Below are 114,007 nucleotides of genomic sequence, written 5' to 3'. Positions count from 1 at the left end.
TGATGCTGCTGCTCGGCGCCAGGGCTCTGTGGCTCGCGTATCAGGACAACGATCGTGCCCGAACCGAGTTCGGGATAGCAGCGCGCGAAGAGAACGCCAGTAAGCGCCCGCCCAAGACCGCGCCCACGCCTGCCGCCAAATTGGCTGAAAGGCAGGGCGAGGCGATCCTGCGCGAGCTCACGGTGCCATGGCAGAGCCTGCTGTCCATCGTGGAAGATTATCCTGCCCGCGACGTTGCGCTGATCGGTATTGATCAAAGCCCCGCGCAGAGCCAGATCCGCATCACGGCGGAGGCCAAGGATGCCGACGGGATGATCGCGTACCTGAAGTATCTGCAGGGCAGCGTGCTCCTGCATGAGGCGGTGTTGAGCGGTCACCTGATCGAGACCAACGTGCCCGGGACGCCGGTGCGCTTCCAGATCGTCGCAGTGTGGAGAAAGCCATGACGACCCACCGGCTTGCCGATCTGCTGCTGACGCTGCATTTCGAGATGCGGCGCACATTTGGCGTGCCAGGCCTGCTTGGCGCGCTGGCGCTAGGTGTGGCCGCCGCGACATGGACCGCTATTCCGACCGTGGAAGCGCAGACCAGAGGCTTGCTCGACAGCGCACGGCAGGCCCGTGCTGCGAAAGCACGATATCCCGGCGGCGCTGGCCGGGCGCCGGCCGACGTGAATTCCCTGGGCAAGCTGCCGGCTTTGTTCACGACCTTCGCCGAGAGCGGGAACGACATCGCCGTGATCTTCTCCCAGGCGCGCGAGAGCCATCTGACCCTGGGATCGGCACAGTACCAGATCATGACGGAGCCTGGGGCAGGATTTACGCACTACCAGGTCGTGCTGCCGGTCAAGGACCAGTACGGCACGATTCGCCGTTTTGTTGCATCCGTTCTCAACAGCGTGCCAAACGCCGCGCTGCAGGAGATTCATGTCGAACGGCCAGCGGTGGACGGCAATGTTCTCGAGGCCCGTATCCGCTTCGATCTGATCTATCGGACGAGCCGGCCATGAACAGCGCTTTGGTCAGGAGAATATTGATTGCCGGCACGGGTCTGGCGACCGCCGCATTGATTGGTTGGGACCAGGCGCCGGAGCACCGCGCGCCGGCCGTGGCCTCTGCCATCAGGGCTGCCTATGGGCGCAGCCTGCCGAGCAGGCCGGGCGTTTTGCCCGCCGCCCCTCCGGCTTCGATCGCGCAGGCGCCGCGGCGCCCGCAAGCTGCGGCGAGCGAGTCTGCGGCGCGCCCGGTTGCCGAAGTCGCGCCGCGCGAGCGGCTTGCGGCGTTGCGTGCGCCGCTGTCGCCAGATACGGGCCACGATCCGTTCAGCGTTTTGTCCTGGCTTCCCCCGCCTGCGCCACCGGCCCCGCCCGCTCCGGCCCCGCCCCCTCCGGCACCCACGGCGCCGCCGTTGCCGTTTGCCTATGTGGGCGCGCTGGGTGCGGACGTATCGAAGGAGCAAGTGTTCCTGAGCAGTGGCGACCGTTTGTTGATCGTATCGCTGGGGGATGTGATTGACGGGCAATACCGCCTTGAGGCGATCACGGCAACAGGTGCGACCTTTACCTATCTGCCGCTTAACGTGAAACAGGTCATGTCCACCCAGGGCGAAGGAAAGTAAATGAAATCCCGGTGCAGATCGGACGCTGCCTGCAGAGTAGAGCGCTGCGACGCGTCCCTCAGGTCAATAGCCGCGTCAGGTTGCACGGCGCCTCGCGCGTCTTATGCCAGCTACCACGCGCGTCGATTCAGTGCGGCGCTGATCGCGATGGTGCTCGGTGGCTGTGCGGTGGAGCCAGGCGCGCTGCGTAACGCAAGCGTTCGCCAGCCCACCGATGCGCAGATACAGCTGAACTACATGCACGAACGCAACGGCCAGATGAATGCGATTCTGGATGAAGTGGATCGGCTGCGAGCCAGCTACCAGTTTCATGAAGCCGTGCTGAAGCTCGATGAGGCGAGCAGGATCGATCCCACCAGCGAGCGAGGGCGGAAGCTGGGCGCGGCGCTACAGATCGATATGCGCGATCTTGTCATCCTGGCGGAGGTCCAGCGGATGCTTGAACGCGGCTCATACGACAGCGCGGCGGAGCGTGTGCGTGAGGTGCTTGCGGAGAATCCGACCAACGTCCAGGCACAGCAGATGATGAGGCTGATCGAAGACAAGCGGCGGCAGCTGCGGGCCGCGCGCGAGGAGAAAAGCGCGGCCGCGTCGATCATGCGTACGCCGGTGACGCTGCAGTTTCGCGACGCGAACGTGCGGATGGTCTTTGAGGCACTGTCGCGCACGTCGGGCTTGAATGTCATCTTTGACCGTGATGTGCGCACCGACCTCAAGACGACGATCTTCGTGACCAACGCCGCGATCGAGGACGCGGTCAATCTGATTTTGTTGCAGAACCAACTGGACAAGAAGGTCCTGAATGCGAACACGCTCTTCATCTATCCAGCCACGCCAAACAAGCAACTGGAGTACCAGGAGCTGAAGGTCCGAACCTTCCAGTTGTCGAACATCGACGCCAAACAGGTGCAGGCCTTGTTGAAGAGCTTGCTGAAGATCAAGGAGATCGTGATCGACGAACATGCCAACACCCTGTCGATTCGCGGAACGCCCGACACCATTCGGCTCGCGGAACAGCTGATCGCCGCACAGGATCTTCCCGAACCCGAGGTCATGCTGGAGGTTCAAGTCCTGGAGGTCTCGCATGAACGGCTGACGGACCTGGGAATTGCATGGCCGAACAGCTTCACGATGGCCACGCCAAGCACGGCGTCCACTTGGGGCGCCCTGCACACGCTGCCGATCAACCAGCTGGTGGTCAGCGGGCTGTCGGCGACGGCGAATTTCAAGCTGACGGATACTGACGCGAACCTGCTTGCGAGTCCTCGCATCCGTACCCGTAACAAGGAAAAAGCAAAGATCCTGATTGGCGACAAGGTGCCGGTGATATCGAGTTCGAGCACCCCGAGCACCAGTGGTCCGTCCTATGCGCAAAATATCCAGTACCTGGATGTCGGTATCAAGCTTGAGGTTGAACCGCAGGTCTACCGCGACGACGATGTCGGCATCAAGATTAGTCTCGAGGTCAGCAACATCACGAAGACAATATCGAGCAGCAACGCGCAGACCGGCCTCAGCTCGCTGGCTTACCAGATCGGCACGCGCAGCGCATCGACCAGCCTGCGTCTCAGGGATGGCGAGACACAGGTGCTCGGCGGCCTGATTTCGGATGCCGACCGCACCACGGCGGACAAGGTGCCTGGCCTGGGCCAGTTGCCGGTGCTCGGGCGCTTGTTTTCGGATCACAACGGCGACCACGTCAAGACGGAAATCGTTTTGCAGATCACCCCGCACATCATCCGTCCTCAACGCGTCGCGGATGCCGATACGCGTGAGATCTGGTCCGGCACCGATGCCAATGTGCGCACCGAGCAGTTGCGTCTCGATCCCGCCAGCGCCCCCGCGCCCGCAGTTGCCGCTCCCATGGCGCCGGTCAAGCCAGGCAGGGTTGGCGGCGGAACCGTGGCACCCGTGGTGCCCGTGGCACCGGCGAGTGTCGGCGGTGCGGCCATTGGAGAGGGAACACCTGCTGCCGCGGGTGGCGGCGCCTCTCCGCCCGCGCCTCCTCCGGTGCCGCCCAGAGGCTCGCTCGGGCAGGCTCCCGCGGCGCCGCGGACAACCCCGCCGGTGGATCCGTATGCGGGGAGGTTCCCGGCGATCCAGGCCGCGCCGGCGGCACCGGTGGCGGCGGCGCCTGCTGATGCGAACGCGGTCGTTCCGGACGCGACCGGCACGGCAGGCGCGACGCAGGTGCCTGCACCCGCGGCAGGGCCATTTCCTGCGCCAGCCTCAATCCTGAAGATGCCGCCCGGCGACATGTCCAGCGACAACCCACTCTATCCGGTCCCCAACGGGACGCATTGACTCATGACGCTCCAGGCCCAGTCTGCACGTTGCCGCGGCCGTCCGCTCCTTCATGGCCGCGGTTTCACCTTGATGGAGCTGGTGGTAACGCTGGCACTTGTCGGCATTGTCGCGCTGGCGATCCTGCCATTTTCCGAATTGATGGTGCAGCGTGAAAAGGAGCAGGAGCTAAGGCTTGCGTTGCGGCAGATCCGTACCGCGCTGGACGCCTACAAGGACGCCAGTGACTACGGGTCGATAGAAAGAGAAGTCGGTGCTTCCGGCTATCCGCCGACACTGACCGTGCTGGTGACCGGCGTCAAAGACGCGAAGGATCCGAAGGCCGGGCTGCTGATGTTCCTGCGCAGCGTGCCGCGCGATCCGTTCTTCAACGGTGACGCCTCCACGCCGGCGGAGGACACCTGGAACTCGCGTGCCTACGGCAGTGTGGCGAGCGGCCCGCAAGGCGGCAATGACGTGTTTGACGTGTCATCCAAGACTGACCGCCTTGGTCTCAACGGCATTCCCTACAAAGATTGGTGAGGCCCATGATGAAACCCGCTCGCAGCCGCAGGCTCCATGGGTTTACCTTGATCGAACTGATGGTCGTGATGGCGATCATCGGCTTGCTGCTGACCATTGCGCTACCGCGCTACCTTCGCAGCATCGATCGTGGCAAGGAGCAGGTGCAGCGGCAGAACCTTGCCGTAATGCGGGATGCGATCGATAAGTACTTCGGTGACAATGGCCAGTATCCGGAGAATCTCGACGAACTGGTGCTAAAGCACTATCTGCGCAGGGTCCCGGAAGATCCGGTCACGGGTGGCACCAGCTGGACGGTCATCGCGTCGCCGGATACGGACAAGGCCGGCGTCTATGACGTCGCGCCGGCGAGCGAAGCGGCGGCGGTGCCGGCCGCTGCCGTGGTGCCGGAAAAATGAACCGCCTTCGCTGTGTGCGTCGTTCAAGGCGGCATCGCCAGGGCGACGGCGCCCATGGCCTGGTCCTGCTGACGCTGCTGATCGCCCTGATCCTTGTTTCCGTGGCATTGCTGGGCGCGCTCGACGTCTGGGCGCTGCAGCGGCAGCGGCTGCAGGAAGAGGAGTTGCTGTTTGTCGGCAACCAGTACAGGCTGGCGATCCAGCGTTACTACCAGGCGGGCCGGACTCTGCCGGCATCGGTCGACGACCTGCTGGAAGACAAGCGCTTTCCGGTGCCGCTACACCATCTGCGGCGTGCTTACCCGGACCCGATCACCGGGAAGAACGACTGGCTGTTTCTCCGCGACGGCGACCGTATCTACGGTGTGTATAGCAAGTCCACGGCGCCCGCGATCAAACACGCGAATTTCCCCCGGCGCTATGCGGATTTCGCCAACGCGAAAACCTATGGCGAGTGGCAGTTCCTTTATCTGCCGCCAGGTCGCCGAAGCCGCGCGAGTAGTGCTATTCCGAGTACGCAGGATTCGATCGGACAAGCCGACGCAGCTGCCCGGCGCACAGGCGTGAACAACGCCTCTCCATTTAGTCCAAACGGACGGTCCAGATGATATCGCCGGCGCAGGGAAACCTTCGATGGATTGCCCTACCGCATCAGTAGGGTGTTGACCCATGCAAACCTGCATCGGCGTTATCCACAATACAAGCGTGGGGAGAGAACCGCAGAATGGGCGTCCCCGAAACGAGACGGTTGAAGGGGCGTTGCGCTACTTCGTTCATCGGGCCGGGGACCAGGGCCAGGGATTTTACAGGCCCAGGGAGTTTGCTTATCCCGGCGCTGGTGGCGCGCTTTGCATTGATCAGTGATGACCGGCAAGGACGGGTGTCGTTGCCGCAGGCGTGGGAATTGATGTCCTACGGGAATTGCGCTGGCTGACCCGCAGGAAGGAGGTTATATGTTTAGTACTCGCATATATCGCGGCGGCCTGTCGGCGCTGGTTTTGCTTCTCTTCGCTCTACCTGCGGCAGCCCAGTCATTCCGGGTTCAATGTCCTGAAGAAACGCCGCTTCATCCAAAGTCGGCCACAGGTGTGATCAGCGATGGAATCAAGTGTCAGCAGATCTCCGGTGGTGACGGCTACGCAACGATGGGCGATGGCACGCAGACCTACTTGTTTGCCTTCGGTCCACTATCGGGCCTCACTGATATCAAGAACGGCCTCCCGGGAACGCAGAAGGCGTCCGTGTTTCGCACGCCAGAAGATCCGAATGGCGCGATCGGCCTTGTCCCGGATCCGAATGCCGGTGGCGCCATCACGGGACACGTCGATGCGCGGGCGATCATGGATGTCGGCGTCATGAACGGCAACATGCCGGCCCCTACCATGGCGATCGACGAGGACGACGAATTCTTCCTGACCCTGACGAACGTCGGAATGATCATGCGCCCGGACCTGTTCGAGCAGCACACTGTGCACTTCCACGGCTACCCGAATGCATCCTCGTTCTACGACGGTGTGCCGGATGCCTCCGTCGCCATCAACATCGGCGGCAGCTTCACTTACTACTACCTGGCGCCGGACGCGGGAACCTACTTCTGGCACTGCCACATCACCCCGCCGGAGCATCTCCAGATGGGCATGGTGGGTCAGATCTATGTGCGGCCACGCCAGAACCGGGTCCCTTTGAACGGTTCGCTGTACACCGCGTTGCAAGCCCAGCAGAGCGATCCGCGCACGAAGTGCGGCGGCGACATTCTGTGCTCGACGCCGCTGCCGCGCGTGGACAATGGTGCTACCCACCAGCCCAACAAGAGTAACTCACCGACGCTGTACGCCTACAACGACGGCGATGGCACCACTGCCTACGACGTCGAGTACCCGATCCAGATCCATGGTTTCGATCCGAATTTCCACTTCGTCGGCATGACCTTCAACCCGGAGCCATTTACCGACATGAAGGACAAGTACTTCCTTTTGAACGGACGGAGCTATCCGGACACGGTAGCGCAGGGGGCCATGAGTACACAGGTGGCGGATGGCACAGCGCATTTCTCGCAGCCGCTGCCGACCGTTATCAACATTCCACTCGGTGGAAAGGCGTTACTAAGGATCTCGGATCTCGACGTCAGCGAGTTCCAGACGCTGGCTTCACTCGGCATACCGATGCATGTCGTCGGTGTCAACGCGCGATTGTTGCGCGATATGACGGGCAACAATCTGGCCTACGACACGAACTCGATCACACTGGGGGGCGGTGAATCGATCGATGTGATCCTGGACGCAAGCAACAAGAACCTGTACCCGGTGGGATCGACGTATTACCTGTACACGCCGAATCTGGATCACCTTTCGAATGACGCCGAGAACTTCGGTGGCTTGATGACCGAGGTCCACATCTGCAATGTGGTGGACCCGACTACCAAGTCCTGCAATTAGGAGAAGCGCCGTGGGCCACTCTACCAGCAACCCGTGGATTGCGACTTTCGCGCGGCTTGCCTGCGCTATCGTTGCCGTGCTGTTCTGCGTGCCGGTATACGCCGCGGCGCCAGGCATTACGGGGACGAGTTTCGATCTGACTGCCGAGGCGGCGCGTATTAGCCAGCCGGATGGATCCAGCATCTACTCCTGGGGCTACGGCTGCCGTGCCGGCGGCACTGCGCCGGCCGGCTTTTCCCCTGCGGCCATCCCCGGTGCGACCTGTCCTAGCATGCAGATACCGGGCCCGACGCTGATCGTCAGAAAGGGCGATACCGTGACGGTGACGCTCAGGAACAACCTGCCGGCGGCCGCCGGCAATACCTCGATTCTCTTCCCCGGGTTTCAGGTCACCACGTCAAACGGCGTGCCAGGCCTGCTCACCGGGGAGGCCGCGCACGGCGGGTCGGTCACCTATAGCTTCGTCGCAACGACGGAGGGTACCCATGGTTACTACAGCGGCACGCAGGGCGACCTGCAGATAGAGATGGGACTGTATGGGGCCATCATTGTCTTGCCGACCACCATACCTGCTGGCTGCCGGGCCGTCGGCAGCACGCTGCCGGACGGACAGACCGACTTCCGCAACGCGGCGGCAGCCTACACCAACAGCGCGTCGTGCTACGACCGCGAGTACCTGTTTCAGTTCTCCGAGATGGATCCCCGCATCCATTCCCAGGCGGAGCAGCAGGTCGGGACACCGGCCGGGAAGGCGTGCACACGGCCCAACGGCTGCATGACCGTCGAGACCGAACCCTATCATCCAGCGTATTTCATGATCAATGGCCGCTCCATGCCCGACGACATGGATCCGAACTATGCCGTGCAGTATCCGCACCAGCCGTACAACGGCAATCCGCATATGCACCCCGGAGAGCTCGTGCTGCTGAGAATCATCGGTACCGGCCGCTGGCAGCATCCGTTCCATGAGCACGGCAATCATGTGCGGGTGCTGGCCCGCGACGGCAATTTGATACTCAGCCAGACCGACAATGTCTCGCCTGCCGGGCCGCTGCTGTTCACTACGACGACCACACCTGGCGTGGCGATGGATGGCATCTTCTACTGGACGGGCCGAGGTCTCAACTGGGACGTGTATGGCCATGTCGACGGTGGCTTGTACACCGACCCGGCGTTCCCTGCATACCTCGGCAAGCCGGTGGTATGCACCCCGGACGCAAACGGTTACTACACGGCAGACCCGATGGCGCCGAACTACTACGAGTGGTGCCAGGATCATAACAAGGCCCTCGAGACCCATCCGTTCGGCCAGGTCGGCAGTGGCGGCCCTGTAACGCTACCCGATGCGAACATCCTGACGAACGGTACCTGGTATGGCGGCAGTCCCTATCTGGGGCCCGATGCGACGGTCCGCGCTGTTGGGCCTACGGGCACTACGCCGCCCTCGGGCACGATCGCGAATCCTCCGACGAGCGAAGCTGGGTTCGCCTTCATGTGGCACTCGCACAATGAGCGTGAGATCACCACGAACAATATCTTCCCGGGCGGGATGATGATGATGATGCTTGTCGATCCACAAGCCTTCACGATCAACGAAGCCAATTAGAGGTCAGGGGAAACGCGATGAGATCCAATCAGTTCAAGGCGAGCCTCTTCGACTTGGTCAAGACAGGCCTCGCTGCATCGATTCTATTGATGGCGAGCTGCGCGTCGTTCGCGCAGAGTGTCAACCTGACCGCGAGCGCGACAAGTACCACGCTGCCCGACGGACAAGTTGTGCCGATGTGGGGCTACACCTGCACCGGCGCCGCTGCGCCCGCCGCTTGCAAGGGCTTGAATCCGAATGCCGGGACGAGCTGGACGCCAGTGGTGATTACCGTCCCTCCTGGCAATCTGACGATCAACCTTACCAATAATCTGCCGGTGCCTCCGGGCGCCACCTCGGGAATTCCCACGTCGCTGGTGATCGTGGGTCAATTGGGCGGCGGTTTGGGCGCGGCGCGAACAACAATGCCCAGCCCGAACCATGCGGTCCAGGCCGTGACCTGGCCGATCGCCGGGGATAGCAATGGCGCTACCTTTAGTCCGCCCAATCAGGGGCCCCGGGTCCAGTCCTTTGCAACCGAAGTGGCCACGGCCACAGGCGCAAGCCCAACGGCGCTGACATGGAGCAATCTCAAGCCCGGTACTTACCTGATCGAATCGGGAACCCACCCGTCCATCCAGGGTCCGATGGGTCTTTATGGCGTGCTGGTGGTTACCACCGCTCCCGTAGTGCCCGCGCTGGGCACCGCCTATCCGGGCGTCACCTACAACGCGGACGTTCCTCTGCTGCTCAGTGAAATCGATGCCACGCAAAATGCCGCCGTGGCTACGGCTGTGTCGACCGCGAATTTCAGCGAAACCTCCTCCCGCGTCCTCAGGGACTCTGTCAGTTCCATCTCGGTGGCGCTCGACTCCGCCGGCAACCCCATCGCGGGTACTGGCTACAAGGCTGGCGATTTCGTCGCGTTCTCCGGTGGCGGCGCTTCGGTAGCGGCGACGGCTCATGTCGCAAGCGTGGACGGCACCGGCGCTATCACTGGTATCACGGTCGACAGTGCCGGGACGGGCTATTACGCCGTTCCCGACGTTACGGTAACGAGTACCACCGGCACCGGGGCGCAGGTCGTTGCGGCGTTGACCTTGACTGGCGTGATTTGCAGCGACCGCGCAGCCGCGTGCTATCCGCCTGCTGTCAACTACGATCCGCGCTACTACCTTATCAATGGCATCGCTTTCGACAGGACCAAGACCGCCACTTCGCTATTCTCGACGAACCCTGCCAACGCCACCGGCAGTGTCCTGGTGCGCTTCGTCAACGCTGGTCTGCGCATGCACGTACCGTCCATCGTAGGGGCGCTGACAACCGACAACAGTTCGGGTACGCCCAAGGTGGTTTCGGGACTGTCGCTGCTAGCGGAGGACGGCAATCTCCTCCCGGGGACCCGGCGAGTGCAGAATGAAGTATTCCTGGCTGCAGGCAAGACGTATGACGTACTGATCAATGCCCCCGTGGCTGTCGCTCCGGCGACCGCGCCAGCAGCCCTGGCGGTGTTTGATCGCCAGCTGAGCCTATCCACCAACAATCAGCGCGACGGCGGCATGATGGCATATATCGGTGCCAATGGCGCCACACTGCCCGCCAGCGGGGTGACCGCGAAGGCCAACCCCGACTCCTACTTCCTGGTTTCGGGCAATAGCCTGACGGTGGCGGACCCTGCCAAGGGCGTGGTCGCCAACGACGTGGGCGTCTACGGCGTCAAGCTGCTGACAGCACCCACGGGCGGCACGGTCACCTTGAATCCTGATGGTACGTTTACCTACGTGCCCAATACTGGCACTGCGTCCGACAGCTTCACGTACCAGGCGAACGGAAACGCCGCGCTGACGGCGAAGGTGACGCTGGCCGCCTGTACCGGTAATTGCAAGGGAGGGGCGCCCACAGCCGGCGGCGACAGCTTCCTCAGTAACATTGCATCGCGGTTGCAGATCGGCGCGCCCGGCGTGCTGGCGAACGATAGCGATCCTTCACAGCTTCCGCTGACTGCCGCGCTGGTCGCCGGCAGCGCCACGGGCGGCACGGTCATGCTGAACGCGGACGGCTCGTTCACGGCAATACCCACGGCTGCGCCGGGCCCCGCAACGACGGCTAGCGTGACCTTCAAGTACAAGGCGGTGAATTCGCAGAAGACATCGAGCAATGCTGCCACGGTGACGGTGACGTTCAAGGGCGGCAGTGGCCTTGTCGTGAACGTATTTGACGCGCCGAGCGTGCGACCGGGGGCAACGCCGGTCAAGATCACCGACTACCGCTGGATCATCGAGGAAGACCGCACCTTCCAGATCGACCTCGCATGCCAGGTGAACTCCGCCACGCGGCCGGCCAATTGCCCGCCGCTGCCGGTGCCGAGCCTGGGGACCAGCTTCCATACCAGCTACATGCCTGTCATTGCCGCGGGCTGTGTCGGTCAGGTTGCTTGCGAGGCGGGGCAGACAGTCTTCGACCCAGCGAGCAATTCGCACATGCCAGCCGTGTGCGATGTTGGCAATGGCGTCTGTCGCACGGACTCCGCGCAGCAGGCCCCGGTCGACCCGAGCCAGGTAGCGCTCGACCCGGCCAAGCACTACTACATTTCGATCTTGCCCGGCGATGCCGGCAACCCCTTCGCTGCGGGCGCGGGCGCTCCCCAGCCGGTCGATCCAGCCAAGCCCCAGGGGTTGCAGAGGCCTTTCAGTATTGCCAAGGACTGCCCGTCGGTCGCGGATTTCGCCCCCGGAACGGGAACCTGTGGCCACGGCATGGGCGGCGCGCCGATCGCGCCTGCACAGAAGACGGTCAACATACCGCTGCAACAAACGCCGCTGGCGACGGCGAAGGTCTCGGTGTTCGTGTTCGAGGATGATGCACCGCTTAACGGCGAAGTCGACGTCAGCGGCGGCACCGAGGGCTTCGGGACGTCCCGGGAGCCGGGACTGGGAGGCTTCGAGATCAAGCTATTCGACGACGCCGGTGGCACGGGCGATCCGACCGGACAGATGACGTACGACATGTTCAACATGCCGCTTTCCAATTCGCTGCAGGGGATGATCGATCCGATCACGCACCTGAATGCGTGCCCGATCTCGCCAACGCCGAAGTCGGCGAAAGACGGACTGGTCGGCATGATTCCCACCTGTCCGAAATATGAATCCGATGGCACGACACTGTCCCCGCTGGTCGGCCAGGCCATCATCGCCAATCTGATGCCCGGCAGATACGGCGTGGTCGCAACGCCGGCAGCCGACAGAATTGCCAAGGGCGAGGAGTGGCTCCAGACGAATACGCTCGATGGACAGAAAGCCCATGATGCCTTCATCAAGGTAGGCGGCCCGGCGTACTTCCAGGAGTTTGGCCCGGCCGGCTTTCACGTCTCCGTCGGCTTCGCCAACGCGAAGATCATCAATGATCGCAGGACCAATGCCGCGAAGTCTGGCCTATGCGACCGTTCCGGAGCCTCGTGCGCCAATGCGGTCAATGGCAGAATCACCAACCTGCACTACAGCCGGCCGCCCAACCAGCATCTCTACGGCAGCGGCTCGCGCGACTCCCTGGCTTTCACGCAGTGCTATGTGAGCCTGGGGGATCCGGACGGCGAGGACATCGCCTTCACCAAGTGCAACGACAAAGGCGAGTTCAGCTTTTCCGGTATTCCCGATGGCACTTTCAGGCTAACGGTCTTCGACCAGTGGAACGATCAGATCGTCGATGGCCTTGCCACGGCGGTACAGCTTGGACCTAACGCGAGGAGCGTCAATGTCGGGGATCTCGCGGTCCTGCAATGGCACACGAATCTCTATACCAGATCATTCATCGATCTGAACCGTGACGGCGTCTCGCAGGACGGCGAGCCTGGCCTCACGCTGGTGCCGACCAACATCCGCTTCCGCGACGGCAGCTATTCCAATTTCAACAATACCGACCTCAACGGCTACGCCGCGTTCAACGAGATCTTCCCGCTGTTCAACTGGTATGTGGTGGAAGCCGATACGACCCGTTTCAAGCAGACGGGTGTGCACGTGGTCTATGATGCCGGCGGTCCGCCGGATGGCACGCCTGGCGGCGGTAAGTCGAGCATTGCGGCGAATTTTGCCAACACAACGGAATCCGCGACTGCACATCTGCCAGACAAGCTACGGGTCCCCGGCGCGGTGTACTGCGACAACGCGGATTGCACTGGCTATTCGATCCTGCACCCCGGCCACAGTGCCGCCAACCCGTCGACCGGCCGGATCGATCCGCCGTCGGTGACCACCCTTGGCTGGCAAGGCTTCTCGGGCCAGAGCTCGTTCATCGAGTTCGGCAAGACGCCGTTCGCCGCAAACGAGAACGGTGGCATCAAGGGTGAGGTGATCTATGCCTCCACGCGGCCGTTTGACGACCCCGCGCTGCTGATCCACACAAGCTGGACGCCCAACGTGCCGAACGTGACTGTCAACCTGTATCAGGAGGGCACTGCTAAGGATGGAACGCCCAGCCTGACCCTGGTGGATACCACCACGACCAGCAGCTGGGACGATTGGGCGCAGGGCTTCCGCAGCGACGGCGTGCCCAATATGAACTGTCCGGGCCAGGAAACCACCGACCCGTACTTCTTCACACTGCAGAACAGCACCCAGTGGCTCGATCCGAAGCACACTGCCTTGCCGGCAAAGTCCCAGTTCAAGTGCTATGACGGCATGCATATGTTCAATCAGCTGCAGCCCGCGCCTTACGATGGGATGTACCAATTCCCCAGCGTGAAAGGCAGGAATCCGCAAACCGGAAGGCCGATGGGTACCAACTGCAGCATCTGCGTGCCGAATCCCGCGGGTGGCGGAGTCTTTGAGGCCGGAACGCCCATGCTGCCCCCCGGCAAGTATGTGGTCGAGGTGGTTGTGCCCCCGGGCTACGAACTGGTGAAGGAGGAGGACAAGAACATCCTCATTGGCGACAACTACATCGCGCCGGTGACCCAGCAGTTCGCTGGCCTGGGCAGTATCTTCATCCTGCCCGACCAGGCGGCGGTGAATGCCACCTATAACGCCAACAATCCGCAGAACCCGACCACGGATCTGGGATCCACGCCCAGGCATGAGGGCGATACCGGGAGCGTCGAGACCTTCTGGCCCTGCGTCGGTGCGCTGCGCATCGTTCCCGACTATATCAGCCTGTTCCCGGGCTCGCAGGAGGTGGCGCCGTTCGCCGGTGCGTCGCGGCACCTGTGCGACCGCAAGGAGGTCACGCTTACCGATCAGATGACGGTGCTGGCGAAGTTCTGGGTATTCAGCTCAACCCACGTCGCTGCGCACTTCACCGGCTTCATGCTGGACGACTTCTCTTCGGAATTCGACCCGTATTCGCCGCAATTCGGCGAGAAGTTCGCCGTACCCAACGTGCCGGTGTCGATGAAGGATTTCGGCGGCAACGAAGTGGCCCGTGTGTACTCCGACCAGTGGGGCATCTTCAATGGCCTGAACTATTCGACCTGGGAAGTCAATCCGCCGAATCCGACCGGCTATGCGCCGACCATGATGGTCGCATGCATGAACGACCCGGACATGCCGGATCCCGCGCACCCCGGGCAGACCATCAGGGATCCCATGTACAACCCCGCGTACAGCCAGTTCTGCTACGAGATTCCCTTCATGCCAGGACAGACCCAGTACATGGACACGCCGGTGGTGCCGGTGCAGGCCTTCGCGGATGGATATAACCAGCCTGACTGCGCGTATCCGGATGCCACGCCTGCGATCTCGAAGGTCGTAGGCGATGCCAGCAACGGCGGTGCCGGTCCGTGGGTCAGCGCTGCGGGCCACACTTTGACCATTAGTGCCTTGGGCGACCAGCAGGTAACCAACCATGCCTATAGTGGACCAGGGGCGAGCAAGGTCCCTTACAATCAGAAGTTCATCACGCGCCACTATGGTTTCGGGAGCTGGTGTACCAGCGTCGGAGGCGCCTGCACTGTGCCTTCGAGCGTAACCATCGGCGGCACGCCTGCGCAGATCACGGCGTGGACCGACCAGTCGATCACTGTCACGGTGCCTGCGCTGTCATCGGACCATGGCGAACTGGTGATCACCGCGGGCAATGGCAAGAAGTCCGTCGACACCGTCAGCGTCAGCATCGGCGGCAAGGCGCCGACCTACGTCGCTGGCGAAAACGCCACCGGCAACGCCATCCAGACGGCGATCGACAAGGCCGTCCCCGGCGACTTGATCATCGTCGGCCCGGGTGTCTACCAGGAGATGCTGCTGATGTGGAAGCCGGTCCGACTGCAGGGCGTTGGCGCTGCCTCGGTGACTGTCAACGCGAATACGCACCCGTCTGGCAAGATGGACCCGTGGCGGGCGCAGGTCAGCTGCCTGTTTGGCATGTCGCGCAACGGTGGGGTGATCTCGCCGACCAATCCGTTCGACCCGACCAACACCTATAGCTGTCCCACGGGCCTGGCAACCGATCCGCTGGCCATGCAGCGGCGGATCGACCCAATACCGTTCGAGCCCACCCTCGGCTGGGACAGCACGCTCAACGGCAACCTGGGCGAGCTTCTGATCGAGCCCACGCTGATGGGCGCGTACGAAGGCGCGGCCATTACAGTTCTGGCGAAGGGCGTGCAAGACGTCAACGGACAGCCCGACCCGAACTGCACCGCGAACGGCATCTGCACGCCGTTGACGGCAAGTGCCGCGGATTGCGCGAACAATCCCAGCAACTTCCTCTGCAATCCGTCGCGCATCGATGGCATCACCTTCACCAACAGCTCGCAAGGTGGCGGTGGCATATTCCTGCACGGCTGGAACCACAATATGGAGATCTCCAATAACCGCGTCTTCGGCAATGCCGGCACGCTCACGGGCGGCATCACGATCGGCCAGGTCGAGGTACCGGACGGGACCATCGGTGCGGACGGCGTGACGCAGATTCCGTTCGGTTTCAACATGAACGTGAATGTGCATCACAACGCGGTCACCTCCAACGCTTCCTACGGTGATGAAATCAATTCGACCACGCCATCGGCGGCCGGCGGCGTGACCTTCTGCTCGGGAGCCGACAACTACCACTTCAACTACAACTGGGTGTGCGGCAACATGAGTAGTGGTGACGGCGGCGGCGTGGCCCACTTCGGCTTCAGTTATAACGGCGACATCTCGCACAATCTGGTGCTCTTCAACCAGAGCAACAACCCGACGCTACCTACCTACGGGGGCGGCATCATCGCCCAGGGAGTACCGCCGGATGGCACCTTCTGCGAGAACCAGACCGTCGATGTCGATTGCGCACCGCAGCTGTCCGACGGCGCAGGCCCGGGCCTCACGATCGACGGCAATCTCCTGATCGGCAACACGGCGGAGAGCGGTAAAGGCGGTGGTCTGCGGCTGCAGGGCATCAACGGCACCGATGTACAGCGCAGTCCCAATGACGCGTCGAAGTGGTACCGGGTTTCCGTCACCAACAACATCATCGCGAACAACGTCGCGGGGTGGGCAGGGGGCGGTGTGTCGATCCAGGATGCGGTGGGCGTCAACTTCATCAACAACACCATCGTTTCCAACGACGCGACGGCGTCGGCAGGCGTGCTCTTCAACACGCCCGCGGCCGCTCAGTCCAATGTACCTCCGCCGACGAAGTGCACCACGGTGGGCGCGGAAACGACTTGCGATCCGATCACCACGTCGACCTACCAGCCGGCTGGTCTCGAGACGGCGCGGCACACGCCGAACTTCATCGCAGCGTTCAGCAATGCAGGGGTCACCTGCCCGGTTGGAACCTCTGCCTGCACGACGTTCTCGAACCCGGTGATGGCCAACAATCTGTTCTGGCAGAACCGTTCGTTCTACATCACGGTGGGCGGCCTCAATCCGTCGATCCCTGGCTTGCAGAACGTGGTGACGCTGAATCCGACGCTGAACCAAGCTGGGAAGACGACGGGCTATTGCGACCCCAAGGCTATCTACTGGGACATCGGCGCCTTTGGCGACTCCGGACCGAGCAAGCATGAGTCGGGCCTGACGCTCAGCCCGCAATTCTCGATCCTGACTGACGCCGCCGACTACCAGGGGGCAAGCAACCTGGGTTCCAACCCCGCTGTTGTCAGCCAGTACTGCAATGGCTCGCGGGTTCCGCCGGAAGGTGGAGGGGTCGGATTCGCCGTGCCGCCGGGTATCTCGGATACAGTCTTGCCCAACCCGCTCTTCGGCCTGATGCCGACGGCGACCCCGGATGAAGGCAATCAGTGGATCAATATGTCCTACGGACCGCTCTCCCTGTTCAACGCCAGCATCTCGTCTGGCAGCCCGGGCTACAACGTGCCACTTGGCAACTACGCGATCACGTCGGGTTCGCCGGCAATCAATACCGCGACCGACGCGGGTGCCCCGAATCACGACTTCTTCGGTACCGTCCGGCCGCAAGGCGGCAAGTTCGATATCGGAGCGGTTGAGTTCGTGGCAGGCGCCTCGCCCAGCGCGACCCTGACGCTGTCGACCCAGGACTTCGGCAGCGTCGCGCGGGGCGATGCGGGGCCGGTTCATGTCTTCACGCTAAAGAACACGGGTAGCGTACCGCTGACAGGTATTGCGAACCCGGTGATCACCGTGGATAACACGAACTTCTTCATCGTTGCGCAGCAAACGACGTGTGGCAGTGTCAACCCAACCGGGGCCAGCAGGATCACCAGCCTGGCTCCGAACGGCACCTGCGCCATCGCCGTGCAGTTCAGGCCTGCCGGCCGGGATGCAGCAAATTCCACGCAGAACGGCACGCTCAGCATTACCGATAGTTCCGGTACGCAGACGTCGGCCTTGAAGGGGGTGGCAGTTCGTTAGGAATGGGTGGGAGCGCGAAGTCGAGGCGCGAAGGGGGAAGGGGGCGCGGCACTTGTCGCCCCCCCCCCCAATGTCGAAGAAGCAGGAACCAGTGGCCATCCGGGAGTGGCGTGCGAACATGTCCAGTCATGCAAGGAACTTGACGAGGATCTCGATGCTGCTTGCCGGCTGCATCTGGGGGGGAACCGCCCTGGCTGAATGGGCCTTCCCGCAGGAAGGGCCCCCGGCGGGGCCAGTCCGTGCCGCGACGACGCCGGCCAGGACCTCGCCGTATGCGCCGGTGAAGCTGCCAAAACACGCGAAGGTCTATTACGATCTCTACAGAGGTGTCGAGGATCTGCACGTGCGCCAGACCGCATCGGGCAACCTGATCCGCTTTAGCTATCGCGTGACCGACCCCAGAATCGCCCAGATGCTGAGCGACAAGAATGCGACGCCCTACCTGCTCGGGCAAAGGAGCCGGGCACTTCTGCAGATTCCGGTCATGGACAAGATCGGTCAGCTGCGGCAATCGGGCCCGCTGGCGGTTGGCCAGGAATACTGGATGGTGTTTTCCAACAAAGGCAACCTGATTAAAACCGGGGACCGCGTCAACGTGATGATCGGTTCCTTTCATATCGACGGCCTGGTGGTTGAATGAACGCGCGCGGGCGCGATCTTTGAGGCATGGATTGGGGGGTGTGCTCATGAACCGAATTCTCTTCCTGGCATTGGGCCTGGTGTCTCTGGCGGGATCAGCCGGCGCGGCGACGGAAAGCGCATCGGGGAGCCGGCTGACGGCCGCCCAGATCGCCGACCGGAATGTGGCTGCCCGCGGCGGGCTTGAAGCCTGGCGGGCGGTAAACAGTCTGACCATGTCGGGCCAGATCGATGTCGGCGGCAAGAAGGACGTGATGCTGCCGTACGTGGCCACGATGAAGCGGCCGCACAAGAGCCGCTTCGAGCTTCGCTTCCAGGACCAGACGGCCCTGCAGGTGTACGACGGGGCGCAAGGGTGGAAGGTCAGGCCCTTCCTGGGGCGCGATGAGGTCGAGCCGTACAGCGCAGCCGAGGCCAAGATTGCCGCGCAAGCCGCGGAGCTGGATGGCCCGCTGGTCGATTACGCCAGGAAAGGCACCAAGGTCGAACTGCTGGGGATGGAGTCCGTGGAGGGGCACCAGGCCTACAAGCTCAAGCTGACGATGAAAGACCGCGTGGAGCGGCGCTTGTGGGTCGACGCAACGAGTTTTCTCGAACTGAAGATGGAGGGCGAGCCGCGCAAGCTGGACGGCAGGATGCATAGCGTTGCCGTCTATTACCGGGATTACAAGACGGAGGGCGGGCTGAAGATGCCGCATGTCATGGAGACCGCTGTCGAAGGTGTCAAGAAAGCCCACCGGATGACCGTCGAGCACGTGGCGATGAACCCGCCGGTGGACGATGCCGTGTTTGCGAAACCGCAGTTGGCGTCGGCCAGGTTGCCCGGCAAGTAAGGAGGGGGGCTATGACGATAAGACGGATCGCCCTTGGGGTTCTCGCTGCTTGTGTCTCGATGGCGGCGATGGCGGCTTTGGCGGTGTTGGCGGCGCAGCCATCGGCGTCGCCCGATTTGAGCGTGGCCCAGATCGTGGAGAAGAACGCCGCGGCACGGGGAGGGCTTGAGGCCTGGCGGAAGATCCAGACCATGGTCTGGGTCGGACACGTGGAGAGCGCGAATGCGCCTGCACGTTTTTTGCTGGCCATGAAGCGTCCCAACAAGACTCGCTTCGAGATCACCGCGCTCAATCAGATGGCCGTGCGCGTCTTTGATGGCAGCCATGGCTGGAAGCTCCACCCGACCCAGGGCGGCAAGCCGAATCTGCAACCCTACTCGATGGAAGAGGTGAAGTTCGCGCATGACGAGCAGGTGATCGACGGGCCGCTCATGGACTACGAGGCCAAGGGTATCGCCGTGACGCTCGAAGGTGTCGATGAGGTCGAAGGGCACAAGGCATACCGCCTTGGCATCCGGCTACCTTCGGGCGGGAGCCGCCGCCTGTGGATCGACGCGAAGACATTCCTGGAACTCAAATACGACCGCGAATCTCGCAATGTCCTGGGACAGTCGCACACAGTCACTGTCTTCTATCGCGACTACAGGGCAATCGACGGGCTCCAGATTCCGTGCACGATCGAAAGCGGCGTCGCGACGGCCCAGGCAACGGACAAGCTCGTGATCGACGAAGTCTCGTTCAACCCCTCGCTGGGCGACTGGATGTTCGCCAAGCCCGGCACGCCGAGGCAGGATAAGCCGGTGTCGATCGATGCCCAGGCGCGGCCAGGTCCGGGCGATATGGCCCGGCCGGCGCCATAGCGATGAGCCGGGGACTATCCGCCCTGCGGGCGCTCGCAGCGGGCTTCGTCGCCGCTGCGCTGACGGGGTTTGGCGGCCAAGCCAGCGGCGCTTCGGCAACGGATGCCGGCGAAGCGATTTTCCAGCGTGGCGAGCTGCCTTCGGGGGCGCCGCTCGACGCGATCCGCGATGGCGGCATGCGGATGCAGGGGGCCGCCGCGGCCTGCGTCAATTGCCATCGGCGCAGCGGGCTCGGCGCCAAGGAGGGCTTTGGCACCGTGCCGCCGATCACCGGGCGCTATCTCTTTCACCCGCGCGCCAAGAGCCTCGAGGACCTCGACCTCCCATACGTCGAGGGCATGCGGGCCGATCGCGATCCGTATACCGATGACACTGTTGCCAGAGCCATCCGCGAGGGCTTGGACTCGGAAGGCAGGCCACTCAATTACCTGATGCCGCAATTCGCGCTGAACGATGCCGACATGGCCGCACTGATCGCATACCTGAAGCGGATGGACCAACGCAGGCCGCCGGGGGTCACGGACACGGTACTCCATTTCGCTACCATCATCACGCCCGATGCGGATCCCGTGAAGCGCCGCGGCATGCTGGATGTGCTGGACCACTACTTCGCCGACAAGAACACGTTTCCGCTCGGGCCGACCCCTGCGCTACGTACCTCGCGCAAGATGATGTTCATGGTCAATCGCCGCTGGCAACTGCATGTCTGGGAACTCACAGGCCCGGAAGCGACCTGGCTGGATCAACTCAAGCGGCATCTGGCGGCGGAGCCTGTCCTTGCCGTGGTGTCCGGGCTCGGTGGCAGGAACTGGGCGCCGGTCCATGCTTTCTGCGAGCAGGAATCCGTGCCATGCCTGTTTCCGAATATCGAGGTGCCAGTCAACAGCGATACCGATTTCTATTCCCTGTATTTCTCCAGCGGCGTGCTCCTGGAAGCGGACCTGATCGCGAAGAAGATCCTGGATGCGGGCAGTGGCAAGGTGGCGAAGTCGGTGCGCCAGTTCTATCGTGCCGGCGACAGCGGGGAGCCGGCGGCCAAGGCGCTCGCCGTCAAGCTGAAGGGGCACGGCGTCGCGGTATCCAGCCACGCTCTCGCCAACGGCGAGAGCGTGGCTCAAGCGCTGCGCGGCGCAGCGGGCGCGGACGCGCTCATGCTGTGGCTGCGGCCTGGCGACATCGCCGCGCTTGGCAACGCGCCGCCGCCGCGCGCTGACGTGTTCATGTCTGGCCTGATGGGCGGGCTCGAGCGCACGCCGTTGCCTACGGGCTGGCGCGGTGTGACTCGCCTCGCCTATCCCGTCGACCTGCCGGAGCGCCGGCGTGTGCGCGTGGACTATGCGCTGGGCTGGTTTGCGATCCGGCGTATCCCGGTCGTCGCCGAGCAGACGCAGGCGGACACGTTTCTTGCCTGTGGCCTGCTGGCTGAGACGCTGAGCCACATGGTCGACGCGTTTGCGCGCGACTATCTGGTGGAGCGCATGGACGACATGATAGAGCGCCGCATCATCACCGGCTACTATCCACGCCTGACGCTTGGGCCGGGCCAGCGTTTCGCTTCCAAAGGGGGATACATCGTCCGGTTCGCGGAGCCTGAGCATACACGGCTGACCGTGGACGGGGAGTGGACGGTGCCGTAGGGAAGCATCCAGGTGAAGGTCCATCCGGAGGGATGTGCGGATTGCCAAGATCCGCCAGCGCAGCGTGTCGATAATTGCTGAAGGAGGTTTCCATGAGCGCGTTCAAAGAACGATGGGGCAGGGCGCTGGTATCGGCCCTTGCGGCGGGGAGCACGATCGCGGCGGTGATGCCGTATGCGCTGGCGCACGATGGCGCCGATCCGCATGCGCATCACCACATGATGCGGGACACGCGCACATCCACCGCGGCCTACTCACTGCCATCCGTGACGCTGGTACGAGACGATGGCCGTACCGTGTCGTTGAAGGATGAACTGGACGATGGCCGCCCCGTGGTCCTGACGTTCATCTATACCACTTGCACATCCGTCTGCCCGGTGATCAGCCAGACGCTCTCGCAATTGCAGGGCGAGCTTGGCCCGAACAGGGACAAGGTGCACATGGTGTCGATCTCGATCGACCCGGAGCAGGACACGCCGTCGCGCCTGCGGGAATATGCGACGAAGTTCGGAGCGGGTCCCGAATGGCAGCACTACACCGGCGCTGTTGCCGCGAGCGTTGCCACGCAGCGCGCATTCAACGTCTATCACGAGGACAAGATGAACCACAGTCCCGTGGTATTCCTGCGTGCGGCGCCGGGCAATCCATGGCTGCGGATCGATGGCTTTGCTACCGCGGACGAGCTGTTCCTTGCCTATCAGAAGCTGGTCGCAGCTAACTGACTGGAGCATGATCCGGCTTCTGGCGCCTTGCAGGGATCTCCGTCAGGTCCCTGCAAAGCGCCGGAATGCCGACAGTAGACGTTTCGCTGGCCGGCAAGGCGGATGCCGGACGTCCCGTCTCAGCGCTCTGCTTGCGCCGCCGGGCTAGCCGCCATCACCGCCGGCGCCACCATCTGCGCGAGCAAGCGCAACACGGCCACCTCGGTCTGCGTCCACGCGCCGCGCGCCGCAAGGAAGTTGAACGTCCCTACGCATTGTCCGCGCTCACATACCGGTACATTGACCACGGCCGAAAGCGCAAGCCCGCGAATCGTCGAGATATCGTCGAACACGGCTTCAAGCGCCGCGTCCCCCTCGCCCACGAAGACCTCGCCCTGATGCAGCACGCAACGTGTCCACGGCGTATCAGCCTTGTACTTGCGGCCGCCCACTGGGTAGGCGGCGGTGTCGGAGGACCATAGCCGCACCACTTCGGAGCTGGCGCGCCGGTAGGCGTTGATGGTGAGCAGCCCCGGGCCCAGCAGCGCGGCAGTGGCGCTGCCGATCGCGTCGAAGGCGATGGCGGGCTTGGCTGCGCGCGCCAGCGTGTCGCATAGCGAGGCTAGCAGCGCCACAGGCAAGGTCACGACGCAGGGCGCCGCGTCATTCACGATATCGGTCACGGTTTCACTCCCCCTTGATGCCCAGGTCCCGAATCAACTTGCCATAGCGGTCCGCGTCGCGGCGCAGGATGGTGCCGAACTGCTGAGGTGTGGAGGTGGCGGTTTCCACGCCGATGGCGTTCATCTTTTCTTTCACGTCCGGCAGCGACATGATGCGGTTGATCTCCTGGTTCAGGCGCGCCACCAGCGCCGGTGGCATGCCGGCCGGGCCGAAGGCGCCGTACCACACGGACAGCTCATAGCCGGGCACGGTCTCGGCCACGGTGGGCACATTGGGCAGCAGCGGCGAGCGCTTGGCTTCGGTCACGGCGAGCAGGCGCAGCTTGTTGGCCTTGACGTGGGGCAGGGTCTGCGTGCCGGCGGAGAACAGCAATTGCGTTTGCCCGGCCACGGTGTCGACCACGGCGGGCGCGCCGCCCTTGTAGGGCACGTGCAGCATCTGCACGCCGGCCATCTTCTCGAACAGCACCGCGCTCAGGTGGTTGGTGGAGCCAGGGCCGGCGCTGGCATAGGCCAGCTTGCCGGGGTTGGCGCGCGCGTAGGCGATCAGCTCCTTGACGTTGTGCGCGGGCACCGATGGGTTGACCACCATGGTGTTGGTGACAAAGGCCAGCAGGCCCAGCGGGGTGAAATCTTCCACGCCGCGAAAGGGCATGTTGGGCATCAGCGCGGGGTTCATCGCGTGCGTGCTCATGGAGCCGACCAGCAGCGTGTAGCCGTCTGGCTTGGCGCGCGCCACCATGGCAGAGCCGATATTGCCGGAGGCGCCGGGCTTGTTGTCGACGATCACCGGCTGGCCGAGCGAGCGGGTCAGGTGCTCGGACAGCACGCGGGCAAGGATGTCGGTGGAGCCGCCAGCGGCCCACGGCACGATCAGCGTGATGGGCTTTTGCGGGAAGGGATCGGCGGCGCCGGCGCCCGAGGCGGCGGCAAACAGCGAGAACGTGGCAAGGCCCAGCAAGCAGTGCTTCAAAACGGCTTTCATCTCTTTCCTTCTCCGATGGCTATGCGAACCGCACGGTGCGATCCGGTTTGATTCGATCCTGCAAGTCGGGTCCAGCAGACAGTGGACCAGTGAGCCAATGCACCGTCAGCGGCCCACTGCATATCCCTGCATGCCACGCGCATTGGCGCCGGCGCGCAGCACCAGCCGCCCCTGCGCATCGCGCTCCCGCGTGCAGGCGGACATCCGCCCCTCCGACCACGGCTCGCCTACTTTGACCTCGTGGCCGCGCGCGCGTAGCGCCGCGATGGTGTCCTCGGGCAGCCGGGACTCCACGCTGAGCCGGTTGAGCACCACCGAGCGCGGCCAGAACGAGCCGGGGAAATGATCGACATGCCAGGCAGGCGCATCGATGGCTTCCTGCAGGTTCATGCCGTGCACGGCGTGGCGCAGGAAGAAAGCGACGGACCATTGGTCCTGCTGGTCGCCGCCGGGGGTGCCGAAGACCATATAGGGCTCGCCGTCGCGCAGCGCGAGCGAGGGCGACAGCGTGGTGCACGGGCGCTTGCCCGGCGCTAGCGTGTTGGGCAGGCCCGGCTCCAGCCAGGTCATCTGCAGGCGGGTATTGAGCGCGAAGCCCAGCTCGGGAATCACCGGGCTGGACGACAGCCAGCCGCCCGATGGCGTGGCCGCAACCATGTTGCCCTCGCGGTCGATCACGTCGATGTGGCAGGTGTCGCCGACGAAGATCTCGCGTTCGGCCCATTCCGCTACCGGCGGCATGGCCGCAAAGGTGGGCTCGCCCACGCCGAAGCGCACATCGGCGCGGCGCAGCGTGCGCTCCGCCGCGCCGAGGTCGGGCAGGCGGGGCGCGCGGCCACCGACCGTGCCCGGCAGGATGTCGAGCGAGGCGCGTTCGCCGATCCGGCGTGCGCGTGCGGCGAGGTAGCCGGGATCGAGCAGGCCAGCCAGCGGCGCATCGCCAAAGCTGGGGTCGCCGTACCACGCCAGGCGGTCGGCCATGGCCAGCTTGGCCGCCTCGGCAATGCGGTGCACGAACTCGGGCGAGGTGGGTGCGTGCGCGGCGAGATCGGCGTGGCGCAGCATGCCGAGTTGCTGCAGGAATGCCGGGCCCTGGCTCCAGATGCCGCACTTGGCCACCGTATAGCGGCCAAAATCCAGCGTGGCGGGCGCTTCCACGGTGGGCGCCCAGCGCGCCATGTCTTCATGGCGCAGCAGGCCTTTATGCCGCTCGCCAGTGGTGTCGCGCACCGCCTGGGTACGGCAGAAGCTGTCGATTTCCTTGGCGACGAAGCCCCGGTACCAGCAATCCAGCGCGGCGTCGATCTGCTGCTCGCGCGTGCCGCTGGCGGCTTCGGCCGTCTCGACGATGCGTGTATAGGTGCGTGCCACGCCAGGCACCGTATGCAGGCTGCCCGGGCGGGGCACGCGGCCGTCAGGCAGCCAGACATCGGCCGAGCTGTGCCATTCGTTCTGGAACAGTTCGCGCACCGCCAGGATGGCTTGCGAGATGCGTGGCACCAGCGGGAAGCCGTCGCGCGCATAGCCGATGGCGGGGGCCAGCACATCCGCCAGCGTCCAGGTGCCATAGTCGCGCAGCATGGTCAGCCACGCGCCGAAGGCGCCGGGCACCGTGGCGGGCAGCAGGCCGATGCCGGGCACCAGGTCCAGCCCCATGGCGCGCATCGCGGCCGGGTCGGCCAGCGCGGGCGCGGGGCCTTGGCCGCAGATGGCGCGCACCGCGCGTTCGCGCTCGCTCCACAGCAGGATGGGCACCTCCCCGCCCGGTCCGTTCAGGTGCGGCTCCACCACCTGCAGCACAAAGCCGCCGGCAACGGCCGCGTCGAACGCGTTGCCGCCGCGCTCCAGCACGCTCATGGCGGTTTGCGAGGCCAGCCAGTGGGTGGACGAGGCCACGCCAAAGGTACCGACGATTTCCGGGCGGGTGGTGAACATGGAGACTCCGTGGCGGATCGGGCAGGGTGGCGAAACGCGCTGGCGCTCAAGCGCGCAACGCAAGCCGAGTGGGGTTGGTGCCTGGGAGTATAAGGTCACCGGATAACCGATTTTGGTCAATAATTTATCGTTGCATAAAGGATTGGTTATGCATGGCACGGGCCATGGCCGCACTCGGACTACCCCTTCGCCAACGCGAAGAGCAGAAGCAGGACATTCACAACGATCAACGCGTACAACACCAGCATGGGCGCCGGCGTGCTCCGGCACTGCGCAACCACTTTGCGCAAGCGCTTGTCCCGTCCGCGTTTGAGCAGGTAGGCCAGGCTCATGCCGAACGCGCCAAACCAGGCCAGGTTGCCAAGAGTGCCCTTGGGGCTGGAAGCCGCCTTGTTAGCGAGTGGGGGCGCAGCGGCGACAGCCGGCGAAGCGAGGAACGACGTGTCCGTCGTGGAGGCGATCATGGCCGGTGGCGCGTTGTGCAGCGCGGCCATCGGCTGCGCCGGTGCTGGTGGATTCTGTCTGAGCGGCATTGGCCTTGCCGCTTCGCCGCGTCGTGGACTGTTATGCGCTTCCAGCCTCTCGCGCTGCTTGCCGGAGCGATTGGCGTCCCGGGCTGACTTCGGCCTGGCATCGTGCTGCGGCCATTGCGCGAAGACACCGTCAAGACAGTGCACGGAGTCGCAAGCGTCCCGCTTCTTGCGCCAGGCTACGATGTCCGCTTTGCGAATTGCACCTGCGTGGAGCAGCCGTTGCTGGTCGGCATAGATGCGCTCATAGCCAATCGACAGAAGGGCGTAATCGCAGATGAGCCGCGCCGCGCGCGGGCGTTTGTCTGTTTGCCGCGCGCACGCCGGGCCTTGGCAGCCGGCAGGGGCCGCACGGGGCGCTGTTTTACAGACGATGTCGGACGCCTGCGCACCAGGAATGGCAAACAGGCTCAATGCGAGGAGGACGGCCAGGTGGCCTGTGACCCTGTTCATCGTGTCTTCTCATAGAAGTGACGATTTCGGCGCTGAGGTCCAGCCGGGATCCGCCAAACATTGTGCTACAACGTCACCACCGCGGTCCGCGCGTTACCGCACGTACGCTGCCGGTGCCGGTGGTTCAAAAGTGCCTTTGTAAAATCAAAGGCTTGCAATGCGCACAGGCCCAGGACTTTCATTGCCCTCACCAGTCGACAAACTCCAGCACAACCTCATCTCGCGCCTGCGCCTGAAGCACCTCGCGCTGCTCCTGGCGCTGGACCGCCAGCGCTCGGTCTCGCGCGTGGCGGCCGAGATGGACCTGACCCAGCCTGCCGTGACCAAGGCGCTGCGGGAGATCGAGGAGATCTTCATGGTGCCGCTGTTCGTGCGTTCGCGCCGGGGGCTGGAGCCGACGGGCACCGGCGCGGCGGTATTGGCCCACGCGCGGCTGGCCATGGCGGATACGGAGGCGCTGGGGCGGGAGCTGGCGGTGATCGGCGCCGGACTGCACGGGCGGCTGCGCATCGGCGTGATTCCCTATGTGGCGCCGGTGGTGCTGGACGCGGCCTGCTCGCACGGCCTGCTGCAGCAGCCGCGCGTGGCGGTGCTGGTGCGCGAGGGCACCACGGATGAACTGGTGGCGGCGCTGCGCGCGCACGAGCTCGATTGCGTGATCGCGCGGTCCTTCTACGCGCCCGGCGACGACATCGCGCAGACGCCGCTCTACCGCGAAGAGCCAGCGCTGGTGGTGCCTAACGACGCCGCCGCGCGGCTCGCGCGCGGCAAGCTGGACTGGCAGCGCCTGGCGGCGCTGGACTGGATCCTGCCGCCCGCGCACACGCCGATCCGGCGCACCATCAACACGCTGTTCGCCACCGCCGGCGCGGTGCCGCCCACGCCAATGGTGGAAACCTATTCGATCAAGACCATCGCCACGCTGATGCGCAACCAGCCACGCGCCATCACCATCGTGCCGCGCGCGGTGGCGGCCGAGCTCGCGGCCACCGGCAGCGCGGCTGTGCTGCCGCATACGCTGACGTGGGACCTGCCCGCGGTGGGCGCGATGTGGTTGCGGCGCACGGAGCATAGCGAGCCGCTGCAGGCGCTGGTGCGGGCGTTGCTGCAGGCGGTGGCGGTGAAGGGGTGAAGCAAGCCGCGGCAACAGGATGGTCATCACCGATGTCATCCAAGTAGTCCGCCGCGCGATAGCCGTCGGCTGCCGCCCTACATCGCTCGCCTGGCGGTTTGCTGCACCATGTCGCGAAGCACCTTGGCCGTGGGCGAGAGCGGTACGCTGTGCCGGGTGATCAGGCCCAGGGTCCGCGACACCTCGGGCTCGACCAGCGGGATGCCACGCAACGTGGCATGCCCCTTCACGGGCAGGGCCAGGCACGGCACCGCGGCGACGCCCAGCCCGGCTTCGACCAGCCCGAGCAGCGTCGACACATGGGCCACTTCAAAGAAACTTGTCGGCCTGCGTTCGCAGTTTGCCAATGCAGAGTCAATCAGCACGCGATTGCCGCTGGAGCGGTCGACGGTCATGAACCGCTCGTCGGCCAGCTCCGACCACCTTACGCTTTTGCGGCGCGCAAGCGGATGCGCATGGCAAACAGCTAGCACAAACTTCTCGCTGAAGATCCCTTCGAAGGCGACGTCCGGCTCCTGCGTTCCGATGAAGTTGATGCCGAAGTCCGCGCGCCCGGTGATGACGGCATTCAGCACGGTGTTGGCGCTTTCATCCAGCACACGGACCCGGATGCGCGGGTAGTGCTGCGCAAATCGCAGGATCACCGATGGCAGGAAGTAGTAGGCGGCGGACGGCACGCAGGCCACCGTCACCAGGCCGCTGCGTTGCGCGGCAAGGTCCGTGATGTTCAGCACCCCTCCCTCAAGCTCCTCGAGTGCTGCCCGTGCGTGATCCAGGAACAGGCGTCCGACGTTCGTCAATGCAACGTGGCGCGTGCTGCGTTCGAACAGCTTGACACCCAGGATGCCTTCCAGCTTTTCAATGCGCCTGCTCAGTGCCGGCGGCGAGAGGTGGAGGTCGTCCGCGGCCGCGCGGAACGACAGTCGGTCTGCTACGGCCACGAATGCCTGCAGTTCCTGCAAATCGAAATTGATGCGTGCCATGCAACGATGTCTCCTGGGATTGCAATATACAAATGATTACCTTGAGGACATCATAAATGCATGAGCAAAGACATTCCCTGTGTATTGATGCGTGGCGGCACTTCCCGCGGACCCTTGTTCCGTGCGGACTGGCTGCCCGAGGACCCGGCCAGGCGGGATCAGGTATTGCTGTCGGCGATGGGCTCGCCCCATGCCTTGCAGGTCGATGGGCTTGGCGGTGGCAGTTCGCTGACCAGCAAGGCGGCGATCGTATCGTGTTCGCTTCGGCCAGGATGCGATATAGATTATCTGTTTGCGCAGGTTGCGGTTGACAAGAATCGGGTAGACACCCGTCCCAACTGTGGAAACATGCTCGCCGCCGTGGCGCCATTCGCCATCGAGGAGGGCTTGGTCCGGGCCGGCCAGTGCGCGACTACCATCCGCATCTTCAACGTCAATACCTCGTCAGTCGTCGAAGCCGTGGTCCAGACCCCGGGCGGTCAGGTGACCTACGCCGGCGATACGCGGATCGATGGGGTTGCCGGGACAGCAGCCCCGATCATGCTGAACTTCCTGGATGCATGGGGGCGCGTGACCGGCGCCATGTTCCCGACCGGGAACACGATCGACGTGATCGACGAGGTCCCGGTTACCTGTATCGATGCCGCCATGCCTCTCGTTGTCGTTCATGCGGCGTCGCTCGGCGTGCGTGGAGACGAAACACCCACGGCGCTCGATGCCAATGCGCAGATGCTCGCGCGGCTGGAGTCGATGCGCAGGGAGGCTGGTCGCCGGATGGGCTTGGGCGATGTCAGCAACAGCGTCATTCCCAAGCCCGTTCTCGTCAGCCGCTACGGCAGGGCGAATGAGATCACGTCACGCTATTTCACCCCTTCGCATTGCCACGCGGCACACGCCGTGACCGGTGCAGTCGGCATTGCGGCGGCATATTGCGTGCCTGGGACAGTGGCCAACGGGCTTGCTTCGACGCCCTCGCCGGAAGGCCGCATCGTGGTGCATCACCCTGCCGGCAGCATCGAAGTCCACGTCGAGCTGGAGCGTGATGGCGGCCCGTCGCGCTTCCGGCGTATCGGGCTCGTGCGCACCGCCAGACGCATCATGAAAGGCATGCTGTCCGTTCCCGACGAAGTGCTGGGCTGACGCCCAGGGTGCTTCGACCTGCATCGCATCACGAAAAAAAACACCAGGAGACCATCATGGCTTGTACCTTCAGGCACGCCTGTGCCATCGCGCTGGCCCTCACTGTCGGCGTGGCACACGCCTTCCCCGACAAGAACATTACGATCGTCGTTCCAACCTCGGCGGGTGGCGGCAACGATGCCATGGCGCGCGTGATCGCCCAGCGCATGAGCGTGTCGCTCGGCAAGCCGGTGGTTGTGGAAAACCGTGCCGGCGCCAACGGCGCGATCGCTTCCGAGTATGTCGCGCGGGCCAAGCCGGACGGGTATACCATCCTGTTCGGATACATCGCGACGCATGGGATCAACCCGGCTCTTCAGAAGCTGCGCTACGACCCGGTAAAGGATTTCGCGTCGATCGGCATGGTCGCAAGTTCCCCCACCTTGGTTGTGGTCAACCCGACGGTGAAAGCCGGCGACATGAAGCAGCTGATCGACCTGGCGCGCTCCAAGGATGCCAACCTGAACTACGCCTCCGCGGGCAACGGCACCGCGCCCCATGCCGCCGCGGAACTATTCAGGCAGGCCACGCAGACGCAGATGGTGCACGTGCCCTACAAGGGATCCGCGCCGGCGCTGGTCGATACGATCGCCGGCAATACGCAGATCATGTTCCCGAGCTTGTTCACCGCCTACCCGCAGATCCGCAACGGCAAGGTTCGCGTTCTCGCCGTGGCCAGCAGCAAGCGCACCCCGCTGCTGAGGGACACGCCGACACTGAACGAGCTGGGGATTGATGTCGCGGTCGATCAATGGTATGCCATGTTCTCCCCCGCGGGCACGCCCCCGGAGATCGTCGCCCGGCTGAATGCGGAACTCAATGCAGCGCTGCGCGATCAGGAGGTCGCGGACAAGATCGCGGAGCAGGGCGCCTACGTGCAGACCAGCACGCCACAGGAACTCGGCGCGCTCGTGAGCGCCGAACTCGCCAAATGGAAGCGGGTGGTTCAGGCGGCCGGCATGACCACGGACTGACTCCGGCAATTCCCGGTGTGCGGCGCCAGCCCAGTCAAGCTCGGTGCATCGCGCGATTCGCACACGTCCTTGCCTCACAGCATGGCCTTGCAACATGGCCTCACAAAACCTGACCACGGGGGACAAATGAACCAATACCGGCTCGCCATTCGCGTCGCAAAGCACACTTCGCTCGGTGCGATCTCAACACTGATGGCGTGCGCCGCGCATGCCCAATCCAGCGTGGCGCTGTACGGCATCGTCGACGCCGGCATCCGGTACGCGACCAACGCTAATACGGCCAGGGACGGCAAGCTCGAACTATCGGAGGGCGCGCTGAACGGGTCGCGATTCGGACTGCGGGGTAGAGAGGATCTCGGCGCAGGGACTGCAGCGGTCTATGTGCTGGAAGGGGGCTTTGACCTCGGCACCGGAAGCGCCCTGCAGTCATCCGTCGCGGGCTATGGCCAAGCGTCATCCGGTGGCACGGGGCGCATGTTCGGCCGGCAGGCTTTTGTCGGGATGCAAAGCCGTTTCGGCGCGATCACGCTGGGCCGCCAGTATGGCGTCGCCTATCAGGCGATGGCAGGCGCGCAGATCTTCGGCAACCCGAACCTGGATACGCTGGCGATCGCTCGCGTCTATACCGGTAGCCGGCAAGACAATGCGGTTAAATATGAAGGAAAGGCCGGCAGCTGGAAGCTGGCCGCGCACCACGCCTTCGGTGAAGTGCCCGGCAACACGCGCGCCAACGCCAGCACCGGGATCAGCCTCGGCTACGATGACAAGAAATTCCAGGCGAGTGCGTCTTACCAGCAGGCCCGAAGTGCCAATGGCGCGCAGGCAAGAAAGACCGTGGGCGCTACGGCCGGATACGCGAGCGGCCGCCTGAAAGCGACTGCCGGATACCTCTCCAACCGCTACAGCGCCACTGGCACCCGAAACGAAGTCATCATCGGCGGCGTCAGCTATCAGTGGTCACCGGCCTGGCTGGTCGGCGTGGGGGCATTCCACGATGAGCAGAAGGACCCGGGTGGCCGGCGCTCGGCCGCCTATCTTCTCGCCGACTACCGTTTATCCAAGCGCACGGATGTCTATTTCGAAGCCGACTACAACCGCATCACTGGCGGATACGCGCTGATCAAGTCGCAAGGAAGGGTAGGTGGCAAGGTGGGTGCGATGGTCGGGCTTCGGCATGTTTTCTGATGCATCGCTCGCAACCGCGGCTTGCCGGAGCGCGCAAGCCGTTCGTCCGGATGCAGGCAGCGAATACGGGGCCGGCAGCGCCTGTCGCATGGCGCCGCCGGCCCTGTCCGATGCGCTCGGGCGCCGCAGACGGCTTCGGCCTCACTCAATTATCTCGAACTCCCCGAAATACGCTTCATTCAACGTCAGTCCCAACCCCGGCAAGTTATCGTCCAATTGCAGGTACCCCCTGTCCGGCGCCGGCTCCCCCTTGAAGATGTAATAGAACAGCTCATTGCCCACTTCCACGTCGTGCACCGGGAAGAACTCGGACATCGGCGATGCGGTCGAGGCCATGGTGAGGTGGTAGTTGTGCATCTGGCCCGCGTGCGGGATGACCGGCACGGACCAGGCCTCGGCCATGGCGTTGATCTTCTGCGCGGCGGTGATGCCGCCAACCCGGTTGGTGTCGTACTGGATCACGTCCACCGCGCGGCGCTCCAGCAGGTCCTTGAAGCCGTAGGAGGTGAACTCATGCTCGCCGCCGGAGATGGGGAAGGGGCTCATCTTCTTGAGTTCGGCGTAGCCTTCGATGTCGTCGGCAATCACCGGTTCTTCCAGCCAGCGCGGGTTGAATTCGGCCAGGCGCGGAATCATGCGGCGGGCGTACTCCAGCGTCCAGCCCATATAGCACTCCAGCATGATGTCGACGCTGTCGCCCACCAGCTCGCGCAGCAGGCGCACTTGCTCGATGTTCTTCTGCATGCCGGCGGGGCCATCCTTCGGGCCATAGCCAAAGCGCATCTTCATGGCGGTGAAGCCTTGGTCGAGATAGCTCTGGGCTTCGGCCAGGAACGCGTCGCGGTCGTCGTTGTTGTAGAGCTTGGAGGCGTAGCACCAGATCTTTTCCTTGGTGCGCCCGCCCAGCAGCTTGAACACCGGCTTGCCCACGGCCTTGCCCATCAGGTCCCACAGCGCGATGTCGACCGCCGAGATCGCTGCCATGCCGATGCCCTTGCGGCCCCAGGCATGGGTGCGGCGATACATCTTCTGCCACAGGTATTCATTGTCGAAGGGGTCCTGGCCGATCACGATCGGGGCCAGGTACTGGTCGATGATTTCCTTGGCCACGCGCGGCGCCAGCGCGCAGTTGCCGATGCCGACGAGGCCCGTGTCGGTCTCGACTTCCACCACCAGCCAGCCGTGGAAGCGGAAGGAGCCCATGGCGTCGCCGCGCTCGAACAGGATGTCGGTGGCGTTGGTGCAGAAGTGGGCCTGCGGGGGCACCGTCTTGCCCTTCCATTCAAAGACGCGGGTGCGAATGCTGGTGATTTTCAAGAGAGTCTCCGTGGGTTTGGTTGCCAGTGGCGAATGGGTGGCGGGCTTAGTGGGCTTACTGGCCTTGGCGGGCTGCGCGGCTGCTGCCCATCTGGCAGGCAATGCGGAAAGCCTGCAGCGTGGCGCCGAGGTCGGCGCGGCCTTGCTGCGTGATATCGAAGGCGGTGCCGTGGGCCGGCGTGGTGATCGGCACCGGCAGGCCGCCCTGTACGGTGACCCCGCGCGAGAAACCCATCAGCTTGATGCCGATCTGGCCCTGGTCGTGATACATGGTGACGATGGCGTCGAACTGCCGCTGCGCCGGGCCACCCTGCACCTTGAGGAAGATGGTGTCGGCGGGGAACGGGCCATCGGCCGCCACGCCGCGCGACTGCGCGTCGGCCACGGCCGGCGCGATGATGTCGATCTCCTCGCGTCCGAAGGCGCCGTTGTCGCCGTTGTGCGGGTTCAGGCCACACACGGCAATGCGCGGGCGGGCCATGCCGGCGCCGCGCAGGGCCTGGTCGATCAGGTCGATGGCGTCGCCCACGCTGGCGCGGTTGATCATGGCGGGCACGTCCTTGAGCGCCACGTGCGATGTCACGCGGGAGGTCCACAGGCCATCGAGCACATTGAACTCGCAGAAGGCGCCGTGGTAGCCGAGCTTCTCGGCGAACCAGTGCAGCTCGTCGTTATGCCCCATGCCGGCGGCATGCAGCGCGCTCTTGTTGAGCGGGCCGAACAGGATGGCATCGGCCTTGCCGGCGTCGGCCAGCTCCAGCGCCAGTGCCAGCGTGCCGAGGCTGTAGCGGCCGCCTTCGGCGCTGGCCACGCCGCGCTGGTAAGCGGGCTTGCCGTCGAGCTGCCAGTGGAACAGGCGCGCCGCATTGTTGCTGTCATTGCCGGCGAACACCAGCGCATCGGTTTCGCGCAGTGCGATGTCAACACCGGCCACCTGCATGCCGTGACGCCATTCGTCGCGATCGGCAATCAGCAGGATATCGGCGCGCGCCGCGGTATCGGGGTCCGCGAGCAGCTTGGCGATCAGTTCGGGGCCGATGCCGGCGGGGTCGCCGAGCACCATGGCGATTCTGGGTCGTTGGGTCATGGGGTTCTCAGAGTGATCGGGAGATATTGGTTCAGTCCAGCTTGACGCCGAGCTCGGCGATCATCTTGCCGTAGCGTGCATATTCGGCGCGCGAGAAGGCATCGAACTGGGCGGCATTGAGCGTGCCTGGCACCGCGCCTACGTCGTTCAGGCGGCGCACGGTGTCGGGATCCTTGAGTACGGTGGCTAGCGCGGCGCCCAGCTTTTGCAGCGTGGCGGGTGGCGTGCCGGCGGGGGCGTAGACGCCGTACCAGGCATTGGTCTGGATGCCCGGCACGCCGGCTTCGGCCAGCGTGGGCACGCTCTGCAACAGCGCCGAGCGCTGGTCGGCGGTGACCGCCAGCGCGCGCAGCTTGCCGGCCTTGATATGGTTGATGACGGACGGCATGGTCTCGAAGCTCATGTCGACCTGCCCGCCCATCAGGTCCACCAGCGCGCTGCTGCTGCTCTTGTAGGGCACGTGCAGCAACTTGCCATGGATCTGGTGCGCAAACGCCGCGCCGGCCAAGTGCTGGGTGCTGCCGACGCCGGAGGAGCTATAGCGGAATTTGTCGGGATTGGCCTGGATCTGCGCCACCAGCGACTTGACGTCGCGCGCCGTCACCTGGTTGTTGACCACCAGCACATTAGGCACCGACGACACCAGCGCCACCGGCACCAGGTCCTTGAGCGGATTGAATTGCAGCTTGAGCAGGTGCGGCGCGATGGCTTGCGAGGTGACCACACCCATCAGCAGCGTATTGCCATCGGGCGCGGACTTGGCGGTAATGTCGGCGGCGATGGTGTTGGAAGCGCCGGGCCGGTTGTCCACCACCACGGGTTGCTTGAGGATGGCGGCGAGCTTGTCGGAGACGATGCGGGCCATGACGTCGGTGCCGCCGCCGGGCGCGGCACCCACCATCAACCGTACCGGGCGGGTGTCTTGCGCGTAGGCGCAGGTCATGGCGGCGGCAATTCCCAGCAAGCCGGCGAGGGCGCCGGACATCCATCGTTTCATCGTTGTCTCCATCATTGTTATGGGCCTGCGCTGATGTGCTGATGCGCGGATAGCCAGACTATAGGGATGGGAGTGATATCTGACTAATGATGTTTATTGAATGGGTGATTACCTGTGGGAATACATGGGGGAGCCCCCCGGTGTCTCTTGCACGCCCTGCGGCCAGCCTGAACGCCCTTTCAGGCTGGCGTGCACCCGGCACGCAGCAGCTTGATCAGCTGGCCGGCCGCGGCGGACAGCGTGCCCCCGCGCCGGGTCACGATGCCGAAGGTCTGTTGCCGGGACTGCATCCGCACCGGCAGGATCCGCAGCAGCTTTTGCCGGGCAAACAGCTCCGCCACGCTGGTCGGCAGCAGCGATACCAGCCTGGCGCTGCGCTGCAGCATGGTCACCGTGACAAAGGTGGACGAGGTGGAGATTGCATTGGGCGGCATGCCCAGTCCCGCCATGTCCAGCTCCCGCTGCAGCAGGGCATGCATGGGCATCTGGCCGGGATAAACGATCCAGCGGTAGCCGGCAAGGTCGGCAAAGCCCAGTTCCCGGCCGCGCGGCGCCGCGTGGGCATAGCCCACCACCACGGAGATCGGCTCGTCGCCCAGCGGCTCGTAGTGATAGCTGGCGGGCTGGTCGCTTACCAGCGCACGACCGATGACAAGGTCCAGCCGGCCATCGTCGAGCAGCGTCAGCATGCGCAGGCTGGTGTCCTCGACGATCTCGATGGACAGGTTCGGCTGGTCGGCCTGCATGGCATCGAGCGCCGGCACCAGCACCTGCGGCACCGCGCCCATGATGGTGCCCACGGCCAGGTGCCCGCCACGGCCCGAGCGGATCTCGGCCATGTCCTGGCACAGCGACGTCAGGTCCGTTGCCAGCAGGCGGGCATAGCGGATCACGCAGTGGCCGAACTGGTTCGGCCGCATGCCGGTCTTGGAGCGCTCGAACAGCGGCGCATCGAGCATGCCTTCCAGTTCCTGCAAGGCCTTGCTGGCCGCGGACTGCGTCATGGCCATGGCCGACGCGGCCTGGTGCAGCGATTTGTGGTCGTCCAGTGCGATCAGCAATTGCAGTTGCTTCATGCGCAGGCGGGACATCAGCACGTCCAGCGTGGCTTTCATGTGCGTTCTGGTTCCGGAAGGATGACGGTCATGTGAGCGGCCATGTGAAGCGGCCATGTGAGTCGTAAAAGCGATCACGAGATGGAAAGGTTTCAATATACAGCGTGGCATGGCGCGCCGTATATTCATTCCCTGCCGCAAGTCGCCCAGCCATAACAAGGAGAGAGACACCATGCCCGATATCCATCCCGCCTACCGTGGCGTATTCCCGGTGGCCCCCACCATCTTCGATGAGCAGGGTGGCCTCGACCTCGACGGCCAGCGCCGCTGCATCGATTTCATGATCGACGCAGGCTCCAACGGCATCTGCATCCTGGCGAACTTCTCCGAGCAGTTCGTCCTCACCGACGATGAGCGCAGCCTGCTGATGACCACGGTGCTTGAGCACGTGGCCGGCCGCGTTCCGGTGATCGTCACCACTACGCATTTCAGCTCGCGCATCTGCGCCGAGCGCAGCCGTGCCGCGCAGGATGCCGGCGCCGCCATGGTGATGGTGATGCCGCCGTACCACGGCGCCACCATCCGCGTGCCCGAGCGCGCCATCTACGAGTTCTTCGCGACCGTCTCGGCGGCGATCGATATCCCCGTCATGATCCAGGACGCGCCTGTCAGCGGCACCACGCTGTCGGCGCCGTTCCTGGCGCGCATGGCCAAGGAGATCGCCAACGTCTCGTACTTCAAGATCGAGGTGCCGCAAGCCGCGGTAAAGCTGCGCGAGCTGATCGCGCTTGGCGGCGACGCCATCGTCGGCCCGTGGGATGGCGAGGAAGCCATCACGCTGATGGCCGACCTCGATGCCGGCGCCACCGGCGCGATGACCGGCGCGGGCTTCCCCGATGGCATCCGCAAGATCGTGGATGCCTACCAGGCCGGCGACACGGAGCTGGCCGCGCAGCATTACCAGCAATGGCTGCCGCTGATCAACCATGAGAACCGGCAAGGCTGGCTGGCAACCGCCAAGGCGCTGATGAAGGAGGGCGGCGTGATTGCCTCCGACGCGCTGCGCCATCCCTTGCAGCCCATGCACCCGGCCACGCGTGCCGGCTTGCTGCAGATCGCGCGCCGGCTGGATCCGATGGTGCTGCGCTGGGGCAAGTGAGGCGAGCCGTGGCTGACGCGAGCCGCTAACCCCTATCCCCTATCTCCTAACCCATATCGAACGACTGGCGGCGCCGCTGACGCGCCGCTTTTTCATTTCAAGGACCCAAGATGAACCTCACAGGCGAACTGCTCATTGGCCGCCAGTCGGTGCGCGGCACCCATGGCGAGATCCGGGCCATCGATCCCGCATCCGGCGAAACCCTGACACCGGCTTTTGGCGGCGCCACGCGCTCGCAACTGGACCAGGCTTGCGCGCTGGCCGCGCAGGCGTTCGATGTGTATCGCGAAACGCCGCTCGAGCAACGCGCTGCGCTCCTCGAGAAGATCGCTGCCAATATCCTGGAGCTCGGCGACGCGCTGATTGCGCGCTGCGTCAGCGAGAGCGGCCTGCCGCGCGCCCGCATCGAAGGCGAACGGGGGCGCACCGTGGGCCAGTTGCGCCTGTTTGCCGGCGTGGTGCGGCAGGGCGACTTCCTCGGCCTGCGCATCGATCCCGCACAGCCCGAGCGCATGCCGCTGCCGCGCGTGGACCTGCGCCTGCGCCACATCGCGCTGGGCCCGGTGGCCGTGTTCGGCGCCAGCAATTTCCCGCTGGCGTTCTCGGTGGCGGGTGGCGACACGGCGTCGGCGCTCGCCGCCGGCTGCCCGGTCGTCGTCAAGGCGCATCCGGCGCATCCCGGTACCTCGGAGCTGGTCGGCCGTGCGATCCAGCGGGCGGTGGAAGAACTTGGCTTGCCCGAGGGCACGTTCTCGCTGCTGTTCGACTCCGGGCTGGAGATCGCGCAGGGGCTGGTCAGCGATCATCGCATCAAGGCGGTCGGCTTCACCGGCTCGCGCGCCGGCGGCACCGCGCTGATGCAGCTCGCCGCGGCCCGCAACGAGCCGATTCCCGTCTACGCGGAAATGAGCAGCATCAACCCGGTCCTGCTGTTCCCACACGCGCTGGGCAACCGCGCTGATGCCATCGGCAAGGCATTCGCTGCCTCGCTGACGCTGGGCGCGGGCCAGTTCTGCACCAATCCCGGCCTGATCCTTGCCGTGGACGACCCGGATCTGGAGCGCTTCCTGGCAGCGGCCGAAGCGGCGATCGCGCAGATCCCGGCTTCAACCATGCTCACGCCCGGCATTCACCGCGCTTACGGCGCCGGGGTGGAAACCATCGGCTGCCATCCGCAGGTGAACACCGTAGCGCGTGGCCAGGGGGGTGTGCGATACCAGGGGCAGGCCGCATTGTTCTCCACCACCGCGCAAGCGTTCCTTGAACACGAGGCCCTGCGCGCGGAGATTTTCGGCGCGGCGTCGCTGGTGGTGCGTTGCCCGGACCTGGCCACCATGCAGCGCGTGGTGGAATCCCTCGAAGGGCAATTGACCGCCGCCATCCACGTCGATGAAGCCGATTACGACACCGCGCGCAGCTTCCTGCCAGCCTTGGAGCGGCGCGTGGGCCGGATCTTGGTGAACGGTTTCGCCACGGGTGTGGAAGTCAGCCACGCCATGGTGCACGGTGGCCCATATCCGTCCACGTCGGACGGGCGTTCGACTTCCGTTGGCTCGCTGGCGATCGCGCGTTTCCTGCGTCCGGTCTGCTACCAGGACATGCCCGCGGCTTTGCTGCCGCAAGCGCTGCGCGCGGGCAATCCGCTGGGCCTTGCGGTGCGGGTGGACGGCGAAATGCAATCCAGCCGTTAGCCGTTAGCCGTTAGCTCACCGGTTCCATCTCGCTTCAAGGCAAAGCGCGCGGCGCGGCTGTCAGCCGGCACCGCGCGCGGTGAAACCTCTTGCTAACGGATGCATCAGGCGTTGGCGCCTTCGGTGAAGACATCGACCTTGCCGCTGCGAGCGCCGTCGGTGTAGGCATCGAAGCTGCGGGCCGGTGTAGCCGAGACGCCGGTGCGATCCAGGCCGGCAACCAGCGCGCCATCGGTGTACGGGTCAAACTTGCCGGCACGTGCGCCGTCGGTGTAGGCATCGAATCCGCGGGCCGGCGAAGCCGAAACCCCCGAGCGGTCCAGGCCGGCGATGCGTGCGCCTTCGGTGAAGGTATCCAGCTTGCCGCTGCGCGCACCGTCGGTGAAGGTGTCGGTGGACCGGAAGTCGTAGCCATACTTGTCGGCGGGGACCGAGGTGCGGAATTCATAGCCGTACTTGTCGCCGGCGAGGGTGTCCTTGGCGGAAGCGGCCTGGGCGGCGCCGATGGCGGCGAGCGAGAGCACGAGGGTGGAAGCGAGCTTGAGGGCGAAGGTCTTGGTCATGATGTTCTCCAGTATCTTAAAATTCGTTGAATTTCGTTGATTGTTCGCTGCGACTGCCAGAACGTTGCTTTGTTTGTGCGCGCCGTCCATGTAACGAACTATAGGAGAGTCATCGGTGCGTTAGACCAGTCTTATCCGGATGGGTTGTTCAGAATTTTCGAATTCACGGGCAGGCGGCACAGCGCGGTGCGGAGACCGCTTCGGCGGTGGGGGTGCCATTAGGGCGCGGCTATGGACAGGCGCATGTAGCGCGGTCCGATGCTTCAAGCAACCCTGAACAAGCCGTATCTACGATGTAGATACAGAATTTGACGTCCGAGGCTGGCGTATCTACAATGGATATACGCTAACGGAGCCTGTTATGGAACTGTCGATTCAGAAGTGGGGCAACAGCGCGGCTGTGCGTTTGCCCGCTACGTTGCTTGAACAACTCAAGGTTGCTCTGGGCGACAAGCTCGCCGTCGACGTGCGCCCAGAGGGGATCATGCTCAAGCCGGCGCGGCACAGGTATGCGCTTGATGAGCTGGTTGCGCAGTGCGATCCCAATGCGCCGATGCCCGCAGATCTGACCTCGTGGAACAACCTCGAGCCGGTCGGACGTGAAGCATGGTGAGGCGCGTCAAGTTTGATCGGGGTGACATCGTGCGGGTGAACCTGAACCCGACTGCGGGCCGCGAACAGCAGGGTGATTTCCGCCCTGCGCTTGTGCTGTCACCCGCCGCGTTCAACGCGCTCGGCGTCGCGCTGGTTGCACCGATCACGCAGGGGGGGGACTTCGCCCGTTTCGCCGGCTTCGCCGTGCCGCTGTCCGGTTCCGGTACCGAGACCCAGGGGGTCGCACTGGTGAACATGGTTCGCACGCTGGATCTTGAAGCGCGTGGCGCAAGGAAGGTCGAGCGGGCGCCGGCCGAAGTGGTAGACGACGCGCTGGCCCGTTTGCAAACGATCTTGGACTGATTGGGAGAGGACATCGGCGCGAGCGCCAACTTGGTATCAACTTCCCCAAACAAGGACGCATTGAATCCATCAGCTTGCAATCCGTAATGGCCTTCCTGACGCAACTCGCGCCCGAGTGCTAAAGGTCTTTGTCCTCATCCGTGGCGCCAAAGCGTGGCGGATAGAGCGGATAGCGCAGCGCCGCGTACACCAGCGCGACGGTGGCGATGGCGGTGATCCAGTCGATCAGGTCTTTCATGGCATTCCCTGGCTCATCCCTGGTTTGCTAGCGCCGGACCAGTCCAAGCAGCGCGTGGCTGCCGTCCTGCGCGGCGGTGGATGTGCGGCCGCTGCCCCAGCCTATTGCTGCGCGGTAGCTGCCGGCGTGGCGGGGCTGCGCGGTGGCTGCGTTGTCCGCCGGCTGACAGGCGTCGGCCAGCGGCGCCACGAAGAGTGCGTCTTCGGGGCAGTACAGCTCGCACATGAAGCAGGTCTGGCAGTCCTGCTGGCGCGCGATCGCTGGCGGCTGTCCGGGCACGACGGCGAAGACATTGGTGGGGCATACGCGCACGCAGATATTGCAGCCGGTGCAGCGCGCGCTGTTGAGCAGCTCGATCATGCGGCCACCTTCCAGGTGGTGCCGGCGATGTTCTCGCGCGCGGTCCAGACCTCGTCCAGCCCGCCGCTGATCACCCGGTGGCGCTGGCTTGCATCCTGGCCCGGATGATCGATGCGCCGGTGCATGCCGCGCGTCTCGGTGCGCGCCAGCGCGCTGCGGTACATCCAGCGCGCGGTGGCGAGCATGGCGATGGCCTCGCGTGTGCGCAAGGCATGCTCTGCGCCGGGTGGCGCAGCGGCGTCGCTCCATTGCCACCACAGCGCATCGAGCCGCGCCAGTGAATCGGTGAGCGCCTCGCCATGGCGGAACCAGTTGCGCGCGTAGGGAAACACTTCGGCTTGCACGGCGCTGACGAGTGCCGGTGCGTCAGGCTCGGCCGGGGTCGCCCGCGCGTGCGCGGGGTTGCCGTAGCCGGCGCTGTACAGGGTTTGCCCGGCAGTGAGGCGCGCATCCTGCGCGAAGGCGGCCGCGCCCTGGCCGGCCCACCAGCCGGACGACATCGCCCATGCGGCGTTATGGCTGCCGCCTCCGGTAAAGCCGCCGCAGATCAGCTCGCGCGTGGCGGCGTCGCCGGCTGCATACAGGCCGGGCACGCTGGTGGCGCATTGCGCGTCCAGGATGCGCAGGCCGCCGGTGCCGCGCACCGTGCCTTCCAGCCGCAAGGTCACCGGGAAGCGTTGCGTGAAGGGGTCGATGCCAAGGCGGTCGAAGGGCAGGAAATAGTTTGGCTGGGCGCTGCGCATCCACGCACGCACCTTGACGTCCGCGCGGTCCAGCCGTGCGTACACCGCTTGCGTTTGCAGCGTGCGGGCAATCACGCTGCGGCCCTGCGCGGAACCCGCGCCTTCCAGCACCTGGCCTCGTGCGTCATAGAAGGTCGCCCATTGGTAGAACAGCGATTTGGTGACCGACGAGAACGCGGGCCCAAGGCCATACGCATTGGAGAACTCCATGCCGGACAGGTCGGCGCCGGCCTGGGCCGCCATCAGGTAACCGTCGCCGGTCAGCACGTTGCAGCCCAGTGCGCGGCTGAGGAAGGCGCAGCCCCCGGTGGCGATCACCACCGCGCTGGCGCGCAGCGTCCACTCGCCCGGCTGGCCCGCGCGAGGCTGGCGGTGCAGGCCCCGTGCGCCGCGCACCGCGCCGCCGGCATCCACCAGCAGGGCCAGCGCCGGGCTGTGGTCGAGAATGCGCACGCCCGCCGCCTTGGCGCGCCGGCGCATCAGCCGCATGTACTCCGGCCCTTGCAGGGAGATGCGCTGCGCCTGGCCGGAGGCGTCCAGCGGAAATGGGTAGCCCCATTCGGCAAGTTGTTCGAGTCCAGCGTAGGTGCGGTCCAGCACCCGGTCCATCCAGGCCGGCTCGGCCAGTTCGCCGCCAAGTGTGTAGCGGCTGGCCTTGGCCGCCGCGCGCGCGGCGGGGTCAGGTGCAACGTGCCAGATGGCGGTGCCGGCTGCCGCCGTCGCGCCCGAGGTGCCGCAGTAACCCTTGTCGGCCAGCACGACGCGCGCGCCGCTTTCGGCAGCGGCAATGGCTGCCCAGGTGCCGGCAGGGCCGCCGCCGATGACCAGCACATCGGTCTGTGGCGCGGGCGTCCTGGCGCGGTACTCGGTTCCGATGGATGGCATGCGGCGATTCCTCCCGGCAGTGGAAATTGGCAATGGGCATATCGAATGATCGAATGACAGTAGCCAACTGGCGCGGGCCGCGCAACGAAGCTTTGGTGCAATCCATATGCGCTCGCCGCAGCGGCGGCGAGCGCGGCAATGCGTGCCGGTGGCAACGAGTTCAATCGGTAAGGTCAGTACTGACGGTCAGCGCTTCCCACTGGTTGATTTCATCCTGCAATGCCTTGAGCTTCTCGCGAACGAAGCCGAGCGCATCGGTGCCCAGCAGAAGATGCACCGGCGGCCGGTCCGACGCTACCACCTTGAGGATCGCCTGCGCGGCCTTGCGGGGATCTCCCGGCTGCTTGCCGGATCTTGCCGCACGCGCGGCGCTCAGCGGTTCCAGCGTTGCCGCGTAGTCCTCGATCGTGCGCACCGTGCGTTGCAGGGAGCGGCCTGCCCAGTCCGTGCGCAAGGCGCCTGGCTCGATCGCGGTCACCTTGATGCCGAAGGGACGCACTTCCTTGGAAAGTGCCTCGTTGATGCCTTCCAGCGCGAACTTGCTTGCGTTGTAGATGCCCACGCCGGGAAACGTCATGAGGCCGCCCATCGACGTGACGTTCAGGATGTGGCCGCTGCGCCGCTCGCGCATGAAGGGCAGCACGGCCTGGATCACGCCGATCGCGCCGAACACATTCACGTCGAACTGCGCACGGATGTCCGTGGGCGTGGCTTCCTCGATGCTGCCCTCGTAACCGTACCCAGCGTTGTTGACCAGCACGTCGATCGGGCCAACCTCGCGCTCGATCTGCGCGACCACGCGCGGGATGTCCGGGCCGGACCGCACGTCGAGCACGTAGCCGAAAGACTGCCCCGGGGACATCGCGGAGAACGCCGCGCGCTGCGCTTGCTGGCGCAGCGTGCCGGCGACCTTGTCGCCCTGCGCGATCGCGGCCTCGGCCAGCGCGCGCCCAAAACCCGTGCTTACGCCCGTAATGAACCAGGTTTTCATCATTTCTCCAGGAGAATCGTCAGGGGGAGCCGCCGTCCTCGGCGGCTCGGTACAACGGAGTATGGACGTTGCCGACCCTGTGAAGAAGGAAGATAATCGGCAAGGACTTTGCAATAAATTTGCATAATGAATCCAGCTGAATTCCAGGCCCTTTCGGTCTTTGCCCGCGTAGCGCAGGAGCAAAGCTTCAGCGCCGCCGCGCGCGCGCTGGGTATCCCGGTGACGTCCGTCAGCTATACGGTCAGGCGCATCGAAGAGCGCCTGGGAGCCCGCCTGCTTAACCGGACGACGCGCAGCGTCAGCCTGACGGAGGCCGGAGCGCGGTTCCTGACGAGGATCTCGCCGCTCCTGCAGGAACTCGAGCTCGCCATGCGCGATGCTTCCAGATCCTCCAGCGAGTCAATGGGCACGCTGCGCCTGAACGTGCCCCCGAGCGCCATCCCGCTGGTGATCCAGCCCATCCTGAAAGCGTTCCTGACGGCCTACCCCGACATCAATGTCGAGGTCATTGCGGATAACAGCCTGGTGGACATCGTCGGCAAGGGTTTCGATGCCGGCATCCGCTACGACAATGTGCTGGGCGAGGACATGGTGATCGTGCCACTCGTCACGCAGATGCGCTTTTGCGTGGTCGCGTCTCCGGCGTACCTGAAAGACAAGGCAAAGCCACGGCACCCGCGAGATCTGCTCAAGCATCAATGCGTGAACTACAGGAGCGCCGATACCGGCGCGTTGTATCGCTGGGAGTTCGAGAAAGCCGGTGAATCCATGCAGATCGCCGTGGCCGGGCGCATCGCGACCAATGACAACGGCTTGCTGCTGCAGTCCGCCCTGGACGGGTTCGGCTTTGCCTACCTGCAATACCGTAACGCCGAGCCGCATTTGCGGGCTGGCGCGCTGGTGAACGTGCTGGACGCGTGGATACCGCGCACGGGGCTCTACCTCTACTACTACAACCGGACGGGGATGCCGAAGAAGCTGCGCGTCTTTATCGATTTTGCCAGGATGGCGCTGGCGGATAGCAGGTAACGGGAACGCCGCCATCAGTGCCAGGCCAGCGTTATTGGCATTGCCATGCGGTGCGGGCGGCAATGGACAAGGGCGCTGGCTCGCGGCCGTGATGCGATTTACGCTGACATAGCCTGCCGCAGTGCCAGGAAGGTGCCATCCGGCTGGTAGAAGATGACCGCGTCCACGATGTCTGGCGAGGGACGGCGAAACGCGACCCGATACCCCTGGAGGCCTTCCAGGTCAAAGGTCCGCCCGTCAAATGGCCGCAATGGCCAACTCTGCTGCCCGCCGATGCGCAGCGATAGCTGGCCCGCCGCATCGAGCGTGACGCTGATCTCCTGCACGCCGTGCATGAAGCTGCCAGCGCAGAGGGCGCGGAACGCCGGGTCGAGCACGTCGCCGCCTGCCGCGCGGCGAAATACGATATCCGCCACCATCGGCTCCAAAGGCGCGCAGATCCGGTCGATGTTGCCTTCCCGGTCATAGCCGAAGCTCAGTGCGAGATTGTCGGGATGGATCTCGGCCGGCTTGTCGGGGGTGGTGAACACATCGTAGTGGCGGTGTTCGAGCTGGCCCGACATGCCGCGCCAGCGCCATGCCAGAGCGTTGTTCTCTTTGGTGATGCCGATCCGCCCGTAAGCCGGGTGTTCGTACTCGCCCGCATAGTCGTCAAGCGGATGGCTCGGCGCGGTGCCGGTCCGGCGCAATTCGCTGCGCGCCTGCTGGTCGACCTTCTGCTGGGCAAGCGCCTGGCGGCGCATGGTGCGGAACCGGTCGAACCAGTCGATCGGCTTGTGGCCGCAAAGCTGATCGAGCGCGGTGTAGGTCAGCAGTTCGGTGACGGCACTTGGGGCGCGATTGGTCAGCACCGCGACGCCGATCCGGCGTTCCGGCAGCATCGCCATTGAGTTGGCCCAGCCGACCCAGCTGCCGGTGTGGGAGACCTTCCGTTCGCCGCGATAGTGTTCCAGCGACAGGCCGAGCCCGTAGTGGAACTCACCCACCTCTTTGAACACGGAGCGGCCCACGTGCACGCGCGGGGTCATCATTTGCCGGATGATGTCTGCCGACAGCAGCGGCTTGCCATCCACGGAGCCTTCATCGATCAGCAAGCGCATCCACTTCGCCAGGTCCGACACGCAGGCATTGAGCCCGCCGGCGGGAAGAGCCCGGATAGGTGTCAGCATTGCACGCTGGCTTTCGTCGCCTTGCATGATGTGCGGATGCGCATGGTTCGGCGCGGCGGCGAGCGCTTCGATGGATAGCCCGAAGTGCGCGAAGCCCAGCGCACGGAGCAGGCGCTCGGTGGTGAAATCCTCCCAGCGCTGCCCGCTGATGCGCTCCGCGATATGCCCGGCCACGAGATACCCCAGGTTCTGGTACTGGTAGGCCTCGCGCACGTCCCGGCTCGGCTCCAGATGGCGCAAGGCCGCCAGGATCTGCACCATGGACAGGTCGCCCGGCGAGTGGATCCAGTCGTGGCGCGGGACGCCGCTGTGATGGCAAAGCAAGTCCCGCACGGTCACGCGCTCGGTCGCAACCGCATCGTGCAGCCGAAACTCCGGTATGTAATCGCGCACGGGCCGGGTCCAGTCGAGCTTGCGCTCGTCCACCAGCAGGCCAAGCCCGGCGGTGGTGAAAGACTTGGTGAGCGAGCACAGCAGGAACTGGGTGTCCGCCGTCACGGGCGCCGGCGCTTGCGTGTCGCGCACGCCATAACCTTTTACCAGCACCGTTTCACCACCCCGGATCACGGCGAGCGCAAGGCCCGGCACCTTCCATTCTTGCATCGACGCCTGAACGAGATCATCGAAATCACTGAGCATGGTGTGGGGTCCTTGTCTCTGCAACGGCGGCTTACTGGACGTCGGCGCGGCTTGCGTTGCGCGTTGCGCGCCGGATCGCCAGCGGGAATCGCAGCGTGCGCCAGACGTTAGCACCGCCCCAGCAATCTGCTATCGCCACCAAGGAGGGTGTGTTGTGGCCGCGCGACGGGCAGGCCGCAGCGCAATCCCGCACGGTTCCCGGCCGGATTGATTTACCGCCAGGATCGCGCTACGATATTTTGAACGTCGTTCAATAATATTCATCGTTCATTTATATGGATGAGATGGCCGCCCCCGACATGCCGGGCCGCCGCGCCCGAAAGCGCGCGCAAACGCTGGATCTCCTTGCCCGGACCGCCATGGGCCTGTTCGAGGCGCAGGGGTATGACGCCGTGACGATGGAGCAGATCGCGACCGGGGCCGACGTTGCCAAGGGAACGCTCTACAACCATTTCCCAACCAAGGAATCCGTGCTGGCGCACTGGATCCACATGCAATTGGCCGCCGATCTGGCGCATCTGCAGCCCGAGGTCGAACAGCAGGCAGGCTTCCGGCCGGCGATCTCGCTGCTGCTCGATGCCTCGGCCGCCTGGTGCGAGGCGCATCGCGCCTACCTTTCGCCCTACCTTCGCTTTCGTTTCCTCAGCCTGGAAGCTGCGCCACCGCCGGACGAGGCCGTGCAGGCCAGCGACATGACCGATGTGTTCGGGCTGCTGATCGCCCTGGGCCAGCGCTCGGGTGAACTGCGGGACGATCTCGATGCGGCGCATCTGGCGTCGCTCTTCCATCACCTCTATCTCGGCGCGCTGATGCGCTGGCTGACCTTGCCGGGGCGCACGCTGCGCGAGGAGTTCGCGGTGGTGGTGACACTGTTCGTGGAGGGAAGCGCCCGACCGCTGGCGCCGCGTGCAAGGAGCCGCAAGACACCGTGAAATTCATCGTCGCAACCTACGGCACGGAGGGCGACGCCCGCCCGCTGGCTGCACTGTGCCGCGCATTGATGGATGCTGGCCACCAGGCTCGGCTACTTGCCGACGACGCAACGCTTGGCACGGCCAAGGTCCTTGGTGTTCCGACAACCGCGCTGGCGGGGGACATCAAGGGCGCGTTGCAGCCGGAGCTTGCGATCGCCGGCGTGGTGGCGCGCAATCGCGGCTTCACCAGCACGGCGAGCGCGCTGGCGCGCATTGCCAATGCCAATGCCGAGGCATGGCTGCGGGAGATCGTGGCGGCGGCGGGCGAAGGCTGCGATGCCATCCTGGTCTCGGGCCTGGCGGCTTTTGCCGGCTTGTCGGCTGCCGAGCATCTGGGCGTGAGGGCGATCGGCACCGGGCTGATCCCGATCACGCCGACGGCGGGCTTCGCCTCGCCGTTCCTGGCGCAGGCGCGGCTGCCGGGCTGGCTGAATCGCACGAGCCACCACTTCGTCAACGGGATGCTGTGGCGGGCGTTTCGCAAGCAGACCAATGCCGCGCGCGCGGCCGTATGCGGGCTGCCGCCGCGGCGGCAGCTGTGGACCCGGCATCCGATGCTATACGGGGTTTCGCCCAGCCTGTTGCCTGGGCCGGCGGACTGGCCGGGCAATGCGCGTGTCTGCGGCCAATGGATCGCGCCGTCACCGGACTGGACCGCGCCGCAGCCGCTTGCGGATTTCCTCGCCGCGGGGGAGCCGCCGATGTACTTCGGTTTCGGGAGCATGGCCGGGTTTGACCGGCAGAAGATGCTGGACGCCGTGATCACGGCGTGCGCAGGACGGCGGGCGCTGTTCTATCCCGGGTGGAGCGGGGTGGACACCGCCGGGCTGCCGGCGAATGTGCATGTGGTTGGCGACACGCCGCACGACTGGCTGTTTCCCCGGACATCGCTCGTTGTCCATCACGGCGGCTCCGGCACGACCCATTGCGCCGCGCGGGCGGGCGTGCCATCGGTGGTGGTGCCGTTCGCGGGTGACCAGTTCTTCTGGGCGGACCGGCTCAGGCTGGCGGGCGTCGCCGGTGAAGCCGTGAACGGAAAGCACCTGCAAGCTTCGGCACTCGCGCGCGCCATCGCGTTCGCTCAAGGCGCCGAGGCCCGTTCGCGGGCGCGCGAGCTCGGCGCCAGGATGGCGGGCGAAAACGGCCTGGCCGATGCGGTCTCGGCCATCGAGGCCATGATGCGGGATGGCACCTGATGTTACTGGGGTCCGCGGGTGGCCAGGTATCGGGGTTTTTCCGTGTCCGCTAATTTCCGGATCGCTGGCGGGCACGACTAGAATGGATTGTCCGGAGCGAGGCGCTTCGCACTGAAGTGCCCGCCACGCCCCACATCGCTCACGTCGCTCACGTCGCTCACGCCGTTCACACCAGAGGAGCCACCCATGTCCCTGCCTCATCTAGCTTCCGGCCAGGTGGCCAGCGTGCTGCCGCTAGGCGAGCGTCTCAGCAAGACGCCCACGACCGCCTTCTTCAAGGAAAGCCGCCTGGAGGTCATGCGCCTGGTGCTGACCGCCGGCAAGCATATGCCGGCCCATGCGGTAGCCGGGCCAATCACGGTGCAGTGCCTGGAAGGGGAGGTCGATATCGGCGTGGAGGGGGCGCACCGGCTGTTGCGCCAGGGCGACCTGATCTATCTGGAGTCCAACGTGATGCACGACGTGACGGCGATCAGCAACGCGTCGCTGCTGGTGACGCTGGTGCTGCTCTAGCGCAAACGCTCAATGCCTGGCCGGGCGCGCGTGCAATAACCAGAGGACTTCAAAATCCTCCGGCGCCATCGTCGCGCCGTCGAACTCCGGGTCTGCGTTGATCTCGGCCAGCGCCGGCACGGGTACCAGCCCGAGGTTCGTGCTCCCGGTGGCCGCATCGGCGCACGCGAAACCTACGGTTCCATCCCGGAAGAATTCCAGCTTCCGGGTTTCGAAGCGCTCGCCGTCAAGCTCCGACACGAGCCGAACCGGCTCGGAGGGAAGCTCGTGCCGCCAGATGACGTCGATGTATTCCATCTGGGTCTCCCCTCAAGCCGCGTGTCGCCAAACAAAAACCTAGTCCTTGGATAGCTCGCAGAACCGCAGGCGGTTGCCAAACGGATCCGCGACTTGCAACTGCCGTCCCCAGCCCACCACGTCGATGCCTGGTTTCGCATAGCGATACTGCCTGGCATCCAGTTCGCGATGCAGGGCATCGATATCCTCCACGGGGACGAACACCGTTGAACCTGGCGTGGCGTCTCCATGGTGCTCGCTCAGGTGCAGCGTCAGGCTGGATCGCCTCACCTGGGCGTAGAGCGGAAATTCCTCACCGAAACGATGCTCCCAATCGAGGGAAAAGCCAAGATAGTCCAGATAGAATTCCTTGGCCTTCTCGACCGAGAAGATCCGGATGATGGGGATGGCGGGGGACAGGTTCATGGCATTGTGCCCGCGGCTTACGCTTCGACCAGGTTGGGAATCTCCACGGCAGGATTGACGTCGGCCGCATAGTCCACGCCGTCGATGCCGAACCCGAACAGGCGCAGGAACTCCGCCTTGTAGCCCGCAAAATCGGTGAGCGCGTAGATATTGTCGTCGGTGACCTGGTCCCACAACTGCGTCACGCGGGCCTGGACATCCGGGCTGAGTTCCTTCTCATCCGTGCGCAGGCGGCCTTCCGTATCCTGGCGTGGCGACTGGCTGTACAGGCAGTCCTGGTAGAGCGAGTAGACCTGCTCGATGCAGCCTTCGTGGGTGCCGGTTTCCTTCATGACCTTGAACAGCAGCGACAGGTACAGGGGCATCACCGGGATGGCGGAGCTGGCCTGGGTCACCACGGCCTTGAGCACCGCGACGCGGGCGTCGCCGCCGGTGGCGGCCAGCTTGCCGCGCAGGTCCAGCACCTTCTGGTCCAGGTCTTTCTTGGCGGCGCCGATGGAGCCGTTCCAGTAGATGTCGTGGGTGACCTTCTCGCCCAGGTAGGTGAACGCCGTGGTCTTTGCGTTGTTGGCGAGCACGCCGGCGGCGAGCAGGGCGTCGATCCACATTTGCCAGTCTTCGCCGCCCATCACGGCGACCGTGTGATCGATCTCTTCCTGCGTTGCCGGTTGCAGGGCGATTTCCTTGATCACCTCTTTGTCGGTGTCCAGGCCGCGCTGCCGGATTTCCTTGCCAATGGGCTTGAGCGTGGAATTGAAGATTTCCCCCGTCTTCGGGTGCTTTCGCCGCGGCGCAGCAAGGCTGTAGACGACCAGGTCGACCTGGCCAAGATCACGCTTGATGATGTCGATGGTTTGCTGCTTGATCTCGTCGGAAAAGCCGTCGCCATTGATGCTCATGGCATAGCGGCCTTCGGCCGTTGCCGCCTTGTGAAACGCCGCCGTGTTGTACCAGCCTGCGGTGCCAGGCTTGCTCTCGGTGCCGGCGCGTTCGAAGAACACGCCGAGCGTGTCGGCGCCGCAGCCGAACGTTGCCGTGATGCGAGCGGCAAGCCCATAGCCCGTGGAGGCGCCGATGACGAGGACCTTCTTGGGTCCGTTGGCAACCGGGCCGTTCGCTTTCACATAGGCGATCTGCTGGTTGACGTTGGCTTCGCAGCCGGCGGGGTGGGCGGTGACACACATAAAGCCGCGCACGCGGGGTCCGATGATCATGGTGGGTTCCTTGCAATTTTGGTGGATTGTAATGGAACCCTGGCCTGCGGCATGCGCCAGCTTGCATTGCCGCCTGTATCAATCGTCCCGCGTCAGCACCTCCAGCAACTCGATCTCGAAGACCAGGTTCGAGTTCGGTTTGATATGGGCGCCGACCTGGCGTTCGCCATAGGCAAGGTGAGCTGGCACATGGAGCTTGCGCTTGCCGCCGACTTTCATGCCCATCAGCCCCAGGTCCCAGCCCTTGATCACGCGCCCGGTGCCGATCACGCACTGGAAGGGCTTGCCGCGATCGTAGGAAGAGTCGAACCTGGTGCCGTCCTCCAGGTAGCCGCTGTACTGGGTGGTGATCAAGGCGCCTTTGACCACGGCCTTGCCGTCGCCGAGTTGCATGTCTTCAACCTGTAGTTCGTTGCTCATCCGCTGCTCTTCTTTCATGGTCATGGGTGCATTGACCGAGGAAGCAGAGTTTACATCCCGTGGCAGTGCCACCAGAAGGGGCGCGGGCGGATTTCTGCAATCGGGCCGGCTATCGCTGCTCGGGAGGAAGCCCGCGAACGGCGGCTGCAAACTGCGCATGCATGGCCGGATCCACCGGCCGGTGCTTGGTTTTCGTGCTCGCCGGATCGTTGCCCAGGAAGTTGTTGCCCTTCCAGTTGCGCGCCGGCCGGATCGGCCTTGGCATGAAGCCGCCCCCACAATTTGGGCAGACATTGCCCAGGACATCGTCCACGCATGACGCGCAGAATGTGCATTCATAGCTACAGATGCACGCTTCCAGCGACGCCGGCGGAAGCGCCTTGTTGCAATGCTCGCAGCTTGGCCTGAGTTCCAGCATGTTCAGTCTCCTCCGCTATGGCATGTCATATCAGTAAATTCCCTGCCATACTAATCACAAGGGAATACCGCGGCAATTCGAAAATATGACAGGTATGATAAAAATCATGCCATCCGAAGACGAACGATCGGGGGCAACGATGAAGCGCATCTTCCTTGTGCTGCCGCCGCAGGTGCACATGCTGGATCTTGGCGGGCCGATGCAGGTGCTGGGCTCCGTGGCCGCGCTCGGGATCTCGCCACTGGCGCTTCACTGTGTCGGGCCGCTGCAGGCGCTGACAAGCTTTCAAGGCCTAGCCTTGAGCGGGGTACAGGCCTTGCCGGCACGGCTGGCGCCCGGCGACGTGGTGATCGTGGTTGGTTTCAAGCTCGTGCTCAGCGCGCTGTCCACGCCGGAGTACCGGAAGATCGTTGACTGGCTCCAGGCCGTGGTGCAGCCCCGCCTTGGCGAGGTGACGCTGGCCAGCGTCTGCACCGGGGCATTCCTGCTTGGCGCGGCCGGCCTGCTCGACGGGCGCAGCTGCACGACCCACCACGAGCACCTGGCGCGGTTGCAGCAACGCCATCCGCACGCCCGGGTGCTGGCCGGCCGGGTGCTGGTCGAAGATGGCGCGCTGATCACCTCGGCCGGTGTGACGGCGGGCATCGACCTCGCGCTGCACCTTATCCGGCACGCGTTCGGTGCCCCGGCCGCGATCCAGGTCGCGCGCGAGAACGTCGTGCCGTTCCGCAGGCTGGGCCAGGATCCGGCGCTCGATGCGCAGCTGCGTTACCGCGATCATCATCATCCGGTCATCCACGCCGTGCAGGATTTCCTGACCAGGCAGCCTGCCTGCGAATTGTCGTACAGCGAGCTGGCCGGCCGCTTCGCGCTGAGCTATCGGCATCTGGCGCGGCTGTTCCAGCAGGAGTGCGGCGTCACGCTCAAGCAGTACCAGCAGCAATTGCGGCTGGATCTGGCACGCAGGTTGCTGAAGGACAGCGACTGGGCAGTCGAGCTGGTTGCGCAGCGCTGCGGCTTTGCCAGCCCGCAGGCGTTGCGCGCCGCGTGGCGGCAGGAAGAGGCCGTGCCGCCGTCGCGCTGGCGGTCACAGGCTTGAACGCTTCAGCGGCGCCTAATGCGGGATCGCCGCATAGAGTGCCTTGACGGCGTTGGCGAATGCCGCCGGAGATTCGGCCGGCCGGCGCTGGGTCGAGCCGGCGGACGTGGCGTTGGCGCTGGTGGGCCGCGGCGCGGTGTCGGGGCTCGACGAGAACTTGACGATGGTCAGCGCCTTCTTCGGGTTGATGTAGATCTTCTGGCCAAAGCGCCCGCTTGCCTCGATCGATCCGTCGCCATCGTTGACCTGGTACCAGTAGTCGCGGTAGGCGTAGTTGGCTCTGCCGGCTGCCAGGTTCCCGGTGGCAAACAGCGCCTGGTTGTCATTGGGCTTCAGCGCGAGGCGAACGGCTTTGCCGGCGATGGCGCCCGGGTTCTCGCCCGAGCTGGCCTTGCGAATCGCTTCGGCAAAGCGGGCAGCATCGCGCAGCGTGCTGTTCATGCCGCCACTGGCCATTTCCGTGCCGAGCTGGTCGACCTGGATATAGGCATCGTCCTCGGCAAAGCGGGACCAGATGCGCTGCGCAACCAGCTCGCTCCACGATTGGCCGGTGATCCTGCGCAGCGCCCAGGCAAGCGCCTCCGGGGAACCGTTCTGGTAGTACCAGACATTGGTCCCGGCAGCTGGCTGCGGGACCTGGGCGGCCTTCAGGAAGTCGTAGATATTGTCGGGCGCGCCGTCGCGGCGCGCAATCAGGCCAACGGCGCCAAACAGGCCCAGATCGGGCGGCAGGCTTGCCGGGTAGCTGACGGCCACCTCCATGTCCAGGTTCTTCTGGATCGTGGCTTCGCCGAACGGGTTGCCGGCCAGCTCCGGCACGTAGCTGGCCAGCTTCGCGTTGGGGTCCAGCTTGCCTTCGTCGATCAGCATGGCGGCAAGCAAGCCGGTGATCGACTTGGTCATCGAAGCCCAGATATGAGGCTGCCGGGGACCAAAGGAATCGAAGTAGCGCTCGTAGATGACTTGTCCCTTGTGCAGGACAATAAAGCCGTCGGTGTACGTATCGTGCAGGTAGCTCGACAATTTGACCTGTTGCCCCTCGAGGTCGAACGTCACATCGTCAAGGCGCGCAACCGGCGCAGCCGGCAACGCGTGCGGCGACGCGGCGCGCGTGATGCCGGCGGTGGGCGAGGTCTCCCGCGCATGGCGGAACGCCCATCGCAGGTTGGGGAGCTGGAACGCGTTCGCCTTGGTCACGCGCTTGTCCGGCGCGGGTGGAAAGCCCTGCATGATGCCAAGCCTGACCGGGTCGGTGGTCTCGGGCGGGTTTGGCGTTTGCGCGCCAGCCAGGGGGGATGCGGATGCGAGCATCGCGGCGATGGCGATCGATGCGCCGTAACGCGCCGCGCTGGCGCCATGCCTGCTTCCAGGATGCATGCCTGTCTCCATGTTCTATCGTTTGGCCTGAAGTGCTACCCGTTGTGTTCGCCAAGCGCGGGAACGTGATCGTCGCTTGCTGGCAGCCCAAGGGAAAACTTGACCGGGAAGCTCAGCGCGACGGCGTTCTCCGCGGGCACCTCGCGCACCATGTTTCGCGCCTTGACGTGCGGGTCCGCGAATAGCTCCTGCGCGCTGAGCGCGGGAGAGAACGGCAGGTCGAAGGGAGCGAAGACTTCCGTCCAGTGCGCAAGGGACCGCGACCGGAAGATCCCGTTGAGCAGGCCGTTCACTTCCGGCTTGTGCTGCTGGCGGCCGGGCCGCGACGTGAACCGGGCATCGAGCAGCGCTGGAAAGTCCGCACCGATCGCCTCGCACAGGTTGAGCCAAAACTTGTTTTCCAGGATGCCCATGGCGAGATGGCGGCCATCGCTGGTCTCGAAGATATCGTTGTCCGGCATGACGGTTGGCGATTCGTGCGGGCGATCCTCGTACCCGCGCGCGGCCCAGGCGCCATGCGCGGTCCACGACAGGATGGCATCATGGATCGATACATCAAGATGCTGGCCACGTCCATGCTGCCGCGCGCTCATGACCGCCACGGCCAGCGCCAGCGCTGCATAGCCCGAGGCCGCGTAGTCGGAAACGCGCACGCGCGGCCGGGACACCTTGTCGTCCACCTGCACCGGCACGGACCAGTAACCTGCCAGCGCGAGATAGTTCAGGTCATGGCCGGCATGGTCCGCATACGGGCCGGTCTGGCCGAACCCGGACACGGAACACAGCACGATGGCCGGGTTCACTTGCGCGAGTGCGTCATAGCCCAGGCCAAGGCGCTGCATCACGCCGGGCCGGAAGCCTTCGATCACGGCGTCCGCCTCGGTCACCAGGCGCAGGAATGCCGCGCGGCCCTCGTCGGATTTCAGGTCGAGCGCGACGGATTGCTTGCCGCGATTGAACTGCGCGAACACGGCAGGCCCGAGCTGGCGGGCGGTATCGCCCGTGCCCGGCTGCTCCACCTTGATCACGTCCGCACCCAGTTGCATGAGCAGGGTCGTGGCGTGCGGGCCGGGCAGGAGCTGGCTGAGATCGATGATCTTGACGTCCTTCAGGCAGGACCACTCGGGTTTCATTGCCGGCTCCCGGTGCTTTAGCTGACGTCGCCGTTCATGCCGATCGAGTGGATCAGCTTGCCGTAGCGGGCGGTATCCGCAGCTACCATGCCGTTGAACTGCGACGGCGAAGCACTGCGGCGCAATTCCCCCGCGTTGGCCTTCAACTGCGCATCCAGGCGCCCGCTGGCCTGCAGCTCCGTGACCGCGGCAAAGAGCCGCTGGGTGAGTTCGGCGGGCAGGTGCGCGGGCGCGAACAGGCCGCTCCAGTTGTCCAGCACCAGGCCGGGGGGCAGGACCTCGGCAAGTGTTGGCACCTCGGGGAAATAGACGGAGCGTGTGGATGACGACACCGCCAGTGCCCGTACCTGGCCATTGCGCAGGTACTGGGTCGCCGTGCCCAGCACAGGCATGCCGAACTGGGTCTGGCCGCTGAGCATGGAGGTGATGATTTCCGTCGCGCCCTTGTAGGGGATGTGCACGGCATCGGTGCCCGTCTGGTGCAGCAAGGCCTCCACCGCCAGATGCGCGATGCTGCCTTTGCCGCCCGAGCCGTAGTTGAGCTTGCCGGGCGCGCGCTTGAGCGCGGCGATCAGGTCGCCGGCGGTCTTGTATGGCGCGTCCGCAGGCACGATGAGCGCGGTAGGGCCGCCGGAAATCGCCGCGATGGCGGTGAAATCGTGCGCGGGATCGTACGGCATGTTTCGGTACAGATGCACGTTGATCACATGCGTGTTCGCGAGAATGCCCAGCGTGTAGCCGTCCGCGGCGGCGCGCTTCAAGGCGCTCGCGCCGATCACGCCGCCCGCGCCGGGCATGTTCTCAACGACCAGCGGCTGGCCAAGCGTGCGGCCCAGTTCGGCCGACAGCGTGCGTGCGATGTTATCCGGCGCGCTGCCCGCCAGGAACGGGACGATCAGGCGCACGGGACGATTGGGATAGGGCGCGGCGGCGCGCACCGGCGTGAGCATGCTGCTAAGTGCGGCAGCGCCCGCGGTGGCGAGCCAGGTTCGGCGTTTCATAGGGGTGTCTCCAGTTCTTGGCTGCGCAGTTCGCCTGCGTCGGTCTGATCAACCGCTGCCGGCTCAGGCTTTCGCCTGCATGGGTTCAAGAATCGCGCGGGCGATGGTATTGCGCTGGATCTCGCTGGTGCCGGTGAAAATCCGGAACATGCGCAGCTTGCGGAAAGCCTGCTCCACCGGATGTCCTCGCGTCACGCCCACATTGCCGTGGATCTGTACGGCTTTGTCGGCTACCTCGAAGCAGCGCTCGGAGATGAACAGCTTGCATGCCGCGGCCTTCACCCGAAGATCCGCGCCACTGTCCGCCAGCGCGGCGGTTTGCGCGATCATGCTCTCGCAAGCCCACAGCGCGGCGGCCATGTCCGCCAGCATGTGCTGGATGGCCTGGAAGCGCGCAATGGGCCCGCCGAACTGGCGGCGCTGGCCGGCGTACTCCAGCGAGGACGCATAGGCCTTGGTGGCCAGGCCCAGCATGGTGGGGCAGTGCAGCAGCCGGTTGACGTTGATGCGCGACATGCCGAGCTTGAAGCCGTTGCCTTCGCCGCCAAAGATATTGGCGCGCGGCACCCGCACATTGACGAACTCGATGTCCCCATCGATATGCTGGCCCGACATCGGCACGTACTCGGTGCTGACCTTGACGCCGGGCAGGTCCAGGTCGATCAGCACGGCCGTGATGGCTGGGGGGGACGCAGTGGCGTCGGTGACGCACATGACGATGGCAAAGTCGGCAAACGGCGCGCCGCTGATGTAGTGCTTGCGGCCGTTGATGACGAGGTCATCGCCGTCCACCACGGCCGTGGTGGAGATGCTCTGGGCATCCGAGCCGGAATGCGGCTCGGTCAGGGCGAAGCAGGTGGACTTCTCGCCCCGGATGACGGGTTGGAAGTAGCGCACAAGCTGGTCCGGCGTAGCGTACTTGAGCATATTGCCCACGCGCGGCGGGCCGCCCAGGTCGCCAAGCACGTGCGGCGCCAGCACTGCGCCGCTGGCGGCAAGGTCTGCCTTCAGCGCGCATTGCTCGGCGATGTTCAGCCCCTTGCCACCGAGCTCGACGGGCAGGCAGGCGGCATAGAGCCCCAGCTCGCTGGAGCGGCGCCACACGCCGCGCAGCACATCGCGCGGCCAGGCATCTTCGGACCCCAGGCCCAGCTCGCGCTCCAGCGGCAGCAGTTCCTCATGGATGTAGCGCTGGATGCTGGCGCGGGTCTCGACCAGCACGGGATTGGTCAGGTTGTCGAACATGGCGCTTCTCCTTAATTCACACGACGGGATACGCCTTGCCAATACGGCTCGCGCACCAGTTTGCGAGCGAGCTTCCCGCTCGCGTTCTTGGGCAGTTCGGTGACGAAGTCGATGGTTCGCGGCGACTTGTAATCGGCAATGCGCGCGCGGCAGTGCGCGATGAGGTCTTCCGCAGTGCCTTGCCGGCCGGGCCTGAGGGCGACCACGGCCTTGACGCTTTCGCCCCAGGTGTCGTCGGGCACGCTGATCACGCAGGCTTCCATCACGTCTGGATGCTGGTAAAGCGCGGCCTCGACCTCGGTCGGATACACATTGAAGCCGCCGGAGATGATCATGTCTTTCTTGCGGTCGACCAGGTAGATGTAGCCTTCTTCATCCACCCGGGCCAGGTCGCCGGTGCGCAGCCATCCGTCCACCAGCACTTCGCGCGTCAGCTCCGGCTCGCCCCAGTACCCATGGAAGACATCCTCGCCGCGGATCACCAGTTCGCCGATCTCGTCGCCGGCCACTTCCTGGCCCTGTTCGTCGACCACGCGGACCTCCGTTTCGCCAAGCGCCCGCCCGCAGGAGGCCAGCCGCTCGGGCCGGTGCGCCAGTGCGTCGGCATGATCGGCTGTGGAGAGGCGGGTCACGCCGGAGGTGGACTCGCTCGCGCCATAGCCTTGCGACAGGATGGGGCCGATGCGCTCCCACGCCTCGCGGATGCGCGCGGGCGCCATCGGCGCGGCGCCGTAGGCCAGGGTCTTGAGGCTGCTCAGGTCCGCGCTGGCCAGGGTTGGCTCGGTCAGCAGCATATTGATCATGGCCGGCACCATGAACACATGGGTGAGGCGCAGTCTGGCCACCTCCGCCAGGAAATGCGCGGGCTCGAACTTGTCGAACAGCACCAACGTTGCGCCGGTGTACAGATACGGCTGCATCAGCATGCCGGAGGCGTGGGTGATGGGCCCGATCAGTGCCAGGCGGTCACCGGGCCGTGCCGGCTTGTCCATGCTCTGCAGCATCTTGCGCAACGCTGCCAGGCGGTTGCCATAGCTTTGCATGGCGGCCTTGATCTTGCCCGTGGAACCCGAGGAAAAATGCAGGACGGCGAGGTCGTCGGGCTGCGGCGCGATGTCGAGCGGCGCAGGGCTCGCGCCTGCGAGCAGGGCCTCGTAATCGCCATAGCCGTGCGCGGGTTTGCCAATCGCGATGAACGTTTGCACGGATCCAAATCCCGCGGTTTCCGGCGAGTAGCCGGTATATCCGGGGCCGGCAAACAGGATGCGCGGCGCGCAGTTCTCGGCCACATCCGATGCCTCTGCCGCCGTGAAGCGCGGATTGAGCGCGGCCTTGACGAGCCCGGCCTTGTACAGGGCGCACTCGATCTCGACCAGCTCGGGGCGGTTGCGTGATTGAATCGCCACGCGATCGCCCCGGGTGAGGCCGAGGGCCAGCAGTGCATTGGCGAGGCGGTTCGAGCGCTCGTCCAGCTCGCGATAGGTCAGCACGCGGTCGTTGTAAAGCACGGCAGCGTGATCCCCCCAATAGCGCGCCGCGCGGCGCAGGAAGAAAGCGAATCCCATGGGTTGTCTCCTTGATGGTTCTTCGCCGTAGTCTGTAAGATGCGGGGCATCACTACAATGCTGTACCGGCTATAAAGACATAACCAACGGGAATGTCGCGATGGAGACGAGAGATCTTGAATACGTGCTGGCCGTGGATGCGCATGGCGGCATCGGCCGCGCCGCGGAGTCGCTGGGCATCAGCCAGCCGGCCCTGACCAAGGCGGTGCAGCGGGTGGAAGCGCAGATTGGCCTGCCCTTGTTCGAGCGCACGGCCCATGGCATGACCCCGACGCAGGCGGGCATGCAATTCATGGTGCGGGCGCGCCGCATCCGGCTGGAGTTCGACGACGCGCTCAAGGAGATGCAAGGCATCCGCACCGGCGAGCAGGGCATGTTGCGCCTGGGCTATTCGCCTTCGATTCCCAATGCCCTGGTGCTGGACGCCTGCCGTCAGCTGCTGCGGGAGCGGCCCGTTGCCCGGCTGCGGCTGCGCCGGCTGCTGGCGCGGGACCTCATGGAGCTGCTGCTGGCGGGTGAGCTGGACCTTGCCATCGCCCCCACACCGAGGGAGCGCGCGAGCGAGTTCGCGGTGGAGGCACTGTTCGACGACCGGCTGGTGGTGGTGGCCGATGAAGCGCACCCGCTGCAGCGCCGCCGCCAGCTGACCCTTGCGGATCTGGTGGGTCAGGACTGGCTGCTGCCCGGGCCGCATATCATCTTGCGCCAGCAGGTCGACGCGGCGTTCCGCAAGCAGGGGCTGGCCGCCCCGAACCTGCGCATCGAGACCGATTTTGGCAGCTCCTCGCTCTTCGACCTGATGCGCGGCACGCAGATGCTGAGCATATCGGGCACGAACTCCAATGCGGTGACGACCGGGCTGCACCCGCTCGACCTGGGGCTTGAAGAACTGGACCTGCGCCGGCGCGTGGGCGTGATCACCCGGGCCGGCGCCTATCTCTCGCCGCTCGCGCAGCGCATGACGGCGCTGGTGCGCGAGCAAGGCGCCTGACCTGCCCGGCTAGGCACCACCGCCTGGGGCCGCCGGGGCCACCGGGGTGAAAGGGGCGCGGAAATGATCGACCAGGAAATCGATGAACGCGCGCGCCCGCGTGGTCTGGTCGCGCTGGCCCGGATAATAGACGAACAGGTCGGCCGGGGGCAGGGCGGCGTCGGGCAGCACCAGCCGCAAGCGCCCGCTCTCCAGGTACTTGGCCAGATCCCACTCGGAGCGCATCAAAATCCCATGCCCGTCGAGCGCCCAGCCCAGGACGATGTCGCCATCGTTGCTCGACAGCGTGCCATGTACCCTGACCATCTCGCCTTGGGTCCCTGCCATGAAGCGCCATATGCCATGTGCGTCGTCGTTCTGGCGGTGGATGATGCAGCGGTGATTGGCCAGCTCGGCCAGGCTCGCCGGGGTGCCATGCCGGTCAAGGTAGGCGGGTGACGCGCACAGGAAGCGCCGGTTCGACATGATGCGACGCGCGTTGAGGCGGCCGTCCGGCAGGGCGCCAAAGCGGATTGCGAGGTCGAAGCCGCTCTCCACGAGATCGATTGCCTTGTCGGTGACTTCGAACTGCACCTCCACGAACGGGTAGCGCCTGGCGAATTCGGAGACGAGCGGGGCGATGGTCGTCCGGCCGAAGCCGAGCGTGGCGTTGATGCGAAGCAGCCCGCGTGGCTCGGCGCGGCTGCTGGAAATGGCATCCTCCATCTCGCGCAGCTGGGCAAGGATCTGCGTGGCATGCACAAGGTAAATCTCGCCCTCGCGCGTCAGGCTGGTGCTGCGGGTGGTGCGGTTCACCAGCCGCGCGCCAAGCCGTTCTTCCATTAGCGCGAGCCGCTTGGTGGCTGCCGGTGGCGTCAGGTTCAGCGCCCGCGCGGCGGCCGAGAGATTGCCGTGTCTCGCAATCAGCACAAAGAACTCGAGGTCCGAGGTGATATCGGTTTTCACTGATGGAGAAGAGTGATGGGTGTCCCGGTGGATTTTAAGCGGGTTATTGCCGCCCGGAGCCGCACCAGTATTAACCATAAGTGAATAGTGAAATGCGTTCTGGCGAAACTCAGCCATGCGCCGCCTCGCTACGCTGGAGCCTTCCTACCACTCAGCGCACGCACCGCGTGCCACGCTCCAGGAGACGCTCCAATGAACATCGTGGAAATTCGCGAGAAGACGGTGCCCATCAGCTCGCCGATCCGCAACGCCTATATCGACTTCAGCAAGATGACGCTGAGCGTCGTCGCCGTGGTGACCGACGTCATCCGGGACGGCAAGCCCGTCATTGGCTATGGCTTCAATTCCAATGGCCGCTACGGGCAGGGGCTGCTGATGCGCGAGCGTTTCATCCCGCGCGTGCTCGAGGCTGACCCCGCAACCCTGATCGACGACAACGGCACCAACCTCGATCCCCACAAGATCTGGGCGGCGATGTTCGCCAACGAGAAGCCAGGCGGCCACGGCGAGCGCTCGGTGGCGATCGGCACCATCGACATGGCGGTGTGGGATGCGGTGGCAAAGATCGAGGGCAAGCCGCTGTTCCAGTTGCTGGCCGAGCGCTACGGCGATGGCAAGCCGGAGCGCAAGATCTTCGTCTACGCGGCGGGCGGCTACTACTACCCGGGCCAGGACCACGGCAAGCTCAAGGACGAGATGCGCAGCTATATCGATCGCGGCTATACGGTGGTCAAGAAGAAGATCGGCGGCGCCTCGCTCGACGAGGACCTGCGCCGCATCGATTCGATTCTCAGCGTGCTGCAGGATGGCCAGAAACTCGCGGTGGATGCCAACGGGCGCTTCGACCTGGACACCGCGATACGGTATGCGAAAGCCCTCTCGCAATACGATCTGTTCTGGTACGAGGAGCCGGGCGATCCGCTCGATTTCGAGCTGCAGGCCACGCTGCGCAACTACTACGACAAGCCGATGGCAACGGGCGAGGACCTGTTCTCCATGCAGGACGCGCGCAACCTGATCCGCTATGGCGGCATGCGTCCCGACCGGGACTGGCTGCAGTTCGACTGCGCGCTGAGCTACGGCCTGGTGGAGTACCTGCGCACGCTGGACATGCTGTTTGAGCACGGCTGGTCGCGCACGCGCTGCATTCCACATGGCGGCCACCAGATGTCGCTCAATATCGCGGCAGGGCTTGGCCTTGGCGGCAACGAGTCCTATCCGGACCTGTTCCAGCCCTACGGCGGCTTTCCCGATGGCGTGACGGTCGATAACGGCTACATCACCATGCCGGACCTGCCGGGCATCGGCTTCGAAGGCAAGGCCGACCTGTATCGCGCCATGCAGACACTGGCGGGCTGATGACAGTCCATAGGCCGGCTTGCCGGCCTATGTTGCGTACAGAATACAAATCCTTGGGAAATTTCTTACGGTCGTTGAGCTGGCATCCTTCTTTGTGATAAAAAAGCGAACCATTCTCATTTTCATTCGTATTCGTGTTTGAGAGAATGGCTTGGCGCTTCGCACCACACTGCAGCCCAGGTTCCCGCCAGACCCAACCTTCCCAAGGACGTTTCCGCCGATGTTCAATCACCGCCGCTTGCCGCTGCGCGACGCCGCATGCCAGGCAATGCCCCGCCTTTCGCCGATTGCCAGCGCTGTATTCGGCCTGACCGTCGCGTTCGCCACGCTGCCGGCCACCAGCCTGGCGCAGACCGCCACGCCGGCTGCCACGCAAGCCGATGCCACCTTGCCAGTGGCCACCGTCAAGGCCGAGCGGCTGACCGAGCCGGCCAAAGTGGAGAGGATTGGCGGTGGGGCGCTGGGTGAGCGCAAGCCTGTCGACACGCCGTTCTCGGTGGTGGCGGCAAGCAGCGAGGAGATCCAGGACCGCATGGCGCAGACCGCCAGCGACGTGTTCAAGTACGATCCAGCGGTGTCCATCCTGGGCGAGAACGGCCGTACCGAAAACTCCTACTTCGCCGTGCGCGGCATGGCCATCGACCTGCTCAACGGCACCAAGGTGGACGGCCAGAACTTCGTCTCCTGGAACACCGACCTGCCGCTCGAACCGTTCGAGCAGGTAGAGCTGCTCAAGGGCCTGTCGGGCTTCATGTACGGCTTTGGCAGCCCCGGCGGCATCATCAACTATGTGGTCAAGCGCCCCACCGACGAGCCATTGCGCCAGTTCACCGTGGGCTACCAGGCCAACAACGTGTGGAGCGAGAAGATCGACCTGGGCGGGCGCTTCGGGCCGGACCAGCGCTTCGGCTATCGCCTCAACGCGGCCCATGAAGAAGGCCGGACGGCCGATCCGGGCGTGCAGTTGCGTCGCGACGTGGTATCGCTGGCCGCGGATTTCCGCATGACGCCGGACCTGACATGGAGCGCCGACGTGATGTACTGGAAGCGCAAGACCAACGGCACCCTGTTTGGCCTGGGGTTCGACGCCAGCCTGCCGATCGCCGATGCCAGCAAGGTCTCGCGCCGCTTCGTCCAGCCCTACAGCTTCCACGAGACCGAGACCACCACGGTGGGCACCGGCGTGGACTACCGCATCAACGACAAGTGGAAGACCAGCTTCAAGTACCGCTTCGCGCGCGAGAGCCGCTTCAGCGGGGACAGCTACATCTTTGTCAACGATGCCGCCGGCAACTTCTCCGACACCCAGTACAACTGGAAGTCGGCGTTTTACTACCAAGCCTATGACGGCATGGTGCAGGGCAGGTTTTCCACCGGCAGCATCCAGCACGATGTGGTGTTCGGCGTGGGCTACCAGTCCCAGGTGCGCGTCAACGATGCAGGCGTTGGCGCCACCGATGGCATCTTCCTGGGCGAGAACAATCTCTACAATCCTACGCTGCTGAGCAACCAGGCTTCCGGCCTGGTGTATGTACCGTACCGCGACTACAAGATTACGCAAAAATCCGTCTACGCCAGCGACACCATCCAGTTCACCCAGCGCTTCTCGGTCTTGGCCGGCCTGCGCTACACCGATTTCAGCCAGGACAATTTCGACAGCTCGGCCAATGTCACGGCGAGCTACAGCGCCAAGCCGGTCTCGCCCACCGTGGCCCTGATGGTCAAGACCGACAATGACTCCACCGCTTACGTCAGCTATGTGGAGTCGCTTGAGCAAGGCGGCTCGGCCAGCAACACCAACGCCAACTTTCCGAAGGTCTACGGCCCGCTCAAGAGCAAGCAGTATGAGGTCGGCTACAAAACCGAGCGCCGCGACTGGGGTGCCAACGTAGCGCTGTTCCGCGTCGACCGCGGCTACGAGTACACCAACACGGCCAACGTCTTCGTGCAGGACGGCACCCAGCGCTACACCGGGCTGGACACCAGCGGCTGGGTACGCGTGGCGCACGACTGGCGGGTGATGGGCGGCGTGCTCTGGCTCGACACCAAGGCCACCGGCATCGACGACCCCGCGGTCAACGGCAAGCGCATTTATGCCACCCCCAGCTACATCGTCAGCGGCCGCGTGGAGTATGACGCGCCCTTCCTGCGCGGCCTGACGCTGGCGGCCGGCGCCAAGGTCACCGGCGCCATGTGGGTGAATGCGGCCAATACCCAGTACGTGCCGTCGTACACCACCGCGGACCTCAGCGCTAGGTACACCACGCGCTACGCCGGCAAGACGGTGACGTTGCGGGCCGCGGTCAACAATGTGTTCGATCGTCGCTACTGGACTACCACCTACGGCGGCTTTGTGTTGCCGAGTGCGGCGCGCACATTCCTGGCGAATGCCACCGTGCAGTTCTAAGGGGATGGGGGCGCGGCGCATGCCGTGCGACGACGCTCTTGCCTCTACCGCCCGCTTGCCCTGTAAGGCTCGCCGCGAGCCTGCTGGATGCTCTTCAGCTTTCCCTGCAGTTGCACGATGCGGGTCTCCCACAGGCCGATGGCGCAGTTCATGTCGACCTGCCCGCCTCGCGCGCAATCCGTTGCCAGGCGGTCATCCCGCCAGCGGATCCAGCGCCGTTCGTCGTCCCTCACCTGGATGAATTCGGCGCTGTTCAGGAAGAAATGCAGGTTTTCGTAGATGGTCCCCAGCCGTCCGTCCGCGTCGCCAAGCCGGCGGTCATTGCAGATCAGTTTTTCAGGCCCGGTCCTGGCGTTGCCGCAGTTGAAGCTCGGCGGCAGCATCGCCGCTCCCGCGTTGTACGGCGCCGCCGCGCGCGGCGGCGCCGTATCGATCTGCGCCACGCGCGTCTTCAAGGCGTTCAGGTCGCGCTCCAGGGCGTCCAGCCTGCGCTCGTGTTCGTTGATCACGGTCAGGATCCGCTGCATGCTGTCCTCGACCTGGTCACGCAATTGCTTCGTATCGGCCGCGCTCAGGCGCTGGGTCTGCAATTGGCGCAGCGCCGCCAGCTGTACGTCGGCGGCGTGGAGTTGCTCGCGCAGCTCCGCCTGCTTTGCCGCGCTGTTCTCGGCGCTGGCGGCCAGGCTGGCCTCCAGCTGTTTTTCGAGTGTCTTCAGTTCTTGCTCATTGGCCTTGGCTTCGGTGATGCCGAGCGCGTCGAGCCCGAAACCGATGGCTTCGTGGACCGCGTATTCCCGCAACTGATGCACCAGCCATTCGCCGGTGCGCAGCAGCGTGCCCACGACCCGCCCCGAGGGCGCGGCATGCGCCACCGGTGCCACGGCGCATAGGGCGAGCAGGGCGATGACTGTCGCCCATGCGGCATGCCGCGCAAGTTGCGAGCACTGGCCGGTCCGTCGCGTTCGCGCGCCGCCGCCCGGCGCCATCAGGGAGGAAAGCATGATTGAGCACCTGCTGTTGCCGCACCGTTGTCGCCGGCACAGAACCGGGCGACCGCCGCGCCGATCGACTCGGCCATCATCTGCCTGTACGCGGGATCTCCAAGCCGGGCTTCCTCGGCGCGGTTGACGATCACCCCGGCTTCGAACAGCACCGCCGGCATCTTCGTGGTAGCCAGGACCTTGAGTGCATCGAATCTGTAGATGCCCAGATCCGGGTCGACCAGTTCCCTGTTCTCGCCTTCGATCTTTTCGGCATGGTGCAAGGTGGGGCGCAGGCAGTGCCCGTGCAGCTCGGACCCCAGCACGCGCGCGAACCGCAGGCTTTCGTCTGGCTGCTGGTTTTGGCTGGAGTAAAAGATCGAGTAGCCGCTGAAGTCGTCGCTGTAGCGCTGCGGCCTGGCCTCATAGGTCCATGCGGAAAGATAACGCGGCTGGACCGAGTCGTGATGGAGCGATAGGAACAGATCCGCCGCGCGGCGATTCGCCAGCTCGGAGCGGTCTGTCAGCGAGATATCCGCGCCGCGCTCGTTGGTCAGCAATACGTTGGCGAACCCCATGCTCGCCAGCACCGGCACCAGCGTTGCGGCGAGGCGCGTGTTGAACTCGAACTCGGGCACGCCGCGCGCGCTCGTTGCGCCCGGGTGGCTGGCTGTATGTCCCGCATCAATGGCAATCACGAAACGGCTCCTGTCGCACTGTTGCGATGCCGGGCTTGCCGGGAGCGACAAAGCCAACGCCAGGCCGGCGAACACCAGCCGGGCCAATCGCACCGGAGTCAGAGACTGCATAGCTTGCATAGGCGCTAAAACCTGCGCTAAATCGATAGGCCCACGATTCTATCGGGTTGCCATCGGCCTACGCCATCAACAGCAATGCCGTGCCGCACCCCGTCAACGCCACCGTCCACACCCGGTCCAGGTTGATCCAGCCGGTGCGCAGGAAACCCACGCCGATGCGGTCGTACACCAGCAGCGCCACGGTGCCGATGGCAAGCAGCATGGCCAGCGTGTGAAGCCCGAGCGCCAGCAGCGCTGGCATGAGCGGTCCGCCTGCCGCCGGTGCGCCGGCGGCGCGGCACAACGGCAGCAGCACCGGCACCAGCATCAGCCCCGCGCCGTGCGTGCCCGCCATCAGGAACGACCATAGCGCCAGCCCGGCCATGCCGGCCTGCATGCCTACGTGGGGGCGCTGGCGATGCCCGCGCAGCGCATGCCAGGCGGCCCAGCCGATCAGTAACGCGCCGCCAGCGCGCGCCAGCCATTGGGGATCTAGCAGGCTGCCAAGCGTGAGCGTGGCGGCCAGCACCAGGGCCACCGCGATGGCGTGGCCGAGCGCGATCGGCAGCAGCGCCAGCAGCACCACCTTGCGCCGCCCCCGATGCAGCCCTAGCGCCACGGCAAACAGCCAGCCCATGGCGGGATTGATGCCGTGAAACAGGCCCAGCGCGGCGATGGCCAGCCACGGCCACCAGAGCGGCCACAGGGCGGACCACTGGGTGGCGAACTGCGTGCCCAGCGGCACGCCCGTGGTGGCAAACATGGCGGGGGCGCTCTCGGTGCGGCGGTGTTATGGCGCTATGACGTTATGCGTCTATGGGTAGCAGTACGAATCCGACGAGCAGTCACCCCCTTCCAGCCTGACCTGGTGCGGGCGATGGCCCGCCGGCCAGCGCAGGAAGAACCGTGGGTCGAAGCGGATGCCGCCTTCGGGCGCGGCGTCGAGCTTGACCATCCAGCCCTCGATGCCCTCCGGGTAGAACTGCGCATCGACCGCGCCGTAAAGCGAGTTGGTGAAGTAGATGCGCCGCCCGTCGCGGCTGACCTCCACCATTTGCGGGCCGCCGTTGAGCGCGGCGCCACCTGCTCCCGGATGCGTGGCGCGCGAGACGATGCCGCCGATGCGCACGCAGCCGGTCTGCCTGGGCGCGAACGGGTCGGAGACGTCGTACTGCAGCAGGTCGCCGGTGCCCCAGCAGGACACGTAGAGGAAGCGGTCGTCCATCGACAGGTCGATATCGCTGACCAGCGGCGGCACCGCCTTGAAGCCCTTGAGGATGGGCGGCAGCAGGTCGGGGTCCGCCGCCTCCGCCGGGATATCGATGATCTTGCGGATCGCCCATTTGCCTTCGTCCCGATACCAGACCCAGATGGATGAGGACAGGTCCTTCAGGCTGATCACGCAGTTGACGAAGCCGTACGCCTTGGTGGGGTCGTGCGCGGGGCGCAGCTCGAACACGAGCTGGTATTCCTCGCCGAAGTCGATCTCCTGCAGGTGCTTGCGCTTGGTCATGTCCCAGAAATGCAGCCGCCTGCCATAGCGCGAGCCGAGCAGGATCTCCGGCACCAGGCCATCCTCGATCATGTCCGGCGTGCCCCATTCGCTGGTCACCAGCGTGTCGAAGCCAAGGTGCCACCAGCCGTCATAGGCAAAATGCTGCGGGCCGCGCTCCACTTCCCATTGCCCGAGCGGATCAAAGCCCTGCTGGTCCAGCAGCATGATGCCGCCCGGCCCCTTGCCCTCTGCGTTGCCCAGCGCGGTCACGTAGATGCCGCCGGGGCCGCAATGCACGGTATGCGGGCGCGAGTAACCGGTGCGCTCGGCCAGTTCGCCCGGCTCGATGATCTTGGCAATGGCTGGCCGCAACGGATCAGGCTTGGTGTCGATGATGTAGATGCGCGACGAGCGCAGGCCCGGCACCACCAGGTAGCGCCGCTCCATATGCGGGTGCGGGGCGTTGGGGCACAGGCAGGACGAGCAGGCGTTCCAGCCGAAGTGATGCAGTTCGTCGCCCGCGTTGGGCACCATGACCTGGCCGACGATAGTGCCGTAGGCCTTGGAGGCGGGATCGACGTCGACTACGGCAATGCCGTCAGGCTGGGTACGTGTGGGATCGAACATCGCCACGTAGGCGAGTGCTTCGGGCGGCGCCTTTGCGGCCAGACGGGGCGACGGGTAGAAACTGGGATCGGGCTTCCAGGTTGCCATCATGCGTCTCCTTGTGCCTTGCCTTGCCGTGGCGCTTGCCGGCTGCCACTGGCTTTGAACTATAGGACACATCGCGGCGGACGTCGGGCGCCGGCTGAGGCATGCTCCAATGGCTTTACCTTGGCGCTACGCTTGTCTGCCGGCCAGGGACGCGGCAGGGCCGGCCCGGTAGCTATACGCCAGCGCCAGCAGGATGAGGATCGGCACGGCAAGGCACCAGTACGACGCCTGCACATAGGCATACGCGCCCGACACGGCGCCGGCCGCGAATGCGGCGATGGCGGGGACCATCTTGCGCAGCCGGTTCTTCGCCGCGGCCACCTTGTCGGCCGAGGCGCTGCGCAGCTCGACCAGGTCGATGATGACCTGCGTGCTGTTGCCCGTCATGATGGTGGTCGGCACATGGTCGGTCAGCACGATCCGGGATTGCGCGTTCTGGACCGCCATGGCGGCCACCCCCAGCATGCCGGTTGCAATGGCCGATGGCATGTCGGGCGAGGCCATGGGCGAGGCCACGCAGCCCGCCAGCATGAAGGCGGCAAGCAACAATCCTTGCGTGACCAGCAGCGGCGGCAGCGGTGGCCTGCCGCGCGCCTGCATGGCATCGACGGCGATCTTCGTCGCCGCCACCGAAAGCGCGAACACCGGCAGCGCCAGCAGCTTGGCCAGCACGCCACCGGTCGCGTGCGCGAGCGCCACGCCGAGCATGACAAAGTTGCCGGTGACGTGCGCGGTGAACAGGCCGAACAGGGCGATAAAGCCGACTACATCGACGTAGCCCGCTACCAGGCTGAGCATGGCGCCCTTGAACACCTGGCTGGCGATTGCCTGCGGTTGCGTGGGCGGCGAGGACTGTGGCGTGGTCTGCATGGCGGGGTTCATGTTTGTGAAGAGGAGGGCGCTCGCCCGTACTACAGCATAGGACGCGCGGGCCTGTCCAATTGCAAATGTTCTTGATTTTTCCAGAACCCGGCCCATAATGCAAACGTTTGCAAAGAATGGAACCCAGAGATGAATATGGAGACGACACTTGCCTCGAAGCTCGGCCGCGGCCTGTCCGTGGTGGACGACGAACACACGCTCAGCCAACTGGTCAAGCAGGCGATGCGCGATACCACCGACCCGCGCCTGCGGGAGGTCGTCGACGCGCTGGTCGATCATCTGCACGCGTTCCTGAGGCAGGTGCGGCCCAGCGACGAGGAGTTCGAGTTCGGGCTGCGCTTTGTTGCGGCGCTGGGCCATGCGACCAACGCAACCAACAACGAGGTAGTGCTGGCGGCCGATGTGCTGGGGCTGTCAACGCTGGTGACGCTGATGAACAACGGCATCACCGATGGCCGCACGCCGGGCGCCCTGCTGGGCCCGTTCTATCGCGGCGGCGCGCCCGCTTACGCGTGCGGGGATTGCGTGGTGCAAGGCGAGACGCCGGGGCTGCCATTGTTTGTGAGGGGGCAAGTGCGCAACACCGCCGGCGAGCCCCTGGCCGGCGCGCTGGTGGAAGCGTGGCAGGCTTCGCCGGTTGGCCTCTATGACAACCAGGACCCCTCGCAACCGGACAAGAACCTGCGCGGCGCCTTTCGGACCGATGCGCAAGGCCGCTTCCATTTCCGCTCGGTGCGCCCGGCGGGCTATCCCGTGCCGACGGGCGGCCCCGTCGGTCAGCTGCTGGCCGAACAGAACCGCCATCCGTACCGCCCGGCGCACATTCATTTCATCGCCGCGGCACCGGGTTATCGCACGCTTGTCACGCAGGTCTTCGCCGACGATTCCGAGCACCTGGAGTCGGACGTGACCTTTGGCGTGCACCGGGAACTGGTGGGCCATTTCCGGCGCGTGGACGAAGGCACAAGCCCATGGGGCGGTTTCCCGGCGCCGTTCTACACGCTGGATTTCAACTTTGTGCTGGAGCCCGGCGAGCAGACCTTCCCGACGCCGCCGATCGACTGATTACCGACCACGGAAGAACTGACCATGACCATTCAACAACAAGCACCGACGCCGCAACTTGCCGGCAAGGTTGCCGTGATCCTCGGCGGCACCGGCGGTATCGGCATGGCGACGGCGCGCAAGCTCGCAACCCTGGGGGCCAGCGTGGTGCTGGTCAGCCGCGACGCGCAGACTGCCGCGCGGGCGGTGGCTGAACTGCCGCCGGGCAACCACCACGCGGCGGTGGCGCAGATCAGCGATACCGCCTCGCTCGTGCGCCTGGCCGATGACGTGCAGCGCAAGTACGGCCGCATCGACATGCTGGTCAACAGCGCTGGCTTCACCAAGGCGATAGCGCATGCCGACCTCGACGCGCTGGACGACGCGCTGATCGATGAGATGTTCGCGGTGAACTGGCGCGGCCAGTTCGCCGCGATCCGCGCCATGGCGCCGCACCTGAAGGCCACGGGCGAAGGGCTGGTGGTCAACGTGGGGTCCATCGCGGGGCGCACCGGCATGGGTAGCAACGTGGCGTACTGCGCGGTGAAGGCGGGGCTCGACATGATGGCCGTATCGCTGGGCCGCGCGCTGGCGCCCGAGATCCGCGTGCTTAACGTATCGCCCGGCGTGGTCGACACCGATTTCGTGCCCGGGCGCGACAGCGCCTTCAACGAGCGCGCGGCCAGGACCACGCCGCTCAAGCGCATCGGCAAACCGGATGACGTCGCCGATGCCATCGTGGCCTGTGCCACGTCGCTGCGCTTTTCCACCGGCACCACCATCGTGGTCGACGGCGGGCGCCAGCTTGGCTGATTCCGCCCCAGACACATTGTTCCAGGCAGCAAGACACCAACACGTTCACCATGCATAGCAGAAAGACCATCATTACCTGCGCCGTCACCGGCAATATCGTTACCCCGGAGCAACATCCCGGCCTGCCGGTGACGCCGGCGCAGATCGCCACGGCGGCGCTGGAGGCGGCCGAGGCGGGCGCGGCCGCAGCCCACATCCATGTGCGCGACCCCGAGACCGGGCGTCCATCGATGGCGCTCGAGTACTACGCCGAGGTGATCGAGCTGATCCGCAAGCGCAACAAGGCGCTCATCATCAACCTGACCACCGGCCCGGGCGGGCGCTTCGTGCCGGGCGAGGACGAACCCCGCAACGCCGCCCCGGGCACCACCCTGGTCCGCCCGGAAGTGCGCGTCGCGCATATCGCCGCGCTGCGCCCCGATGTGTGTTCGCTGGACCTCAACACCATGAATTCCGGTGCGGACGTGGTTATCAACACGCCGCGGAACGTCCGCAAGATGGCGGCCATCATCCGCGAGGCGGGTGTCATGCCGGAGCTTGAAATCTTCGACTCCGGCGACCTCCACATGGCGCGCGACTTCATCCAGGAAGGCGTGCTGGACGGCCCCGGCCTGTGGACCTTCGTGCTCGGCGTGAAATACGGTTTCGCGGCCACGCCGGAGACCTTGTTCTACGCGCGCAATATGCTGCCGCCGGGCGCGCACTGGTCCGCCTTCGGCGTTGGCCGGGCGGAGTTCCCGATCGTGGCGCAGGCGTGGCTGGCGGGCGGGCATGTCCGGGTTGGCCTGGAGGACAACATCTACCTGGAGAAGGGCGTGCTCGCCCCGGACAACGCAGCGCTGGTCGCCAAGGCGCGCGACATCATCAAATCGCTGGGCGGCGCGCTGGCGTCGCCACACGAGGCCCGGGCCACGCTCGGCCTGCGGGCGGCATGAACGAGCAGGGCAGCACATACACAAGCAAATACACGAACACATCCACAAACATCACATCATCATGAACACTATCCGCGTCTCCCAGAAGGCAGCGAACATCGACGCGCTGCAACTCGAGTTCGTCGGCATTCCCAAGCCCGTGCCCGGCTCCGGCCAATGCGTCATCGAAGTCGCCAGCGCGGGCGTCAACCCGAGCGATGTCAAGGCCACGCTGGGATTGATGCCGCACGCCGTATGGCCGCGTGTGCCCGGCCGCGACTACGCCGGCGTGGTGGTGGACGGCCCCGCGCACCTGCTGGGCAAGGAAGTCTGGGGCAGCGGCGGCGAGCTTGGCATTCGCCGCGATGGCACGCACAGCCGCTACCTGACGCTCGACGTTGCCGCGGTACGCGAGAAGCCCGCCAATGTAACTTTGCAAGAAGCCGGCGCGGTTGGCGTGCCGTTTGTCACCGCCTATGAGGGCCTGCGCCGCGCCGGCCTGCCGAAGGCGGGCAGCGTGGTGCTGGTATGCGGCGGCAACGGCAAGGTTGGCCAGGCCACCATCCAGATTGCCACCGCGCTGGGGGCGCGCGTCTTCGCCGTGGAGCGCGAGGCCGGGCCGTTTCGCGGCCACGCCAGCAGCATCGTGCGCATGCTGGACGCCAGCCGCGACAACATCGCCGAAGTGGTGCGCGACGAGACCGACGGGCACGGCGCGGATATCGTCTACAACACGGTCGGCAGCCCGTACTTCGAGCAAGCCAACAAGGCCATGGCGATCGGTGCCGCGCAGATTTTCATCTCGACCATCGACCGCGCCGTGCCGTTCGACATCTTCGCCTTCTACCGCGGGCAGCATACATATGTGGGCATCGACACGTTGGCCATGGACAGCATCGCTTGCGCGGCGGTCTTCGATCAGCTCGGCCCCATGTTCGCGGCCGGGCAGCTCAGGCCCTTCCCGGTGCACGCGGACTACACCTTCGCGCTGGCGCGCGCCGCCGAGGCTTATCGCGCGGTGCTGCAAGGCGCCTCGGAACGCGTGGTGCTGATGCCATGAACACGACCCGGTTCGCCGCCGCGCCGGCCTATTTCCCGCCCGGCCACGAGGGCATGCGCTGCCTGCGCCTGCAGGGGTTTGAGGCCGGGCCGTCGGCATCGCTCTGGCTCGGTGTCTCGGTGATCCTGCCGGGCGGCCATACCGGGCTGGATGCCTCGCCCATGGAAAAGCACTATGTGGTGCTGGAGGGGGAAGTCACCATCAGCACCGGGGAGCAGGTCGCGCATCTGTCGCAGTACGACTCGGTCTGCCTGGCGCCGGGTGAAGCCCGCAAGGTGGAGAATCCCGGCAACCGTCCCGCCATGCTGCTGCTGGCCATGCCGTACCCGCCCTGAACTTTTACTTTGATTGCAAACGTTTGCATCTACTTCAAATCGACCAGACGGACGCGCCACGCCGCGAATCCGCAATAGGGGATGAGAGATATGGGAAATGCCTGGAGGCATAGGAGGTACCGGTTGCATGTGTGGCAGGAGACAACAAAGGACAGCGCGGCGAGCCCCGCGCCCCGGCACCCGTGGCCGGGTCTGATGGCTGGCGCCGGGGCGCTCGCTGTGGTGGCGGTGTGCGGGCCCGCTCATGCGCAATCCACGGTAACGGTCTATGGGCGGCTCAATACCAGCATCGAGTATTCGCGAGCCAGCACCGCCACCAACGGCGCCGTGCTGGGCGGCACCGGACGGCTGACCAATAACCGATCGGTATTCGGCTTGCGGGGCGAGGAGGGCCTTGGCGGCTCTCTCAAGGCAATCTGGCAGATCGAGAGCAACCTGTCGATTGATAACGGGGCCGGGCAGATTGCGGGACGAAACTCTCGCATTGGATTGAGCGGTGATTACGGTACTTTCTTCATGGGGCACTGGACCACGCCTTACACCGAAGCCACCATGGAGTACGACCCCTATTACCCGACCACCGCCGGGTATATGGCGCTGATCAGCAACGGCTCGGCATCGAGCACCAACAACATCCAGGACACGCACTCCTTCGATCGCCGCGAGCAGAACATCGTGCAATACCGCAGCCCGGAATGGAGGGGCTTGCGCGCGGGCGTGGGCTGGGGCGTGCCCGAGGAAAAGCTCACCACGCCGCGCAACCCGGCGCTGTACTCGTTCGCCACCAGCTATGAGCGCGGGCCGCTCAGCGTGGCGCTGGCCTACGAGGTTCACCAGCACTACCAGACGGCGGGCCGCAACGACGATGCCATCAAGGTGGGCGTGTCCTACCAGCTTGCCAGCACCAAGGTCTCCGCCCTGTATGAGCGGCTGCACTACCGCACCGCCACGGGCGACCTGACGCGCAACGGCTACTACACCTCGGTGGTGCAAAAGCTCGGGCCCGGCAGCATCAGGCTGGGCTTTGCCCTGGCCAGCAACGGTGCCGGCAATGCCACCGAGACGGTGGGGTTCTTTCGCAGCGGCGCGCAGACCGGCGCCACCCAGTTCACGGTCGGCTATGACTACCTGCTGTCAAAGCGCACCGCGCTCTTTACCTACTACAGCCGCATCAACAACAGGAAAAACGCTATCTACGACTTCGCCATCAACAGCCTCGGCGTTTCGGCAGGCGCCGATCCGCAGACCTTTGCGCTAGGCATGCGCCACAACTTCTAACCCTCGAACCTGACCATCGCGCCGCCCAGCCCGGCCGGACCACGATCCGGCCGGACCCGAGGCGGTGGAGGAGACAACCGTGATTCGAAACATCCTGCTGAGCGCCACCCTCGCGGTGAGCGCCGTGGGCGCGCTCGCCCAGCCGCCCCAGTATCCCGCCAAGCCGATCCGTCTGGTGGTGCCATTCTCATCCGGCAGCGCGACCGACATCCTCGCCCGCATCATCGGCAACAAGCTGGGCGAATCCGGCCGCTACCAGATGATCGTGGAGAACCGGCCCGGTGCGGGCGGCACGCTCGGCGCGGGGCTGGTCGCCAAGGCCGCGCCGGATGGCTACACCCTGATCCTGGTATCGGTCGGGCATGCCATCAATGCCACGCTCTATCCCAAGCTGTCGTACGACACCGTCAAGGATTTCGCGCCGGTGACGCTGGTGGCGACGGTGCCCAACGTGCTGGTGGTGAACAGCGCCAGCAAGCTGGGTTCGGTCAAGGATGTGGTGGCAGCGGCCAAGGCCAAGCCTGGCACGATGAACTTCGACTCCGCCGGGTCCGGCAGCTCGACCCACCTGAGCGGGGAGCTGTTCAAGATGGAAGCTGGCGTGGATATCGCGCACATTCCCTACAAGGGCACGGGCGAGGCGCTGACCGATGTCATGGCGGGCCGTGTCGACCTGATGTTTGCGCCCACTGTCTCCGCCATGCCGTTCGTGCGCCAGGGCAAGCTCAAGGCGCTGGCGGTCACCACGCCGAAGCGGGCTACCGCCTTGCCGGACATCCCGACGGTGGCGGAATCAGGCTTGCCGGGCTACGCCTTCGAGTCATGGTTCGGCGTGCTGGCGCCCGCGGGCACGCCCAAGGAGATCGTGGCCGCGCTCAATGGCGAGATCGCCAAGGCGCTGGCCGCGCCGGAGGTGCGCGAGCGGCTGTCGGTGCAAGGCGCCGAAGCGCGCACGTCCACGCCGCAGGAGTTCGAGCGCTACATCAAGGCAGAGATCGCCAAGCTGGCGCCGGTGGTGCGGCAGTCCGGCGTGCAGGCCGGGCAATAGGAGGCGTGCGGGGAGGTTGGCAGGCAAGCGGGCCCGGCGCGTGCGTCTTCGCTTAAAATGGCATGTTCTCACTCACCGCACACCAGCCTCCCTGCCCGCATGGACCAGCGCAAGCGCATTACCCTGAAGGACCTGGCGGCGAAGGCGGATGTCCATTACTCCACCGTTTCCCGGGTGATGAATGCCGCCACGCGGCACCTGGTTGCCGATGAGGTGGCCGAGCGCATCCTGCGCATGGCCGACGAGCTCGGCTTCCGGCCCAACCGCATCGCCGCCGGGCTGCGCACCAAGCGCTCCGGGCTCATCGGCGTGGTGCTGCCGGATATCTCCAACCCCGTGTTTCCGCCGATCCTGGCCGGGCTCGAGGGCGTACTGGCCTCGCATGGCTATGTGCCCATCGTGGTCAATGTGGGCGCCGACAAGACGCGCCAGCGCTTTGTCATCGACCAGATGATGGGCCGCCAGGTCGACGGCCTGATCCTGGCGACCGCCGAGCGCGAGGATGCCGTGCTGGACTACTGCGTCAAGCAGAACATCCCCGTGGTGATGGTCAACCGCGGGGAGGATATCGGCCGGGTGCCCTGCGTGGTCAGCGACAACCTGCTCGGGATGCGGCTCGCCGTCGATCATCTGGTGGCGCTCGGGCATCGCCGCATTGGCCATATCGCCGGGCCGGACTCGCTGTCCACCGGCCACCAGCGCAAGCAGGGTTTTATCGATGCGGTGCGGCGCAACAAGTTGCGCAAAGACGAATGGATGATCGTGGAAGCGGCAAGCTACGGCCGCGAAGCGGGGCGCGAAGCCTGCCGCGCGCTGCTGGCGCAGTTTCCCGCGCTGACCGCGATCGCCGCGGGCAACGACCTGGTGGCGCTGGGATGCTATGACTACCTGCGCGAGGCCGGGATTGCATGCCCGGCGCGCGTCTCGGTGATCGGCCACAACGATATGCCCTTTGTCGATGCGCTCACGCCTGCGCTCACCACCATCCGGATTGCCGTTCACGAGATGGGCGTGCAGGCGGCGACGCTGCTGCTGGCGCGCATCGAGAACGCGAAGGCCGAGGCTGCCAGCGTGGTGCTCCGCCCGGAGCTGATCGTACGCGGCTCGACGGCACCGCCGGCGCACTAGGTGCGCTCTCGCAGGTAGCAACCCGCATTTTCCGGGAATCGCAACGGTGGTCAACTACACATCCTTGTAGTGGGCACGGGCCGTCGGCTTCAAAGCCATGCGCAGCAAGGGCTGCAGCCCATTTCCGGATTGTGCGGACCCGGCGCGGCGGCGTTTTCGGCCTTGATCTTTCGGTGCTTTCATTCACAATGCAAACGATTGCAAAATCGACGCGAGGCAGCCGGAATCAGCCGGAGTTGTGAAGCTGGCGAGGTGTCCTTTGCATGGGCTCACGCCCCGGCTACACCCAGGGATGGGCTGTGCACACCCCTGGACAATGGCCGGCCTCATGCGGATAGGGAAGAATCGCGCTGCCCGCCATGCAGGTTGGCGCATCTCGCGTTGCCGCTTTTCCCGGAGTTTGAGAATAGAGGATTCAAATGATCGTCGCATGCCTTTTCTCCAGGTGCCGGGCATAGGACGCGGCATGGCGATATCCGGCAGCTATCCCAGTCCCGGCGGCGCCTGGCTCGTCGACGACGGCGTGGTGCTGGTCGTTGACGATGACGCGGCCTTGCGCGATGGCATTGCCAGCCTGTTCCGCTCGATGGATATCCAGGTCAGGACCTTTGCTTCCGCGGCCGAGTTCCTGTGCTTTCCGATTCCCGATGTGCCGTGTTGCCTGGTGCTGGATGTGCGCCTCAGGGGGGCCAGCGGGCTGGAACTGCAGGCCATGCTGGCCGAGGTGGGCTGCCCGGTGCCGGTGGTGTTTATCTCCGGCCACGCGGACGTTGCCATGTCGGTCATGGCGATGCGGGCCGGCGCAACGCATTTCCTGACCAAGCCGTTCCGCGACCAGGACCTGCTCGATGCGGTGACGGAGGCCATCGGCAGGGACGTGCAGCGGCGCGCTTGCGAACGGCGCGGGCGCGAACTGAAGGCTGCGTTCGAGACGCTGACATCGCGCGAGCGCGAAGTCATGGCGCTGGCGGCGGCGGGCCTGATGAACAAGCAGATTGCCGACGACGTGGGCCTGAGCACGGTCACGGTCAAGATCCATCGCGCGCAGGCCATGAAGAAGATGGGCGCGCGGACCTTTGCCGAACTGGTGGTGATGGCGCACGTGCTCGGCCTGACCAACGCGGCGGCGCAGGCGTGATCACGATGCGCAGACCCTATTCCCCGCGTCATTCGCTGCGCAAAGGCAGCTTGGGCAACGCCCGCGCGAGGCGGCGCGGCTTGCATGAAAGCGAGGCCTCCCTGGCCGAGGGCCAGCGCATCAGCAAGACCGGCAGCTGGCAATGGTGGCCGGCGCGGCGCGAGATGCGCTGGTCGGCGGAGATGTACCGGCTATTCGGGCTCGACCCCGCGCCTGGCGCACCGGGCATGCACACCTTGGTGGCGATGATCCATGCCGGCGAGCGTGCCCGCGTGCTCGCCGGCATGGCCCGCGCGTGCAAGGAGGGCACGCCGTTCCAGCAGGAGTTCCGCATTCTGTGCCACAACGGCGAAGAGAAGCACCTCATCTGCGTGGGACAGCCGCGCCGGGGCAGCGAGCACAGCCTGGGCTTTGTCGGCACCGTGGTCGATATCACGGAGCGCCGCCGCGCCGAGGAAGTGCTGCGCGTGGCGCAGGCGGAACTGGCGCACGTGTCGCGCATCGCCGTGCTGGGCGAACTGACGGCATCCATCGCGCACGAAGTCAGCCAGCCGCTGGCGGGCATCATCACGCATGGGGAAGCCTGCCTGCGCTGGCTGGACCGGGCGCAACCCAACCTGGAGGAGGCGCGCAGCGCGGTGCAGCGCATGATCAGCGAGGGCCGGCGCGCCAGCGCCGTCATCGGCCGCACGCGCGCGCTGGCGGCCAAGAGCGTGCCGCAGCGCGCGCCCGTGGACCTGGGCGCCGCCCTGGCTGAATCCCTGGCGCTGCTGATGCCGGAAATGGGCAACCAGGGCGTGGCGGTGTCCGCCCATGTGGCGCCGGGCTTGCCGGCGGTGCTGGGCGATCGCATCCAGCTGCAGCAGGTGCTGATCAACCTCCTGCTCAATGCCATGCAGGCCTGCGCGGCGGTGCCAGCCGGCCTGCGTTCGATCCTGGTGCGGTGCGAACGGCTCGGCGCCGCGCCGCCGCGGGTGCTCTGCACGGTGCAGGACACGGGTCCGGGCATCGCGCCGGCGAACATCCCGAACCTGTTCGACGCATTCTTTACCACCCGGCCCGAGGGCCTCGGCATGGGCTTGTCGATCTGCCGCTCGGTGGTGGAGTCGCACGGCGGGCGCATCTGGGTTGACGAGCAGCCGGGTCCGGGCGCCACATTCCGCTTTACGCTGCCTGTGCGTGAAACGCGCTTATGATTGGCGTCTGATAGATGCCATCCCGCAGCAAGAGCGGCGGTTTTCACACATGCGTTCTCCCGATATTTCGCTTGGCGCCGCGATTCCCGCGGATGCGCCCTCCGCCCTGGCCGTGCTGCTGGGCGACATCGACCGTGCCCAGGATATCGAGGGGCTGGCGGGTGCTGTCTGCACCGCCGCCAGGCTGCTCGGGTTCAATCATTTCTATCTGCGTTACAAGGGGCTGCCGGGCTCCGGCGCGGCCCATGCCGGTTCGCTGACCAGCCTGCCTGGTGGCGCGAGCTTGGCGCTGGAAGCCCACGGCGAGGCCCTCGCGGCGCTGGTGGTCAAGGCGCGCGATTCCCTGGGGCCGGTGGTGTGCAGCAGCGCGGAACCCCTGGTGCGGCCCCCCGATGACGCGGCGCTGGCACGGGCCGAGCTGGACCGCCGGCTGACCGCGGCCATTGCCTTTTCCGCCAGCATGCCAAGCCACGAGATGGGCACGCTGGCGCTGCTGTCGCTCGATGGCAGCGCGGGCGACGACGAGGCCGCCGTCTGTCGCGCGCGCCTGTTCGGCCCGGCCATCACGCAAGCCGTGCTCGATCGTTTCTGCGCGATCGCGCGCGGGCGCGCTGAGCCGGCGGTGTCGCTGACGGCGCGGGAGCTGGAGGTGCTGCGCTGGGTGGCGCTGGGCAAGACTTCCTGGGAGGCCGGGCAGATCCTCGGCATCTCCGAGCATGGCATTTCCCACCACATGCGCAACGTGATGCGCAAGCTGGATGTGGGAAACCGCTTGCAGGCGGTGCGCACGGCGATTGCCCTGGGGCTGCTGCCAGGCGAATAGCGCGGCCGGCGCGGCCAGGGGCGCCCGCGCGATCCTGCGCGCTCCCGTGTCATCCAGCCCGGCGTTATTCGCCCACCGGCGCCATGGCCACCTGCCAGCGCGGCGGGCTGCCGATGCTGGCGCCAAGGTGCTCGCAGAACGCCCGCACCTTGGCGCTGGCGCGCGGCAGCGCGCGCAGCAGGTAGATGCCGGTTTCCGGTTGCGGGGCCAGCCCATCCATCTCCAGCTCGATCAGGCGGCCATCGCCGATATCGCCGCCGATCGACCAGTCCGGCATCAGGGCAATGCCCAGCCCTTGCAGCACCGATAGCCGCCGCGCATCGCAGTCGTCGCACTCGAAGGCGAACATGGCCTGCTGCGCGACGTCGCTGTCCAGCAACTCCCGCCAGCCGCGCATGCTGGTGCTGTGGCGGCGGTCGATCAGCCGGTGGCTGCCCAGCTCGCTGGCGTGCCGCGGCTTGCCATGGCGCGCCAGGTAAGCCGCAGAGGCGCAGATCACGTAGCGCTGGCTGGCCACGCGCTGGGCGATCAGGCTGCTGTCCGCCTGCTGGCCCACGCGGATCACCAGGTCGATGCGCTCCACCACGGGGTCGACGATGCGCTCGGTCAGGTCCAGCTCGATGGCCAGGCGCGGATACTTGTCATAGAGGGCGGCCAGGTGCGGCACCACGTGGCGCCGGCCAAAGGCGGGCAGGCAGCTTACGCGCAGCAGGCCGCTCACGCCCTGCTCCAGCGAGGTGACCTCGCTGCGCGCGTCGGTCATGTCGTGCAGGATCTTGACCGCGCGCTCGAACAGCAGGTTGCCGGCGTCGGTGCGGACCAGCGCGCGGGTGGAGCGGGTAAACAGCGCTACCTGCAGCTCGTTCTCCAGGGAGTCGATCTGGCGGGCCACCGATGAGGCCACCATGCCCTTGCGGCGGGCCACGGCGGAAAAGCTGCGCGCCTGCGCCACCTCGACAAAGATCGAAAGATTCTCCGCAAATTTTGCCGATTCCATTTGTGCGTCCTGTGCAAAGGCGTTTCGCGGCCGGACCGGATTGCCCCGGCCGATGCGACAGGTTAGCATCGAATCCACGCCTTTCGCCCGGGCTATCTTCGCAATTTTGGCAAAAGCACGCCATCGTGCACCTGCCTCGGCGTGCACGATGGCGAGGCGCGGTCACCGCAACAGGAAGAGACAAAATGACAACAAGACTGGAGACAAGCCATTCCGATCAACCCCACGCCGCACGCGGCCAGGCGCTGCTGCGGCGCCTGGCGGCCACCGCCGCGCTGGCGCTCGGCCTTGTTGGCGGCGCCAACGCGCAAACCTACCCGGCCAAGCCGGTCACGCTGATTATCCCGTTTGCGGCCGGCGGCACGGTCGACAAGGTAGGCCGCATGGTCCAGGAGGACTTCCGCGGCCGCCTTGGCCAGACGGTGGTCATCGAGAACCGCGCTGGCGCGGGCGGCACCATCGGCACGGGCGCCATCGCCCGCAGCGCGCCGGACGGCTACACGGTGGGGATGATCTTCGACTCGTTCGCCACCGAATCCTCGATGTACCCCAAGCTGCCATACGCGCCAGAGCGTGACCTGACCGGCGTGTCATACATGGTGCGCTCGCCCATGGTGCTGGTGGTGCCGGCCAGCTCGCGGTTCCAGACGCTGCAGGATTACGTGGCCGCCGCGAAGAAGCCGGCCACCGTTTCCTATGCATCGGTGGGTGCCGGCAGCTCCAACCAGCTAGCGGCCGAGTTGTTCCACGAGACCGCGGGCACCAGTGGCATCCACACCCCTTACAAGGGCGGCGGCCCGGCCATCTCGGATCTGCTTGGCGGCCACGTCGATTCGATGATCGCCAGCCTGCCGCTGGTGCTGCCGCATATCCAGGGCGGCAAGCTGCGCGCGCTGGCGGTGACCTCGCCCAAGCGCGATGCGCACCTGCCCGCGGTGCCGGCGATCGCCGAGACCTACAAGGGCTTCGAAGTCTATTCGTGGGTCGGCATGATCGCACCGGCCAAGACGCCGGAGGCCATCCTGAACCGGCTGGCGGCTGACATGAGCGCTACCCTGCGCGACCCCAAGGTGGCGCAGCGCCTGGCCGACGGCGGCTTCGAGGTGGTGGCGGGTGGCCGGCAGGAGATGAATGCACTGGTCAAGAGCGAGTCGCAGCGCTGGTCCCGCGTGATCAAGAGCCGCAATATCGTGGCCGACTGAGCATCGCATCATGAAATCCTTCGTCTACCAAAGCCATCCGCAGCGCGTGGTGTTTGGCGCCGGCGCGCTGGCCCGGCTCGGCGCCGAGATCGACGCGTTGGGCGCGCGTCGCGTCCTGGTGCTGTCCACGCCAGGCCAGCGCGGCCAGGCCGAGCATGTGGCGGACCTGCTGGGCGAGCGTGCCGTGGGCGTCTTCGACGGTGCCGTGATGCACGTGCCGATCGAATCCGCGCGCGCTGCCCGCGAGCAGGCCGCGCGCCTGGGCGCGGATGGCGCGGTGGCGATCGGCGGCGGCTCCACCATCGGGCTGGGCAAGGCTATCGCGCTGGAGTCGGGCCTGCCGATCGTGGCGGTGCCAACCACCTACTCGGGGTCCGATATGACGCCGATCTTCGGCCTGACCGAAGGCGGCATCAAGCGCACCGGCCGCGACGCGCGCGTGCTGCCGCGCACCGTGGTGTACGACCCCGAGCTCACACTCGGCCTGCCGCTGATGCTGAGCGTGACCAGCGGCATCAACGCCATCGCGCACGCCGCCGAAGGGCTCTACGCGAGCGATGCCAATCCCGTCACCAGCCTCATGGCGCGCGAAGGCATCGCCGCGCTGGGCCGTGCGCTTCCCGCCATCCGCCAGGCGCATGCCAGCGGCAGCGCGCCGGACATGCTGGCCGCGCGCAGCGACGCGCTGTATGGCGCGTGGCTGTGCGGCAGCGTGCTGGCCAACGTTGGCATGTCGCTGCATCACAAGCTGTGCCATACGCTGGGCGGCAGCTTCAACCTGCCGCACGCCGAGGTGCACACCATCGTGCTGCCGCATGCGCTGGCCTATAACGCGAGTGCCGCGCCGGAGGCGATCGCCACGGTAGCATCGGCGCTTGGCGTGCTCAGCGCGCCACAAGCGCTGTTCGATCTGGCCCGCGACAATGGCGCACCGGTTGCGCTGCGCGATATCGGCATGCAGGACTACGATCTGGATCGTGCTTGCGAGCTTGCCTTGCTGAACCAGTACCCGAATCCGCGCCCGCTGGAGAGGGCGGCGATCCGGCAGTTGCTGCAGGATGCGTTTGATGGGGCGCGGCCTGCCTGAGCGTGTTGCATGCGCGCTTGCGTGCATGCTTCCTGGGCAGCCCTGGCTAGGTTACTGCCGCACGCAGAGCGAGAACCAATCCCTCCAGCGCCCCCCTATGCTCCGCGCGGCGTAGCCAGATTGCTCCCACGGCAGGCAAATCCCACTGCAGCGCGTGAGGTAGCATGGCACTGCCTAGTGCGACCAGTTCTTCTGCCACGCCACGCGGCACGATGGTGATTGCCCGCGGCCGCATGCGCAGTAGTGCGGCCATTGTCTTGATCGAGAACGTTTCCACGATCGCGACCGGCGGAGCCGCGCCGGCCGTTGCGAACAGCGTATCGATCGTGCGCCGGATTGGCGTGTGGTTCGGGGGAAGGATCCAATCTAATCCCGCCAGTTGCGCCCAGTTCAGAGCCGACGCGTTCAAGCGCCGAGCCGCCGCCGCATGCACAACAATCGTGGGCTCCTCGGCATAGAGCTGCGTTTGCACGATATCTTCACCGGGAGAGCAGTAGATACGCGCAATGGCGCAGTCGAGCTCATGCGCGCGCAACGCTGCCACAAGTTCGTCAGTCGTCCCCTCATGCACCAGCACGGATACTGCGGGTGTCTGCCCCAGGCAGTGGGCGCAGACCGCATCCAACACCGCAGTGGACACGTACGGGATCACACCAAGACGTAGCCGTCCTTGCAGGCCTGCCTCAATGGCGGTCAGCTCGTGTCCCAGCGCCTCCGTATCCGCCATCACCAGGCGCGCGTGGGCCAGCACGGCCGCCCCGGTCGCGGTTGGCTCCAGCCCTCGCCGCGCGCGAATGAACAGCGGCGCCAGGAATATCTCCTCGACTTCGTGAAGCGCCTTTGTCACAGCCGGCTGCGACAGGTTCATCTCAGCCGCGACGCGCGAGACAGAGCGCTGCTTCTCCAGTGCAAGCAGCAAGGTCAGATGCCGGAATCTGAGCCGGGTGGCCAAACTGTGCTGAAGACGACCAGACGTTGTCATGATTCAAGTTCCCGATGTGAAATAACCGCAGGGTTATGCAACGATAATAAATATCAGTCAAAAAAATATGCGATTTCAATAAACTAAATCGCATTCACTATAAGTTCCATCTATTTCACGAAATCATCCTGAGTTATCCAAAATGCCACTGACGGACCTCAATCACTTTCTGGTTATCGCAAAAGATATCGAGGCGTCGCGTCGCTTCTATGTCGACGCCCTTGGCATGCGCGAGGGCCATCGTCCATGGGCGCCATTCCCCGGGTACTGGCTTGCCATCGGATCCCACGTCTGCGTGCATCTGGCCTGCGCCAGCGATGACGAGCAACTGCTGGCCTACTTCGACCGTAAGCCCGGAGCGTCTCCGACCGGGGGCGGTGCGGTGGACCATATTGCTTTCTTCGCCTCCGGGCTCGTGGAGTTTGAAGAGCGGTTCACACGCCTTTCGATCTCTATGCGCCGGCGCAGCCTGCCCCAATCCGGCCTTGAACAGATCTTTATCTCCGATCCCGATGGCGTCTCGATCGAGCTCAATTTCCCGAACCAATAAACCCCCAGTCAACCCTCACTACTCGAAGCCAACATGAACATGCGCGCCGAAGTTCCCTCCAACTTCTCCATGGTCAACGCTGATGAAGCTATGCAGCGCGCCAGCTCCCTGGTCGCCACGCTTAGAGAGCGCGCCCCGGCGTGTGAAGCCGCCCGGGTTCCCTTGCCCGAAACGTTGCGAGATCTGCATCAGCTAGGGCTGTTTCGTTACCATCAGCCGCAGTCCCGCGGCGGCATGGAACTGGACTACGTCGCGATCATCGACATCTCCGCCGAAATCGCACGCGGGTGCCCGTCGACAGCCTGGAACGTGGCGAACCTTGGCTCGCATCACTTCCTGCTTTCGCTCTACCCGCAACAAGCGCAAGAGGATGTCTGGGGCGCGTCGCCGGATCACCTGATTGCCTCGGCCCTTGCGTTCCCGGCGGGACGCGGCAAAAAGGTGGACGGCGGCTTCGTCATCTCCGGCAGCTGGCCATTCTCCAGCGGCGTCGACGCAAGCGAATGGAACATGCTGGCCGTCACCATCAGGAGTGCTCCCGATGCGCCGCCTACCGATCACCGACTGTGCCTTGTGCACAAGCGCGACTACGAGGTCGTCGACAACTGGTTCGCGGCCGGCCTGAAAGGCACCGGCAGCAAGCAGGTCGTTTGCAATGAGATCTTTGTCCCCATGCACCGCGCTCTTTGCATGGCCGACATCCGTGGCGGCGAACATCCCGCGTCTGCGGCGAATCCGGGACCGCTGTTCCGGCTTCCCCTTGTGGCATTGGGTGGGCACACCCTTGCCGGCCCCGCCCTTGGCAACGCGCAAGCGGCGCTCGAGATCTTCCTGGAGAGCAACCGAAGCCGCAAGACGCACTACACGGCGGCCAAGATCAGCGATTTCCAGGCCGTGCAGATCAAGGTCGCCTCCGCCTCGGCGCAAATCGACGCAGCCCGCACGCTGTTGCGGGCGGACGCGGCCGAGGTCATGGCGATCGCCCGTGGCGGCCAGGTTCCTGACCTGCACGCGAAGCTGAAGTACCGCAAGAACGCGGCGTTCTGCGCGCAACTGTGCACGCAGGCAGTCGATACCATTTTCTCCATGACCGGGGCCAACGGACTCTATGAAAACAGTCCGCTGCAACGTTGTTTCCGGGACGCGCATGCTATTCAGTCTCATGTGAACTTTGCCTTTGATGTGGCCGGTAGCGCGTTTGGCCAGCATGCCCTGGGGGGGCAAGTCACGAATCCCATGCTGTGACTATGAGACAAAGAACCTCCATGTCGTCAAACGTCCAATGCCAACAATCGGCGCCGGGCGAGGATGCCGCGCAAAGCAAGCCTTCCGCGGAAGAAGCCAAGCGGTTGCGGATGGCCTTCTCCGCATTTGCCACGGGCGTCACCATCGTCACCACCACAGCGCCCGATGCCACGCTGGTGGGCCTTACCGTCAATTCATTCAGCTCCTTATCCATGAGCCCGCCGCTGCTAGCGTGGAGCCTGTTTGTCGATTCGAGATATCGCAGTGCTTTCCAGGCCGCCGATTGCTTCACCGTCAACGTGCTCAGCCACCGACAGGCCAGCCTCGCGCAGCGGTTCGCAAAGCCGACGGAGAACAGGTTCGACGGCGTTGCAAAACGCAGGCTCGACGGCGGGGGCATCGTCCTCGACGAGTCCATGGCTTGGTTCCACTGCCGACGCGAGCATAGTCTCTACCTCGGAGACCACATCATGTTTGTGGGCCGCGTCGTTGAGTTCCACGAAGAATCGGCGTCTCCCCTGATCTTCTGGCGAAGCCGATTCCTGGAAGACCGTCAATCGGAAGCCCGGCGCTGATCTGGTTTGTGAACACACTCGGTTGTTAGCCGCCACATCGCTGGACACTGAGGATGTCTCCTCCGCGTCCAGCGGATACCTGAACGCTTCCTCGTTCGAAACCTATTCCGTATCGAAACAACAATTCCGATCCACGCATCGGCAAGGGAGGATTTTCACCAAATTTTCCATCACGAGATAAGACATCAATTATTTAAATGATCACAACATGCCTTGACTGGTAACAATGGAGGAGAATCATGATAAAAAAAATAACGCAAAAACGAAGCAGACGAATCCTCGCACTACTCCCGATACTCCTGGGATCCCAGGGGGCGGCGCATGCCGCAGGCGCCCAGCTTTACGGCGCCGTCGACACCTTCCTTGGCAGCAGCAAGGCCAGCGGCGATCCGAAATCCGTGCTCGGCGTCCAAAGTGGTGGCATGACGACGTCCTTTTGGGGCTTTGCCGGCAGTGAAGACCTCGGCAACGACCTGACAGTCAACTTCCGGATCGAGTCCTACTTTCTCGCGGATACCGGCGCCGGCGGACGCGCCGCGGGCGACGCGCTGTTCGCACGCAATGCCTACGTCGGCATGGAAAGCAAAGTGGGCGAGATACGCACCGGCCGGCTGGCTAACCCGATGTTCCTCGCTACCGCGCTCTTCGACCCCTTTGGCGGTTCGACCAAGTTTTCCCCTTTGCTCAATGTACTCTGGACACCATCGTATGGCCGCTATTTCGCAGCGGACACCGGCTGGAGCAATGCGGTCGGCTACTACACTCCCGAGATCAACGGCCTGTCTGGCCGCTTCGTCTATGGACTGGGGGAGGTGGCCGGGACCAACTCCAGCAACAATGCCGTTGCCATGCTGCTATACGACAAGGCGCCCTGGGGCGCGACCTTCGCGATCCAGCGCACGCGCGTGGGCGCTGGCTTTCTTGCAAAGAGCTGGGCACAGACCGCAATGGCTGCTGCCGTCTCCTACGACTTCAACTTCCTCAAGGCGTTTGTTCAATACGACAGCACGCGAAACAGCGGGGACAGCGTCAAGACCGATACGGTACAGGTTGGGATGACCGTGCCCTACGGAAATGGAAAATTCATGGCATCCGCAGTGCGGACTGTCATCAGAGCCGACGGCGTTGCCACTATCCGGCGCAGCGATCTTGGGTTTGGCTATGACTACTTCCTCTCCAAGCGAAGCGACCTGTATGCCAACGTGCTCTACGACAAGTTGAGCCACCTGGGCAGCGGGACCGCTTTCGGCGTTGGTATCCGGCACAAGTTCTGATCGGGAGGCTGCCCGACCGGCAGCCTCCGTCATCTTGTCAAGCTCAGGGCTTCAGGGACTTCACGTCCATGGCTTCATCGAGCCAATCGAAGATCTTCCGCCCCCCCGCGGCTTCCGCACCTGCCTGGCAATGCTCACCGACGGCCTCCGACGACGGGAAGCGCATCAGCGTCTTCTCGCAAGTCAGCGCGTCGTACAGTTTCTGCGGTTGCCCTTCGAAGAATCCCTCCTGCTCAGAATCGATCACCAGGGTGGTCGCCCGTACCTGGGCGGCATCGGCAGCCACATAGGGCTTCGTGCTGTTGACGTAGTCAAAGGCGTTGTCCACGCCGAATACCAGCTTGCCGTGGTTGACTGCCCATCGGGACATCGTATCCGTCTTGATGGCAGCGTTCACGGCCTGGTCGAAGCGTTCGCGGTTGGCAGGCACGGCTTCCGGGAAGCGAGCGGATACGACGTCGTGGAAGCTGTAGAGCCCGCCATTGGCAACCAGCGCCCGGATCCGGTGATCCTTGGCTGCGGCGATGGGGGCGAGCACGCCCCCGAGGCTGATGCCGAGCAGCGCGATACGGGAGGGGTCGACGTCCGCGCGCGTGAGCGCGAAGTCGATCACCGGGGAAACGACCTTGTCCCAGTCGGGACGGAACGCGCGCCGGGTCTCGCGCACCACCTCGCCCTGGCCCGGTCCGTCGAATGCCACGACCGTGTATCCGCGCTCAGCCGCGGCCATGCCGGGAAACACCACCAGTTCTTCCTTGTTTCCGTCGAATCCCGAGTGGCAGATGAGTGTCGGGCGCTTGCCGGCCGGCGTACCCTTCTTCTTGACGACATAGCCGGGCAGCCACGCGCCTTCATAGGGAATCTCTACGCGCGTGACCTCGAAATCCAGGCCGGGAATCGCGGCTGTGAACGCGGAGCGGCTGGCGCGGCCCGACGCCAGGATGCGGGGATCGTCCGTGTTCGCATGCAGATAGAAGTCCGCGATCATGAAGTACATCGCCGCGCGCAGATACGTCTGCGACGCGCTCTTCAGATGCCCTTTTTCCTGCGCTTCGTCCGCAGTCGCCTTGAGCCTTTCTGCCAGAGTGTTCCAGGCCTCGTACCAGCCTTCATCGTCGCCCGGCGTCAGGCGGCCCGCAATCTGAAGGACTTCCTGCACATCCGAGCCTCCATAGTAGGCGTGGCCAAGAATGCGAAGAAGCTCGAAATGGTACGAGTGATCGATAGATAGTTTCATTGTGCCGGGTGGGTTGGTGGTGGCGAGAGCCCCCGCGTTGCATGCGAGGGGAGTCTGGTCAAGCAACAGGCGGCCCGGTGCCTTCCCGGGGGAATGCGTTGCTAGCGTGCACGTGAATCATCTTGTTGAAGATGAAAAATCGAAACACCTGCTGCTAACCGTAGTTTCCTATAGGAAACTGTCGTTGGCAAGGCCTCGCTTGCAACGGCCTTGCCTAGGCTGTCGCCGCGACCTTTACCGCGAAGGTGTCTACAGCTTCGTCAAAGCACCAACGCAGCACCACCACTGGAATTCAGTCTTGCTTCCACCAGACCATCAGCGCTTCGCATTCCTCGTCTCCGGCTGCCTCGTAGCGGTGTGGGAGCGAGCTGGAAAAATGCAACGAATCACCCGGATTCAACAGCAGCTTCTTGCGGCCCCGGATGCTGATCTCCAGGCCGCCACGAATGACGTAGATCAGCTCGTTGCCAACATGGCCCATCTGCTGGAGCTCCGAGGCATGAGGGCGATACACCTGCCGCATGATCACGATGTTGCCGTGCTCCGCGCCGCCGAGAAGGATGTCCCGGTGGACCGCGGGATGCTCGATGCCGACCTGGCTTCCGGCTCGTACCAGCTTGACGAAGGGCTTCGCACTCTCGGCATCGGCCTCGAAGAACCAGTCACCGGGGTTGGTCTGCAGCGCCGCGAGCAGTTTTGAGAACACTTCCACCGTCGGCACCATCTTGTTGTTTTCGATCTTCGAGATGGTGGAGATGGCAAGCCCGCTATGGGCCGCAAGATGCCGCACCGACCAACCGCGCTCCAGGCGTTTCTGCTTGATGCGCTGACCGTCCGCTGCTGGGCGCGCTTCGGTGGCCGGGGCGGGCCTGGCCGGGGTTGAGGCAGGTGAGGTTTTGGGGGTGGTCTTCTTACTGGTAGTCATGGCAGCGAGTTTTCAGATCGTCTGCAATTGTTGCACATCCCAATTTTTCACCACCACAGGGCCATCAAGAGCCCTCCAACTTAGCCATATCAACGAGAAGGAGACAGAATGAAACGCCTGAAACGCCATTCCCTGTGCCGCATTGGACTTGTGGCGACCGCGCTTGTGGTTTCAGCGGCGAGCGCCCAGCCGAGCCCGGATGTGGTTCGCATCGTTGTGCCGTTTCCTGCCGGAAACGCGCTGGACGCCAGTGCGCGCATGCTCGCCGAGAACCTCCGGCGAACCACCAAGCGGCAATATTTCGTCGAGAACAAGCCCGGGGCTGGTGGCCTGATCGGCACGGCCGAAGTTGCGCGCGCCAAGCCAGATGGCAGCGTGCTGCTTTTCACAACAGGCGGACATTCGACCAATGCTGTCTTGTACACGAAGCTGCCCTATGACTCTCTACGCGACTTCACGCCGATCACGCTGCTGACCACCGCACCAGGGTTCGTGGTTCTTGTGCGCACGGACTCGCCGTATAAGGACCTGAGGCAGTTGATCAAGGACGCGCACGCACGGCCGGGCACGGTGAGCTATGCATCCTGGGGCACTGGCAACACCACCCACTTGATTGGCGAGCTGTTTGCACGCTCGGAGGGCATCAAGGTATTGCACGTGCCCTACAAAGCTTCGCCGATCAGCGACATCCTGGGTGGCCACGTCGACTACACATTCATGGCGTCGTCCCTGGCCGCTCCGTTGATCCAGGAGGGCAAGGCACGCGCGCTCGCGATTTCAAGCGCGCAGCGTGTCAAGGAAATGCCTGCGGTCCCTACGCTACGCGAACTCGGCATCAGGGACGTCGACATTCCTGCCTGGTCCGGCCTGCTTGCGCCGGCTGGCCTGTCACAGCAGGCTGCCGCTGAGCTACAGCACGAGGTGGCGGTTGCTGCGCAACGTCCCGAGTACCAGGCCTTCTTGAAGACGTCGGGCGGCCAGCTGGTGCTGTCCACGCCAGTGCAGTTCAGCAGCTACTTGTCTAGCGAGATACAGCAATACCGGAAACAGCTCGCGCCCCTGGGCATCAAGATGGACTGACCTTCCCGATCGCCTGCCGCTTCGATGAGGGCCGGCGATATGTTTGTAATCAGTGCGCCAGCGCCGCCACGCGCTCACCCACGTATTCACCCATCGCCAGCGATGCCGTCAGCCCGGGCGACTCGATGCCAAACAGGTTGATCAGGCCGGGAATCCCGTGCTCGCTCGCGTCTTGCACGATGAAGTCGGTTGCACTGTTGTGCATCGACGAGCCCGGGCCCGCCAGGCGTGGGCGGATGCCGGTGTAGCCGGGCTGCAGGTCGCCGTCGCGCAGGGCGGGGTAGTAGCGGCGCACAGCCTGGTAGAACACGGCTTCGCGCGATGCGTCGAAGCTGTAGTCCACGCCGTCGCGCCAGTCCAGGTCGGGGCCGAACTTGCACTGCCCGCCCAGGTCCAGCGTAACGTGCGCGCGCAGCGCGCCTTCGCGGCCGGTGGGATAGACCAGGCGGCGAAAGGGCGAGGGGCGGCAGAGCGTGAAGTAGTGGCCGATGGCGTAGTAAAGCGGCGGGATCTTGCCGGCAGGCATGCCGGCGATGGCCGCGGCCACGCGCTGCGCGCCGAGGCCGGCGGCGTTGATCACGGTGCCGCACAGCAACTCCATCGGCTCTGCCCCGCCCACCTGCAGTACGATGCCGTCCGGCGTTGGCCGTCCCGCCAGCACGGGGCTGTTCAGCGCCAGCGCCGCGCCGTGGCGCTGCGCGTCGCCCAGGTAGGCCAGCATCAGGCCGTGGCTGTCGACGATGCCGGTGGAGGGCGACAGCAGCGCGCCCGCGCATGCCACCTCGGGTTCCAGGTCGCGGGCCTCGTCGGCGCCGATGAGGCGCAGGTCGGTGACGCCTTGGGCGGCGCCGAGCTGCACGTACTTGTGCAACTCGGGAATGGCGGCCTCTTGCACCGCCACGATCAGCTTGCCGATGCGTTGGTGGCCGATGCCGCGTTCGGCGCAGTAGGCGTATAGCGCTTGCTTGCCGGCTACGCAGAGCTTGCCCTTTAGCGATCCCGGGGCGTACGAGATGCCTGCATGGATGACTTCTGAGTTGCGGGCGCTGGTGTGGGTGCCGAAGGTGTTTTCGGCTTCGAGGATGATGACTTCGCGGCCGGCGGCGGAGAGGGTGCGGGCGATGGCTAGGCCGGTGACGCCGGCGCCGATGACGGCGCAGTCAACTTGTTCCATTTTGGTTTGGTTCTGGTTGATGGGGGATTGGGTTGTTGGTTGTAACTGCAACTGCTTTAAGTCAAAGGCAGCTGCAGTTTCACCACCCCTGCGGGGCAGCGACCTACTTTTTTGTCTTGCCAAAAAAGTAGGCAAAAAAGGCGCTTGTTACCCATGTGGTTGATTCGTACACCGGATGGGGCGACTACCTCCTCGGGCTTCGACGAAAAGAGCGGCCGGGACCCAAACTCGCATCGCCTTAAGGCGATACTCAGACATGGGTCCCTCTTTTCCGCTCTTTTCGCCGAATCCCGAGGCGCCCCATACGGCCTTGGTGAACCTCCACGGCTCGCTTCGCATCGCCGTGGGTGTTTCCCGCCCCTTGGGGCGGGAAACACGGCCGAACCGAATCGTTTGTCTGACCGTGTCGTTTCTGGTCCCGCTGGTTGGCTCCCCTCTCCCACTTGTGGGAGAGGGGCCGGGGGAGAGGGCGGGCGCTCGCAAGAACTCGGCGGTTCACATACCTGCAGGTTGGGGCTGTCAGCTCAGCTTGATCTGCGCCTCGCGGATCAGCGCGCCCCATTTGGCGTGTTCGGCGCGGATGTGGGCGGCAAATTGCGGCGAGGTCTGGGGCGTGGGCACGCTGCCTTCCTGCGCCAGCTTTTGCTGCACGTCCGGGCGCGCCAGCACCTTGATGGTCGCCGCGCTGAGGCGTGCGGTGATGTCGGCCGGCAGGCCGGCGGGGCCGACCAGGCCCAGCCAGGTGGCGGCTTCGAAACCGGCGAATCCTTGCTCGGCCACCGTTGGCACGGATGGCAGCGAGGAAAGGCGCTTGGCCGAGGTCACCGCCAGCGCGCGGATCTTGCCGGCGGATAGCTGCGGCATGACGGAGACGGCGTTGCCAAAGTAGGCGTCCACCTGCCCGCCGAGCAGGTCGGTCATGGCCGGGCCGGCGCCCTTGTACGGCACCTGCAGCACCCGCACAAGCGCGCGCCGCGCCAGCATCTCGCCGGCCAGGTGGCCCACGGTGCCGTTGCCGGCCTGCGCGATGCCCATGTCGCCGTCGCGCGCCTTGGCTGCCTTGATGAAGTCGGCCAGCGTGCGCAGCGGGGAATCCTGGCGCACCACCAGCACCACGGGCTGCTCCGCCACGCCGGCAACGGGCGTGAAATCCTTCAACGGATCGAACGGCATCTTCGGGTACAGCGCGGGGTTGATCGCCAGGTTGGCGGCCTGGCCCATGCCGATGGTGTAGCCGTCCGGCGCGGACTTGGCTACCGCGTCCAGGCCGATGTTGCCGCCCGCGCCTGGCTTGTTGTCGATTACCAGCGTCCACTGGTCGCTCAGGGTCAGCTTCTCGGCGATCAGGCGCGAGGTGGTGTCGGTGCCTCCGCCCGGCGGGAAGGGCACGACGAGGCGGATCGGCTTTTGTGGCCACGGGCCTTGCGCTTGGGCAAGGCCCGTGGCGACTAGCGTCATGGCGGCGCTGGCCTGGAGGAAATGGCGTCGTTGCATGTCTTGTCTCCTGTTTTTCTAGGTATCCCTGCGGGCGCGCCCTGCCGGATTCAGACCGGCAGTCCCTTGGCACGCAGCGCGGCATCGAAGCGCTCGGGGTCCGAGGTGCCGGCGGCGTTGTCGGCGCGGATCTTTGCTTCCTTCAGCAGGTGGGCGCGGGTGCGCTGCAGGACGTCAGCGGCTTCGGCTGCCGGCACCGCGATCACGCCGTCCGCGTCGCCCACGATCAGGTCGCCTGGCATCACGGCCATGCTGGCGCATGACACCGGCACGTTGACCTCGCCGGGGCCGTCCTTGCTCGGGCCGCGGTGGGTGTGGCCGCGCGCGAAGATGGGCATGCCGCCTTCGGCCCACTCCAGCACGTCGCGCACGGCGCCATCGATCACCAGCCCGCCGAGCTGCTTGGCCACGCACGTGGTGCGCATCAGGCCGCCAACCAGTGCCTGCGTGATGTCGCCACCGCCGTCGATCACCAGCACATCGCCGGGGCGGACCATCATCAGCGCCTTGTGAATCATCAGGTTGTCGCCCGGGCGCACGCGCACGGTCACGGCCGGCCCGCACAGCACGGTGTCGGGGCGGCTGTGATACGGGCGCAGGCCGATGGTGCCGATGTTGCGGCTCATGGCATCGCCAATTGCGGCCACCGGCATTTCCCGGAAGGCCGCGACGATGTCTGGCGCGGGGCCGGCGGCGCAAGGGTTGATCCGGTAGCCCGCGGGCCATGCCTGGGTGGCTTCGTTGCTCATGTCAGCGTTCCTGGTGTCTTGCTGTTGTGTGGGGTGTGGTGTTACGCGCCGAGGACGGCCAGCACCTGCGGGTTGACGCAGGCGGTGGCGGCGGGCGGCTTGCCTTGCAGGAAGCCGAGCACATTGCGCGCGGCATCGCTTGCCATCGTGGCCAGCGCCGCAGGCGTGGAGCCACCCACATGGGGCGTGAGCACCACGTTGTCCAGCGCGGCCAGCGGGCTGTGCGCGGGCAGGGGCTCGATGGCCATGGTGTCCAACCCGGCCGCGTAGAGCTGCCCGCTTTGCAGCGCGGCTACCAGCGCGGCCTCGTCCACCACCTCGCCGCGCGCGGTGTTGATCAGGATGGCGCCGCGCCGCATCCGCGCGAACTGCGGCGCGGCCAGCATGTTGCGGGTGTGCTGGTTCAGGGGCACGTGCAGGCTCAGCACGTCGCTGGCGGCAAGCAGCGCGTCGAGGGAATCGGCTAGCGCCACGCCTGCGACAGGGCTGGCGCGCCCGGCCAGCGCCGGGTCGAACGCCACCACCGGCATGCCGAGCGCCAGGCAGACGGTGGCCACGCGCTGGGCGACCTGCCCGAAACCAACCAGCCCCAGCGTGCGGCCATGCAGCTCGATGCCATCCTGCGCGCGCGACCACCGGCCGGCATGGAGCTCCCGGTCCATCCACGTCACGCGCCGCGCCGCCGCGAACATCAGGCCAAGCGTGAGCTCGGCGACCGACTGGGCGTTGGCGCCGGGCGTGACATAGACGGGAATGCCGCACGCGGTGGCGGCTTGCACATCGATATTGCTGACGCCCACGCCGTGCTTGGAGATGACCTTCAGCGTGGGGCATGCCGCGATGGCGGCGCCGCTCAGCGCGACCGTGCGCGAGATGACGGCATCGACGGGCTCGGCAGCGAGGATGCGGGCCACCTCGCTGGCATCGTTGGCGCCGCTCGCATCGGCAAGGTAGAGAATCCGCGCGCCCGCTGCTTCCAGCAGGCGGACGCCGGCCGGAGCCAGGCGAGGGGCGGTGACGAGTACGGTAGTTGGCATGGCGCTCAGGCTGATCAAGGCGTTGGGCAAAGGCCCGGTGCGATGCCGAATTCTTGCTCGCTCAATAGTTTCCGTCCAGCTTATAATTTTTGGCATCTGTTCAAAAAAAGTAATCAGTCAGGACTGCCCCGGCAGCACGCTCCCATGGACCTTCGCGATCTCAAGTACTTCCTTGCCGTGGCCAGCGCGGGCAACTTCCGCCGCGCGGCCGAGCTGGTGCACCGCAGCCAGCCCACGCTCACCAAGGCCATCGACAGGCTGGAGGCGTCGCTTGGCGCCGAGTTGTTCGAGCGCGAGGGCAGAGGGCAAAAGCTCAGCACGGCCGGCATCGCCCTGCGCGCGCGCGCCACGTCGCTGCTGCAGGAGGCCGACCTGCTGCGCGACGAGGTGGGCGCCATCGCGCGCGGCGTGGCCGGCACCGTGCGCCTTGGCAGCGGGCCGCTCGGTGCGGAATACCTGCTGCCGCGGATCTGCAGCATGCTGCTCGGGCAAGCCGCCAACGTGATGCTGCAGCTCACCATCCGCAACAACTACGAGCTGCGCGACGAGCTGCGGGAGGGGCGGCTGGACCTGGTGCTGGGCTTCGTGCCCGAGGAGGAAGAGGAGTTTCACTGCGAGACGCTGCTCAAGGACACCGTGGTGGTGGCTGCGGTGGCGGGCCATCCGATCCTCAAGACCCGGCGCGTCACGCTGGACAAGCTCGCCGGCTATCAGTGGGCGCTGCCCAACCGCGCAGTGGCCAGCCGGACCTGGCTGGACCATGCCTTGGAATCGCGCGACCTGCCCCGGCCCGTGGCGCAGATCGAGACCAACTCCATCCCGCTGATCCCGCGCGTGGTCGCCAACACCGAACTACTGACCTTTGTCTCGCGGCGCACCTTGCGCGCAAGCGGCGGGCAACTGGAGGAGGTGCCGCTAGCGGCGACCACGCTGGTGCGCAATTTTGGCGTGACCTATCGCAAGGATGTGGCGCTATCGCCGGCGGCCGGCCGGCTGATTGCCCTGCTGCACGACCATGGGAGCAGCTTGTTCAACAAGGTGGATTAAGGCGGCCACCCTCAGCGTGGCGGGGTAGACATCGTTTGTGCCCTGCCCCAGGTTGACATGCTCGTTGGGGTGGAGATGCCGGAAGGGGGCACCGGCGTGCAATCTCACGGATTGGGCTTGGCGTCACCCATCGCGCAGGCGACGCAGTGTCTTGCCAGCACATCCGTCGGGTCGATCAGCGTGATGACGCGGCCGTTGGCACAGCGCATTTGCGCCTGCGGCAGGAGCAAGGGCAATTCGGTGCAGGCCAGGATGACGACTTCGACATCGCGGGCCGCCATTTCCTCGACCGCCGCGACAAGGTCGTCGACGCATTCGCCAGTCGTAAAGCCGGCCTTGACACCATGAGGACCGTAGATGGCATGCATCACGCGAGCCTGGAGGCCGGGGCCTGGCACGACCTGCTCGAAACCATGGGTTTCAAGGGCTTTCCTGTACACGCCGCTGGCCACCGTGCCGGACGTGGCCAGTACGCCGACCTTGTGCAGGCCTGGAAACGCCTTGCGCAAGGACTCCGCGGTGACCGTCAGCATATTGACGATCGGGATATTGAGATAGGGCTGCACGCGCTCGACAAAGGCATGCGCCGTGTTACACGGAATGGCAACGATGTCGGCATCTCCCGCCTCCAGCTTCTTGCACGTGGCATACAGGGAAATCGTCGGGTCGGGTCCCTCGCCGACGAGGTTCTCCGTGCGATCCGGAATTTGCGGATTCTGCTCGACCAGCAGCTTGATATGGTCCTGGTCGCGCGTCGCGGGCGTATGGCGTACGATCTTCTGGATGAAGTCAACGGTAGCAGCAGGACCGACGCCGCCCACCACGCCGACCTTGAACTGTTTCCCGGGCGCCGCATACCCACCTGAAACCACGTACTGCGCATAGGCGAGATTCGAGTCGACAACCGGCACCGGCAGGGGCCCGATTTCGTCGAGCACAAGGGATATCTCGGTCATGCCGGGCAGGATCAGTTGCGCGCCCTGGCCGATCAGGTCGCCACAGGCATCGCGCAATAGTTCGATAGGGCGGCCACGCAGGTTTCCGCTCTTGATGCCGTCGGCGTCATACACCGCGCGCGTCACGCGATCCACGCCGCCTTCAATCCGTGGGTGCAATACCTCGAACTCCGGACTGGCGAAGTAGCGCTCGAACAGATGCTTGCTGCGCGTGTAGTCCGAACCGAGCACCCCTATGCGCCGGAGCGTCGGGAACTTGCGCCGCACATGATTGTGCAGCGCCTCCATCATGTTGATGATGGGGAGCGGAGAGTTCGCCGCCAGCTCGTCGATGAAGGTGTGGCTGAGAAAGCAGGGCAGCACCACCGCATCGATGCCGCGCCGCTCGAAGGCACGAATCATGTCGAAGATGTACAGTTTGCGCTCCGTGGTCGCGGCCGTGGTGAGGCTCGCGTTTCGAAACGGATGCTGCTCCAGGACGATGTCGAAGTGCTCCGAATCGTTGCGTGCAGGCGTCGACTTGATCAGCTTGAAGAACACGTCGGCGCTAGCCAGTGCGCCAAGACCACCGATCACGCCAAAGGAGCGGCGGCCTTGCGCATCAGGTGTCGTAGTCATTTCACTTCCCCCTGCAAGCTGTCGAAGCTTTGTTCCTCGTTGCGCGTGGCCCGGCGCGTTTCCCATTTCGCAATGGCCGCGGTGGCGATGCTGTTGCCGATGACGTTGGTTGCGGTACGCCCCATATCCAGCACCTGGTCGATCGCAAGGATCAGCACGACACCGGACGGCGGCAAGTGGAACATCGGCGCGACGGCGGCAACCACCACCACCGAACCCCGTGCAACGCCAGCCATGCCCTTGCTGCTCACCATCAGCACCAGCAGCATCAGGATCTGTTGCGACAGCGGCATGTCGATGCCGAACGCCTGCGCGATAAAGATCGCCGCGAACGCCTGGTACATCATCGAGCCGTCGAGATTGAATGCATAGCCCAGGGGCAGGGTGAAACCAACCACCTTCTTGTCGACGCCGAACGCCTCGAGCTTCTCGGTCAGCCGCGGATATGCCGCCTCGCTGCTGGCGGTGGAGAACGCGAGCATGGCCGGTTCGCGCACGGCCTTCAGGAGCGTCCAGATCGGGCGGCCCAGGAAGGCATAGCCGACGCCGATCAGCAGGGCCCAGAGCACGGCGAGTCCAATATAGAAGCTGCCGATGAGCTTACCGTAGGTCGTCAGCACATCGAGCCCGTGCAGGGTGATGGCCGATGCGATGGCGCCGAATACACCAATCGGCGCGAGCGCCATGACATAGTCGGTGAGCTTGAGCATCGCGGGCACCAGTGCATCGACGGTGCGCGCAAGCGGCGTCACTCGCGGGTCGTTCTTGAGCACGCCGAGCACAACACCGAATAGCACCGAGAAGACCAGGATCTGCAGGATGTCGTTGCGCGCCATCGCGTCGAGAAGGCTGGTCGGGAAGGCGTGGGTTATAAAGTCCCTGAAGTTGAGGCCAGCCGTATTCAGGCCCGTGGCGACATCGGCACTGCTCGGCGTCAGGTTCAGCCCCGCGCCGGGTTGCAGCAGGTTGGCGAGCATCAGTCCCAGGGTGAGCGACATCAGGGATGCGCAGACAAACCAGCCCACCGAGCGCATGCCGATACGGCGCACATCGCTGGTCCCTTCCATGCCGGACAGGCCCGAGACCAGCGTCGCGAACACGAGCGGCGCGATGATCATCTTGATCAGGCGGAGAAAGATGTCGGTGATGATCGAGAAATAGCCGGCAATGGCTTTGGCCGAGTCGGCGTCCGGCGCCATGTTGTGGCACGCGTAGCCGACGGCGATGCCGAGCACCATGCCGGCGAGAATGGTTGCGGTGAGGCGATTTTTCATTTTGCTCCGTCCAGTGAGGTCTCATGCCGGAATCAGCCGGAGCTGAATCCGTGGCCTGTTGCACGGCGCCGGCCCCTCCGGTGAATCCGGGGCCTGGCTTGGAAGGCCGGTGCGGTCAGTGCATGGACGGATACTACGAAAGGGAGCGGGCCCCGTGATGCGAGTCCCGCAAGCCCTTATGCCTGCGGCGCATAGTTCGGGTAAACGAGCGTGCGCCCCGTGCCTGCGCGCTCAGAGCGTGCTGAGATAGCGCCAGAGCGTATCGAGGTGTTCGTTGCGGTTGTATTGGTTCCGGTACACGCGAAGATCCAGGTCGATGGACCAGGACGAGCCGCCGGCGGGGACCAGTGCCCCGGAGGCCAGCTCTGCCTCGATCGCGCTTCTCGGTAGCCAGGCAATGCCTTCTCCCGCCACCAGCATCTTCTTGAGCACCTCCGCCATATCCGACTCATAGTCGAGTCGGAGCACAGGCTGCGTGTCGGCACGGCTCAACAGCAGGGCGAGGCAACGGCCGAAATAGCTCGTGCTGGTGTAGGAGATCAATGGCAGGGGATGGCCGTGCGTGCCCGGCAGCCGATGCAAGGGCCCCAGTCGCTGGTTGGGCTTGCTCACGGGCATGAACGTATCCTGTCCCACGCTCAGATATGGGTACTTGACCGGGTCCAGGTGCAAGGGCAGGCCCGGGTGGTCGTAAGCGAACATCAGGTCGCAATTGCCATTGACCAGGGTGAGCACGGAGTCATGCACATTGGTGGGAATCACGCGCGCGCGCAGGTCGCCGACATGCCTGCGCACAGCGTTGAACCAGCCCGGCAGGAAGTTCAGGGATATCGTGTGTCCGGCCGCGATCTGAAGGCCGGGTCCTGGCATGCGATGTTCGGACCGGATAATGGCGCGCGTATCGACCAGTTTGCTCAGGACGTCGTCCGCCGCTTCCTCGAACAGACGCCCGGCGGGCGTGAGAGTGGGGGGGTAAGTGCTCCGGTCGACAAGGTCGGCGCCCACCCACTGCTCGAGCGCCTGGATGCGTCTGCTGAAGCCCGACTGGGTGACGTTGCGGATCTCCGCCGCGCGTGAAAAGCTCTGGTACTGCGTGAGGGCAATGAAGTCCTCGATCCATTTGACTTCCATGTCCATACCTCCGGCGGTGATGCGACTGCACGGAAGACTATCCGCTCCGATCCGGTGCGGTGGCTAGCGTTTACCCTATTTATGCCTCATCCGCATGACGGCATGCGGTACCAGCATCACGTCCTTTTTTGTGCCTCCTACTATCCGCTCAAGACTGCTGGCACCCGCTTGGCGCATTCCCCTGGCCCGGATCAGCGTGGCTGCTGTCAGTCGATCTTCACCGGTGTTCTGCGGGTGCCCCAAGGCATGGTGGCGGAGAACACCATGGCTGGCCGGCCTCGCATCGACTCGACGCGAGGCCGGCCAGCCGCTCAGACATTCACGTATTCAGGGAACAGAAATGAAAGCCGCTTTCTATATTCGGTCGCTTGTTGTCATTGCCGCGTTTTCGACAATGCACTGTGCTCAGGCGCAAGCCCAGGCCCAACCCATGCCCGCGGCAACGAAGTCGTTGCCGCACGTCGTGATCCTCGCAACAGGAGGCACCATCGCGGAAACAGGGGCGGAAAAAACCACGGTTGTCGGCTACTCGACCAACAAGGTGGCAATCGAGAGGCTGGTCGATGCGGTGCCGGAAATGCGGAAGGTGGCCAATATCAGCGGCGAGCAGGTCTACCAGATCGACAGCTCGGACATGGATGTCGATCACTGGCTCAACCTGGCCAAGAAAGTGAATGCGACACTGGCGCAGCCCGATGTGGCCGGTGTGGTGGTCACGCACGGCACCGACACGATGGAGGAGACGGCGTACTTCCTCAACCTGACGGTAAAGAGCCGCAAGCCGGTTGTGCTGACCGGCTCGATGCGGCCTTCCACCGCCCATAGCGCGGACGGTCCCTTGAACCTCTACAACGCCGTCTCCGTGGCGGCGAGTCCGAACGCCGTCGGCAAGGGCGTGCTGGTCGTGATGAACGATCACATCCTCGGGGCGAGGGACGTCACCAAGACGAATACGTTCACGGTGGACACCTTCAAGGCGCCGGAACTGGGCTCGCTTGGCTATATTCAGGGGGGCAGGACGGAGTTCTATCATGTGTCCACCCGCAAGAACACGGCTGACACGGAGTTCGATGTGACGAACCTCACCGCTTTGCCGAGGGTCGATATTGCCTACAGCTACGCGGAGGTCACGCCTTCGGCGCTCAACGCATTCGTCGGGGCTGGCAGCAAGGGCGTGGTTTATGCCGGCGTCGGCGATGGCAGCGTGTCGACCAGGATGTTGCCGGCGCTGGTTGCCGCACACGGCAAGGGCGTCACCATCGTGCGCTCGTCCCGCGTGGGCCAGGGCATTGTGGCCCGCAACGGCGAGGTGGATGACGACAAGCAGGGCTTCGTCGTCTCGGACACGCTCAATCCGCAGAAGGCACGCATCCTCTTGATGCTGGGCCTGACGAAGACCACCGAACCGCGCGAGCTCCAGCGCATGTTCAATACGTATTGATCGACAGAGGTCAAAAGACCCGCTACTTGGAGCGGGCAGTGTAGTATCCCGCTGCCCGCTCGAACAGCGTGGCCAATTGCTGCGCAGCCGGCGTGAGCGGGACCCCGGCCCGCGAAATCTGGACGATATCAGGGCCGTCGATGCGTTCCCTGATGGGGATCGCCTCGATCACCTGGGATAGCAGCGGCGAGTTGACCCATTGCCTGGGCAGCACCGCCAGCGCGTCGGTCGAGCCGAGCAGCACTGCCACGCCGACCATGGATTCCGCCTGCGTCATGGCCACGGGTGTCCTCAGGCCATGACTGCTGAACAATTCCTCGAACTCGGCTTCGACGCGTTCGCGCACGCCGGTCAGGATCCACTCTTCGTCCACCAGTTCCTTGAGCCGCTTCGCTGCGCGCATGGGGTGGCCTTTGCGGCAAACCACGAGGCGCTCGTTCTGGAAGAGCAACTGGATCTGGTACGCATCGCCGATGGCACGCACCGGCCGCGGGCCGATACAGAAATCCAGCGTGCCATCCTGCAGCCTTGCTTCCAGCGTGGAGAAGAAGCCTTCGACCATGCGCAAGCGAATGCCAGGGTATTGCTTGCGGAAGGCCGTATGGACTTCGGCCGCCATGCCCAGCCACACCGCACTCGACAGGCCAACGCAGACCGCGCCCGTTTGCGTGCCGAGCATCTGCGTCACCTCATCCTGCGCCCGCCTGATGTCCTCCATCGCCGAGTGCGCGCGACTAAAAAACGCCTGCCCGATAGCGGTAAGGCTGACGCCCCGGGCGTGCCGCTCCAGCAGGGGTGTGCCGAGTTCGCCTTCCAGTTCTTGCAGGCTGCGTGTCAGCGCGGGCTGGGACAGGCCGAGCTTGCGGGCGGCGCCTCTGACGCTTCGCGTTTCGGCGATGGCGATGAAATCGCGCAGGTGATGCAGTTTCATAGTGATAACCGATAGGCATCGACGGAGCGATTTTGCCATCTTTCAGCATCTACATGGCGCATCTAGTATCCGGTCAAACAAGCATTGAAAAAACAAAAATCAAAACCAGATAAAACCAGACGGAGACACAGATGATTCGAGGCCCCCTCGCGGCGGCAGCCGCGGCCGCATGCCTATTCGGCGCGCTGCCTGCACACGCCGAGACATTCCCTGCCAAGCCAGTCCGCCTGCTTAGCCCGTTCCCGGCCGGCAGTGGCCCGGATGCCGTCTCCCGCATGATTGGCGACCGGCTTGGCCGGGACTGGAACCAGCCGGTGATTGTCGATGCCCGCCCGGGCGGCAACGGCTTCATCGCCATGGAGGCCACTCGCCGCTCGCCGGCCACCGGGTACGAGCTGGGCATCGCGGACGTTGGCCATCTGGCCATCAATCCCAGCTTGTTCAAGAAGCTGCCGTACGACCCCGTGAAGGACTACGTGCCGGTCACCGGGCTGTACCGGACCGCCTTTTTCCTCGTGGTCTCGTCACACAGCCCCATCAAGTCCATCTCCGCGCTCGTGACCGCCGCCAAGGCCGGCCCTAACGCGGTGTCGTATGGCTCGTGGGCGGTCGGCAGCCCCGGCCACCTGGGCGCCGCCCAGCTTGAGGCCGCCACCGGCACGCAGATGCTGCACGCGCCATTCAAGGACACCGCACAGCTCTACACCGCAGTAGCCAATGGCGAGGTCACCTGGGCGTTGGGCTCATACGCCACGGCTGGGCCGCTGATCCAGGCGGGCAAGCTGCGCGTGCTGGCGGTAGCGGATCACAAGCGCTCCATCGCGTTGCCGGACGTCCCGACAATCGAGGAAGCCGGCGGCCCACGCGGCATCGAGGCCTCGACCTGGGTCGCGCTGCTGGCGCCCGCTGGCACGCCGCCGGAGCGCATCTCCGCCATCGGCAAGGCGGTGCGCAAGGCGCTGGATAGGCCCGAGGTCAAGGCCAAGATGGCCACCTTCGGCTTTGTCCCGGCAGGCAGCACCAGCGAACAGGTTTCTGAATGGATGCGCAAGGACACGCCGCGCTACGCGGACATGGTCAAGCGCACTGGCGCCACCATCAACTGATTGGAAACACCATCGTGAAGACAGTGCAAACCGAGGTTGCCATCATCGGCGGTGGCCCGGCCGGGCTCATGCTGGCCATCGAACTAGGATGCCGCAATGTTAGCTGCGTCCTGCTGGAAGATGACCTGGATCCACCCGCCTTTCCCAAGGCCAATGCAACATCTTCGCGCACGATGGAGCACTACCGCCGTCGTGGCTTTGCCGATGCCATCCGGGCGCTGGGCTTGCCTCCCGGGCATCCGCAGGACGTGGTCTATTGCACGCAGATTGCCGGCGTCGAGCTGGCCCGGTTCAAGATCCCTTCACGCGAGCAGGCCAGCTCCCGTGCCTCGGTTGGCGACTATGGCGACGGCGCGTGGCCGACGCCCGAACTCCCGCACCGCGCGCAGCAGATGTATATCGAGCCGGTGCTGCGCCAGCAGGCGGCAAGCTACCAGAGCGTGCAGCTGCATCTCGGCCAGCAGGCCATGGCGGTTGCGCAAACGGACGATGGTGTCACCGTCGACGTGATGCCGGCCGACGGCGGCGCGCGCTGGCAGGTCAGGGCGCGCTACCTGGTGGGCTGCGACGGGCCGCGCAGCCTGGTGCGCAAGTCGCTGGGCATTGCGTACTCCGGGCAGGGCGGCGAGCAGCGCGACTTCTTTGGCGGGCAGATGCTGTCGATCTACTTGCGCGCCAAGGATCTCTATGCGGCGCTGGGCAAGGACCGCGCATGGCAATACTGGGCCGTGAACGCGCAGCAGCGCGGCCTGCTGATCGCGATCGATGGCGTCGAGACGTTCCTGCTGGCCATCCAGCTCGAAGCTGGCTGCGACGCACGGGACATCGACCCGGCGGCGGTAGCGCGCGCGGTGGTCGGCACCAGCTTTGACTTCAACCTGATTGCGATGATGCCCTGGGTGGCCGGCTACACGCTGGTGGCGGACCGCATGTCGTCCGGCCGGATGTTCCTGGCCGGCGACGCCGCGCACCTGTTCACGCCAACCGGCGGCATGGGCTACAACACGTCCATCGATGACGCCGTCAACCTTGGCTGGAAGCTCGCCGCGGTGACGCAAGGGGCAGCGCCCGCCGCGTTGCTCGACACCTATGACACTGAGCGGCGGCCCATCGCGCTGCGCAACACCGCGTTCGCAAGGCGCATGGCGGACAGCATCGGCAACATCCGCGTTGGCACGGACGTCGGCGAGGCAGGCTCTGCGGGCGAGCGCGCCCGCGCCGCGCTGGGCCAGGCGCTGGCCAGCCATGCGAGCAAGGAATTCAATATCCCGGGTTTGCAACTCGGCGTGCGCTACGCTGGCAGCCCAATTGTGGCGAGCGAATCCACCGCCCCGCCGCCCGACGATCCCAACCGCTACGTGCCCAGTGCTTACCCAGGCGCTCGCGCGCCGCACGCGGTGGTCGGCGCCAAGGTGCTGTTCGATCTGTTCGGCCGGGACTTCACGCTTCTGGCATTCACGGATGTCGATCCCCACGCGTGGACCAAGGCCGCGCGTCGCAACGGCATGCAACTCGATGTCGTCCGCGTGGATGACGACGCGGTGCGCGCGCTCTATGGCGCGGAACTTGTGCTGATCCGCCCGGATCACCACGTGGCATGGCGCGGTGCGGCCTCGGCGGGTGCCGGGCCCGTGCTCGCGCTGGCTACCGGCCGTAGCGAGGCGGCGGCGACGGTAGTCGCTGCGCATAGCGCCGAAGTCTAGCCAGCATCGCCGCAGCATCAACAAATAAAAGGTGCTTCAGACTTTCATGTGGGTCGATTCATCGCTGGGCTAAATCCAGCGCTGCCGTAGCTCCCCTCTCCCATTTCATGGGAGAGGGGAGCAAACCAGCGTTTTGCTTCCGGCAACTCGCGCCCGCATGCGGTACCCACACGAAAGTCCGAAGCACCAAATAAAAAATCAACCACAGGAGGAGACTGATGAAAACCAGATGGCTAGCGGCCGCGTGCATTGCCGCGGTTCCTGCGCTCGCGCAGGCGCAGTCGGTGACGCTCTATGGCGTTATCGATACCGGCGTCGAGTACGTCAACAATATCGGCGCCAGCAAGGACAGCGTGACCCGCATGAACAGCCTGGCGGGCACGGTGCCGTCGCGCTGGGGCCTGCGCGGCACCGAGGACCTTGGCAACGGGCTCAAGGCGCAGTTCGCGCTGGAGTCCGGCTTTGCCCCGGACTCGGGTACATCGAACCAGGGCAACCGGCTGTTTGGCAGGCAGGCATGGGTCGGCCTCTCGGGCAACTGGGGCCAGGTCGCGTTCGGGAGGCAGTACACGATGCTGTTCTGGTCCACGCTGGAAGCTGACATGCTAGGCCCGAACACCTTTGGCACGTCGTCGCTCGACAGCTACCTGCCGAATGCGCGGGCCGACAATGCCGTGTCGTACAAAGGCACCTTCGGCGGTGTGACCATCGGCGGCACCTACAGCTTCGGGCGCGATGCAGTCAATGCCGGCCCCAGCCCGTCGGGCACCAACTGCGGCGGCGAGAATCCCGCTGACCAGCGCGCCTGCCGCGAATGGTCCGCGCTGCTGAAGTACGACACCGGCACCTGGGGCGTGGGCGCGGCCTACGATTCCATCCGTGGCGGCCCGGGCGCGTTCGGCGGCCTGGCCAGCAGCGGCCTGAAGGACGACCGCTTGTCCGTCAACGGCTACGCCAACGTGGGCCAGGGCAAGATCGGCGCCGGCCTGATCCGGCGCGACAACAATGGCAGCCCGACGCCGCGCAGCGACCTGTGGTACGCCGGTGCGTCATACGCGATCACGTCCGCGTTCAGCGTGGACGGCGAAGTTTTCTACCTGCGCTATCACAACAGCGCCAACAAGGCCTGGCTGTACGCCGCACGCGCCACCTACGCCTTCTCCAGGCGGACCTCCGTCTACGGCACCGCCGGCTTTATCGACAACCGGGGCAACCTCGGCCTGTCCGTCAGTTCCGGCTCGCCAGGCAGCAATGTCGCACCGGGCGGCAACCAGCTCGGCGCCATGCTGGGGATAAAGCACATCTTCTGACTGAAGCCGCCATTCCCGTGCATCATCGGGGCCCCGCTGGTACGGGTGGCCCTTAAAAATAGATAAAATGCAGAATATCTATGAAACGGGGATGACTTGGCTACCTCAACCAAAGGGCACACCACCGCAACGCCGGACGTCGCCGAACCCGGCGCCACGGACATGGGCGGACGCACTTGGGCGTCCATTCTCGAGCTCACGGTCCGGGAAGAGATCATCCAGGGCAAGCTGCCCGCCGGCAGCAAGCTGCGGCTCAAGGAACTCTCCGAGCGTTACCAGGCGGGCGTGATCCCCCTGCGCGAGGCGCTGTCGCGCCTGTGCGCCACGGGCTTCGTCGTTGCCATCGACCAGAAGGGCTTTCGCGTTGCCGAGTTGTCCGAGAGCGAACTGCTCGACATCACCCGCGTGCGCCAGCAGATCGAGACGCAAGCGCTGCGCGACGCCATCGCCTGCGCCAACGTGGAGTGGGAGGGGCAGCTCATCGCCGCGCATCACCGCCTCAAACGGATTCCGATGCACATGCCCGGCGAAGGCCGCCAGATGAACCCGGACTGGGAAGACGCCCATTCGGACTTTCATGCGGCGCTGGTTGCGGGATGCGAGTCGCCTTGGCTGCGCCGTTTCTCCGCCTTGCTCCGCGACCAGACCGCGAGGTACCGGCTGCTGTCGATGAACATCCCGCAGTCAGGCCGCAAGCGCGATGTCATGGCAGAGCACGAAGCCATTGTGGACGCGGCGGTGCAGGGTGATGCCGACAGGGCATGCCGGCTGCTCCATGAACACTTCCAGGTGACGACGGATCTCGTCATGGCGCATCTGGCCGCGCAGAAGGCGGCGGGGGCGGGGAAGGCGAGGGTGAAGAAGGCGGCTGCGGTGTAGCGGGGGCGGTGGCCGACAAGAGGACGATCAGACGAACGGACGAACACCATCACGGGCGGGCCTATCCGCCCGTGATGGTGTTCGCGGTATGGCTAGCGCGGCTTCTACTCCGCCTCGGTGTTATGAATGAAATACGGCGGCACATCCGGCCCCCACTGGTACAGCGAGTCTTCCGGCGCGTAATCGCCGGCCGGCCACGCATGGCCGGCGGAGATGTAGTCGATGTCCGCCGAGTACTCGCAGAACGAGCCCCAGGGATCGCGCACGTAGTGGAAGAAGTTCGAGCCCAGCACATGGCGCCCGGTGCCCCAGCCTTCCTTGTAGCCGGCGACCGCCATCTGCCCCGCACCCTGGCCGACTTCGTCCACGCTGGCGACATCCCATGCGGCATGGTGCCAGCCGCGCGCCGAGCTCTTGGCGAAGGCCAGCAGGTGATGGTCGCAGCCGTGCGGCGCGTGGGTGAAGGCAATGCCGTCGCCCGAGCGGTCGGACAGGCGCAGGCCTAGCGTGTCGTGGTAGAACGCGACGGCGCGGGATACGTCCGGCGTGAACAGCAGCACGTGCGACAGGCGCCGCGGGCGGATCTTGCCGACCCGGTTGCGGAAGGTCGCGCCGCGCATGTCCGCTGGGCCGTGGATGTTCTTCAGCGGGCTTTTTGCGCTGGGCGAGGTCTTGGGCCCGGCCTTGACCTGGATCAGGTTGCCGTCGGCATCAAGGAACCACAGCCCTTCGGCCGTGGCATGGGCGGCGTCGCTGGCAAACGTAACGTTGGCGGCGAGCAGCTTCCGGCAGATGCCTTCGAAATCCCCCGCGAAACAGTTGAAGCTCAGGTAGGCCAGGGCCTTGCGCTCGCCGGGGAAGAACCGGGCCCAGACGCGTTCGTCCTGAGCGAGCACTTCCAGCGTGTCGTCTTGCCTGACGACTGTCAGCCCGAATGCGCCGAGGAAGTGCTCCGCGACGCTCAGGTCCGGCACCGTCAGTGCGTAGTGGTCGAGCGAATGCACGGCGGGCTCGCGCTCGCGGGCCTCATTGTTTTCTTCCATTTGTCTCCTCCGCTAGTCGCGTGGCGTCAGGCGGCCCGGGCTGCCTTGACGGTACCGCCGGCTTCGGCTTCATCGGCAATGGTATTGCGCAGCGGCGCGAAACCGGTCACCGACACTTCGCACACGTCGCCCGGGCGCATCAGCAGCTTGGGCTCGCGCGCCCAGCCGATGCCGCTGGGCGTGCCGGTCACGATCACGTCGCTCGCCTCCAGCGTGATGGCTTGGCTGATCACCGAGATCAGCGTGGCGATGTCGAAGACCATGGTATCCGTGCTGGCGGATTGCACCACCTTGCCGTTCAGGCGCGTTTCCAGCAGCAGGCCCCTGGCGCCGGCCGGCACTTCGCTGGCGGTTACCAGTTCGGGGCCGAAGGCGCCGGTGGCGTCGAAGTTCTTGCCCACCGTCCATTGCGGCGAGAGGAACTGGTACTCGCGCACCGAGCCGTCGTTGAACAGCGCATAGCCGGCGATGCAGTCGAGCGCGTCTTCATTGGCGATGTGGCGGCCGCCCTTCTTCAGCACCACGGCCAGTTCGCCTTCATAGTCCAGCGTGTCGGACACGCGCGGGCGGATGATGGGCTGGCCGTGACCCACCAGGCTGGTGTCGTAGCGCGGGAAGATGGTTGGGTAGGTCGGCTGCTCGTACTTGCTTTCCTTGGTGTGGTCGGCGTAGTTCAGGCCAATGCAGAAGATCTTGGCGGGATGCTCGAGCACCGGCAGGAAGGTGATGTCGGCCTCCGACACCAGGCGGCCACCCGTCTGCAGCGACGCGTACGTCTCAAGGTCCACGCCGGCGGCCAGCAGCGATTCGAGCGATGCCTCGCCCAGGATACGGATCTTGTCACCTTCGCGGGCGCCCAGGTGTTTCTTGCCATCGAGGATAAAGCGGACGTAACGCATCGGATTTCCTGTCTCTCTAGGGTTGGAATGGGCAATCGCTGTCGCGCGATCGTTGGTCTATGCTAAGCGAAAATATATACAAAAACAACTTTTGTAGATTGTTTTGGTGGAGGCGCCCCACTTTGTGGGCTCTTTGTTGGCTGTTGCGCACATGGCCCGTTGTCGGTGCTGGCAAGGGTTGCGGGAAGGTTCTAGCGCCGGCGTTCGCGTTCTTCTGGCAAACCGGCTCAAAGATCCAGCTGCAGCGGCACGACGGCTTGGTTCCCGTCGGCATCCACCGCCGCTGGCACCGCGCAGCAGATCAGCGCCTCGCCTTGCGCCACGTCGAACTCCGGCGCTGTGGCGTAGGCCACCGCGCCCTGCAGCACACGCGTGCTGCACGAGCCGCAGCTGCCGCCGCGGCAACCGAAGGCCGGCGCCAGGCCGCGCTGCTCGGCCAGCTCCAGCAGCGAGCCGCCGGCGGGCGTCCAGCGGGCTTCCTTGGCCGATTGCACGAAGGTGACTGGCACGGGCTGCAGCGCGGGCCTGGCCGTGGGCGCGGCCGGGCGGCCGGCGTCGCGGTTGCGTACCAGCGACGATGCGCCAAAGGCTTCCGCATGGATGCGTGAATCGGCGATGCTGAGCGCGCGCAGGCCATCGTAGAGCGATTGCATGAACGCGGTTGGCCCGCACAGGTAGAAGTCGTAGTCGTCGAGGGGCAGGCGCGCGCGCAGCAGGTCGATGTCGATGCGCCCGGACACGTCGTAGTCCTTGACCCGCGTGGCGTCCTTCGGGTCGCTCAGCAGGCGCACCAGTTCCACCGCGCCGCCGGCGCTCTCGGCGAGCGTCGCAAGCTCCTTGCTGAATGCGCGCTCAGCCACCGTGCGCGCCGAGTGGAAGAACCACGTCGGGCGGACCCGGCGCTTGCGCAGGCCTTCATAGACGATCTGGCGGAGCATGGCCAGCATCGGCGTGACGCCGATGCCTGCGGCCAGCAGCACGGCCGGCCTGCGCTCGGCGGTGTCGATGGTGAAGGCGCCGGACGGTGCGCGGGCGTCGATCAGGTCGCCGACCTTGACGTTGTCGTGCAGGTGGCGCGACACACTGCCTTCGCGCTTCACGCTGATGCGGTACACATCGTCCGCCGGCGACACCGACAGCGTGTAGGTGCGCATCACCGGCTGCGCATGGCCCGCCAGCGTGACGCGAATCGGCAGGAACTGGCCTGCCAGATGCGCCACGCGGCCGGCGCCGTCAGTGGGTTCCAGGTGGAAGGACCGGATCACGCTGCTTTCGTCGACGATGCGCGCGACGCGCAAGGGCCGCCACGCGTTGGCCAGCGCCGCGGCGCGCTGGCGGCTGGCCGCTTCGTCCCAGCTGCCGGTCATCAGCGAGTTCGGCGATGCGCCATCGGCTTGCGGCTGCCAGCGCAGCGGCAGTGCTTCGTCGCGTCGCACGATCTGTTCGGGCAGGAAGCGCCACAGGCGTTCCGCGCCCTGGAAGGCGGCGATCTCGGGCGAGTCCAGGATGACCTCGGCCTTGCCGGAGAGCTGGAGCAGTTCGCCGGTGCTGAAGTCGGCAAAGACGAGGCCGGCGATGGGGTTGACCACGAAGTTGCCAAGCGTGTTGAAAAACAGGTTGCCGGCAAAGTCGGGAATGGTCAGGCCGCCGTCCGCATCGATCCGGACAAAGCCGGGCTTGCCGCCGCGATGCGACACATCCACCTGGCGCTCCCCCTTTTCGAGGTCCACGTAGGACGCGACAAAGAACGTGTCAGCGGAGCCAATCAGCGTGCGCGCGCGCGCATCCAGCGCGCTGAAGTGCTGCGCCGCCGCCGGGGCGGGCGTGCCTGGCGCGCGCGTGAATTCGAACACACGCTTCTGGATGTACTGCGGGCAGTTGCCGAAGCTCTGCCCCACGTCGATCCGCAGCCCGCCGTCGCTGCCACTGGCGGCACCAGTGGCGGCACCAGTGGCGGCACCAGTGGCACGTCGGGCCGTGCCGTTCATGCGGTTGCGCCGGCGGCTCAGCAGGTCGATGCCCAGCAGGCCGATGGCGCTGCCGTCTTCCATGCCGGCGTCCGCCGGGTCGGCGGGCTCGCGGGCCATGGCGATGTTCAGCGTGGTGGCGTCCGGCGAGTTCAGGAAGCCCGGCTTCCCAGCACGCAGCGTTGCCCACACCCGGCCATCCGGCGCGACCGCGCCCAGCACCACCATTGGCAGTTGCGCGAAGAACTCGCGGTGCTGGTCGGGCATGTAGTCGCGCACCACGCGCAGCCCGATGTCCTCCATGCGCCCGGCAACGCCTGCGCGAGCCTGCAGGCTACGCTCGCCGGCGTGCCAGGGTTGCGCGGATGGATGGGCTTGGCTGGACATGGCGGATGCTCCTTGCTGTGCGGCAATCGATGGCCAGGCTAACGGACCGGCGTGCCGATCAGGCGGCGGCGAGGCCGGCCGGCGTCTGCTTGAACGCCACAAAGCCCGGCAGGGCTTCGATGCGCTGCAGCCAGGCCTTGACGTTGGCGTAGTCCGACAGATCGACAAAGCCCTCGGGCGCCTGGGCGATGTAGCTGTACAGCGCCACATCGGCCAGCGTGGGGTGGCCCGCGGCCAGCCACTTGCCCT

Annotated in this window: 101 protein-coding genes (2 of these 101 cut by a window edge); 55 read left to right on the top strand and 46 right to left on the bottom strand. The window is 65.2% G+C overall.

What is annotated here, in order from left to right; genetic code table 11:
- The 15 genes from AC1RQC_RS18175 to AC1RQC_RS18105 form a co-directional block, all read left to right on the top strand.
- Positions 1–446, top strand: the 3' portion of a protein-coding gene (locus AC1RQC_RS18175; protein WP_492376449.1) for a hypothetical protein. It extends 85 nt beyond the left edge of the window; only the last 446 of its 531 coding nucleotides appear in the window; its start codon lies off the left edge, out of view; it ends in the stop codon at positions 444–446.
- Positions 443–1,009, top strand: a complete 567-nt coding sequence (locus tag AC1RQC_RS18170; protein WP_492832702.1) for a hypothetical protein — start codon at positions 443–445, stop codon at positions 1,007–1,009. Before AC1RQC_RS18175 ends, AC1RQC_RS18170 begins: the two co-directional genes overlap by 4 nt.
- A 23-nt stretch (positions 1,010–1,032) precedes the next feature.
- Positions 1,033–1,617, top strand: a complete 585-nt coding sequence (locus tag AC1RQC_RS18165; RefSeq protein WP_492884228.1) for a hypothetical protein — start codon at positions 1,033–1,035, stop codon at positions 1,615–1,617.
- On the top strand, positions 1,618–3,921 hold the full coding sequence (locus AC1RQC_RS18160) for a secretin GspD/PilQ domain-containing protein (RefSeq protein WP_492814170.1): 2,304 nt from the start codon (positions 1,618–1,620) through the stop codon (positions 3,919–3,921).
- Positions 3,922–3,924: 3 nt separating this feature from the next.
- Entirely contained in the window at positions 3,925–4,443 is a 519-nt protein-coding gene (locus AC1RQC_RS18155) for a type II secretion system protein (RefSeq protein ID WP_492370957.1), read from the top strand.
- A gap of 8 nt (positions 4,444–4,451) precedes the next feature.
- A complete protein-coding gene (locus AC1RQC_RS18150) occupies positions 4,452–4,841 on the top strand; it encodes a type IV pilin protein (RefSeq protein WP_492370967.1) in 390 nt (129 codons plus the stop codon).
- Positions 4,842–4,906: 65 nt separating this feature from the next.
- Positions 4,907–5,449, top strand: coding sequence for a type II secretion system protein (locus AC1RQC_RS18145; protein ID WP_492370966.1), 543 nt, complete (start codon positions 4,907–4,909; stop codon positions 5,447–5,449).
- Positions 5,450–5,794: 345 nt separating this feature from the next.
- Positions 5,795–7,276, top strand: coding sequence for a multicopper oxidase domain-containing protein (locus AC1RQC_RS18140; protein ID WP_492370956.1), 1,482 nt, complete (start codon positions 5,795–5,797; stop codon positions 7,274–7,276).
- A 10-nt stretch (positions 7,277–7,286) separates the two neighbouring features.
- On the top strand, positions 7,287–8,882 hold the full coding sequence (locus AC1RQC_RS18135; RefSeq protein WP_492370955.1) for a multicopper oxidase domain-containing protein: 1,596 nt from the start codon (positions 7,287–7,289) through the stop codon (positions 8,880–8,882).
- Positions 8,883–8,899: 17 nt separating this feature from the next.
- Complete coding sequence (locus AC1RQC_RS18130; RefSeq protein WP_492370954.1) at positions 8,900–17,665, top strand: cadherin-like domain-containing protein; 8,766 nt, start codon at positions 8,900–8,902, stop codon at positions 17,663–17,665.
- Between the two features lie 154 nt (positions 17,666–17,819).
- Positions 17,820–18,305 (top strand): hypothetical protein, encoded by a 486-nt coding sequence (locus AC1RQC_RS18125; protein ID WP_492370953.1) that lies wholly within the window; start codon positions 17,820–17,822, stop codon positions 18,303–18,305.
- A 46-nt stretch (positions 18,306–18,351) separates the two neighbouring features.
- On the top strand, positions 18,352–19,137 hold the full coding sequence (locus AC1RQC_RS18120) for an outer membrane lipoprotein-sorting protein (protein ID WP_492370952.1): 786 nt from the start codon (positions 18,352–18,354) through the stop codon (positions 19,135–19,137).
- A 17-nt stretch (positions 19,138–19,154) separates the two neighbouring features.
- The gene (locus AC1RQC_RS18115) at positions 19,155–19,997 is read left to right on the top strand and encodes a LolA-like protein (RefSeq protein WP_492370965.1); all 843 of its coding nucleotides are present in this window, start codon (positions 19,155–19,157) and stop codon (positions 19,995–19,997) included.
- 2 nt (positions 19,998–19,999) lie between these two features.
- A complete protein-coding gene (locus AC1RQC_RS18110; RefSeq protein ID WP_492370951.1) occupies positions 20,000–21,634 on the top strand; it encodes a cytochrome c/ABC transporter substrate-binding protein in 1,635 nt (544 codons plus the stop codon).
- Between the two features lie 92 nt (positions 21,635–21,726).
- Positions 21,727–22,356 (top strand): SCO family protein, encoded by a 630-nt coding sequence (locus AC1RQC_RS18105; protein ID WP_492370950.1) that lies wholly within the window; start codon positions 21,727–21,729, stop codon positions 22,354–22,356.
- A gap of 119 nt (positions 22,357–22,475) precedes the next feature.
- Here the strand turns inward: AC1RQC_RS18105 and AC1RQC_RS18100 are convergent, their stop codons facing one another.
- From AC1RQC_RS18100 to AC1RQC_RS18085, 4 genes are all read right to left on the bottom strand, one after another.
- On the bottom strand, positions 22,476–23,018 hold the full coding sequence (locus tag AC1RQC_RS18100; protein ID WP_492814179.1) for a GAF domain-containing protein: 543 nt from the start codon (positions 23,016–23,018) through the stop codon (positions 22,476–22,478).
- A gap of 4 nt (positions 23,019–23,022) precedes the next feature.
- On the bottom strand, positions 23,023–24,003 hold the full coding sequence (locus tag AC1RQC_RS18095; protein ID WP_492814181.1) for a Bug family tripartite tricarboxylate transporter substrate binding protein: 981 nt from the start codon (positions 24,001–24,003) through the stop codon (positions 23,023–23,025).
- A 105-nt stretch (positions 24,004–24,108) separates the two neighbouring features.
- On the bottom strand, positions 24,109–25,938 hold the full coding sequence (locus tag AC1RQC_RS18090; RefSeq protein ID WP_492884225.1) for a gamma-glutamyltransferase family protein: 1,830 nt from the start codon (positions 25,936–25,938) through the stop codon (positions 24,109–24,111).
- A gap of 179 nt (positions 25,939–26,117) precedes the next feature.
- Complete coding sequence (locus AC1RQC_RS18085; protein ID WP_492884223.1) at positions 26,118–26,882, bottom strand: hypothetical protein; 765 nt, start codon at positions 26,880–26,882, stop codon at positions 26,118–26,120.
- Positions 26,883–27,102: 220 nt separating this feature from the next.
- On the opposite strand from AC1RQC_RS18085, the gene AC1RQC_RS18080 reads away from it, so the two are divergent.
- Entirely contained in the window at positions 27,103–28,053 is a 951-nt protein-coding gene (locus AC1RQC_RS18080) for a LysR family transcriptional regulator (RefSeq protein WP_492830678.1), read from the top strand.
- A gap of 77 nt (positions 28,054–28,130) precedes the next feature.
- Here the strand turns inward: AC1RQC_RS18080 and AC1RQC_RS18075 are convergent, their stop codons facing one another.
- Positions 28,131–29,036 carry a LysR family transcriptional regulator gene (locus tag AC1RQC_RS18075; protein WP_492884221.1) on the bottom strand — a complete coding sequence of 302 codons (906 nt, stop codon included), beginning with the start codon at positions 29,034–29,036 and terminating at the stop codon, positions 28,131–28,133.
- A 60-nt stretch (positions 29,037–29,096) separates the two neighbouring features.
- On the opposite strand from AC1RQC_RS18075, the gene AC1RQC_RS18070 reads away from it, so the two are divergent.
- From AC1RQC_RS18070 to AC1RQC_RS18060, 3 genes are all read left to right on the top strand, one after another.
- Positions 29,097–30,176: a 4-oxalomesaconate tautomerase gene (locus AC1RQC_RS18070; protein WP_492830676.1), complete on the top strand. Its 1,080-nt coding sequence runs from the start codon at positions 29,097–29,099 to the stop codon at positions 30,174–30,176.
- Between the two features lie 56 nt (positions 30,177–30,232).
- A complete protein-coding gene (locus AC1RQC_RS18065; RefSeq protein WP_492884219.1) occupies positions 30,233–31,189 on the top strand; it encodes a Bug family tripartite tricarboxylate transporter substrate binding protein in 957 nt (318 codons plus the stop codon).
- Between the two features lie 126 nt (positions 31,190–31,315).
- Positions 31,316–32,374 (top strand): porin, encoded by a 1,059-nt coding sequence (locus AC1RQC_RS18060; RefSeq protein ID WP_492884217.1) that lies wholly within the window; start codon positions 31,316–31,318, stop codon positions 32,372–32,374.
- Positions 32,375–32,515: 141 nt separating this feature from the next.
- Here AC1RQC_RS18060 and AC1RQC_RS18055 read toward each other — a convergent pair whose 3' ends face one another.
- From AC1RQC_RS18055 to AC1RQC_RS18040, 4 genes are all read right to left on the bottom strand, one after another.
- Complete coding sequence (locus AC1RQC_RS18055; RefSeq protein ID WP_492884215.1) at positions 32,516–33,691, bottom strand: L-rhamnonate dehydratase; 1,176 nt, start codon at positions 33,689–33,691, stop codon at positions 32,516–32,518.
- Between the two features lie 55 nt (positions 33,692–33,746).
- Positions 33,747–34,778, bottom strand: coding sequence for a 4-hydroxythreonine-4-phosphate dehydrogenase PdxA (locus AC1RQC_RS18050; RefSeq protein WP_492830674.1), 1,032 nt, complete (start codon positions 34,776–34,778; stop codon positions 33,747–33,749).
- A 31-nt stretch (positions 34,779–34,809) separates the two neighbouring features.
- Positions 34,810–35,775: a Bug family tripartite tricarboxylate transporter substrate binding protein gene (locus tag AC1RQC_RS18045; protein ID WP_492884213.1), complete on the bottom strand. Its 966-nt coding sequence runs from the start codon at positions 35,773–35,775 to the stop codon at positions 34,810–34,812.
- A 179-nt stretch (positions 35,776–35,954) separates the two neighbouring features.
- A complete protein-coding gene (locus tag AC1RQC_RS18040) occupies positions 35,955–36,890 on the bottom strand; it encodes a LysR family transcriptional regulator (RefSeq protein ID WP_492814196.1) in 936 nt (311 codons plus the stop codon).
- Positions 36,891–37,062: 172 nt separating this feature from the next.
- Between AC1RQC_RS18040 and AC1RQC_RS18035 the strand changes: the two genes are divergently transcribed.
- Together AC1RQC_RS18035 and AC1RQC_RS18030 are read left to right on the top strand one after the other, a co-directional pair.
- Positions 37,063–37,989, top strand: coding sequence for a dihydrodipicolinate synthase family protein (locus AC1RQC_RS18035; protein ID WP_492814197.1), 927 nt, complete (start codon positions 37,063–37,065; stop codon positions 37,987–37,989).
- Positions 37,990–38,099: 110 nt separating this feature from the next.
- The gene (locus AC1RQC_RS18030; RefSeq protein WP_492884211.1) at positions 38,100–39,680 is read left to right on the top strand and encodes an aldehyde dehydrogenase (NADP(+)); all 1,581 of its coding nucleotides are present in this window, start codon (positions 38,100–38,102) and stop codon (positions 39,678–39,680) included.
- A gap of 104 nt (positions 39,681–39,784) precedes the next feature.
- On the opposite strand, the gene AC1RQC_RS18025 is transcribed toward AC1RQC_RS18030, so the two are convergent.
- Positions 39,785–40,243 (bottom strand): hypothetical protein, encoded by a 459-nt coding sequence (locus AC1RQC_RS18025; protein ID WP_492884209.1) that lies wholly within the window; start codon positions 40,241–40,243, stop codon positions 39,785–39,787.
- A 361-nt stretch (positions 40,244–40,604) separates the two neighbouring features.
- Between AC1RQC_RS18025 and AC1RQC_RS18020 the strand changes: the two genes are divergently transcribed.
- Positions 40,605–40,856: an AbrB/MazE/SpoVT family DNA-binding domain-containing protein gene (locus AC1RQC_RS18020; protein ID WP_253932216.1), complete on the top strand. Its 252-nt coding sequence runs from the start codon at positions 40,605–40,607 to the stop codon at positions 40,854–40,856.
- Positions 40,850–41,200 carry a type II toxin-antitoxin system ChpB family toxin gene (locus AC1RQC_RS18015; RefSeq protein WP_492814459.1) on the top strand — a complete coding sequence of 117 codons (351 nt, stop codon included), beginning with the start codon at positions 40,850–40,852 and terminating at the stop codon, positions 41,198–41,200. Before AC1RQC_RS18020 ends, AC1RQC_RS18015 begins: the two co-directional genes overlap by 7 nt.
- 265 nt (positions 41,201–41,465) lie before the next feature.
- On the opposite strand, the gene AC1RQC_RS18010 is transcribed toward AC1RQC_RS18015, so the two are convergent.
- The 3 genes from AC1RQC_RS18010 to AC1RQC_RS18000 all read right to left on the bottom strand — a co-directional run bounded on the left by AC1RQC_RS18010 (position 41,466) and on the right by AC1RQC_RS18000 (position 44,420).
- Positions 41,466–41,798 carry a 4Fe-4S binding protein gene (locus AC1RQC_RS18010; RefSeq protein WP_492370931.1) on the bottom strand — a complete coding sequence of 111 codons (333 nt, stop codon included), beginning with the start codon at positions 41,796–41,798 and terminating at the stop codon, positions 41,466–41,468.
- On the bottom strand, positions 41,795–43,426 hold the full coding sequence (locus AC1RQC_RS18005; protein ID WP_492884207.1) for an FAD-dependent oxidoreductase: 1,632 nt from the start codon (positions 43,424–43,426) through the stop codon (positions 41,795–41,797). Before AC1RQC_RS18005 ends, AC1RQC_RS18010 begins: the two co-directional genes overlap by 4 nt.
- Positions 43,427–43,586: 160 nt before the next feature.
- Positions 43,587–44,420, bottom strand: a complete 834-nt coding sequence (locus AC1RQC_RS18000) for an oxidoreductase (protein WP_492884205.1) — start codon at positions 44,418–44,420, stop codon at positions 43,587–43,589.
- A 123-nt stretch (positions 44,421–44,543) separates the two neighbouring features.
- Here AC1RQC_RS18000 and AC1RQC_RS17995 point away from each other — a divergent pair, with 123 nt between their 5' ends.
- A complete protein-coding gene (locus tag AC1RQC_RS17995; RefSeq protein ID WP_492814465.1) occupies positions 44,544–45,446 on the top strand; it encodes a LysR family transcriptional regulator in 903 nt (300 codons plus the stop codon).
- Between the two features lie 98 nt (positions 45,447–45,544).
- Here AC1RQC_RS17995 and AC1RQC_RS17990 read toward each other — a convergent pair whose 3' ends face one another.
- Entirely contained in the window at positions 45,545–47,254 is a 1,710-nt protein-coding gene (locus AC1RQC_RS17990; protein ID WP_492884203.1) for a serine hydrolase, read from the bottom strand.
- 284 nt (positions 47,255–47,538) lie between these two features.
- Between AC1RQC_RS17990 and AC1RQC_RS17985 the strand changes: the two genes are divergently transcribed.
- The 3 genes from AC1RQC_RS17985 to AC1RQC_RS17975 all read left to right on the top strand — a co-directional run bounded on the left by AC1RQC_RS17985 (position 47,539) and on the right by AC1RQC_RS17975 (position 49,937).
- On the top strand, positions 47,539–48,186 hold the full coding sequence (locus tag AC1RQC_RS17985; RefSeq protein WP_492370926.1) for a TetR/AcrR family transcriptional regulator: 648 nt from the start codon (positions 47,539–47,541) through the stop codon (positions 48,184–48,186).
- The gene (locus tag AC1RQC_RS17980; protein ID WP_492814469.1) at positions 48,183–49,424 is read left to right on the top strand and encodes a glycosyltransferase; all 1,242 of its coding nucleotides are present in this window, start codon (positions 48,183–48,185) and stop codon (positions 49,422–49,424) included. Before AC1RQC_RS17985 ends, AC1RQC_RS17980 begins: the two co-directional genes overlap by 4 nt.
- Positions 49,425–49,610: 186 nt before the next feature.
- On the top strand, positions 49,611–49,937 hold the full coding sequence (locus tag AC1RQC_RS17975) for a cupin domain-containing protein (RefSeq protein WP_492370924.1): 327 nt from the start codon (positions 49,611–49,613) through the stop codon (positions 49,935–49,937).
- A gap of 9 nt (positions 49,938–49,946) precedes the next feature.
- On the opposite strand, the gene AC1RQC_RS17970 is transcribed toward AC1RQC_RS17975, so the two are convergent.
- From AC1RQC_RS17970 to AC1RQC_RS17950, 5 genes are all read right to left on the bottom strand, one after another.
- Complete coding sequence (locus tag AC1RQC_RS17970) at positions 49,947–50,234, bottom strand: DUF6881 domain-containing protein (protein ID WP_492370923.1); 288 nt, start codon at positions 50,232–50,234, stop codon at positions 49,947–49,949.
- A 39-nt stretch (positions 50,235–50,273) separates the two neighbouring features.
- A complete protein-coding gene (locus tag AC1RQC_RS17965; protein WP_492884201.1) occupies positions 50,274–50,639 on the bottom strand; it encodes a glyoxalase superfamily protein in 366 nt (121 codons plus the stop codon).
- A 17-nt stretch (positions 50,640–50,656) separates the two neighbouring features.
- Entirely contained in the window at positions 50,657–51,853 is a 1,197-nt protein-coding gene (gene fabV, locus AC1RQC_RS17960; protein ID WP_492884199.1) for an enoyl-ACP reductase FabV, read from the bottom strand.
- Between the two features lie 78 nt (positions 51,854–51,931).
- On the bottom strand, positions 51,932–52,273 hold the full coding sequence (locus AC1RQC_RS17955; RefSeq protein ID WP_150984937.1) for an FKBP-type peptidyl-prolyl cis-trans isomerase: 342 nt from the start codon (positions 52,271–52,273) through the stop codon (positions 51,932–51,934).
- 109 nt (positions 52,274–52,382) lie between these two features.
- Positions 52,383–52,691, bottom strand: coding sequence for a DUF1272 domain-containing protein (locus AC1RQC_RS17950; protein WP_492884197.1), 309 nt, complete (start codon positions 52,689–52,691; stop codon positions 52,383–52,385).
- Positions 52,692–52,830: 139 nt separating this feature from the next.
- On the opposite strand from AC1RQC_RS17950, the gene AC1RQC_RS17945 reads away from it, so the two are divergent.
- A complete protein-coding gene (locus tag AC1RQC_RS17945) occupies positions 52,831–53,790 on the top strand; it encodes a GlxA family transcriptional regulator (protein ID WP_492884245.1) in 960 nt (319 codons plus the stop codon).
- Positions 53,791–53,805: 15 nt separating this feature from the next.
- Here AC1RQC_RS17945 and AC1RQC_RS17940 read toward each other — a convergent pair whose 3' ends face one another.
- The 5 genes from AC1RQC_RS17940 to AC1RQC_RS17920 form a co-directional block, all read right to left on the bottom strand.
- Complete coding sequence (locus AC1RQC_RS17940) at positions 53,806–55,167, bottom strand: serine hydrolase domain-containing protein (protein ID WP_183034918.1); 1,362 nt, start codon at positions 55,165–55,167, stop codon at positions 53,806–53,808.
- Between the two features lie 35 nt (positions 55,168–55,202).
- Positions 55,203–56,300, bottom strand: a complete 1,098-nt coding sequence (locus tag AC1RQC_RS17935) for a CaiB/BaiF CoA transferase family protein (protein WP_492884195.1) — start codon at positions 56,298–56,300, stop codon at positions 55,203–55,205.
- 17 nt (positions 56,301–56,317) lie between these two features.
- On the bottom strand, positions 56,318–57,301 hold the full coding sequence (locus AC1RQC_RS17930; protein ID WP_416050868.1) for a Bug family tripartite tricarboxylate transporter substrate binding protein: 984 nt from the start codon (positions 57,299–57,301) through the stop codon (positions 56,318–56,320).
- Between the two features lie 63 nt (positions 57,302–57,364).
- Positions 57,365–58,546: an acyl-CoA dehydrogenase family protein gene (locus AC1RQC_RS17925; protein WP_492814482.1), complete on the bottom strand. Its 1,182-nt coding sequence runs from the start codon at positions 58,544–58,546 to the stop codon at positions 57,365–57,367.
- 11 nt (positions 58,547–58,557) lie between these two features.
- Positions 58,558–60,111 carry an AMP-binding protein gene (locus AC1RQC_RS17920; RefSeq protein ID WP_492884193.1) on the bottom strand — a complete coding sequence of 518 codons (1,554 nt, stop codon included), beginning with the start codon at positions 60,109–60,111 and terminating at the stop codon, positions 58,558–58,560.
- A gap of 100 nt (positions 60,112–60,211) precedes the next feature.
- On the opposite strand from AC1RQC_RS17920, the gene AC1RQC_RS17915 reads away from it, so the two are divergent.
- The gene (locus tag AC1RQC_RS17915) at positions 60,212–61,102 is read left to right on the top strand and encodes a LysR family transcriptional regulator (protein WP_492830664.1); all 891 of its coding nucleotides are present in this window, start codon (positions 60,212–60,214) and stop codon (positions 61,100–61,102) included.
- A 9-nt stretch (positions 61,103–61,111) separates the two neighbouring features.
- Here AC1RQC_RS17915 and AC1RQC_RS17910 read toward each other — a convergent pair whose 3' ends face one another.
- On the bottom strand, positions 61,112–62,047 hold the full coding sequence (locus tag AC1RQC_RS17910) for a LysR family transcriptional regulator (RefSeq protein WP_492370915.1): 936 nt from the start codon (positions 62,045–62,047) through the stop codon (positions 61,112–61,114).
- 192 nt (positions 62,048–62,239) lie between these two features.
- Here AC1RQC_RS17910 and AC1RQC_RS17905 point away from each other — a divergent pair, with 192 nt between their 5' ends.
- Positions 62,240–63,406 carry a mandelate racemase/muconate lactonizing enzyme family protein gene (locus tag AC1RQC_RS17905; protein ID WP_492884191.1) on the top strand — a complete coding sequence of 389 codons (1,167 nt, stop codon included), beginning with the start codon at positions 62,240–62,242 and terminating at the stop codon, positions 63,404–63,406.
- 220 nt (positions 63,407–63,626) lie between these two features.
- Entirely contained in the window at positions 63,627–65,813 is a 2,187-nt protein-coding gene (locus tag AC1RQC_RS17900) for a TonB-dependent siderophore receptor (protein WP_492884189.1), read from the top strand.
- 44 nt (positions 65,814–65,857) lie between these two features.
- On the opposite strand, the gene AC1RQC_RS17895 is transcribed toward AC1RQC_RS17900, so the two are convergent.
- The 5 genes from AC1RQC_RS17895 to AC1RQC_RS17875 all read right to left on the bottom strand — a co-directional run bounded on the left by AC1RQC_RS17895 (position 65,858) and on the right by AC1RQC_RS17875 (position 70,669).
- On the bottom strand, positions 65,858–66,814 hold the full coding sequence (locus AC1RQC_RS17895; protein ID WP_492830661.1) for a lysozyme inhibitor LprI family protein: 957 nt from the start codon (positions 66,812–66,814) through the stop codon (positions 65,858–65,860).
- Positions 66,799–67,566, bottom strand: coding sequence for an N-acetylmuramoyl-L-alanine amidase family protein (locus AC1RQC_RS17890; RefSeq protein WP_492884188.1), 768 nt, complete (start codon positions 67,564–67,566; stop codon positions 66,799–66,801). Before AC1RQC_RS17890 ends, AC1RQC_RS17895 begins: the two co-directional genes overlap by 16 nt.
- A 103-nt stretch (positions 67,567–67,669) precedes the next feature.
- Complete coding sequence (locus AC1RQC_RS17885) at positions 67,670–68,353, bottom strand: hypothetical protein (RefSeq protein ID WP_492884186.1); 684 nt, start codon at positions 68,351–68,353, stop codon at positions 67,670–67,672.
- A gap of 51 nt (positions 68,354–68,404) precedes the next feature.
- On the bottom strand, positions 68,405–69,799 hold the full coding sequence (locus AC1RQC_RS17880; RefSeq protein ID WP_492370963.1) for a selenium-binding protein SBP56-related protein: 1,395 nt from the start codon (positions 69,797–69,799) through the stop codon (positions 68,405–68,407).
- A 126-nt stretch (positions 69,800–69,925) separates the two neighbouring features.
- Complete coding sequence (locus AC1RQC_RS17875; protein ID WP_492370909.1) at positions 69,926–70,669, bottom strand: YoaK family protein; 744 nt, start codon at positions 70,667–70,669, stop codon at positions 69,926–69,928.
- 147 nt (positions 70,670–70,816) lie between these two features.
- On the opposite strand from AC1RQC_RS17875, the gene AC1RQC_RS17870 reads away from it, so the two are divergent.
- From AC1RQC_RS17870 to AC1RQC_RS17820, 11 genes are all read left to right on the top strand, one after another.
- Complete coding sequence (locus AC1RQC_RS17870) at positions 70,817–71,746, top strand: dioxygenase family protein (RefSeq protein ID WP_492814494.1); 930 nt, start codon at positions 70,817–70,819, stop codon at positions 71,744–71,746.
- 24 nt (positions 71,747–71,770) lie between these two features.
- Positions 71,771–72,538, top strand: coding sequence for an SDR family NAD(P)-dependent oxidoreductase (locus AC1RQC_RS17865; RefSeq protein WP_492884184.1), 768 nt, complete (start codon positions 71,771–71,773; stop codon positions 72,536–72,538).
- 50 nt (positions 72,539–72,588) lie between these two features.
- Positions 72,589–73,473 (top strand): beta-keto acid cleavage family enzyme, encoded by an 885-nt coding sequence (locus AC1RQC_RS17860; RefSeq protein ID WP_183034932.1) that lies wholly within the window; start codon positions 72,589–72,591, stop codon positions 73,471–73,473.
- Positions 73,474–73,534: 61 nt separating this feature from the next.
- Positions 73,535–74,512, top strand: a complete 978-nt coding sequence (locus tag AC1RQC_RS17855) for a quinone oxidoreductase family protein (protein ID WP_492884182.1) — start codon at positions 73,535–73,537, stop codon at positions 74,510–74,512.
- Complete coding sequence (locus tag AC1RQC_RS17850; protein WP_492370905.1) at positions 74,509–74,847, top strand: cupin domain-containing protein; 339 nt, start codon at positions 74,509–74,511, stop codon at positions 74,845–74,847. Before AC1RQC_RS17855 ends, AC1RQC_RS17850 begins: the two co-directional genes overlap by 4 nt.
- Positions 74,848–75,042: 195 nt before the next feature.
- Positions 75,043–76,125 (top strand): porin, encoded by a 1,083-nt coding sequence (locus AC1RQC_RS17845; RefSeq protein WP_492884243.1) that lies wholly within the window; start codon positions 75,043–75,045, stop codon positions 76,123–76,125.
- Positions 76,126–76,204: 79 nt separating this feature from the next.
- Positions 76,205–77,173 (top strand): tripartite tricarboxylate transporter substrate binding protein, encoded by a 969-nt coding sequence (locus AC1RQC_RS17840; protein WP_492884180.1) that lies wholly within the window; start codon positions 76,205–76,207, stop codon positions 77,171–77,173.
- Positions 77,174–77,272: 99 nt separating this feature from the next.
- Complete coding sequence (locus tag AC1RQC_RS17835; RefSeq protein WP_492814506.1) at positions 77,273–78,301, top strand: LacI family DNA-binding transcriptional regulator; 1,029 nt, start codon at positions 77,273–77,275, stop codon at positions 78,299–78,301.
- A 466-nt stretch (positions 78,302–78,767) separates the two neighbouring features.
- Positions 78,768–79,439 carry a response regulator transcription factor gene (locus AC1RQC_RS17830; protein WP_492370962.1) on the top strand — a complete coding sequence of 224 codons (672 nt, stop codon included), beginning with the start codon at positions 78,768–78,770 and terminating at the stop codon, positions 79,437–79,439.
- 80 nt (positions 79,440–79,519) lie between these two features.
- A complete protein-coding gene (locus AC1RQC_RS17825; RefSeq protein ID WP_492370901.1) occupies positions 79,520–80,635 on the top strand; it encodes a PAS domain-containing sensor histidine kinase in 1,116 nt (371 codons plus the stop codon).
- 49 nt (positions 80,636–80,684) lie between these two features.
- Positions 80,685–81,458 carry a helix-turn-helix transcriptional regulator gene (locus tag AC1RQC_RS17820; RefSeq protein WP_492370900.1) on the top strand — a complete coding sequence of 258 codons (774 nt, stop codon included), beginning with the start codon at positions 80,685–80,687 and terminating at the stop codon, positions 81,456–81,458.
- Between the two features lie 64 nt (positions 81,459–81,522).
- Here the strand turns inward: AC1RQC_RS17820 and AC1RQC_RS17815 are convergent, their stop codons facing one another.
- Positions 81,523–82,455, bottom strand: a complete 933-nt coding sequence (locus AC1RQC_RS17815; protein ID WP_492830655.1) for a LysR family transcriptional regulator — start codon at positions 82,453–82,455, stop codon at positions 81,523–81,525.
- 185 nt (positions 82,456–82,640) lie between these two features.
- Here AC1RQC_RS17815 and AC1RQC_RS17810 point away from each other — a divergent pair, with 185 nt between their 5' ends.
- Both AC1RQC_RS17810 and AC1RQC_RS17805 read left to right on the top strand, forming a co-directional pair.
- The gene (locus AC1RQC_RS17810) at positions 82,641–83,657 is read left to right on the top strand and encodes a tripartite tricarboxylate transporter substrate binding protein (protein WP_416050847.1); all 1,017 of its coding nucleotides are present in this window, start codon (positions 82,641–82,643) and stop codon (positions 83,655–83,657) included.
- A gap of 10 nt (positions 83,658–83,667) precedes the next feature.
- Complete coding sequence (locus AC1RQC_RS17805) at positions 83,668–84,744, top strand: maleylacetate reductase (protein WP_492884179.1); 1,077 nt, start codon at positions 83,668–83,670, stop codon at positions 84,742–84,744.
- 46 nt (positions 84,745–84,790) lie between these two features.
- Here the strand turns inward: AC1RQC_RS17805 and AC1RQC_RS17800 are convergent, their stop codons facing one another.
- The gene (locus AC1RQC_RS17800) at positions 84,791–85,726 is read right to left on the bottom strand and encodes a LysR family transcriptional regulator (RefSeq protein ID WP_492370897.1); all 936 of its coding nucleotides are present in this window, start codon (positions 85,724–85,726) and stop codon (positions 84,791–84,793) included.
- Between the two features lie 142 nt (positions 85,727–85,868).
- On the opposite strand from AC1RQC_RS17800, the gene AC1RQC_RS17795 reads away from it, so the two are divergent.
- The 4 genes from AC1RQC_RS17795 (at position 85,869) to AC1RQC_RS17780 (ending at position 89,370) form a co-directional block, all read left to right on the top strand.
- Entirely contained in the window at positions 85,869–86,276 is a 408-nt protein-coding gene (locus AC1RQC_RS17795) for a VOC family protein (protein ID WP_492370896.1), read from the top strand.
- Positions 86,277–86,309: 33 nt separating this feature from the next.
- Positions 86,310–87,521 (top strand): acyl-CoA dehydrogenase family protein, encoded by a 1,212-nt coding sequence (locus AC1RQC_RS17790; RefSeq protein WP_492884176.1) that lies wholly within the window; start codon positions 86,310–86,312, stop codon positions 87,519–87,521.
- Between the two features lie 20 nt (positions 87,522–87,541).
- Positions 87,542–88,096, top strand: coding sequence for a flavin reductase family protein (locus AC1RQC_RS17785; protein ID WP_492370894.1), 555 nt, complete (start codon positions 87,542–87,544; stop codon positions 88,094–88,096).
- 239 nt (positions 88,097–88,335) lie between these two features.
- On the top strand, positions 88,336–89,370 hold the full coding sequence (locus AC1RQC_RS17780) for a porin (protein WP_492370893.1): 1,035 nt from the start codon (positions 88,336–88,338) through the stop codon (positions 89,368–89,370).
- Positions 89,371–89,413: 43 nt separating this feature from the next.
- Here the strand turns inward: AC1RQC_RS17780 and AC1RQC_RS17775 are convergent, their stop codons facing one another.
- A complete protein-coding gene (locus AC1RQC_RS17775) occupies positions 89,414–90,673 on the bottom strand; it encodes an alpha/beta hydrolase family protein (RefSeq protein WP_492884174.1) in 1,260 nt (419 codons plus the stop codon).
- 226 nt (positions 90,674–90,899) lie between these two features.
- Positions 90,900–91,532 (bottom strand): helix-turn-helix domain-containing protein, encoded by a 633-nt coding sequence (locus tag AC1RQC_RS17770; protein WP_492884172.1) that lies wholly within the window; start codon positions 91,530–91,532, stop codon positions 90,900–90,902.
- A gap of 108 nt (positions 91,533–91,640) precedes the next feature.
- Here AC1RQC_RS17770 and AC1RQC_RS17765 point away from each other — a divergent pair, with 108 nt between their 5' ends.
- The gene (locus AC1RQC_RS17765; RefSeq protein ID WP_492884170.1) at positions 91,641–92,612 is read left to right on the top strand and encodes a Bug family tripartite tricarboxylate transporter substrate binding protein; all 972 of its coding nucleotides are present in this window, start codon (positions 91,641–91,643) and stop codon (positions 92,610–92,612) included.
- Positions 92,613–92,661: 49 nt separating this feature from the next.
- Here the strand turns inward: AC1RQC_RS17765 and AC1RQC_RS17760 are convergent, their stop codons facing one another.
- The 4 genes from AC1RQC_RS17760 to AC1RQC_RS17745 all read right to left on the bottom strand — a co-directional run bounded on the left by AC1RQC_RS17760 (position 92,662) and on the right by AC1RQC_RS17745 (position 97,066).
- Positions 92,662–93,786, bottom strand: coding sequence for an NAD(P)/FAD-dependent oxidoreductase (locus AC1RQC_RS17760; RefSeq protein ID WP_492830648.1), 1,125 nt, complete (start codon positions 93,784–93,786; stop codon positions 92,662–92,664).
- 519 nt (positions 93,787–94,305) lie between these two features.
- A complete protein-coding gene (locus AC1RQC_RS17755; protein ID WP_492884168.1) occupies positions 94,306–95,280 on the bottom strand; it encodes a Bug family tripartite tricarboxylate transporter substrate binding protein in 975 nt (324 codons plus the stop codon).
- 50 nt (positions 95,281–95,330) lie between these two features.
- Positions 95,331–96,029 (bottom strand): RraA family protein, encoded by a 699-nt coding sequence (locus AC1RQC_RS17750; RefSeq protein ID WP_492371843.1) that lies wholly within the window; start codon positions 96,027–96,029, stop codon positions 95,331–95,333.
- Between the two features lie 41 nt (positions 96,030–96,070).
- Positions 96,071–97,066: a hydroxyacid dehydrogenase gene (locus AC1RQC_RS17745; protein ID WP_492884166.1), complete on the bottom strand. Its 996-nt coding sequence runs from the start codon at positions 97,064–97,066 to the stop codon at positions 96,071–96,073.
- 144 nt (positions 97,067–97,210) lie between these two features.
- Between AC1RQC_RS17745 and AC1RQC_RS17740 the strand changes: the two genes are divergently transcribed.
- A complete protein-coding gene (locus tag AC1RQC_RS17740; protein WP_492884164.1) occupies positions 97,211–98,113 on the top strand; it encodes a LysR family transcriptional regulator in 903 nt (300 codons plus the stop codon).
- A 104-nt stretch (positions 98,114–98,217) separates the two neighbouring features.
- Here AC1RQC_RS17740 and cuyB read toward each other — a convergent pair whose 3' ends face one another.
- From cuyB to AC1RQC_RS17725, 3 genes are all read right to left on the bottom strand, one after another.
- Complete coding sequence (cuyB, locus tag AC1RQC_RS17735; RefSeq protein WP_492371850.1) at positions 98,218–99,687, bottom strand: cysteate racemase; 1,470 nt, start codon at positions 99,685–99,687, stop codon at positions 98,218–98,220.
- Positions 99,684–100,961: a dicarboxylate/amino acid:cation symporter gene (locus AC1RQC_RS17730; RefSeq protein WP_492371840.1), complete on the bottom strand. Its 1,278-nt coding sequence runs from the start codon at positions 100,959–100,961 to the stop codon at positions 99,684–99,686. Before AC1RQC_RS17730 ends, cuyB begins: the two co-directional genes overlap by 4 nt.
- 231 nt (positions 100,962–101,192) lie before the next feature.
- Positions 101,193–102,092, bottom strand: a complete 900-nt coding sequence (locus AC1RQC_RS17725; protein WP_492884162.1) for a LysR substrate-binding domain-containing protein — start codon at positions 102,090–102,092, stop codon at positions 101,193–101,195.
- A gap of 394 nt (positions 102,093–102,486) precedes the next feature.
- Between AC1RQC_RS17725 and AC1RQC_RS17720 the strand changes: the two genes are divergently transcribed.
- Positions 102,487–103,533: a type II asparaginase gene (locus tag AC1RQC_RS17720; RefSeq protein WP_492884241.1), complete on the top strand. Its 1,047-nt coding sequence runs from the start codon at positions 102,487–102,489 to the stop codon at positions 103,531–103,533.
- Positions 103,534–103,555: 22 nt separating this feature from the next.
- Here AC1RQC_RS17720 and AC1RQC_RS17715 read toward each other — a convergent pair whose 3' ends face one another.
- Complete coding sequence (locus AC1RQC_RS17715; protein ID WP_492830211.1) at positions 103,556–104,464, bottom strand: LysR substrate-binding domain-containing protein; 909 nt, start codon at positions 104,462–104,464, stop codon at positions 103,556–103,558.
- A gap of 131 nt (positions 104,465–104,595) precedes the next feature.
- Between AC1RQC_RS17715 and AC1RQC_RS17710 the strand changes: the two genes are divergently transcribed.
- The 4 genes from AC1RQC_RS17710 (at position 104,596) to AC1RQC_RS17695 (ending at position 109,462) form a co-directional block, all read left to right on the top strand.
- Positions 104,596–105,570 (top strand): Bug family tripartite tricarboxylate transporter substrate binding protein, encoded by a 975-nt coding sequence (locus AC1RQC_RS17710; protein WP_492884160.1) that lies wholly within the window; start codon positions 104,596–104,598, stop codon positions 105,568–105,570.
- A 14-nt stretch (positions 105,571–105,584) separates the two neighbouring features.
- Positions 105,585–107,273 (top strand): FAD-dependent monooxygenase, encoded by a 1,689-nt coding sequence (locus AC1RQC_RS17705; protein WP_492884158.1) that lies wholly within the window; start codon positions 105,585–105,587, stop codon positions 107,271–107,273.
- A 218-nt stretch (positions 107,274–107,491) separates the two neighbouring features.
- Positions 107,492–108,583 carry a porin gene (locus tag AC1RQC_RS17700; protein ID WP_492371835.1) on the top strand — a complete coding sequence of 364 codons (1,092 nt, stop codon included), beginning with the start codon at positions 107,492–107,494 and terminating at the stop codon, positions 108,581–108,583.
- 96 nt (positions 108,584–108,679) lie between these two features.
- On the top strand, positions 108,680–109,462 hold the full coding sequence (locus AC1RQC_RS17695; protein WP_492371834.1) for a GntR family transcriptional regulator: 783 nt from the start codon (positions 108,680–108,682) through the stop codon (positions 109,460–109,462).
- Between the two features lie 104 nt (positions 109,463–109,566).
- On the opposite strand, the gene AC1RQC_RS17690 is transcribed toward AC1RQC_RS17695, so the two are convergent.
- The 4 genes from AC1RQC_RS17690 to AC1RQC_RS17675 all read right to left on the bottom strand — a co-directional run.
- Positions 109,567–110,505, bottom strand: a complete 939-nt coding sequence (locus AC1RQC_RS17690; RefSeq protein ID WP_492811821.1) for a VOC family protein — start codon at positions 110,503–110,505, stop codon at positions 109,567–109,569.
- 26 nt (positions 110,506–110,531) lie between these two features.
- On the bottom strand, positions 110,532–111,404 hold the full coding sequence (locus AC1RQC_RS17685; protein ID WP_492884156.1) for a fumarylacetoacetate hydrolase family protein: 873 nt from the start codon (positions 111,402–111,404) through the stop codon (positions 110,532–110,534).
- A 227-nt stretch (positions 111,405–111,631) separates the two neighbouring features.
- On the bottom strand, positions 111,632–113,758 hold the full coding sequence (locus AC1RQC_RS17680) for a 2Fe-2S iron-sulfur cluster-binding protein (protein WP_492884154.1): 2,127 nt from the start codon (positions 113,756–113,758) through the stop codon (positions 111,632–111,634).
- A gap of 58 nt (positions 113,759–113,816) precedes the next feature.
- Positions 113,817–114,007: the end of a glutathione S-transferase family protein gene (locus AC1RQC_RS17675; RefSeq protein ID WP_492884152.1), read on the bottom strand. The gene runs 424 nt beyond the window's last position; only the last 191 of its 615 coding nucleotides appear in the window; the start codon falls outside the window, past its right edge; the stop codon is at positions 113,817–113,819.

The organism is Cupriavidus sp. GW822-FHT03E04, assembly GCF_058801495.1.
The sequence above is the reverse complement of the archived record's forward strand: the minus strand, read 5'-3'. Positions and strand labels throughout refer to the sequence as shown.

What these genes read in the sequence shown, in the direction of transcription:
- AC1RQC_RS18170 (WP_492832702.1), top strand. Translation starts at nt 443, where the DNA reads ATGACGACCCACCGGCTTGCCGATCTGCTGCTGACGCTGCATTTCGAG.
- AC1RQC_RS18160 (WP_492814170.1), top strand. Translation starts at nt 1,618, where the DNA reads ATGAAATCCCGGTGCAGATCGGACGCTGCCTGCAGAGTAGAGCGCTGC.
- AC1RQC_RS18155 (WP_492370957.1), top strand. Translation starts at nt 3,925, where the DNA reads ATGACGCTCCAGGCCCAGTCTGCACGTTGCCGCGGCCGTCCGCTCCTT.
- AC1RQC_RS18150 (WP_492370967.1), top strand. Translation starts at nt 4,452, where the DNA reads ATGAAACCCGCTCGCAGCCGCAGGCTCCATGGGTTTACCTTGATCGAA.
- AC1RQC_RS18140 (WP_492370956.1), top strand. Translation starts at nt 5,795, where the DNA reads ATGTTTAGTACTCGCATATATCGCGGCGGCCTGTCGGCGCTGGTTTTG.
- AC1RQC_RS18130 (WP_492370954.1), top strand. Translation starts at nt 8,900, where the DNA reads ATGAGATCCAATCAGTTCAAGGCGAGCCTCTTCGACTTGGTCAAGACA.
- AC1RQC_RS18125 (WP_492370953.1), top strand. Translation starts at nt 17,820, where the DNA reads ATGCTGCTTGCCGGCTGCATCTGGGGGGGAACCGCCCTGGCTGAATGG.
- AC1RQC_RS18120 (WP_492370952.1), top strand. Translation starts at nt 18,352, where the DNA reads ATGAACCGAATTCTCTTCCTGGCATTGGGCCTGGTGTCTCTGGCGGGA.
- AC1RQC_RS18110 (WP_492370951.1), top strand. Translation starts at nt 20,000, where the DNA reads ATGAGCCGGGGACTATCCGCCCTGCGGGCGCTCGCAGCGGGCTTCGTC.
- AC1RQC_RS18105 (WP_492370950.1), top strand. Translation starts at nt 21,727, where the DNA reads ATGAGCGCGTTCAAAGAACGATGGGGCAGGGCGCTGGTATCGGCCCTT.
- AC1RQC_RS18095 (WP_492814181.1), bottom strand. Translation starts at nt 24,003, where the DNA reads ATGAAAGCCGTTTTGAAGCACTGCTTGCTGGGCCTTGCCACGTTCTCG.
- AC1RQC_RS18090 (WP_492884225.1), bottom strand. Translation starts at nt 25,938, where the DNA reads ATGTTCACCACCCGCCCGGAAATCGTCGGTACCTTTGGCGTGGCCTCG.
- AC1RQC_RS18075 (WP_492884221.1), bottom strand. Translation starts at nt 29,036, where the DNA reads ATGGCACGCATCAATTTCGATTTGCAGGAACTGCAGGCATTCGTGGCC.
- AC1RQC_RS18070 (WP_492830676.1), top strand. Translation starts at nt 29,097, where the DNA reads ATGAGCAAAGACATTCCCTGTGTATTGATGCGTGGCGGCACTTCCCGC.
- AC1RQC_RS18065 (WP_492884219.1), top strand. Translation starts at nt 30,233, where the DNA reads ATGGCTTGTACCTTCAGGCACGCCTGTGCCATCGCGCTGGCCCTCACT.
- AC1RQC_RS18060 (WP_492884217.1), top strand. Translation starts at nt 31,316, where the DNA reads ATGAACCAATACCGGCTCGCCATTCGCGTCGCAAAGCACACTTCGCTC.
- AC1RQC_RS18050 (WP_492830674.1), bottom strand. Translation starts at nt 34,778, where the DNA reads ATGACCCAACGACCCAGAATCGCCATGGTGCTCGGCGACCCCGCCGGC.
- AC1RQC_RS18045 (WP_492884213.1), bottom strand. Translation starts at nt 35,775, where the DNA reads ATGAAACGATGGATGTCCGGCGCCCTCGCCGGCTTGCTGGGAATTGCC.
- AC1RQC_RS18040 (WP_492814196.1), bottom strand. Translation starts at nt 36,890, where the DNA reads ATGAAAGCCACGCTGGACGTGCTGATGTCCCGCCTGCGCATGAAGCAA.
- AC1RQC_RS18035 (WP_492814197.1), top strand. Translation starts at nt 37,063, where the DNA reads ATGCCCGATATCCATCCCGCCTACCGTGGCGTATTCCCGGTGGCCCCC.
- AC1RQC_RS18030 (WP_492884211.1), top strand. Translation starts at nt 38,100, where the DNA reads ATGAACCTCACAGGCGAACTGCTCATTGGCCGCCAGTCGGTGCGCGGC.
- AC1RQC_RS18025 (WP_492884209.1), bottom strand. Translation starts at nt 40,243, where the DNA reads ATGACCAAGACCTTCGCCCTCAAGCTCGCTTCCACCCTCGTGCTCTCG.
- AC1RQC_RS18020 (WP_253932216.1), top strand. Translation starts at nt 40,605, where the DNA reads ATGGAACTGTCGATTCAGAAGTGGGGCAACAGCGCGGCTGTGCGTTTG.
- AC1RQC_RS18015 (WP_492814459.1), top strand. Translation starts at nt 40,850, where the DNA reads ATGGTGAGGCGCGTCAAGTTTGATCGGGGTGACATCGTGCGGGTGAAC.
- AC1RQC_RS18010 (WP_492370931.1), bottom strand. Translation starts at nt 41,798, where the DNA reads ATGATCGAGCTGCTCAACAGCGCGCGCTGCACCGGCTGCAATATCTGC.
- AC1RQC_RS18005 (WP_492884207.1), bottom strand. Translation starts at nt 43,426, where the DNA reads ATGCCATCCATCGGAACCGAGTACCGCGCCAGGACGCCCGCGCCACAG.
- AC1RQC_RS18000 (WP_492884205.1), bottom strand. Translation starts at nt 44,420, where the DNA reads ATGATGAAAACCTGGTTCATTACGGGCGTAAGCACGGGTTTTGGGCGC.
- AC1RQC_RS17995 (WP_492814465.1), top strand. Translation starts at nt 44,544, where the DNA reads ATGAATCCAGCTGAATTCCAGGCCCTTTCGGTCTTTGCCCGCGTAGCG.
- AC1RQC_RS17990 (WP_492884203.1), bottom strand. Translation starts at nt 47,254, where the DNA reads ATGCTCAGTGATTTCGATGATCTCGTTCAGGCGTCGATGCAAGAATGG.
- AC1RQC_RS17985 (WP_492370926.1), top strand. Translation starts at nt 47,539, where the DNA reads ATGGCCGCCCCCGACATGCCGGGCCGCCGCGCCCGAAAGCGCGCGCAA.
- AC1RQC_RS17975 (WP_492370924.1), top strand. Translation starts at nt 49,611, where the DNA reads ATGTCCCTGCCTCATCTAGCTTCCGGCCAGGTGGCCAGCGTGCTGCCG.
- AC1RQC_RS17970 (WP_492370923.1), bottom strand. Translation starts at nt 50,234, where the DNA reads ATGGAATACATCGACGTCATCTGGCGGCACGAGCTTCCCTCCGAGCCG.
- AC1RQC_RS17965 (WP_492884201.1), bottom strand. Translation starts at nt 50,639, where the DNA reads ATGAACCTGTCCCCCGCCATCCCCATCATCCGGATCTTCTCGGTCGAG.
- fabV (WP_492884199.1), bottom strand. Translation starts at nt 51,853, where the DNA reads ATGATCATCGGACCCCGCGTGCGCGGCTTTATGTGTGTCACCGCCCAC.
- AC1RQC_RS17955 (WP_150984937.1), bottom strand. Translation starts at nt 52,273, where the DNA reads ATGAGCAACGAACTACAGGTTGAAGACATGCAACTCGGCGACGGCAAG.
- AC1RQC_RS17950 (WP_492884197.1), bottom strand. Translation starts at nt 52,691, where the DNA reads ATGCTGGAACTCAGGCCAAGCTGCGAGCATTGCAACAAGGCGCTTCCG.
- AC1RQC_RS17945 (WP_492884245.1), top strand. Translation starts at nt 52,831, where the DNA reads ATGAAGCGCATCTTCCTTGTGCTGCCGCCGCAGGTGCACATGCTGGAT.
- AC1RQC_RS17940 (WP_183034918.1), bottom strand. Translation starts at nt 55,167, where the DNA reads ATGCATCCTGGAAGCAGGCATGGCGCCAGCGCGGCGCGTTACGGCGCA.
- AC1RQC_RS17935 (WP_492884195.1), bottom strand. Translation starts at nt 56,300, where the DNA reads ATGAAACCCGAGTGGTCCTGCCTGAAGGACGTCAAGATCATCGATCTC.
- AC1RQC_RS17930 (WP_416050868.1), bottom strand. Translation starts at nt 57,301, where the DNA reads ATGAAACGCCGAACCTGGCTCGCCACCGCGGGCGCTGCCGCACTTAGC.
- AC1RQC_RS17925 (WP_492814482.1), bottom strand. Translation starts at nt 58,546, where the DNA reads ATGTTCGACAACCTGACCAATCCCGTGCTGGTCGAGACCCGCGCCAGC.
- AC1RQC_RS17920 (WP_492884193.1), bottom strand. Translation starts at nt 60,111, where the DNA reads ATGGGATTCGCTTTCTTCCTGCGCCGCGCGGCGCGCTATTGGGGGGAT.
- AC1RQC_RS17915 (WP_492830664.1), top strand. Translation starts at nt 60,212, where the DNA reads ATGGAGACGAGAGATCTTGAATACGTGCTGGCCGTGGATGCGCATGGC.
- AC1RQC_RS17905 (WP_492884191.1), top strand. Translation starts at nt 62,240, where the DNA reads ATGAACATCGTGGAAATTCGCGAGAAGACGGTGCCCATCAGCTCGCCG.
- AC1RQC_RS17900 (WP_492884189.1), top strand. Translation starts at nt 63,627, where the DNA reads ATGTTCAATCACCGCCGCTTGCCGCTGCGCGACGCCGCATGCCAGGCA.
- AC1RQC_RS17895 (WP_492830661.1), bottom strand. Translation starts at nt 66,814, where the DNA reads ATGCTTTCCTCCCTGATGGCGCCGGGCGGCGGCGCGCGAACGCGACGG.
- AC1RQC_RS17885 (WP_492884186.1), bottom strand. Translation starts at nt 68,353, where the DNA reads ATGTTTGCCACCACGGGCGTGCCGCTGGGCACGCAGTTCGCCACCCAG.
- AC1RQC_RS17880 (WP_492370963.1), bottom strand. Translation starts at nt 69,799, where the DNA reads ATGGCAACCTGGAAGCCCGATCCCAGTTTCTACCCGTCGCCCCGTCTG.
- AC1RQC_RS17875 (WP_492370909.1), bottom strand. Translation starts at nt 70,669, where the DNA reads ATGCAGACCACGCCACAGTCCTCGCCGCCCACGCAACCGCAGGCAATC.
- AC1RQC_RS17870 (WP_492814494.1), top strand. Translation starts at nt 70,817, where the DNA reads ATGGAGACGACACTTGCCTCGAAGCTCGGCCGCGGCCTGTCCGTGGTG.
- AC1RQC_RS17865 (WP_492884184.1), top strand. Translation starts at nt 71,771, where the DNA reads ATGACCATTCAACAACAAGCACCGACGCCGCAACTTGCCGGCAAGGTT.
- AC1RQC_RS17860 (WP_183034932.1), top strand. Translation starts at nt 72,589, where the DNA reads ATGCATAGCAGAAAGACCATCATTACCTGCGCCGTCACCGGCAATATC.
- AC1RQC_RS17855 (WP_492884182.1), top strand. Translation starts at nt 73,535, where the DNA reads ATGAACACTATCCGCGTCTCCCAGAAGGCAGCGAACATCGACGCGCTG.
- AC1RQC_RS17850 (WP_492370905.1), top strand. Translation starts at nt 74,509, where the DNA reads ATGAACACGACCCGGTTCGCCGCCGCGCCGGCCTATTTCCCGCCCGGC.
- AC1RQC_RS17845 (WP_492884243.1), top strand. Translation starts at nt 75,043, where the DNA reads ATGGCTGGCGCCGGGGCGCTCGCTGTGGTGGCGGTGTGCGGGCCCGCT.
- AC1RQC_RS17835 (WP_492814506.1), top strand. Translation starts at nt 77,273, where the DNA reads ATGGACCAGCGCAAGCGCATTACCCTGAAGGACCTGGCGGCGAAGGCG.
- AC1RQC_RS17830 (WP_492370962.1), top strand. Translation starts at nt 78,768, where the DNA reads ATGGCGATATCCGGCAGCTATCCCAGTCCCGGCGGCGCCTGGCTCGTC.
- AC1RQC_RS17820 (WP_492370900.1), top strand. Translation starts at nt 80,685, where the DNA reads ATGCGTTCTCCCGATATTTCGCTTGGCGCCGCGATTCCCGCGGATGCG.
- AC1RQC_RS17815 (WP_492830655.1), bottom strand. Translation starts at nt 82,455, where the DNA reads ATGGAATCGGCAAAATTTGCGGAGAATCTTTCGATCTTTGTCGAGGTG.
- AC1RQC_RS17810 (WP_416050847.1), top strand. Translation starts at nt 82,641, where the DNA reads ATGACAACAAGACTGGAGACAAGCCATTCCGATCAACCCCACGCCGCA.
- AC1RQC_RS17805 (WP_492884179.1), top strand. Translation starts at nt 83,668, where the DNA reads ATGAAATCCTTCGTCTACCAAAGCCATCCGCAGCGCGTGGTGTTTGGC.
- AC1RQC_RS17800 (WP_492370897.1), bottom strand. Translation starts at nt 85,726, where the DNA reads ATGACAACGTCTGGTCGTCTTCAGCACAGTTTGGCCACCCGGCTCAGA.
- AC1RQC_RS17795 (WP_492370896.1), top strand. Translation starts at nt 85,869, where the DNA reads ATGCCACTGACGGACCTCAATCACTTTCTGGTTATCGCAAAAGATATC.
- AC1RQC_RS17790 (WP_492884176.1), top strand. Translation starts at nt 86,310, where the DNA reads ATGAACATGCGCGCCGAAGTTCCCTCCAACTTCTCCATGGTCAACGCT.
- AC1RQC_RS17785 (WP_492370894.1), top strand. Translation starts at nt 87,542, where the DNA reads ATGTCGTCAAACGTCCAATGCCAACAATCGGCGCCGGGCGAGGATGCC.
- AC1RQC_RS17780 (WP_492370893.1), top strand. Translation starts at nt 88,336, where the DNA reads ATGATAAAAAAAATAACGCAAAAACGAAGCAGACGAATCCTCGCACTA.
- AC1RQC_RS17770 (WP_492884172.1), bottom strand. Translation starts at nt 91,532, where the DNA reads ATGACTACCAGTAAGAAGACCACCCCCAAAACCTCACCTGCCTCAACC.
- AC1RQC_RS17765 (WP_492884170.1), top strand. Translation starts at nt 91,641, where the DNA reads ATGAAACGCCTGAAACGCCATTCCCTGTGCCGCATTGGACTTGTGGCG.
- AC1RQC_RS17760 (WP_492830648.1), bottom strand. Translation starts at nt 93,786, where the DNA reads ATGGAACAAGTTGACTGCGCCGTCATCGGCGCCGGCGTCACCGGCCTA.
- AC1RQC_RS17755 (WP_492884168.1), bottom strand. Translation starts at nt 95,280, where the DNA reads ATGCAACGACGCCATTTCCTCCAGGCCAGCGCCGCCATGACGCTAGTC.
- AC1RQC_RS17750 (WP_492371843.1), bottom strand. Translation starts at nt 96,029, where the DNA reads ATGAGCAACGAAGCCACCCAGGCATGGCCCGCGGGCTACCGGATCAAC.
- AC1RQC_RS17745 (WP_492884166.1), bottom strand. Translation starts at nt 97,066, where the DNA reads ATGCCAACTACCGTACTCGTCACCGCCCCTCGCCTGGCTCCGGCCGGC.
- AC1RQC_RS17740 (WP_492884164.1), top strand. Translation starts at nt 97,211, where the DNA reads ATGGACCTTCGCGATCTCAAGTACTTCCTTGCCGTGGCCAGCGCGGGC.
- cuyB (WP_492371850.1), bottom strand. Translation starts at nt 99,687, where the DNA reads ATGACTACGACACCTGATGCGCAAGGCCGCCGCTCCTTTGGCGTGATC.
- AC1RQC_RS17730 (WP_492371840.1), bottom strand. Translation starts at nt 100,961, where the DNA reads ATGAAAAATCGCCTCACCGCAACCATTCTCGCCGGCATGGTGCTCGGC.
- AC1RQC_RS17725 (WP_492884162.1), bottom strand. Translation starts at nt 102,092, where the DNA reads ATGGAAGTCAAATGGATCGAGGACTTCATTGCCCTCACGCAGTACCAG.
- AC1RQC_RS17720 (WP_492884241.1), top strand. Translation starts at nt 102,487, where the DNA reads ATGCACTGTGCTCAGGCGCAAGCCCAGGCCCAACCCATGCCCGCGGCA.
- AC1RQC_RS17715 (WP_492830211.1), bottom strand. Translation starts at nt 104,464, where the DNA reads ATGAAACTGCATCACCTGCGCGATTTCATCGCCATCGCCGAAACGCGA.
- AC1RQC_RS17710 (WP_492884160.1), top strand. Translation starts at nt 104,596, where the DNA reads ATGATTCGAGGCCCCCTCGCGGCGGCAGCCGCGGCCGCATGCCTATTC.
- AC1RQC_RS17700 (WP_492371835.1), top strand. Translation starts at nt 107,492, where the DNA reads ATGAAAACCAGATGGCTAGCGGCCGCGTGCATTGCCGCGGTTCCTGCG.
- AC1RQC_RS17690 (WP_492811821.1), bottom strand. Translation starts at nt 110,505, where the DNA reads ATGGAAGAAAACAATGAGGCCCGCGAGCGCGAGCCCGCCGTGCATTCG.
- AC1RQC_RS17685 (WP_492884156.1), bottom strand. Translation starts at nt 111,404, where the DNA reads ATGCGTTACGTCCGCTTTATCCTCGATGGCAAGAAACACCTGGGCGCC.
- AC1RQC_RS17680 (WP_492884154.1), bottom strand. Translation starts at nt 113,758, where the DNA reads ATGTCCAGCCAAGCCCATCCATCCGCGCAACCCTGGCACGCCGGCGAG.